Source organism: Candidatus Zixiibacteriota bacterium, assembly GCA_016933955.1.
In the GTDB taxonomy this organism is placed as follows: Bacteria; Zixibacteria; MSB-5A5; order GN15; family PGXB01; genus JAFGTT01.
Window position 1 is genome coordinate 57672 of sequence record JAFGTT010000012.1, and the last position, 98654, is coordinate 156325.

General features: G+C 50.1%; 89 protein-coding genes and 1 riboswitch (1 of these 90 only partly in view). Of the genes, 36 read left to right on the forward strand and 53 right to left on the reverse strand.

Annotated elements, in window-relative coordinates; all coding sequences use genetic code 11:
- From JXQ28_03815 to JXQ28_03850, 8 genes are all read right to left on the reverse strand, one after another.
- Nucleotides 1-301: the 5' portion of a hypothetical protein gene (locus tag JXQ28_03815; GenBank protein MBN2276856.1), read on the reverse strand. Its footprint begins 1115 nt before the window's first position; the window shows 301 of its 1416 coding nt (coding positions 1-301); the start codon lies at nucleotides 299-301; its stop codon lies beyond the left edge, outside the window.
- Between the two features lie 61 nt (nucleotides 302-362).
- Complete coding sequence (locus JXQ28_03820; protein MBN2276857.1) at nucleotides 363-1466, reverse strand: hypothetical protein; 1104 nt, start codon at nucleotides 1464-1466, stop codon at nucleotides 363-365.
- 10 nt (nucleotides 1467-1476) lie between these two features.
- Entirely contained in the window at nucleotides 1477-1899 is a 423-nt protein-coding gene (locus JXQ28_03825; GenBank protein MBN2276858.1) for a hypothetical protein, read from the reverse strand.
- A gap of 77 nt (nucleotides 1900-1976) precedes the next feature.
- Nucleotides 1977-2390 (reverse strand): hypothetical protein, encoded by a 414-nt coding sequence (locus tag JXQ28_03830; protein MBN2276859.1) that lies wholly within the window; start codon nucleotides 2388-2390, stop codon nucleotides 1977-1979.
- Nucleotides 2391-2392: 2 nt separating this feature from the next.
- On the reverse strand, nucleotides 2393-2692 hold the full coding sequence (locus tag JXQ28_03835) for a hypothetical protein (protein ID MBN2276860.1): 300 nt from the start codon (nucleotides 2690-2692) through the stop codon (nucleotides 2393-2395).
- Nucleotides 2685-4499 (reverse strand): hypothetical protein, encoded by a 1815-nt coding sequence (locus tag JXQ28_03840; GenBank protein ID MBN2276861.1) that lies wholly within the window; start codon nucleotides 4497-4499, stop codon nucleotides 2685-2687. The genes JXQ28_03835 and JXQ28_03840 overlap by 8 nt, the downstream gene beginning before the upstream one ends.
- A 472-nt stretch (nucleotides 4500-4971) precedes the next feature.
- The gene (locus JXQ28_03845; GenBank protein MBN2276862.1) at nucleotides 4972-6369 is read right to left on the reverse strand and encodes a terminase family protein; all 1398 of its coding nucleotides are present in this window, start codon (nucleotides 6367-6369) and stop codon (nucleotides 4972-4974) included.
- Nucleotides 6306-7565, reverse strand: coding sequence for a hypothetical protein (locus JXQ28_03850; protein ID MBN2276863.1), 1260 nt, complete (start codon nucleotides 7563-7565; stop codon nucleotides 6306-6308). The genes JXQ28_03845 and JXQ28_03850 overlap by 64 nt, the downstream gene beginning before the upstream one ends.
- Before the next feature lie 295 nt (nucleotides 7566-7860).
- Here JXQ28_03850 and JXQ28_03855 point away from each other — a divergent pair, with 295 nt between their 5' ends.
- From JXQ28_03855 to JXQ28_03865, 3 genes are all read left to right on the forward strand, one after another.
- The gene (locus JXQ28_03855) at nucleotides 7861-8619 is read left to right on the forward strand and encodes a PEP-CTERM sorting domain-containing protein (GenBank protein ID MBN2276864.1); all 759 of its coding nucleotides are present in this window, start codon (nucleotides 7861-7863) and stop codon (nucleotides 8617-8619) included.
- Nucleotides 8620-8784: 165 nt separating this feature from the next.
- Nucleotides 8785-10305: a tetratricopeptide repeat protein gene (locus JXQ28_03860; protein MBN2276865.1), complete on the forward strand. Its 1521-nt coding sequence runs from the start codon at nucleotides 8785-8787 to the stop codon at nucleotides 10303-10305.
- A gap of 31 nt (nucleotides 10306-10336) precedes the next feature.
- Nucleotides 10337-10897, forward strand: coding sequence for a hypothetical protein (locus tag JXQ28_03865; protein MBN2276866.1), 561 nt, complete (start codon nucleotides 10337-10339; stop codon nucleotides 10895-10897).
- A 47-nt stretch (nucleotides 10898-10944) separates the two neighbouring features.
- Here the strand turns inward: JXQ28_03865 and JXQ28_03870 are convergent, their stop codons facing one another.
- The 8 genes from JXQ28_03870 to JXQ28_03905 form a co-directional block, all read right to left on the reverse strand.
- A complete protein-coding gene (locus JXQ28_03870) occupies nucleotides 10945-12153 on the reverse strand; it encodes a PD-(D/E)XK nuclease family protein (GenBank protein MBN2276867.1) in 1209 nt (402 codons plus the stop codon).
- 119 nt (nucleotides 12154-12272) lie between these two features.
- The gene (locus tag JXQ28_03875; protein MBN2276868.1) at nucleotides 12273-12866 is read right to left on the reverse strand and encodes an outer membrane beta-barrel protein; all 594 of its coding nucleotides are present in this window, start codon (nucleotides 12864-12866) and stop codon (nucleotides 12273-12275) included.
- A 219-nt stretch (nucleotides 12867-13085) separates the two neighbouring features.
- Entirely contained in the window at nucleotides 13086-13934 is an 849-nt protein-coding gene (gene pyrF, locus JXQ28_03880) for an orotidine-5'-phosphate decarboxylase (protein ID MBN2276869.1), read from the reverse strand.
- A complete protein-coding gene (locus tag JXQ28_03885) occupies nucleotides 13934-14848 on the reverse strand; it encodes a dihydroorotate dehydrogenase (protein ID MBN2276870.1) in 915 nt (304 codons plus the stop codon). The genes pyrF and JXQ28_03885 overlap by 1 nt, the downstream gene beginning before the upstream one ends.
- Complete coding sequence (locus tag JXQ28_03890) at nucleotides 14845-15636, reverse strand: dihydroorotate dehydrogenase electron transfer subunit (GenBank protein ID MBN2276871.1); 792 nt, start codon at nucleotides 15634-15636, stop codon at nucleotides 14845-14847. The genes JXQ28_03885 and JXQ28_03890 overlap by 4 nt, the downstream gene beginning before the upstream one ends.
- Nucleotides 15633-17732: a tetratricopeptide repeat protein gene (locus JXQ28_03895; GenBank protein MBN2276872.1), complete on the reverse strand. Its 2100-nt coding sequence runs from the start codon at nucleotides 17730-17732 to the stop codon at nucleotides 15633-15635. The genes JXQ28_03890 and JXQ28_03895 overlap by 4 nt, the downstream gene beginning before the upstream one ends.
- Entirely contained in the window at nucleotides 17716-18630 is a 915-nt protein-coding gene (locus JXQ28_03900) for a radical SAM protein (GenBank protein ID MBN2276873.1), read from the reverse strand. Before JXQ28_03900 ends, JXQ28_03895 begins: the two co-directional genes overlap by 17 nt.
- Entirely contained in the window at nucleotides 18627-19358 is a 732-nt protein-coding gene (locus JXQ28_03905) for an NAD-dependent deacylase (protein ID MBN2276874.1), read from the reverse strand. The genes JXQ28_03900 and JXQ28_03905 overlap by 4 nt, the downstream gene beginning before the upstream one ends.
- A gap of 86 nt (nucleotides 19359-19444) precedes the next feature.
- On the opposite strand from JXQ28_03905, the gene JXQ28_03910 reads away from it, so the two are divergent.
- Nucleotides 19445-20950, forward strand: a complete 1506-nt coding sequence (locus tag JXQ28_03910; GenBank protein ID MBN2276875.1) for an SGNH/GDSL hydrolase family protein — start codon at nucleotides 19445-19447, stop codon at nucleotides 20948-20950.
- A 29-nt stretch (nucleotides 20951-20979) separates the two neighbouring features.
- On the opposite strand, the gene JXQ28_03915 is transcribed toward JXQ28_03910, so the two are convergent.
- The 6 genes from JXQ28_03915 to JXQ28_03940 all read right to left on the reverse strand — a co-directional run bounded on the left by JXQ28_03915 (nucleotide 20980) and on the right by JXQ28_03940 (nucleotide 28726).
- Nucleotides 20980-23319, reverse strand: coding sequence for a VCBS repeat-containing protein (locus JXQ28_03915; protein ID MBN2276876.1), 2340 nt, complete (start codon nucleotides 23317-23319; stop codon nucleotides 20980-20982).
- 242 nt (nucleotides 23320-23561) lie between these two features.
- Nucleotides 23562-24311, reverse strand: coding sequence for an SDR family oxidoreductase (locus JXQ28_03920; protein MBN2276877.1), 750 nt, complete (start codon nucleotides 24309-24311; stop codon nucleotides 23562-23564).
- Between the two features lie 175 nt (nucleotides 24312-24486).
- A complete protein-coding gene (locus JXQ28_03925) occupies nucleotides 24487-26676 on the reverse strand; it encodes a DUF1926 domain-containing protein (protein ID MBN2276878.1) in 2190 nt (729 codons plus the stop codon).
- The gene (locus tag JXQ28_03930) at nucleotides 26676-27578 is read right to left on the reverse strand and encodes an MCE family protein (protein ID MBN2276879.1); all 903 of its coding nucleotides are present in this window, start codon (nucleotides 27576-27578) and stop codon (nucleotides 26676-26678) included. Before JXQ28_03930 ends, JXQ28_03925 begins: the two co-directional genes overlap by 1 nt.
- An 88-nt stretch (nucleotides 27579-27666) precedes the next feature.
- Nucleotides 27667-28524, reverse strand: a complete 858-nt coding sequence (gene rsgA, locus JXQ28_03935) for a ribosome small subunit-dependent GTPase A (GenBank protein MBN2276880.1) — start codon at nucleotides 28522-28524, stop codon at nucleotides 27667-27669.
- Between the two features lie 28 nt (nucleotides 28525-28552).
- Entirely contained in the window at nucleotides 28553-28726 is a 174-nt protein-coding gene (locus JXQ28_03940; GenBank protein ID MBN2276881.1) for a hypothetical protein, read from the reverse strand.
- Nucleotides 28727-28986: 260 nt separating this feature from the next.
- Here JXQ28_03940 and secA point away from each other — a divergent pair, with 260 nt between their 5' ends.
- The 7 genes from secA to JXQ28_03975 all read left to right on the forward strand — a co-directional run bounded on the left by secA (nucleotide 28987) and on the right by JXQ28_03975 (nucleotide 38341).
- The gene (gene secA, locus JXQ28_03945; GenBank protein ID MBN2276882.1) at nucleotides 28987-32031 is read left to right on the forward strand and encodes a preprotein translocase subunit SecA; all 3045 of its coding nucleotides are present in this window, start codon (nucleotides 28987-28989) and stop codon (nucleotides 32029-32031) included.
- A gap of 167 nt (nucleotides 32032-32198) precedes the next feature.
- Nucleotides 32199-32612, forward strand: coding sequence for an arsenate reductase ArsC (locus JXQ28_03950; protein ID MBN2276883.1), 414 nt, complete (start codon nucleotides 32199-32201; stop codon nucleotides 32610-32612).
- 10 nt (nucleotides 32613-32622) lie between these two features.
- Complete coding sequence (locus JXQ28_03955; GenBank protein ID MBN2276884.1) at nucleotides 32623-33291, forward strand: HAD-IA family hydrolase; 669 nt, start codon at nucleotides 32623-32625, stop codon at nucleotides 33289-33291.
- Nucleotides 33292-33312: 21 nt separating this feature from the next.
- A complete protein-coding gene (locus JXQ28_03960) occupies nucleotides 33313-34857 on the forward strand; it encodes an insulinase family protein (protein MBN2276885.1) in 1545 nt (514 codons plus the stop codon).
- Entirely contained in the window at nucleotides 34854-36254 is a 1401-nt protein-coding gene (locus JXQ28_03965) for an insulinase family protein (protein MBN2276886.1), read from the forward strand. Before JXQ28_03960 ends, JXQ28_03965 begins: the two co-directional genes overlap by 4 nt.
- A gap of 132 nt (nucleotides 36255-36386) precedes the next feature.
- Nucleotides 36387-37376 carry an omptin family outer membrane protease gene (locus JXQ28_03970; GenBank protein MBN2276887.1) on the forward strand — a complete coding sequence of 330 codons (990 nt, stop codon included), beginning with the start codon at nucleotides 36387-36389 and terminating at the stop codon, nucleotides 37374-37376.
- Between the two features lie 104 nt (nucleotides 37377-37480).
- Nucleotides 37481-38341: a prolyl oligopeptidase family serine peptidase gene (locus JXQ28_03975; GenBank protein ID MBN2276888.1), complete on the forward strand. Its 861-nt coding sequence runs from the start codon at nucleotides 37481-37483 to the stop codon at nucleotides 38339-38341.
- A gap of 249 nt (nucleotides 38342-38590) precedes the next feature.
- Here JXQ28_03975 and JXQ28_03980 read toward each other — a convergent pair whose 3' ends face one another.
- The 4 genes from JXQ28_03980 to JXQ28_03995 all read right to left on the reverse strand — a co-directional run bounded on the left by JXQ28_03980 (nucleotide 38591) and on the right by JXQ28_03995 (nucleotide 44595).
- The gene (locus tag JXQ28_03980) at nucleotides 38591-40144 is read right to left on the reverse strand and encodes an NAD(P)H-hydrate dehydratase (protein ID MBN2276889.1); all 1554 of its coding nucleotides are present in this window, start codon (nucleotides 40142-40144) and stop codon (nucleotides 38591-38593) included.
- On the reverse strand, nucleotides 40141-42465 hold the full coding sequence (lon, locus tag JXQ28_03985; protein ID MBN2276890.1) for an endopeptidase La: 2325 nt from the start codon (nucleotides 42463-42465) through the stop codon (nucleotides 40141-40143). Before lon ends, JXQ28_03980 begins: the two co-directional genes overlap by 4 nt.
- A 122-nt stretch (nucleotides 42466-42587) precedes the next feature.
- Nucleotides 42588-43649 (reverse strand): redox-regulated ATPase YchF, encoded by a 1062-nt coding sequence (gene ychF / locus JXQ28_03990; protein MBN2276891.1) that lies wholly within the window; start codon nucleotides 43647-43649, stop codon nucleotides 42588-42590.
- A 94-nt stretch (nucleotides 43650-43743) separates the two neighbouring features.
- On the reverse strand, nucleotides 43744-44595 hold the full coding sequence (locus JXQ28_03995; protein ID MBN2276892.1) for a deoxyribonuclease IV: 852 nt from the start codon (nucleotides 44593-44595) through the stop codon (nucleotides 43744-43746).
- 281 nt (nucleotides 44596-44876) lie between these two features.
- Here JXQ28_03995 and JXQ28_04000 point away from each other — a divergent pair, with 281 nt between their 5' ends.
- The 5 genes from JXQ28_04000 (at nucleotide 44877) to JXQ28_04020 (ending at nucleotide 48887) form a co-directional block, all read left to right on the forward strand.
- Nucleotides 44877-45092: a hypothetical protein gene (locus JXQ28_04000; GenBank protein ID MBN2276893.1), complete on the forward strand. Its 216-nt coding sequence runs from the start codon at nucleotides 44877-44879 to the stop codon at nucleotides 45090-45092.
- The gene (locus JXQ28_04005) at nucleotides 45092-45451 is read left to right on the forward strand and encodes a prepilin-type N-terminal cleavage/methylation domain-containing protein (protein ID MBN2276894.1); all 360 of its coding nucleotides are present in this window, start codon (nucleotides 45092-45094) and stop codon (nucleotides 45449-45451) included. Before JXQ28_04000 ends, JXQ28_04005 begins: the two co-directional genes overlap by 1 nt.
- 8 nt (nucleotides 45452-45459) lie before the next feature.
- Nucleotides 45460-46278, forward strand: a complete 819-nt coding sequence (locus JXQ28_04010) for a hypothetical protein (GenBank protein ID MBN2276895.1) — start codon at nucleotides 45460-45462, stop codon at nucleotides 46276-46278.
- A 63-nt stretch (nucleotides 46279-46341) separates the two neighbouring features.
- A complete protein-coding gene (locus JXQ28_04015; protein ID MBN2276896.1) occupies nucleotides 46342-47196 on the forward strand; it encodes a hypothetical protein in 855 nt (284 codons plus the stop codon).
- A 62-nt stretch (nucleotides 47197-47258) separates the two neighbouring features.
- Complete coding sequence (locus JXQ28_04020; GenBank protein ID MBN2276897.1) at nucleotides 47259-48887, forward strand: pilus assembly PilX N-terminal domain-containing protein; 1629 nt, start codon at nucleotides 47259-47261, stop codon at nucleotides 48885-48887.
- Between the two features lie 82 nt (nucleotides 48888-48969).
- Here JXQ28_04020 and JXQ28_04025 read toward each other — a convergent pair whose 3' ends face one another.
- The 5 genes from JXQ28_04025 to JXQ28_04045 all read right to left on the reverse strand — a co-directional run bounded on the left by JXQ28_04025 (nucleotide 48970) and on the right by JXQ28_04045 (nucleotide 54554).
- Complete coding sequence (locus JXQ28_04025; GenBank protein MBN2276898.1) at nucleotides 48970-50355, reverse strand: insulinase family protein; 1386 nt, start codon at nucleotides 50353-50355, stop codon at nucleotides 48970-48972.
- Nucleotides 50352-51710 (reverse strand): insulinase family protein, encoded by a 1359-nt coding sequence (locus JXQ28_04030; protein ID MBN2276899.1) that lies wholly within the window; start codon nucleotides 51708-51710, stop codon nucleotides 50352-50354. Before JXQ28_04030 ends, JXQ28_04025 begins: the two co-directional genes overlap by 4 nt.
- Before the next feature lie 149 nt (nucleotides 51711-51859).
- Entirely contained in the window at nucleotides 51860-52696 is an 837-nt protein-coding gene (locus JXQ28_04035; protein ID MBN2276900.1) for a hypothetical protein, read from the reverse strand.
- Nucleotides 52697-52700: 4 nt separating this feature from the next.
- Complete coding sequence (locus tag JXQ28_04040) at nucleotides 52701-53750, reverse strand: hypothetical protein (GenBank protein ID MBN2276901.1); 1050 nt, start codon at nucleotides 53748-53750, stop codon at nucleotides 52701-52703.
- A gap of 3 nt (nucleotides 53751-53753) precedes the next feature.
- A complete protein-coding gene (locus JXQ28_04045) occupies nucleotides 53754-54554 on the reverse strand; it encodes an RNA methyltransferase (GenBank protein ID MBN2276902.1) in 801 nt (266 codons plus the stop codon).
- Nucleotides 54555-54618: 64 nt separating this feature from the next.
- On the opposite strand from JXQ28_04045, the gene JXQ28_04050 reads away from it, so the two are divergent.
- From JXQ28_04050 to JXQ28_04095, 10 genes are all read left to right on the forward strand, one after another.
- Entirely contained in the window at nucleotides 54619-57240 is a 2622-nt protein-coding gene (locus JXQ28_04050) for a BamA/TamA family outer membrane protein (protein ID MBN2276903.1), read from the forward strand.
- A gap of 268 nt (nucleotides 57241-57508) precedes the next feature.
- Nucleotides 57509-60721, forward strand: coding sequence for a M6 family metalloprotease domain-containing protein (locus JXQ28_04055; GenBank protein ID MBN2276904.1), 3213 nt, complete (start codon nucleotides 57509-57511; stop codon nucleotides 60719-60721).
- Nucleotides 60722-61067: 346 nt separating this feature from the next.
- Nucleotides 61068-63836 carry a hypothetical protein gene (locus JXQ28_04060; protein ID MBN2276905.1) on the forward strand — a complete coding sequence of 923 codons (2769 nt, stop codon included), beginning with the start codon at nucleotides 61068-61070 and terminating at the stop codon, nucleotides 63834-63836.
- A gap of 777 nt (nucleotides 63837-64613) precedes the next feature.
- The gene (locus tag JXQ28_04065) at nucleotides 64614-64832 is read left to right on the forward strand and encodes a hypothetical protein (GenBank protein ID MBN2276906.1); all 219 of its coding nucleotides are present in this window, start codon (nucleotides 64614-64616) and stop codon (nucleotides 64830-64832) included.
- Nucleotides 64833-64846: 14 nt separating this feature from the next.
- Nucleotides 64847-65161 (forward strand): hypothetical protein, encoded by a 315-nt coding sequence (locus tag JXQ28_04070; GenBank protein ID MBN2276907.1) that lies wholly within the window; start codon nucleotides 64847-64849, stop codon nucleotides 65159-65161.
- Between the two features lie 4 nt (nucleotides 65162-65165).
- Complete coding sequence (locus JXQ28_04075; protein ID MBN2276908.1) at nucleotides 65166-65615, forward strand: hypothetical protein; 450 nt, start codon at nucleotides 65166-65168, stop codon at nucleotides 65613-65615.
- Nucleotides 65616-65727: 112 nt separating this feature from the next.
- The gene (locus tag JXQ28_04080) at nucleotides 65728-66042 is read left to right on the forward strand and encodes a DUF721 domain-containing protein (GenBank protein MBN2276909.1); all 315 of its coding nucleotides are present in this window, start codon (nucleotides 65728-65730) and stop codon (nucleotides 66040-66042) included.
- Between the two features lie 55 nt (nucleotides 66043-66097).
- Nucleotides 66098-68008 (forward strand): DNA topoisomerase (ATP-hydrolyzing) subunit B, encoded by a 1911-nt coding sequence (gene gyrB / locus JXQ28_04085; protein ID MBN2276910.1) that lies wholly within the window; start codon nucleotides 66098-66100, stop codon nucleotides 68006-68008.
- 263 nt (nucleotides 68009-68271) lie between these two features.
- Nucleotides 68272-68622, forward strand: a complete 351-nt coding sequence (locus tag JXQ28_04090; GenBank protein ID MBN2276911.1) for a VOC family protein — start codon at nucleotides 68272-68274, stop codon at nucleotides 68620-68622.
- Nucleotides 68623-68772: 150 nt separating this feature from the next.
- Complete coding sequence (locus JXQ28_04095; GenBank protein MBN2276912.1) at nucleotides 68773-69444, forward strand: class I SAM-dependent methyltransferase; 672 nt, start codon at nucleotides 68773-68775, stop codon at nucleotides 69442-69444.
- 3 nt (nucleotides 69445-69447) lie between these two features.
- On the opposite strand, the gene JXQ28_04100 is transcribed toward JXQ28_04095, so the two are convergent.
- Together JXQ28_04100 and JXQ28_04105 are read right to left on the reverse strand one after the other, a co-directional pair.
- Nucleotides 69448-70674, reverse strand: a complete 1227-nt coding sequence (locus JXQ28_04100; protein ID MBN2276913.1) for a hypothetical protein — start codon at nucleotides 70672-70674, stop codon at nucleotides 69448-69450.
- Nucleotides 70675-70705: 31 nt separating this feature from the next.
- Nucleotides 70706-73063, reverse strand: coding sequence for a TonB-dependent receptor (locus tag JXQ28_04105; protein ID MBN2276914.1), 2358 nt, complete (start codon nucleotides 73061-73063; stop codon nucleotides 70706-70708).
- A gap of 69 nt (nucleotides 73064-73132) precedes the next feature.
- Nucleotides 73133-73320: riboswitch (cobalamin riboswitch) on the reverse strand.
- Between the two features lie 159 nt (nucleotides 73321-73479).
- Between JXQ28_04105 and JXQ28_04110 the strand changes: the two genes are divergently transcribed.
- From JXQ28_04110 to JXQ28_04125, 4 genes are read left to right on the forward strand one after another with little or no spacing between them, the layout of a single operon-like run.
- A complete protein-coding gene (locus JXQ28_04110) occupies nucleotides 73480-74016 on the forward strand; it encodes an HDIG domain-containing protein (GenBank protein ID MBN2276915.1) in 537 nt (178 codons plus the stop codon).
- Between the two features lie 15 nt (nucleotides 74017-74031).
- Nucleotides 74032-74658, forward strand: coding sequence for a hypothetical protein (locus tag JXQ28_04115; protein ID MBN2276916.1), 627 nt, complete (start codon nucleotides 74032-74034; stop codon nucleotides 74656-74658).
- A 23-nt stretch (nucleotides 74659-74681) separates the two neighbouring features.
- Nucleotides 74682-75614, forward strand: coding sequence for a histone deacetylase (locus tag JXQ28_04120; GenBank protein ID MBN2276917.1), 933 nt, complete (start codon nucleotides 74682-74684; stop codon nucleotides 75612-75614).
- Between the two features lie 22 nt (nucleotides 75615-75636).
- Nucleotides 75637-75972, forward strand: coding sequence for a tRNA-binding protein (locus JXQ28_04125; GenBank protein ID MBN2276918.1), 336 nt, complete (start codon nucleotides 75637-75639; stop codon nucleotides 75970-75972).
- 50 nt (nucleotides 75973-76022) lie between these two features.
- On the opposite strand, the gene JXQ28_04130 is transcribed toward JXQ28_04125, so the two are convergent.
- From JXQ28_04130 to JXQ28_04200, 15 genes are all read right to left on the reverse strand, one after another.
- Nucleotides 76023-76499, reverse strand: coding sequence for a hypothetical protein (locus tag JXQ28_04130; protein ID MBN2276919.1), 477 nt, complete (start codon nucleotides 76497-76499; stop codon nucleotides 76023-76025).
- Nucleotides 76500-76504: 5 nt separating this feature from the next.
- Complete coding sequence (locus tag JXQ28_04135; protein MBN2276920.1) at nucleotides 76505-77026, reverse strand: hypothetical protein; 522 nt, start codon at nucleotides 77024-77026, stop codon at nucleotides 76505-76507.
- An 8-nt stretch (nucleotides 77027-77034) separates the two neighbouring features.
- Nucleotides 77035-77247 carry a hypothetical protein gene (locus JXQ28_04140; GenBank protein ID MBN2276921.1) on the reverse strand — a complete coding sequence of 71 codons (213 nt, stop codon included), beginning with the start codon at nucleotides 77245-77247 and terminating at the stop codon, nucleotides 77035-77037.
- Nucleotides 77248-77332: 85 nt separating this feature from the next.
- Entirely contained in the window at nucleotides 77333-79093 is a 1761-nt protein-coding gene (locus JXQ28_04145; GenBank protein MBN2276922.1) for a penicillin-binding protein activator, read from the reverse strand.
- 5 nt (nucleotides 79094-79098) lie between these two features.
- Nucleotides 79099-79590 (reverse strand): bifunctional nuclease family protein, encoded by a 492-nt coding sequence (locus JXQ28_04150; protein MBN2276923.1) that lies wholly within the window; start codon nucleotides 79588-79590, stop codon nucleotides 79099-79101.
- Entirely contained in the window at nucleotides 79590-80036 is a 447-nt protein-coding gene (locus JXQ28_04155; protein MBN2276924.1) for a 50S ribosomal protein L9, read from the reverse strand. Before JXQ28_04155 ends, JXQ28_04150 begins: the two co-directional genes overlap by 1 nt.
- 29 nt (nucleotides 80037-80065) lie before the next feature.
- The gene (locus tag JXQ28_04160; protein ID MBN2276925.1) at nucleotides 80066-80998 is read right to left on the reverse strand and encodes a DUF2232 domain-containing protein; all 933 of its coding nucleotides are present in this window, start codon (nucleotides 80996-80998) and stop codon (nucleotides 80066-80068) included.
- 18 nt (nucleotides 80999-81016) lie between these two features.
- Nucleotides 81017-81310 carry a 30S ribosomal protein S18 gene (locus tag JXQ28_04165; GenBank protein ID MBN2276926.1) on the reverse strand — a complete coding sequence of 98 codons (294 nt, stop codon included), beginning with the start codon at nucleotides 81308-81310 and terminating at the stop codon, nucleotides 81017-81019.
- Between the two features lie 28 nt (nucleotides 81311-81338).
- Nucleotides 81339-81800 (reverse strand): 30S ribosomal protein S6, encoded by a 462-nt coding sequence (gene rpsF / locus JXQ28_04170; protein MBN2276927.1) that lies wholly within the window; start codon nucleotides 81798-81800, stop codon nucleotides 81339-81341.
- Between the two features lie 46 nt (nucleotides 81801-81846).
- Nucleotides 81847-82434, reverse strand: coding sequence for an aminoacyl-tRNA hydrolase (locus JXQ28_04175; GenBank protein ID MBN2276928.1), 588 nt, complete (start codon nucleotides 82432-82434; stop codon nucleotides 81847-81849).
- Nucleotides 82435-82579: 145 nt separating this feature from the next.
- A complete protein-coding gene (locus tag JXQ28_04180) occupies nucleotides 82580-82990 on the reverse strand; it encodes a hypothetical protein (protein ID MBN2276929.1) in 411 nt (136 codons plus the stop codon).
- Nucleotides 82991-83153: 163 nt separating this feature from the next.
- Nucleotides 83154-85361 carry a copper-translocating P-type ATPase gene (locus JXQ28_04185; GenBank protein MBN2276930.1) on the reverse strand — a complete coding sequence of 736 codons (2208 nt, stop codon included), beginning with the start codon at nucleotides 85359-85361 and terminating at the stop codon, nucleotides 83154-83156.
- Between the two features lie 111 nt (nucleotides 85362-85472).
- Nucleotides 85473-86111, reverse strand: coding sequence for a sigma-70 family RNA polymerase sigma factor (locus JXQ28_04190; protein ID MBN2276931.1), 639 nt, complete (start codon nucleotides 86109-86111; stop codon nucleotides 85473-85475).
- A 419-nt stretch (nucleotides 86112-86530) separates the two neighbouring features.
- The gene (locus tag JXQ28_04195) at nucleotides 86531-87430 is read right to left on the reverse strand and encodes a M23 family metallopeptidase (GenBank protein MBN2276932.1); all 900 of its coding nucleotides are present in this window, start codon (nucleotides 87428-87430) and stop codon (nucleotides 86531-86533) included.
- Nucleotides 87431-87551: 121 nt separating this feature from the next.
- Nucleotides 87552-87692 (reverse strand): hypothetical protein, encoded by a 141-nt coding sequence (locus JXQ28_04200; GenBank protein MBN2276933.1) that lies wholly within the window; start codon nucleotides 87690-87692, stop codon nucleotides 87552-87554.
- Between the two features lie 389 nt (nucleotides 87693-88081).
- On the opposite strand from JXQ28_04200, the gene JXQ28_04205 reads away from it, so the two are divergent.
- Nucleotides 88082-88855, forward strand: a complete 774-nt coding sequence (locus JXQ28_04205; protein MBN2276934.1) for an SDR family NAD(P)-dependent oxidoreductase — start codon at nucleotides 88082-88084, stop codon at nucleotides 88853-88855.
- Nucleotides 88856-88929: 74 nt separating this feature from the next.
- Here the strand turns inward: JXQ28_04205 and JXQ28_04210 are convergent, their stop codons facing one another.
- Nucleotides 88930-90267 carry a fibronectin type III domain-containing protein gene (locus JXQ28_04210; GenBank protein MBN2276935.1) on the reverse strand — a complete coding sequence of 446 codons (1338 nt, stop codon included), beginning with the start codon at nucleotides 90265-90267 and terminating at the stop codon, nucleotides 88930-88932.
- Nucleotides 90268-91057: 790 nt separating this feature from the next.
- Here JXQ28_04210 and JXQ28_04215 point away from each other — a divergent pair.
- Entirely contained in the window at nucleotides 91058-91348 is a 291-nt protein-coding gene (locus JXQ28_04215; GenBank protein MBN2276936.1) for an RNA-binding protein, read from the forward strand.
- Between the two features lie 356 nt (nucleotides 91349-91704).
- Here the strand turns inward: JXQ28_04215 and glnA are convergent, their stop codons facing one another.
- Nucleotides 91705-93123: a type I glutamate--ammonia ligase gene (glnA, locus tag JXQ28_04220; GenBank protein MBN2276937.1), complete on the reverse strand. Its 1419-nt coding sequence runs from the start codon at nucleotides 93121-93123 to the stop codon at nucleotides 91705-91707.
- Between the two features lie 192 nt (nucleotides 93124-93315).
- Here glnA and JXQ28_04225 point away from each other — a divergent pair, with 192 nt between their 5' ends.
- Entirely contained in the window at nucleotides 93316-93954 is a 639-nt protein-coding gene (locus JXQ28_04225; protein ID MBN2276938.1) for an MBL fold metallo-hydrolase, read from the forward strand.
- Nucleotides 93955-93959: 5 nt separating this feature from the next.
- On the opposite strand, the gene JXQ28_04230 is transcribed toward JXQ28_04225, so the two are convergent.
- A complete protein-coding gene (locus JXQ28_04230) occupies nucleotides 93960-94766 on the reverse strand; it encodes a hypothetical protein (protein MBN2276939.1) in 807 nt (268 codons plus the stop codon).
- 195 nt (nucleotides 94767-94961) lie between these two features.
- Here JXQ28_04230 and JXQ28_04235 point away from each other — a divergent pair, with 195 nt between their 5' ends.
- Both JXQ28_04235 and JXQ28_04240 read left to right on the forward strand, forming a co-directional pair.
- Nucleotides 94962-95633: a ribonuclease HII gene (locus JXQ28_04235; GenBank protein MBN2276940.1), complete on the forward strand. Its 672-nt coding sequence runs from the start codon at nucleotides 94962-94964 to the stop codon at nucleotides 95631-95633.
- Between the two features lie 9 nt (nucleotides 95634-95642).
- Nucleotides 95643-96008 carry a YraN family protein gene (locus tag JXQ28_04240; GenBank protein MBN2276941.1) on the forward strand — a complete coding sequence of 122 codons (366 nt, stop codon included), beginning with the start codon at nucleotides 95643-95645 and terminating at the stop codon, nucleotides 96006-96008.
- A 49-nt stretch (nucleotides 96009-96057) separates the two neighbouring features.
- Here JXQ28_04240 and JXQ28_04245 read toward each other — a convergent pair whose 3' ends face one another.
- Entirely contained in the window at nucleotides 96058-96426 is a 369-nt protein-coding gene (locus tag JXQ28_04245; GenBank protein MBN2276942.1) for a hypothetical protein, read from the reverse strand.
- A gap of 74 nt (nucleotides 96427-96500) precedes the next feature.
- On the opposite strand from JXQ28_04245, the gene ispG reads away from it, so the two are divergent.
- Nucleotides 96501-97580 carry a flavodoxin-dependent (E)-4-hydroxy-3-methylbut-2-enyl-diphosphate synthase gene (gene ispG / locus JXQ28_04250; GenBank protein ID MBN2276943.1) on the forward strand — a complete coding sequence of 360 codons (1080 nt, stop codon included), beginning with the start codon at nucleotides 96501-96503 and terminating at the stop codon, nucleotides 97578-97580.
- Nucleotides 97581-97651: 71 nt separating this feature from the next.
- Here the strand turns inward: ispG and JXQ28_04255 are convergent, their stop codons facing one another.
- Nucleotides 97652-97861: a hypothetical protein gene (locus JXQ28_04255; protein ID MBN2276944.1), complete on the reverse strand. Its 210-nt coding sequence runs from the start codon at nucleotides 97859-97861 to the stop codon at nucleotides 97652-97654.
- Between the last annotated feature and the right edge of the window lie 793 nt (nucleotides 97862-98654).

Consider the following 98654-nt stretch of genomic DNA (forward strand, 5'->3'; position numbering starts at 1 on the left):
AAGTGAGTTTTCTTACGACCAGGGTTTTGTTGGTCTCCAGCGTATAAACCAGGTAAATATGCCCGTCGGGATCCATCACGGCGTCGAATGGAGAATCGGCGTTATCGCCGCAAACCGTGGCCGGCTGGCTCCAGGCGGTGTAGGGATAGTCGGCCCAGGATAAATATATTTCGTTCGGGGCGGTATGAAGAAGCACGATCATTCGTCCGGCGTACGGCCCTGAGGCGACTTTGAAAAGCCGTTTATTGGTGCAGAGTCCGCCCCGTTGCGAGGCGGTGCTATCGGTCAGATGAATTTGCATTTAACCTTCCTTTATATCGACCCGGCCGAAACAGCCGGGTCGATAATCATTCGGAGATTGATCAGGCGAAAATAGTGTCGAGAACTGCGGCCGCTTCCCGGATGACCTTGGCATAGGCTACCGATTCGGAGATGACCGCCTCCTCAAAACGTTGCTCGATAATTTTATCGTACTCAACCATGAGCGGCTGGGTGATCACTTCTTCGATGGCGAATCGCGAATCGAGACCGACCACCAGATCGGTCGGCACCTCATCGCATCGCACCAGGGAAGCTCCCAGAGGGCTGAACATCTCCCCCGTCCCCTGGAAACGATAGCCGGCCATCGGGTCTTTGAATTCATCCAGCGTCAGAATGGATTTGAGTTTGTTGATATGACAGATAATCGTGTTCATCTCGAACGGTTCGAATTCGGCCCAGAGGGTGATCAGATCATCGTAGGTCATGGTACCGGAGGAGGCGGCATTGACCGTCACGGCCGGATTGTCGTTGCCGTCGCCGTTAAGGAGGCAATCAACCACCAGCGCGATTTTATCCGTCTGCAGTTTAAACCCGATATACCATAACAACACCCGGAACTGGGCCGTGGTCCGGTAGCGGAGTGACTTATAACTGGCTCTCAGACCGAGACCATATTCGGCGACATTGATGGAATGGTTCTGTTCGGTGACAATGAGCTGGGGAATTTCGCTTCCCTCGCCAATCGGCCGCAGGGAAAATTTGTCGGTGCTCGAGGTATCGACATGAAACGGCGTATAGCGGTTGTTGTTAACTACGGTGCTGTTGGCCAGCAGACGCGAGAGTTCGGGACGCATGGACTGGCCTTTTTTGATCTCCCTGAGAATGAACTCCGGCATCAGGGATGAGGCTTTCTGGTAGAACTGATCCACCAGGGTCGGGTTTTTCCCTCCCAGCCGGATTCCGGCCAGGGCCAGTTGCCGCTCGAAGGCATCCAACGGGGAATTACCGGGCGAGGGGTCATATTCCGGCGTCTCGAGCAGTTCACTTAAGGTCAGGCCGCGGTTCTCGGCTTCAAGATAAGTATCGCGGTCGATTTTGAGTTCCGCGGCCCGGCCGAAATCGACCATCCCGCCCGGTTCCCGATCCGATATTCTGTTGTTCATTTCGGACACGGCATCGGATTGAAGAAATTTATTGAAATCCATCGACTCCTCCTTAATTCAGATAAATGGTGCAATCACTGGTCCCGTTGACTTCAAGAACCCATCCCCGCGCGATATTCCCTCCGGCCGGATCATAGCCGGTCAGAGCCGGGGCTTGCTTGACCGCCCCGCCGGCCGCGCCGACCACCCGGTTCCCGATCTCGGGATAAGTGGCGCCGATCGGCAGGCGGCAGATTCCGCCGATCTGGACCGTGGCCTGACGCTGGCCGTTATCGCTGTCGGTCAGGGTCAGGGCCACCAGCTTGCCCAGCAGGGTGGAATTATTGTCGCACGGACCGACCTGATAATTTCCGGTCAATGTTACCGCCCGACCGATATCGGTATCCTTGAGATCATCGACATCGGCGGTCTGCGAAATGGAAAAGGTGGCCAGAACCGGCGCGATGGTTTCGAGATTTTGTTCTCTGATTGACATAGATATCATTTCCTTTCCTGGTTGTTTATTATCTCAGGCCGGGGCTGTCCCCCACATGGCCGGGATATTATCCTCTGTCAGATTTTATGATCCATCCAGTTTTCGATTGAACCGGCCCGGCGGGCAAAACCGAGGTATTTGAAACTGGATGGGAAATTATCACGAAAACGGGCCGCTGACCGGCTGTAAAGTTTTATCAGTTCCGAAACCGGCACGGTTTCCAGGTTATCGTTCAACCGATGTACCAGCGCGGCATCATCATCATTCGGGCGGCAGGCCATATTGGCCCGCAATATGCCGACCACCCGATTGCGATATTCTTCCTTGATAAGATTTAATTCCGAGGCCAGTCGGGTACATTCATCGCCGACGGCTCCTGTTTTATCAAGAACATTCCGTAAATCATCAAAGTTAATTTCCTCGATTGATTCGTCATCAAGGCAGGTCAGAATTGCATTTAACGTCTGTAAATCAAGAATATTTTTATTCACTCCTATCTCCCCTGTTCGGTTAAGAAAAATTCTATTCGGGTCAGTCGTCTCTCGATATCATTCCTGAACTGGAAAAACTCATCCTTGCCGACCCGTCCTTCGCGGATCACCACTTCCAGCCGGGCCAGACGTTTATCGATTGTCTCCACCAGGGCGGCCTCGGCTTTCTCGGCCAGGCGGACTTCGATAGAACCAATGGTGGTGAAATAGGCGGCTGTCACCCCCAGCAGGGCCATAATAAAGCTGATCAGCGGCCGACTTATAAGACTGCGAAAACTGTCATTGCGATTGAAATCAGACATTTTTGCCCCCTGAAAATTGATAAAAAAGATGACGCCTGTGACCGTTCAAAATAATCGGCCTGATGATATACTTCCCGCCCAGGAATCCATCAAGACTGATTTTAAGAGCATTATCTTGAGTTGTGTAATCGAGGATATTTCCGGTTTCAAAGAAAGCACCTTCGTCGATCTTATCCGGCTGACCCTCATCGGCCGGAAAACGGCGCCCTTCTTCCAGCCGATCAGTATTAAATTTTTTGATGTTGTATGATCTCACACCATTTTCGAATTCCAGATCAAGCCGTATGGTTGTCTCCGAAACCCGGCTTAAGTGGTATCTTCCGGCATAATTCGCCGGTTCATCATTTTTAACCAGTTGACTTAAATCATCGGCGATTCCGTAAGCGAAGTGGCAGTCAATTACCCGGGGATGCATCAGATGCAAACCATCCGGCCGATCCGTTATCGAAGCTGTCTCGATCTCTATCACATCTCCGACCCGGAAATCACGATTGCACCTCAAATGAGTGACGACCTTTGTATTGTCGCGGTTCCGGCCTTCCAGAGAATAATCGAAACCATTGCCCCGGCGTTCCTGACCGGTTATTCTCAATCGGATAAGATGCCGGTGAGTCAGCAGGTATTTTTCGTCCGAATCGAGAGTATGGATTTCAACTCCATAGCGGGTGGCAGTCTCCCAAATGGCCCCGGCCAGATTATCACCTGTGGCCACTCGTGCGGGCACCAGAAGATCGGGTGCCGCGGCAAACAGCCGGTTGAGTTCTTCGCGGCGTTCGGATCCGCCAACCCTGCGGTCCTCACTTGCCCCAGCTTTGAGAAGGTCACAAATTTTAAGTTCGATTCTCCTGACATTCGTTTTCTCGCCCTGCAGAAACCGGATCAATTCCTCGACCGGCCGACGCTCTTTCCCGCGGTGCCCGATCAATCGGGCCTCGACAGCGAAATTATTATCGGGCATGGGTAACGATTCGAGATACTTATTCAGAATATCCGATTCCAACTCGATTTGGTCACCACCCAAAATCCGCATCCGGCCATCGAATCTGCAAAGCGTCACCGGAAGGGACTCATAGGCCGGGAGAATATGATATTTTTTGCTTTTATTTAGCCGCTCCATCGACCAGATGCGTTGCGGCGGTTGGTATAATGGAATTATCCAAGAATTCGGGGATTCATCGCTCGTGACTTTGCGAAAGACCAGTTCATTGGTAATGGTGGTATCTTCCACCGAGCCCCGGTACACCAGCGATGTTTCCAAAACTTTGAGTATCTGACGGTAATTGAAATAGGCCTGACGCCGGTCGCCCCCGGGTACATCGTACTCCTCAAAAGGGCGGTGCCGGCATTTACGGATATCCTCACCGCAGATCGAGCACTCGGGGAAGTTGAAAATAAAACTGATCGAGCCTTCCTTATAAATACCGCCGTCAATATTACGGCACAGGTCATCACTGCGATCGGCATTTTTTAGCCAGTAGAAATAAACCTTGACCCAGCGGACACCATCGCGAATGACCGTCTCGGCGTGAAAGTTCCTGGCAATCGGAAGGCTGTCCTTGCGGTGACCGATCAGCACCGGGCTGTCGATAAGCATCTCCGCCAGTTTCTCGTGCTCCTCGCCCGGAAAACAACCGCCATAGCTGTTGACCTGATCGGAGACAATGTACATGGCCCGGATATGTACATTATCGGGGTGCACGGCGGTCGGCGGCTTGATATTGCGATTGATAATATCCGTCAGTTCCCGATAGCCTGATGGTTCCTTTTCGATCAGCGAGGCGGTAATACTTCCAACCAGATTTTTCATTTTTCCTCCATACTGAAGTCTGGCAGGCCGGCAAATACCACCGAATCGATGCAGAAATTGTCCGCCCGATTTATGCAAGAGAATTCACAGCCTTTTCCGTCCAAATTAAGACAATCTGGTAATTAATTATTGGACAACTACTTACAAGGCCCGGCAAGATTTGGTTCCGATGGCATAAGTCTTGCATTGGGGACCGGATGAATGGAATTGACGAAATGAGGTGATCGCTATGGTCGTTTATAGAGCCAAAAAAAGAACTACTCTGAAGTGGATAATCGCCGCCATTATTTTTATTTCAGCCCTTTCGATAACTTTCAATGACGTCTATGGCGCGGTTTCACCCTTTTAATTCGAAACAGAACAGAATGAAAATGCGCCGGTGTAACCGGTGTTTTGCACTGGCGCAGTGATTAGCAAACACCGCATTATCTTAGCGATATGGCCTGGATTGCAGACCCGGATTCAGGCCATTTTATATTTTCCCCAGACGCGGTTTGATAACGGGTGTTTCCGGCTTGTACAACGGCCAGAGAGCCAGCGCCAGGGCCATGACGCTGTCGCAGGTATTGTTATCGTCCCACCTCGCCGAACGCAGTTCATCTTCCAGCGACCAGATCCGTCCTTCGGCATCCGGGATTTCCCAGCGGGCATACCTGATTTTTTTCATACTGTGAAACAACTCCAGATTGGTCAGCAATTCCGCCTTGGAGCGGGCCGTGAAAATAAAAGTCGTCGGATTATAATCCTGGAGTTGCGACACCACCACATCCCCCAATCCGGTGGCGTCAATCACCAGCCGCCCGGGATAAATCCGCTGGCGGGTCCGGATATGTTCCAGGATAATATTCCAGTCCCATTTTCTGATCCTGACCAGATCGACCACGGTGCATCGTCCCTCAAAAACCTCTATCGTAATCCCGACCGTGGCGGTTTTTTTGCGAGCCAGATCCCAGCCGGATATATAAAAACGGTTTTTATCCGGCTGACCGGGAACTCGTTTCGGTGTATCATCCATCAGAGCGGCATCAATATCTTTGCCGGGAATGATCTCGCCTCCGGAATCGATAAATTGCCCCATGATATTCTGAGAAACCCGCTTATCGCTCAGATAACGAAGTTGCATGGACAGGTATTCATGAGAAATATAGCTGTTTTCCCGGGAATCGCCGTTTTGAATATAGGCATCGTCGGGACGATCCTTCAGTTCCATCATTTTTTTATAGAACCAGTTCCGCCCGTTCGGGGTTGAGATCAGATCAAGGCGCCCCCGGCGGTCGGCCAGACGCATTTTGATGACTTCATTAACCACATATTCGGCCTCATCCTCGAAGGCCACCTCGTCGAAAACAAAAAAATCATAATCGTTGCCCAGCAGATACTCCCCCCGATGCTGGGTCGACCGGGCTTCGATCAGGGCGCCGTTACCGAGGTAAATTCGGGGATATGGTGTCACTGTCATTTTTTTCACCAGTCCCTTTATCCGGCAGGAACCATTCAGAATTCTGAGAACGGTGTTGAATATGATCCGGGCCTGATCGAGCGTTATGCTGGCACAGACAATATTGTACCTGCCGGCCCGGTCGTACTGACGATCCCGGTAACGAAACAGGGCATGGTGAATGATCTTGATCGCTTCGGCAAATGATTTCCCCCAGCGATTACCGGTAACCAGCAGGTTCTCGGCCTTAAGGCTGTTTTTCAGCCAGCGTTCCTGCCCCGGATGGGGCGTGATATCCAGAAATTTAACGGCGAAAAACGCAATATCGCGGATGGCCCGCTTCCAGTCGGAATGTTCGAAAAGCGCGCCTATATCAGTTCTCCGGCCAACCGGGCGGCATCCTCGCGAGTGACCAACCCGGCCTGGTACAATTTCAACAGACTGTCGATTCTTCCGCGGGCGATTTCGGCCCGGTCGGAAGCCAGGTAGGTCAGGGAATTATCGAACTGGTAACGACAGACGGCCTCGATACCTTTCAGGGCCAGTTCGATATTTCCCAGCCATTCCAGAAATCGGGCGGTCTGGCGCTGAATCGAAATCACCTGGCGCATGACCAGGTCGTATTTGAATTGCGCCCAGTTGTGTGTCGTGCCGTAGCTGTAACCCAGCATGAACGGGGCCAGGCCGGTCCCGCCGCAAATCTCCTCGACCATGGCCCGATGGTTCAAAAACCAGGCATGGGTAACACCCTGGACATTTTTGGGGCCGATATATTCGATACTGACATTATCCCATGTCACCGGGTTGTCCTCGGTCCGGCAATCCCGGATCATTCCCACCGTTTCATCGAAATACTCATTGACCCGTTCAACATAGGCCGGGTCTGATTCGCCCGCCAGTTTTTCGGGGGGCGTTATTTTAACGTGTAGCCGGTGATACCCGGCATTATGAGTCGAACGACTCATATCATCGACCAGTTCCTGTTCGATGCGCGCGACAAAGGGGATGGCGCCCATGATCGAGCGCCCCAGACCGCTTTCAATATCGGCATTCAATCCGAAATAATAAAAGTCATTGCCATCAACCGTGACCTCATGGTCATCGGTAATCAGAACCAGACGGCGGCCGCCCCGGTTATCCCGGATCGAACCGACCAAAACCGGATCGACCGGGTCGAATCGCTCGATACCGCTCATATCACTTTTAAGACGGACATAACCGGCGAAGGCCCCATCAGTGAACAACCGGTCGAACAGCATCGGCAAAAATGATTCGGCTCCGGCCATGCGCTGAAACGAAAACGGGTAAATACCCAGCATCATCTCATCCAGATATTCCCGGGCCTTAGCCGAGACCGTTTCAGAAACCCGGCCGACAATATCGAAATGTCCCGGTGCCGCGGCCAGCCGGCTCCAGGTCCAGATACAGGCATTTAGCAGCGGCACATTATCCCGCAAAAACCGGTACAACCCGATCCTAAATCGCCGGGGATAAAAACTACTATCATTCCAGATCATTTCATGGCGGGATGGTTTTATCACCGGAAGTCTCTGTCGTAGTTCAGATTCACCGGTTATGAAATCAATCACCTTCATCCTTGCATTTCTTTTTCTATTCTTAATAGCCATTTAAATATCCTCCTGCGAGGCAATCTCAAATTCCATTAAACATTGAATTGATGTTAATTTGGAAGTTCCGCCGCTTGAGAGGTAAAATTTTTCATAGCATTAATAAAGAATCTTGCCTAAAAATTGCATAAAATTGCACAATCGGACCTGAAACTTGTTTAACACACCACCACTAATCACATAACAAATTGATTTAAAATGACTTATATCAACACAGCAGAATGTCCGGCAGATGGCATTAAGATTGCTATTATTTTAACAAAACTATAACTATATTTACAGAGAGAGACCCGCTATGAAAAAGACATTAATGGCCCTGGTTATTTTGACTTTGGTTTGTTTCAGTTCCAGCTATGCGGCCTTCAGCTGGCAGTTATATGATTTCGGGACCGGACCGTTTGATGCCAATAACAACACCGCCCCGATTGATTATCCCTATGGCGTAGGGGAACTTCCTTCACCCGGTATGCTTGGTGAGGGCGGCGAGAATTTTGATCTGGAAGGTTTTCATTTTGCCACTCAGGGTAGCACTGTTCATCTGGCCCTGACTAATTCTTTCGGCTACTCCGCTTATTCGACCGGATGGAATCGCAGTTATCATCTGGGTGACATTTTCTTTGGATTCGATGGTAACAAATATCAATATGCTATTGATGTCTCTGAAGGCAAATTGTATCAGGTGAATACTTATCGCGGAATTCCCGATAAACCGGGCACTTATTATAATTATACCGACATTCGTAACGCGGTCGGCGGCTGGGAAATCACCAGTGGCAATTTCCTTGGCAATGTGACCAACCAGCGGACTTTATGGGCTGGTTTGGAAACCAACCCGTTGCAGGGCAACGGCGATACCTATGTCTGGGAATTCGCTTTTGACGCCAGTATGCTGGGGGGTTTAGACGGTCATAACTCCATTTCCTTCCACAATACCCTAGAATGCGGCAACGACTTGATGGAAGCCTCCTATAATATGGTTCCTGAACCGACCACCATGATTCTATTCGGTCTGGGTTTACTCGGAGTCGGTGCTATTCGTCGTAAAATCCGTTAATACCAGTTTAATAATAAGTTTAAAGCCGGGACTTGCTCCCGGCTTTTTTTATCTCCGCAGTCTTGACACCTGCTTTTTTTTTCGTATTTTGATGCGCGAATTTCGGCAACAACCGATTATACAACAGGAATATGAATCTTATAACAATCACCAGGGATGGAAATCGTGAATCCTGAATATCACCGGCGATTCAGCATTAAAATAGTTATGGCGCTTTTGGCCATTTGCTGTATGATCGGATGTTCCTCGGAATCCGGTCGAAAAATTGTCTTCAAGGCTGAGCAACTCTATAATCAGGCTGAAAAACTGAAACAAAAGGCATCAATCAAACCTGAATTAAACGACACTGGCACCAGAGATCAGATTAAGCAGGCCTATCTCGCTGTTACCGATTATTGCTGGATCTACATCGACTCACTGTCCGGTGAAAAAGACACGGCAGCACGAGTTGATCTGGAAACAATTGCCTTTCTGGCCGCCAATCGCCTGACCCAGATATATTTCGCAGGGGAAAATTACGATTCGGTGATTGCTGTTTCGAATCAATTACTTAATTTCACCAACCTCAAAGGCCCCCAGCGGCTGACCACTGAACTGAACCTGGCCTTCGCTCTCCAATCGCGGGGTGATCTGGAAAGCGCCGTGGGCATATACCACGCTCAAATGGATGCTTTCTATCCTCCCGTTGATAATAAGAATGATATTATCACTTCGGTTCTCAATCTCCCCCTTGATATCATTAAAATATACCGTATGATCGGTTATGACTCCCTGGCGATAATCGAAACCAAAACCGGAGAGACCTATTATAACAGGTTAATCAGTGACTGGCCCAATTCGGCTCTGGCCACCGCCGCCCGCAGTAATCTGGCCCGCCTCCATTATGATGCCGGGGCATGGGATAAAGCTATCGCCGATCTCAGCCAACTGAAAGATTCAACCGGTCAGATCGATGTCGAAGCGACCATGATGATAGCTGAAATTACCTATAAAGGCAAAAAAAACTATGATGAAGCCCTAAAACTGTATGATCAGCTATCGAAGCGGGTTCAGGACACTACCATTTTGCCCATGATTATGTTGCGTAAAGGAATAGCTTTATTCGACAAGAAAAAATACAACGATTGCCGGGAAATCATGTCGAAGATTAACGATAAATACCCGGGTTATTTCCAGAATAACTCCCTGCCGCAAAAATATATCGCCATGTCGTTCATGAAATTGGGCGACTGGATACGGGCCGAAAATGAGTATAAATGGCTGATCGATAATTATTCCACCTCGGAAGCCGCCTTCGATGCGCATCTGACTATTGCCGACCATTACCAAAAGGCCAATAATAAGGATTTGACTCGAACCTGGTTTAGGAGGGCAGAGGAATTCTATTATGCTATGGCCAGGCAATATCCCGGCTCAGCAATCGAGGCTTCGGCCATATCCTACCTGGCGGAACTGGCCCGAATGCAGGAAAACTGGCCCCAGGCGGCGGGTTATCTTGAAGGTCTCTATAATAAATTCCCCACGACCGATATCGGCCGAAAGGCCCTGGTCAATGCCGCCGCCGTTTATCGAGACAAACTCGACAATCCGGCCAAAGCGGACTCCCTGATCGAAAGACTAAAGTCGGAACTATTCCCTCTGGACGATAGTAAAAATATTGATGTTATAACCGATGATATTAAGTAAAACCTATATACTTGTGTTTCATGGAGGTAAAATGAGTTCAAGGAATCCCCTCATCTTGGCGACCTTAATGCTTCTGGTTCTATGCACCGGTCTCTTCGCGCAGGATGATAAGTATGGCAAAATCGACACGGTTTATGCCGAACCTTATCAGATCGATGCCAAAAACTGGGCTATTAATGTGTCAATGGTTAATGATGAAGAAATAATTGCGATTTCCATTCCGCTGACCTTTTCATCGGGGAAAACTAAAATCGTGGCCGACTCCACCATTTTCAAGGGCGGCGTGGCTCAGGATTTCCGGGTTAAATATGCCCGTGTCGATACCACTACCCAGTGTCTCACCATCGGTTTAATAGCCGATGTGGGCGTATCAGTACCTCCCATTCCACCGGGAAAAGGACGCGTGGCCACAATCTTTATTTCCGCTCTCGATGACAGTGATATCGGCCCCCTGAAGGTCGATTCCACCACCACTCCTCCGGGTAATAATCTCCAGTTGGTAACGCCGCCGACCGAGGGAATCGTCCCGGTGTTTGTGGTCCTTGATGGCTCAAAAGCCACGAAATCGGAAGGAAAAGCCAAAAAAGAATAAAGGCAATCTGATGATAAAAAAACCCGGTTGGCATCAACCGGGTTTTTTTATTCCCCTTTGTATCGGGTATAAAGAGTCTCCCGCCGTCTTTTAATAAGAAATTTCTCCAGTTGTTTTTTCAATTCCGGGGGGAGTTTTTCCGTGATATAAAACTCCTTATAAAGCACATTCTGATCAAGTTTGAAGCATTCCTCAAGATTGAACCGGCGGGCAAGATATGAAATCTCAAGATAATCATCTTCGGAGGCGGTCTTTGACGGAAACATTTCCTCATCCTTGAAACTGACCCTTACCAATCCCTGATCGCCTTCCAGACTGCTGACATCAAAATCCTCACAATATTTGACAATATCAGTCTTGAGAGCTTTCATCTCGGTCTCAATCTGTTTTTTCTTTTCATTGAGGCTTAAATATTCACCGGCCATCCGGGATCCGATACCGGGATCGAATTCAACCTCGATTTCCTCGTCGAGTGCCAGGCGATGACGTTTAGCCGGGCACAACTCGAAATAAATACACCAATCACATATAGCCGACTCCTGCGGCGGGAAATCATCGAACTTCACTGCTCTCTCAATCTCCAGAATTTTCTGGTACGTTCGATAACGAATCTCGTCGAGCTTGTCTTTATCCATAACCGCTTTCATTTCCACGCCCTGACGAAGAAATATCTGCTTCAACTCGAACCGGTCGAAATCGGGCCAGAGATAGCTCACCCCCATTTGATACAATCCCATCTGAGCATCATCCTCAAGAACATGCTGAGTCGGTAAAAAGGCCTTGGTTTTGTAATCGACAATCTCCACTACCCCGTCAGCCCGGCGGCTGATTCGATCCACCTTGGCATTAATCATAAACCGGCTCTCCGGGTCAAGCGGAAATGAAATGCTTTTTTCAAGCGCCAGAACATCGCCGTCATCGAACGGATGATACTTATCATAATAGCGTTTCAGAGCTTCCTCACCCACCCGGATATAATCATCGACACCGAGATTCTCCCTGGTGACTTTGATTCTGTCCCGATCGGGGCCATCCCAATGCTCATGATAAATACCGAGAAGCTCATTGACCGTTAACAGTTTCCCGTTCAATTTCAGGGAATATAATTTCTCGAGGGCATGATGAACCGCATTGCCCAGGAAAGCCTCAACCCCGACCGGCTTTTCCACCGCCGCCTTTTCGATATACTGAAATTTATATTGCCGCGGGCAGGTTTGGAATGTCTCAATCCGGGAATTGCTGTACGAGCGAGCCATAAAAGCCTCCGTCGTTATTTTACTTCATGGGATTATACGATACCCCTTTCTCTCAGGCAATCACATAATAAAAAAAAGCCCCGTTGAAGCGGGGCCTGATATTTATCGGTTCAATTATCTTATGGCAGGCTGAAACTCAATCCGGCCGTGATGCTGTTATACTTGGTCACCTCGTCGGGCGTACTCACCCAGTTCAAACGATATTCGGCATTGAGCGTCAAAGGAAAAGCCGGCAGACCAACATCGAATCCCCCCATAAGATGATAACCCATCCGGGTTTCATTACCGGGGACTTCGATATCATAGGTATCCAGCGCCCAGCCGACCGGTTCCACATAATCGTAGCCGAGCGAATGGGTGGCCACTCCGGCGCCCAGATAAGGGGTAACAACCGGCAGGCTGAAGGGATAAATGGCCGAAGCGGAAAACTGCAGATCGCTCCGGGTCAGTTCAAAGGACTGGCCGAATCCGGAATATGTTTCTTTTTTCCAAGCATACTCCCCGCTGACAATCAGATCGATCATGGGCAGTTTGGTGAATTTCAACTGCAAACCGGCCAGGTTCATGGCATCGGTATCCTCGCCCGGAACGGCAAACCCGGGTTGCTCATAATTGGATACCATCCCGCCTTTAACGCCGATCGAGATTCCTGTCAGGGCGTAGCCGGGAGCCGCCAGAGCCAGAATGATCAGGGTCAAAATTAGTCTCTTCATATTGCCTCCTTGGATTTCTTCTATATATCGACCGGATCGGAGGACAATTTTAATCATTAATCGACGTCATTTAAGCCGCATTATTAATCGGGCCCGGTTATGTGAATATTAGTGCGATTTGTATAAAATTTGAACCGCCGCAGATAATCCCGATCCGAAACCGGCCAAAAAAAAATCGGCCACAAATGGCCGATTTTCAAAATATCAGAAGCTTAATTCCTAATCCCTGGCTGATTTTTCCTCTTCCGCCCTTTCCTTCTGCCCTTTTAGTTCCTTAATGATACCGTTCAGTTTTTCCACTTCGGCCCGCGCCGCTTCGGCGAAATTGGCCTCCGACGAAGCATACAGCACCGATCGGGAAACATTGATCAGAACCGGATTCTTGAAATTGGCCGTCCCGTTGATAACCGCCTTTTCCAGATCACCGCCCTGCGCCCCGATTCCCGGGATCAGAATCGGCATATCACCCGAAGCCTTCCTGATCTCCGCCAGTTGTTCCGGGTGTGTGGCTCCGACCACCAGACCGAGATTCTGCTCCTTGTTCCAGTAGGCCACTTTTTCCGCCACATACATATACACCGGCTTATTGACCACATGCATCAATTGAAAATCGCGGCTCCCGGAATTCGAGGTCAGGCAGAGAATAAAGGCACCCTTTTCCTTGTAGTCCAGGAAAGGCCGGATGGAATCGTAACCCATATAGGGATTGAGCGTCACCCAGTCGGCCCGGAAACGCTCGAACATGGCCGAGGCATAATGCGCCGCGGTATTGCCGATATCGCCCCGCTTCCCGTCGGCAACGACCACGATCTCGTCGGGAATCTTGGTAATAATTTTCTCCAGAAGCGAAATCCCCTCGGAACCCAGTTCCTCATAGAAAGCCAGATTCGGTTTATAGGCGGCCACAATGTCTTTGGTAGCTTCGATTATGGCCACGGCATAATCATACATGCCCTTGATGGTGGCGGCATAATCGGCGGGAATTTTTTTTCGATCCAGATCCAGGCCGACACAAATCATGGAATTATTCTTGGCCTGAATCTCCTTGATTTTATTCGATGCGTTCATCAGTATTTCCTCACCTTGCCGATCAGTTCGGTAACCCTGTTCAGTTTTTTATCCGATAAATATTTTTTCAAACCCCGGACTATCTTAAGAGGGGCATCGGGTTCGACAAACAACCCCGTTCCCACTTGCACGGCAGTCGCCCCGCACAGGAAAAATTCCACGGCATCCTGCCAGTTGACAATCCCGCCGATCCCAATCACCGGTATTTTAACCGTATTATAGACTTGGTGAACCATATTAAGGGCTACCGGTTTGATGGCCGGCCCGGATAGGCCGCCGGTATTATTGGTCAGGCGGGGCCGCCGGCTTTCGATATCAACGGCCATCCCCACCAGGGTGTTGATCAGGGCCAGCGCCCCGGCGCCGCCCGCCTCGCAGGCCCGGGCGATTTCGGTAATATCGGTGACATTGGGCGATAACTTGGCAATCACCGGGCGGGGAAACACCCTTTTTATCTCGCGCACGGCGGCCTCAGCCAGCGAGGCGCTTTTGGCGATTTCCATCCCGGCCTCGACATTGGGACATGAAAAATTAAGCTCCACCATGTCGGCGCGGGGACAATCCGCCAGCCGGGCGCAAATATCGACATACTCCTGGAGTTTTGCCCCGGCCACATTAACCACCACCACCGTCCGGAATTTTTCCAGAAAAGCGAGTTTCTCGGTGATAAAACGATCCACCCCGACATTAGCCAGACCGATAGCGTTGAGCATCCCGGCCGATGTTTCGGTCGTTCGCGGCGGCGGATGGCCCTCACGCGGACTGATCGTAATCGATTTGGTCACAATTCCGCCCAGATGCGACAGATCGTACAGCTCGGCCAGCTCCTCGCCATAACCGCAAGTTCCGGAGGCCGTCAGAATCGGGTTACTCAGGCGGACGCCGGCAATCTCAACCGATAAATCAACGCTCACAGGATCACCTCCCCGATTTCGTAAACCGGCCCCTCGCGGCAAATCCGGGTATATCCCCCGACCCGAAGCGGTTTGATACAACCCAGGCAGATCCCGATCCCGCACGGCATCGGCGCCTCGAGCGAAAGTTGCCCCGGAATTCCCATCTTACCGGCCAGTTCATCCACCGCCCGCAGCATGCCTTCCGGTCCGCAGGCGTACATCCGGAATTTCCCCTGCCGGGAATCAATAACATCAACAAGGGCCCCGGTAATCAGACCTCTGAATCCCAGCGAACCATCTTCGGTGGCCGGGTACACCCTCACTCCCAGTTGCCTGATCTTTTTAAGTTCCACCAGATCATCCCGCGTGGCACCACCGTAGAAATAAAGCAGTCTCTTTTGGTCAAAGCCCTTTTCGGTCAGGATTTTGGCCAGCAGGTAGATCGGCGGCATACCGATTCCACCGGCGACCAGAATAACCGTCTCACGGCGACCCGGCAGACGGAAACCGTTGCCGAGAGGTCCGAGGACATCAAGACGGTCGCCCCGGTGAAGTCCGGCCAGTAATTTGGTTCCCCGGCCGAAGACTTTGAAAATAATTTTGATGGTCTTTTGTTCCGGCGAATAATCATAAATTGAAAACGCCCGGCGGAAAAAAACATTCGTATCGGGTAACCTGATATGTACGAATTGACCCGGTTTGATATTCCGGGCTTTGGAAAACGGGGCAATTTCCATGATGAAATTGCCCCGGCCTAAATCAGTTTTTTTTATGATCTCCGAATACCCAATAACAATTTTACTCATCTTAATCTCGATGGCAGGGGTATATAATATTTATAAACGAACCAGTCGTCAAACCATTCGGGGCGGATCCAGAAAGTGTCGAAATGCGACGACAGCACCGTCTCCGTAGCCTCTTCGTTCAATTCCACTGACTCTGTCGGATTCATCAGTTTAGCCTCGGTCACATCCCCGAAAGGATCGATTTTTATCTGAAAATAAAGATTCCCTTCGAATTCCAGGTAGTAAGCCGCCGTAGGATAGATAAATTCCTTATCGTACCGGGTCGGGGCGCCTTGAACTTCAAATAGCGTATTCCCATCGGGTCCGGTGAAATAACGCTGTTCCGGGGTCAGGTTGGCGGCGATCTCGGTCGAATCTCCATCGCCGTATCCATCACCTTCCGCATAAGCCGTGCTGTCCTCGCCGTAATACTGCTGATCATCCTCGTCTTTCTGGATTCTTGGCTTGATTACCAGTTTTTTCTCGGCGGCCTTGGCGAAATCGGTTTTGGGAAACGAATCGGCGAAATACGCATATTCATAGTACAGCGTCGAATCATCGGGACTGTCATACATCTCCCGCAGCCACAACAGAGCATACTTGGCCTGGATATTAAATTGGGAGCGCGGGAAACTGTCGGCCACCATAGAGAAATAATAGCGGGCGGAATCGATATTTTTATTGTCGAACACGAAATACTCGGCTCGCTGGTAGTATTTTTCGGCATATCCCGAATCGGCGATGGTTCCCGACAGGCCCAGCAGATTGATGGCCTCCGGGACAAAATCGGACCGGGGATAATCTCTCAGGATAATTCTCAGGGTTGAATCGTACACCGTGGTATCATTGTATACATCCCGGGATAACATCGCCATGGCAATCAGGGATTTGGGGGTAAGGTACGCCGTCGGGAATTTCTCGACCAGCAATTGAAACTCCTGGATGGCCGAATCGGGTTTGTCCATCTGGGTTAAATATAATTCGGCCAGAAGATACTGCGTTTCCGCGGCTTTATCGATTTCCTCAGCCGTGGCCGTGCTGTCCACACTCCTCTGGTTGAGATACTCCTCCAGTTTGCCGATATCGGTGGAATGCTCCAGGGCCTCCTGGTAAATGCCGCTGGCATTACCGCTGGTTTTGGCTTTGTCGTAATATTCCTTGGCTTTCATGTAATTTTCATAATCATATTGATACATCAATCCGAGATAATAATTTGCCAGACCGCCCAGCGGGTGACGCGGATATTCGAGAGCTACCTGCTCGTAAATCGACTCGGCCAGCATCAAATCACCCACCCATTCATAACCCTGGGCGATTTTCATTTTGAGTGATGCCAGCGAGTCATAGTACAACTCATTTTCAGATAATTTCTGGAAATATTCCATTCCCGCCTCGATATCGTTCAGAAAATAATGAGTCTCGCCGAGGCGGAAGTTAACCTTATAGTAATCCGGCGTGGCTAAATCGTACTTCAATAATTTTCCGTAATCCTCAAGCGCCTGGCGAAGCTTGAAACGCTGGAAATCACCGTCGGCGATATACATCTGGGCCAATATCTTTTCCTCATCGTTACCCAGTGAATCTATCAGGGCCTGAAAATACGGAACGGCCTTGTCATAATTCTTCTCATCGAAATAGTATTCACCCAGGGCAAGAGCCGCATCTATCTTAATCTCCCGATCCTGGCTCTCGCTGAATAATTCCTCGAAAAGGAACATGGCATCATCCATTTCATTGAGCATCAGTTTTGATTTGGCCAGGTAAAGGTTGGACATCTTATAGAACGGCGACTGGGGGAAATTGGCGATCAATTCGCGAAAACGCTTTTCGGCTTTGGCGTAATCCCCGGTATAAAAGTGAGAAACCCCGTTGACATATAGAGCGTCATCATACCAGCTGGAACCGGGATACTTCTCGAGAACCTTATCGCTTTTCTCAATAGCCTTTTTGTACTGGCTGTTCCCGGCATTGCTGACCGAGCGACGCCCGCTTTGCTTGCGTTTAGACTCCGCCTCGCTGAAGGCCTTGCGGGCATTATAAAAAGTATTGTAATAAACACAACCGGCCGTAAACATCAATACCAGGGCCACCAGCAGTATTCTAATATGACGATTCATAACTCAAATTCTGAATAAAACCGTTCTTCAACCCGGCCTCATAGAAACCTTCGACGGCGCGATCGAATTCCTCGACAGTCACCCGCCGGTTAATCGTTTCATCGTTAACCGCCCGATAAGCCGGAAAATACTGACTCATTAACGAAATATATACATTTCCGGAGATTTCTTCAGCCAGAAATTTAAAAATTCCTTTGGAACCGGAAATATTGTTGGGCAGGACCAGGTGTCTGATAATTATCCCCGATCTGGCCATTTTGCGGCCATCCATCTTCAAATTGCCCACCTGGCGATACATTTCCCTGACCGCCGCCCGGTTGACTTCCACATACCGCTCGCATCCGGAATAATGCCTGGCCAGGGCGTCGTCGTCATATCGCATATCCACCAGATAGACATCTATTATACCCTCCAGATGCTTAAGAATTTCAAGTTTCTGATAGCCGGAACAATTATAAACCAGTGGGATTTTCAGGCCCTCTTTCATGGCCTCTCCGACACCCAAAAGGATCATCGGCAACATGTGGTCGGGAGTCACAAAATTGATATTTTCTGCGCCGCGGGCCTGAAGTTTCAACATCATCTCCACGAACTCGCCAATCGAAACCACCCGGCCATTGCCGAATTGAGATATGGGATAATTCTGGCAATAACGGCAACAAAGCGAGCAATTGGATAGAAATATGGTTCCCGAGCCGCCTCCGCCGGAAAGCGGTGGTTCCTCGCCGAAATGAAGATTATGACTGGCGATTTTAAATTCCGCAGTGCTTCTGCATTTGCCCAGTTCGCCCTGTGGCCGATTGACACCACAATCCATCGGGCATAGACGGCACTCGGTCAGCGATTGGAACAGAGTGCGGCCGATTTTGATAATTTCTTCTGCGGATTTCTTCTTCATTTGTCCAGTTTCTCGACAATCTTCGGCAGAATTTCACCGGATTTTCCATGAAAGGCCCAGTCCGCCAGATCGCTTAACGGGGTCGGCTCCAGATTAACCTCCACCAGCCGCGCTCCCTGGCTCCGGGCCGTCATCGGCATCGAGGCCGCCGGATGAACCAGGGCCGAGGTGCCGATCGAGAAAAACAACTCGGCCCGTGACGCCGCTTCAATAGCCCCATTCAACGCCTCCGGGGGGAGCAGTTCCCCGAACCAGACCACATCGGGACGGATTCGGCCGCCGCACTCACATCGGGGCAATTCCTTCACGGAAAGATCAATATCGCCCTTGAACGGTTGTCCGCATTCAAAACATTTATTCCGGGTAATATTGCCATGCAGTTCCAGAACATTTTTCGAACCGGCTCGCCGATGCAAACCATCGACATTCTGGGTAATCAGGGTGAAATCCTCAAACCTTTTTTCCATCTCGGCCAGAGCATAATGACCCGGATTGGGATCGACTTCCTTAATCAGGTTTCGACGAAAGAGATACCATTCCCAGACCAGCCGAGGATTGTCCATAAATGCCTCGGGGGTAGCCAGTTCTTCCGGACGGAATTTGGCCCACAAACCTTCCTTGCCCCGAAAAGTCGGGACCCCCGATTCGGCCGAGATACCGGCCCCCGTTAAAACCGCCACCCGTTTGGCCTTTTTCAAGATTTGTATTAATTCCCGAGGTATTTCCATATCCGTTAGAAGATACGAAATTTCGCCCCGAGGGCAATCTCTTATTTATCTTTTGTTTCAAACGGTATCATAGATAAATTACGGTTGTGAAACGCAAAATCATATTCAGCCTGCTGGTCTTTATGGCGGCGGTGACTATCCTGGAAATGGCCGCCCGACTTTTCGAATCGAACTATATTAAACCGAAGCAAAATGTATCTCTGCAGGGCTGGCAGGCCGGCTTTTTCAGGACTTTTCTGGATTGGCATGAAAATGATCCCGATCTGCTATGGCGATTTAAAGCCGGACTCGATAATCCCCTCATCCAAACCAATTCCGATCATTTGATCGGACCCGAAATAGCCCCTCAAAAAGCCCCCGGGACTATCCGACTGCTCCTTCTGGGTGACTCCTCCCCGGTCGGTCTGGGACTTGGTACCCGGCGGCAGGCTTTCGGCGAAATATTGCAGTACCTCCTTCAATTGGAATTTCATGGCAATAAACAAATAGAGTTGATTAATGCCGCTGTTTCCGGCTATACCAGCGAACAGCTCGCCCGCTTCCTGGAATTGAGAGGGTGGAATTATGATCCCGACCTGGTTATTTTGTATTGCGGTAATAACGATGCTTCGATCTCCGGGCCATCCGATGATTTTCAGTTGCTTGAAAGCCAGAAGTTGATATCCCTGAGAAAAGCATTGGCCCATCTGGCCGTATATCGTATCCTGCGCGGCTTTCTGGTACCCGGGAAACCTCCATGCTCTGTCGGACTGACCGTGCGAGTCGATCCCGAACGATTCAAAATCAACCTGGATAATATCGCTTCACAATGCCGCGATCATGGTATTCCTCTGATTATTCTCAAACCGCCGGTACCGCTCCTGTGGCCGGCCGGACTGCAGTTCAAAGCATTGGCTCATGAAACCGGGGAATGCGGTGAACTTATTTTCCCAGGCACCCTGATCGATATTCTCGGCCGCAAAATCAAATACTGTCTCAACCGGGATAAAATCAGCCGGTTGTACGGTGCCGGAGATGTTTTCACTCGAAATGTATTTGCATCGGCTTTTATCGACACCCTGACCGCCGGACAGGCTGTCCGTTTTTATTCCAATCAGACCAGGCTTTTTCCCGATGATCCGATCGCCATTAACAATCTGGGTGTTTCCCTTTGGGAGAGCGGTCAAAGCAATATCGCTGTCTGCTGCCTGAAAAACGCCCGGCATCTTTATATTAAAGAGAAAAAAGATACCATCAATTATAACACCCTCGCGGCCGGTTCGCCTTTCCTTTATAATATCGGTATCTGCTTGCTGGAGGATTCGGTCTTCCTAAATCCCGAAAAAGACTCTCTTTCAGGAGCCTTTATCTATCTCGATTCGGCCCTTCAGGCTGATTATCTCTCTCTCAGGATTAAGCGATCGTACTTGACCATGATTGACAGCGCAGGGAATTCACCCGGTGTCACGGTTATTGATCTGCCCATCATTTTCCGTGACCGCGGCAACGAGTTCCTCTTTTTCGATCACTGTCACCCGAACCCCGAGGGGCACCGCCTGATCGCCGAAACCCTGTTCCGGATTATTCGCGACCAAAGCCTGCTGGTAAAATAATCATAATGCGTCCCGAATAACCGGTTCAATTACGGGCAAATCGGCTTCGGGCCATCCCGATACATGTAATTGATGAGATAGGTGACATCAAGAATATTAACAGCTCCCGAATAATTGCAGTCACCGCTCCAATAGGGATCGGGCACCTCCCCATTCCGGTACAGATAACTGATCAGGAAAGTGGCATCGAGCATATTCACCGCTCCACTGCCGTTGGCGTCGCCGCAGAGATGATTCAAATACATCATAAATCCGGCCCCGAAATCGGCATTGGCCAGATCGAGATCGCCATCGTTATCAAAATCGGCCGTGCATAATTTCTCTATCGCGCCGCAATCTCCATAATCGGAGTATGCCTCAAAAGTCCCGTCACCGTCATTCAGAAGGACCGAAATATGATTCCAGTCACCGGGACAGGTCGAGCCGGAAGCCAGATCGATATCGCCGTCGGCATCGAAATCGCCGCCGACAAGTGTCTTTGAACCACAGCTTACAGCATAATTCACCGGGGTCGAAAAATCTCCCATGCCGTCATTGATAAAAATCACCACACTGTTTCCGGTGCCGGCCGCAATATCATTGTAGCCGTCGCCATTGAGATCGAATGAAACTATACTCCCTGGAAGCGTTCCCGGATTCAGAATTATGGAGGAGGTGAAATATCCATCACCGTCATTGGTATAAATCGCGATGTAACTATCGTAATTGAGCACCACCGCCAGGTCAAGATCATGATCATTATCAAGATCACTGACGGCGATACTTAATGGATATTTATCGACTTCGTATACGGCCGCCGCGCTAAATGTGCCGTCGCCATTGTTTAGGATTACCGCAAAATCTTCAGCTTCATCATAAAAACTCCCGGTCACCAGATCCGGCCGGCCGTCACCATTGAAATCTCCCGTGTGAACCGAATGGGGATTCTCACAGACGATATAGTACACCGGTAACGCGAAAGTGGCATCGCCGTTGTTCATAAATACGGCCACATTCCCTGCCGTCACATTGGCAATCACCAGATCAAGATCACCGTCATTATCGAAATCCCCGGCCGTAATCGTCTCCGGACCGCCGGAGGCGGTCAGGGTCACTCCGGGAGTGAAACCGCCATTACCGTCATTTATCATCAGGGAGACATTGCTCGATTGATAAAACCCCGTCCCGGCGATATCAATATCACCATCATTATCAAAATCTCCGGTATAAATGTCGGCCGGAGTCCACCCTGCATACAGGGTATCGCGGACAAAGGAGCCGGTTCCGCCGCCCGGGGAAATACAAAATGACCAGAGATAATCCTGCGGCAGGGCTCCCCCCTGATCGGAATGAATATCATCGGTCAACAAAGCCGTCAGCTTTTCACCCGGAATAAAGTCCCCGCTTCTTTCGAATTCCACTCTGTTCCCGGCCGCATAATAGTTAATCGTCCCGGATAATCTCCCGGTCAGGGAAGAATGCAGGACAACCGACGATGATGTAAATGTGGCCGGATCCATGGCCAGATCGAAATCGGCGCCGAATCCGTAAAACGAGGTGTCGACACCGACATCGTTGCACGACGGCCGGAAGGTTTCCACTTCGGGTATGCTGTCACCCGGTTCATTCCATCCCTCCACCTGCGCCATCATCCACCACCATGCCTTGCCCTTCAGGTAGCAGTTGAAGCAGTGCGAATGGGCGCAGGAACCGCAGGTGGGGCAGGTATGCACGGCGCACCAGTCGGAACACCAGTAACAGGCATCGGTTTCATCGGGATAATAATTGCCGTCGGGATCATAGCTTTCGATATCGGCGAAATCGAACAGGACTTTGTCATGACTCGTGCAATAATCCCGAATCTGATTGTTGTTGGTATACAGAATCCCATCCGGGCCGGAACCATCGAGATGCCCGGTCATATAGATAAACACCGCCCCCGGGTACGCGGCTTCCAGTTCTTCCATCTTGGCCAGGTAAGCGGCGATTCCCTCTTCGTTATTATCGGAACAACCGCCGCACCATGAAAACATGACCATATTGCACTCCGGGTGGTTGTCGAGATAGTACCGTGCATGCGGCGCCCACGAGGTATCGCCCGTGTGGCCGAGATCGTCCCCGCGCTCGTAAAAATACGGGCTTTCATACAGGCTGTTTTCGTCATAGACCATATCGATTCCGGTCACGATCTGGGAACCGTGGGAGGTATGGGCATAGTAAATATGATAACCGGCGGTGATTTCCTGTATGACGGAATCCGGGATATTGTCGAACTCCCCCACCGCATTATGATCAGCCACGATAGCGGCGCCAAAACTGCCGCTGAAAGCAACGATAAATATTATTGCCACGATAAACAGGATGGATTTTTTATTGAAGAATATTGACATGGGTCCCTCCATGATAATTTTTGGCATGTACGGCGTTGAAATAAAAACAATCAAAACAAATATACGAAAAATGGTCGATCAGGCAAGTTAATTCATTGTCCAATCGGAAATTAGCCAGTCGGTGAAGGATGCCTCTTATATTGCACATTTCTCGAAGTTAATAAAATTCAGGTCTCGACAGATTCTAATAAAAACGGCGGTAACTCCGCCGTTTTTTATTAACGCACTTATAAATTTATCCGCTATGGCATTTGCGTTCCGCCGCTGACCGGGATATATGCCCCGGAGATAAAACCGGCCTCGTCCGAGACTATCATCAGAACCGCCCCGGCGATATCCTCGGGATGGCCTACCCGTCGAAGCGGCGTGGTCTCGGCGCTCCGTTTGATCTGTTCGGGCGGAAGCCACGAGGTGGCGTCGGTCATGGTCAACCCCGGGGCGATCGTATTGACCCGAATCCCCTTCGGGCCCAGTTCCAGAGCCAGGGATTTCATCAACCCGTCAATCCCGGATTTGGCCGTCGTATGCGCGCTGAAACCGTAACCCGGATGACGCGAAAGGCCGCTGCTGATACCGACAATGATTCCTTTTTTTCGCTGAATCATGGAGGGGATTACGCCCTTGAGGGGGTGGAAAAATCCGTCCAGTTCGCCCAGCACCTTATTCTTAAACTCATCGTAAGTCAGTTCGATAAACGGTTTGAACGGAACCTTGGCGCCCGCATTGAGAACCAGAATATCGATCGGCCCCAGCTCCCGGGTTATTTCGGCCAGCATTTGATCGACTTCATCTTTCTTCCGCACATCGGCCTGGAAGGCAATAGCTTTGCCGCCATGTTTCACAATGTCGGCGACAACATTCTCGGCGGCTTCCTTGCTGTTGACATAATTCACTGCCACTGCCGCGCCGTGCTTGGCCAGCATTTTTGCTGTGGCCGCCCCGATTCCACGGCTGGAACCGGTGACCAGGGCGATTTTTCCCCCAAGATTCATAATTAACACCCTTCCGCAAATATAATATTTAATCTTATTATAATACGCACCATACAATTAATCATGTAACTCCGATTGACGAATGTCAAGGGAGGAACCGAAAAAGTCATCACAAAAAAACCGGCCTGGTTTTAAAAGGCCGGTTTTTTCAATTCGGATTTTAGTCCGTAATATTTCAGGTTTTCATCGCCGTCCGGGCCCGCTCCCCGGTCATCCGCGATGGAATCCCGTCCGGTTTCCCGGAATAAAGCATGAAAGTGACTTCCCAGGGTTGTCCTTTCTTCAGATTGATTTCAAACAGGTTGACCAGCGAAGTCCCCTGGTAAACTTTCTCGAAACCGCCCTCGGAAAGCGAGATGGTGAAAATCGGAGCCTGCCAGATTTCAGCTTCCCGGTCAACCATCAGTGCCACCGCGCCTTTAAGCCAGTCATCGCTGATAATCACCGACCGGCCGCCGGCCTTGCGATTAACCGCATCAAGATTGCTGTCACGCATCCGTTCTCCGTCAAAGAGGATATACCGGTCGGGAGCGTGCCCGGCCAGGAAATTGAAATTGTTCTCGACACCGAAGCGAATGTTTTTAATATCCTCATTGGTTGCCGTCAGGCTGTAATTGACGGAAATTACTTCCGAATCGACCCCGAAATAGTAACTCTTGACTATCCTGAGGGCCTTGATTCCGTCCTGGCGCCAGAGATGTCCTTCACGTTTCATCCGAACCACCCCGGCCTTGCCGCCCCGCTCGTAAGTCCAGGGCTCCAGAATAAAATCGCCGTCGTTGCCGAAATTGCCCGAGGCAAACCGGTGCAGATCGACCTCGGCCGGGAAGAAATGATCGACGAAACAGCGTTTCAAATACCAGTCCTCGGCCAGCAGTTTCTCCAGGCCGGATTCTTTGGTCAGAACCAGATCGTGAATCGACTCGGTGGTATCGCTCTCATGTTTCTTTCCGTCGTCGAGCCGCGCTTTGGTCAGTTTCCAGTGATAACCTTCTTTGCGGCGTTTCAAAGTATCGGTGATATTAAACGAGGCTTCGCGGTTGTCCAGTTCCAGCATCATTCCGCCGGTCGATGGTTTTATGATCGATGTGAATTTATTGGTCATCACCACGATCTCATCATAGCCGTCGCAGTCATAATCGAGAAGGTTTGTCTGAACGTCACGGAAGACCGGCGCCAGCAGTTTTTCGGCCTCGATCAGATGATGATAGATCGCCTGGCGAAGATGCCCCAGGTAAAGCCCTCCGAAAACACCATGCCAGTAGGCGCAGTTGCACTGGGCGGCATAGAGATGCGGTTTGATCTTGTCGATCATCATGTAATCAGTCGGGTTTTTCTCGGCATAATCGGCCAGCATCGAGGATACCAGCAGCATTCGTTTATGCATCAGGTTATTTTCGTCGTACTTGGCCAGAAATCCGCGCCAGTGTCCGCCTCGGACATAACGTCCATATTTCTCCAGCTTGCCCTCTTTTTTGAGCCACTCCTCGAATTCTTCGTATTCGGCAAAAGCCTTCGGCGGCAGAGACCAGTGAAGCATTTCGGCGTAAGAGGCGGTCGGCAGATAGGCCCGGCCGACCGGTTTGGTCCGTGAGGCTTCTTCCAGCGTGATAACTTCCAGCCAGTCGGAATTATTCGCCAGCGCCTCGAAAAAATGCTCCAGCCATTTGTCTTCGTAGCAGTGCTGATAGGTTTTCGGCCAGACTCCGAATTTCTCGCCGTCATCGGCATAAACCGCCAGCCCGCCCGGATTCGTCTCGGCCTGCCGTTTCAATTCATCCATCACCTTGTCCACCGTGGCGAAAGGAATCAGATAGCGCAGTTTTTTCTGAATCGGCAGCAATTTGATTGTGGCGCCCTCTTCCTCGGTGATAAAAACTCCCCGGAGTTGATCGGGTTCGAAGCCGGCATAAAGAAAATGAGTATCATCGACCGGCAAATATTCTACGCCCGCCATTTTCAAGACCTTCGGCAGATGTGGTTCCCAAACCCGTTCGGTCAACCATAATCCGGAAACATCAGCTCCGAATTTCCCGGCCAGATACCGGCTCAGCATTTCAATCTGTCCGAGTTTGTCGTTGTCCGGAATCGATGGCAGAATTGGTTCATAAAATCCGCCCGTCATGAGTTCGATCCGATTATCATAAATCATGCTCTGCACCAGATCAAAATAGGCGGGATAGCGGTCCTCCTGCCAATCCCAGAGGATTCCCGATTGATGAAGCGACAGGCGCAAACCGGTGAATTGCTCGAATAATTTAAGAAAGGGCATATAGGCCCGGTTATGGGCCTCATCGAACACCGAATCGAAATTGCCGACCGGCTGATGATTATGAATGCCTATGGCCAGCTTGAATTTATCCATTAGAATAACTCCACTTTCAATTGAATATACTTTTTCGGATTGGCTTTTATGTCCAGTATTAAATCATCAAGATTATCAGCCGTTTTACGCAAATCATCGTACAAACGGCGGTCATCGATAAGCATCTGCAGAGTCCCGTCGCCGTGGTTAAGATTATCGGCGAAATCCCGGGCCGCCTGGGAAACATAGGTAAGGTCGGCCGTGATTGTTTCCAGGTGCCGTGATACCGAATCCATCCTGACCAGGGTCGAATCCACCCGACCGGTGTTGCGGTTGACCACCATTTTCAAATTGCGCGAGGCCTCCAGAAAGTTTTGCGCCATATCATCCATTTTATTACGATTGCGATCCATGTAATCGGCAAGAGATTTCGATAAATCCTCGAAATTCCCGATCGTCCGGGATAATTTATCCAGGTTCTCTTCGGATGCCACCGATCTTTTCAGCGCAAAAACCAGATTCCGAAGCTCGGTTATCATCTCCCCCATCATCCCCATCACCTCGGGAATCCCGGTATCGTAACTGCCCGTGACCGGACGGGAATGATCATACGGTATGTCCGATTTACCGGGATAGACAGCCAGAAACCGCTCCCCCATAAGACCGATATTCTTGACGGTGATGATCGCGTCTTCCTTGAGAATGACATCATTATTGATAACCAGGTCGACCTCCACCCCCTCCGGCGTCAGCCTGAGATCGACCACCTTACCCATCCTGATGCCGGAAACCATAACCGGGTCACCATCGGAAAGCGATCCCACCTCATCGAAAAGTACCGTTACATGATAATTTTTCTGCCCGAACCGGTACCCCTGGATCCAGATAATTGTCCCGACAAAGATAACAATCGCAATAATGATAAGAATGCCGACTCTGAATTCTATATTTTTAGATGCCATTATTCTCCCTCATTATACTATAAATCGGTAACACCTTTACACAATTTAACTTAAAATGAACCGGGGATTAAATACAAGTTTGAAATTCTTAGAGCGAATCATAGATAGTCTGATAACTGCGGTAACGGAAAGCCGGTATCAAACCCTCGTCGACAGCCTTTTTGACCGCACAGCCCGGCTCATGGGTATGACTGCAACCGACAAACCGGCATTGTCCGGCCAGTTCAATAAATTCGGGATAATATTGATCGAGCTGTTCTCTGGCCACTTCCCATAATCCAAGAACTTTTAATCCCGGACTGTCAACAACAAAACCTCCCCGGGGAAGTTCGAAAAGCTCGACTAAGGATGTGGTATGAACTCCCCGGTTGGAATAATCGGAAACCTCGCAGACCCGGAGATTAAGCCCCGGCATCAGGTGGTTGAGAATGGTCGATTTTCCCACACCGGAATGACCGGCAAAAATAGTCTTTTTATCTTTCAGGATGTTTTCAAGACTGTCCATTCCCTTCCCGGTTAAGGCGGAAATTAAAAAGATGGGAATCCCGAGTCGGAAATAGGCTATGCGCATTTCCTCCGGAAAAGGATCGCCCCCCAGGTCAATTTTATTGATTATAATAACCGGCTCCAGATTACCTATCCGGGCCGCAATTAGAAAACGATCAATCAGGCCGGGTTTCAAGTCCGGTTTCCTGATCGCCGCAACGATGGCCAGCTGATCAATGTTGGCGGCAATGATCTGCTTCTTGGACTCGGAACCCTTAGACGGGCGGAAAAACATCGACCGCCGCCGGCCGATTTCCTCGATCATCCCGGTCCCATCGGGGCTGAGGCTAATGACAACATTATCCCCTACCGCAACCGGGGTGGCCGCCTCGGTCTGGTGTTTTATTTTGCCTCGAATTTCGCAGGGAATATCCTGCCCCTGGGTTCTTACGATGAACAACTTGCCATGTCCGCGGACTACTATGCCCTTAACGGTCCTGCAAGGAATGATCCTCCTCCTCCATGAGTAAATCCCGCCAATCCATGTTTTTCCTGGACTTGGTGCCCTTAATCAGTTTGGATTTCTTCTCGCGTTTCTTATCCTTCATTTCGGCGGAATCCTGATCCTTACGCGATTTTTTAGGGTGCTTATTACTCCTCATGCCCTTCTACGACATACTCCTGTTATTTGTGGTTAAACAACACGACATTAGAAATATCGGAATAATATTATATAATTTTTAGGTTAAATTAATTATTCTGTAGACATCCGAGTCAAAATCCTTATCCACCGACTTAAAAAATACGTTTTTTTCGTAAAAATTGCAACAAATTTCGAAAAAACGGTAAAAGATAAATGCGGTTGATGATTCGGCCTTAAAACCATATATTAACCAATTATAAAACCTGACAGGAATATTAGATGGCGAATATAATAACCAAAATTTTCGGCACCAAACACGAACGGGATATCAAAAAAATCCGTCCTTTGGTGGGTCAAATCAACGAATACTGCGAGCAGTATAAAACCCTGTCCGAAGATGAACTCCGGGGCAAAACCGAGGAATTCAAAAAAAGACTGGCCGAGGGCGAAACGACTGACGATCTCCTTCCGGAGGCTTTCGCCGTTGTCAAAGAAACCTGCCGCCGGTTGTGCGGTCGGACCTGGGATGTGGTCGGACAAGCGATGGACTGGAATATGGTCCCCTATGATGTTCAGCTGATCGGCGGTATTGTCCTGCACCAGGGAAAGATAGCCGAGATGGCCACCGGCGAGGGTAAAACCCTGGTAGCCACCCTGCCCATTTATTTGAATGCCTTAAGCGGCGAGGGTGTCCATGTCGTGACGGTCAATGATTATCTGGCCAAACGCGACAGCGAGTGGATGGGCCGCATTTTTGAATACCTCGGTCTGACGGTCGGTTGTATTCAAAATGAAATGGACAGCTCCCAGCGCCGGAGCGAATATCTCAAGGATATCACCTACGGCACCAATAACGAGTTCGGTTTTGATTACCTTCGCGATAATATGGCCCAGACCATCGATGACCGGGTTCATCGCGGTTATCATTACGCCATTGTCGACGAGGTCGACTCGGTCCTGGTCGATGAGGCCCGGACCCCGTTGATTATTTCCGGACCGGTCGAAAGCGCCATCCACAAGCGCTACTCCGAAATGCAGCCGATTGTCAATACCCTGGTCCGTAAACAGACCAACCTGATCAATGAGAAAATCGCCCGCGCTGAAAAATTACTGCAATCGGATGATGGAGCGGCCCAGTACGAGGCCGGAGAACTGCTTTTGGCCGCCCGGAAGGGTGCCCCCAAGAACAAAAAATACCTGAAACTGATCAAAGAACCGGGCCTCCTTAACCTGATCAATCGGGTCGAATCCGATTATATGCGCGATAAAAAACTACACCTCGTCGATGAAATGCTGTACTACGCCATTGATGAGAAGGAACATTCCATCAATCTCACCGATCACGGCCGAACCCAGTTTTCAAAAGAGGAACAGGAACTGTTCATCATCCCCGATATCACCGAGGCCCTTTCGGAAATCGAGGGTGATGAATCCCTGTCCCCCGATGAGAAAACCCGCCGGATCGATGAGATGTATCGCCTGCATTCGGAGCGTTCGGAAAAAGTCCACTCCATCAGCCAGCTTCTCAGGGCCTATACGCTTTTCGAAAAAGATGTCGAATATGTCGTTCAGGACGGCAAAGTTCTTATTGTCGATGAATTTACCGGACGGATTATGCCGGGACGACGGTACTCCGATGGTATGCATCAGGCTATCGAGGCCAAGGAAAATGTTCAGATCGAAAGTGAATCTCAGACCCTGGCCACCATTACCCTGCAGAATTATTTCAGAATGTACGACAAATTGGCCGGTATGACCGGTACCGCCGAAACCGAGGCCCAGGAATTCTGGGATATCTACAAGCTCGATGTTATCAGTATCCCGACCAACGAGCCGGTCCGCCGGATTGACTACAACGACGAAATTTACCGCACTCGCCGCGAAAAATATAATGCCATTATCGATGAAATCATCGACTGCTATAATAATAACCGCCCGGTTCTGGTCGGCACTATTTCGGTCGAAGTTTCCGAAACCCTTTCCCGAATGCTCAAACGTAAAGGGGTTCCTCATAATGTCCTTAATGCCAAACATCACCGGATGGAGGCCGAAATCGTGGCCGGGGCGGGTCAGCCTCGTTCAGTGACCATTGCCACCAATATGGCCGGCCGTGGTACCGATATCAAACTCGGCAATAAAGTAGTCAAACATCCCAACTGCGCCCTCAAAGACCCTGATATCAATCAGGAAATATGTCCTCTGATCAAAGAGCTTAAATGTCACGATGGCGTCCCCTGCGGACTGCATATAATCGGAACCGAGCGCCATGAATCACGCCGTATCGACCGCCAGTTACGGGGACGCTCCGGCCGCCAGGGTGATCCCGGTTCCTCACGGTTCTATCTCTCGCTCGAAGATGATTTAATGCGGCTGTTCGGGTCGGACCGCCTTGGCCGAATCATGGATCGTCTCGGGGTCGAGGAGGGCGAAGTCATCACTCACCCGATGGTCAACAAGGCTATCGAACGGGCCCAGAAACGGGTCGAACTGCAAAACTTCTCCATCCGGAAACATACCCTCGAGTATGATGATGTCATGAATGCCCAGCGCGAGGTCATTTACGACCGGCGCCTGGCCGCCCTGGAACGGGAATCAATCAAGGACGAAGTTGTTGAATTAATCGAGTCGGTTCTCCAGACCCTCATCGATCGACACTGCCCCGAAAAAGAATACGCCGAAAACTGGGATTTGAATACGCTCAAGGAAGACCTGCGCAATATTTATCTCCTTAATCTCGAATTCCGCGCCGAGGATATTCCCGGCCTGACCCACGAGCGGCTATTCGAGCAGGTCCACAAAGCGGTTCTGACATTCTATGAACGCAAAGAACGGCTGTACGGCGAGGAAATCATGCGAAAGCTGGAACGGTACGCCGTCCTGATGACCATCGACCGCCACTGGCGCGATCATATGTATGAAATGGATCAGCTTAAGACCGGAATCGGCCTGCGAGGCTATGGACAACGCGATCCATTGATCGAATACAAGCGGGAAGCCTATCGTATCTTTGCCGAGTTGATTGACCAGATCGATAAGGATATTGTCGGAATGGTATATAAACTCCAGGTCAATATTCCGGAGAAATCGCGTGAGGAACGCCGCCGCGAGGTCCAGCAGAAACAGCTTACCGCTCAACACGAAGACACCGTCGGGATGGGTTTTGGTTCGGCAACCCAGACCGAGGAAGCCAACCCGATGGCTGAGGCTTCCCGGCGGGGCAAAGCCCAGCCGCTCAAGCGTGAGGGCAAAAAGGTTAAGCCCAATGACCCCTGCCCCTGCGGCTCCGGGAAAAAATATAAAAAATGCCACGGGCGGGTCGACTAATCCGGATCGGGGGATCAAATTTATCAGTATTCGTCTGCTCGCCTTTTCCGGTCGGGTCTAATGTTTCCGATGACCGCAGTATTAATTGACAAAATTTCCTTCGGAGATCAAAAATGTGTATCTTGGGAAATTAGCCGACGTATATAAGATTTGTTTGCGGGATATTTATGATAAACCTGTTGTTCGTATGTTCGGGAAATTCCTGCCGGAGTCAGATGGGTGAGGGGCTGGCCCGTCAAATAGCTGACGGGAGATTTCAGGTCAAGTCGGCCGGTGTGACACCGATTGGTGTCCACCCGGCGGCAATTGCATCCATGCGCGAAATCGGTATCGATATCTCCGATCAGACATCGGATTTGCTGACCGGTGAACTTCTGGAATGGACCGATTTTGTCATCACTCTGTGCAATCAGGCTCGCGACCACTGTCCCGCCATTCCGCCCGGCGTCAGGCATATCCACTGGGATATCCCCAATCCCGACCAGCTTTATTTATCCCCGGAAGATCGGAATCGGCAATTTGCGGCTGTCCGTGACCTGATTAAAGAAAGAATCGAAACCTTGTTTAAAGAAATTAAATAGCCTTGTTACTATGATTCATACTGTTTTTTTTGATGTCGGCGGCACCCTGGTAACCGGGGAATCGACTCTGAAGGTTATCGCTGATCGGCTTGATCCGAAACAATCCGAACCTATTTTCAGGTATATGGTCGATCGTTTTATGGAAATATACCTCGATGAAAATCCCCCCCGCTTTTATTCCATCAAGGAGCTTTTAACCCTGTCGACCCGGTTGGCGGCGGAAGAATTCGGGACACCGGATCTGAGTCATCAAACCGTGGAAATCTACCGCTGGCACCATATGAATAATGATCACCTTTATGATGATACCGTGGCCACCCTGGAAAATTTGAAAGATAAGGGTCTCCGCCTTATTTTAATAAGCGATGCCGATGCCGATGTTCTCGAGGAGCAACTGCGGATGTTTGATATCCTGAAATATTTCGATGGGACAATAATTTCCAGTCATACCAAAGCTTACAAACCATCCGACCCGGTTGTCCGGAAAGCATTGGAATATTGCAACGAACCGCTCTCCGGGATACTTTTTGTCGGCGATACCATTGTCGATCTTAAAACCGCCGAAAAAATGAAGGTCAGGTCGGCCCTGATAAACCGTAATGGCCGCTTCAAATATAAAGCCGACCATCAAATCACGCACCTAAACCAGATTTTTGATATTATTGATAACACCATATAATTATTTGGATGAGGTTGAATCATGAAAATGTCCGGTATTTCCGCACTGGCCGGGATCCTTCTTTTACTTCTGGGTGGCGGAGGACTCGCCGCTCAGGATGAGATGCAGTTCCCGGTAAAGCAATTCACTCTGGATAACGGCCTGACTTTCCTGGTGGTCGAACGGCATAATGCCCCGGTTTTCTCGGGATACATTGTTGTGGGTGCCGGCTCGGCCTATGAAAAGATCGGCGATATCGGAACCGCCCATCTGCTGGAACATATGATGTTCAAGGGTTCGCAGTCAATCGGTACAACCGATTACCTCGCTGAAAAAGAATTAATGGATAAAGAGGATTCGGTCTGGGCCAAAATCGATATGGCCCGCCAACAAACCCGATATATTGCCCTTAATGAACCTGAAAAACTCGAAGAGCACCGGCAGTATATCAGTGATCTTGAGAATATCCTCGATTCCCTGACCGCCGCCAGTTCCGAATATGTTATCCAGAATGAATTCGATGAAATCTACACCCGCAACGGGGCGGCCGAATTCAATGCTACCACCGGTTACGATTTTACCCATTACTTCGTCTCCCTGCCGGCCAACCGGATGGAGCTGTGGTTTGCCATGGAATCGGATCGCCTTAAACACCCCGCCTTGCGGGAATTCTTCCCGGAACGGGACGTGGTCAGTGAGGAACGGCGGCTTTCCGTGGAAAACTCGCCCGAGGCTAAGTTGTTCGAGCAATTGATCGGAACCGCCTTTATTGCCCATCCTTACCAGATCTTCTGGGAATGGCAATCCGAGGAAAATAATCTCACTCGTTCCGATCTCCGGAATTTCTTCGATACCTATTATATCCCCTCGCGCCTGACGGTGGCGGTGGTTGGTGATGTCCGTCTCGAGGAGGTGCAGAATCTGGCCGAGCGATATTTCGGCGATATTCCGCCCGCTCCCGATCCAGAACCGATTTATACGGTTGAACCGGAACAGCCCGGTGAGCGGCGAGTTGATGTGTCTTTCGAATCCAACCCGGTCATTTCGATTGCCTACCACAAGACGGCTTTTGACTCCGATGATGAACCGGCCTTCCGGGTTATCGACCGGCTTCTCGGAAGCGGACGAACCTCGCGCCTGTTCAAATCACTGGTGATCGACCGTCAACTCTGTCTTGCCGTTTCGACCTACACTTTCCCCGGGGGCATGATGGGCGATTTGCATAACGCCGTCTTCTGTATCGATGCTTATCCCAAAGAAGGAATCGAAAACGTGGAAGTCGAAAAAGCCATATATGAAGAACTCGAGAAACTGGCTTCCGTGCCGGTCGGGGAACGGGAATTGCAGAAGGTTAAAAACAACATCGATGCCGCCTTTATCTGGGCCTCATACAGCAACATCGGCCTGGCGGCCTATCTGGCCACCGCCCAAGGATTGGCCAAAGACTGGAAATATATTATGAAAATGCGGGATCGTCTCAAAGCCGTCACCGCCGAGGATATCATGAATACCACCCGTAAATATTTCACCCTCGAAAACCGAACGGTGGCGACCCTGATTCCCGTTGGGAAAGGAGAGGTCCAATGAAAAAGGCTTTCCTTACTATTATCATCTGGCTGATCGGGATTTTATCGGTGATGGCCGTCAATCCCCGCGATATGAAATTCGGGCCGCTTCAATTCAAACCGTCCGAACCGGTGCGGTTTGTCGCGGATAATGGCATGGTGGTTTATTTTCTTGAGGATCACCAGCTCCCGGTGGTTTCCGCCGCTTTCTATTTCAAGGGCGGCGATATCTATGATTCGCCCGAGAAGTCGGGCCTGGCCGAGTTGACCGCCAACCTTATGCGGACCGGTGGAGCCGGGGACCGAACACCTGACCAGGTTGACCAGGACCTTGATTTTGTCGCGGCCAATATCTCTTTCAATTCCGGTAATGAGGTTCTGATAGTCAATATGAACTGCCTGCGCAAAGATATCCATCCGGTCTTCGGCATCCTGGCCGATATCCTGATTCGCCCTATGTTTGATTCCGCCAAGTTCTCGCTGGAAGTTTCGAACAAAAAGGATGAAATCCTCCGCCAGAATGATGATCCCGGTCAAATTACCCGTCGGGTGTACTATGAAACCGTATACAAGGGTCACCCCTACGGCCGGGGACCGACTCTGGCTTCGATGGGACTTATTACTCGCGATGATGTTATCCCCCAGCATCGGATGTACTACACCCCTGATAATAGTATCGTGGCGATTACCGGCGATATGACCCTTGATGAGGTCAAAGCGCTAATCGGAAAATATCTGAAGGAATGGGCAAAAGGAACCGGACGCCCGGCGCCTCCGGAAATGGCCGTCATGAAATATACTCCCGGCGTCTATTACGCCGAGAGGGATATGAATCAGGCTCATATCCGAATCGGGCATCTCGGCCTGGATGATAAAAATCCGGATCGATATGCTATGGATATAATGAATTTCGCTCTTGGCGGCGGCGGTTTCAGTTCCCGCATGACCGGCCTGATCAGGACCACTGCCGGACTGGCCTATTCGGTGGGAACATACTCCTATAATCGGCCCTATGGCGGAACCTTCTTTGCCTATTGCCAGACCCGGGCCGACGCCACCGGGCAGGCCTTGAAAATGATGTTGGATATTATCCGCCAAGTTAAAAACGAAGGTATTACCGCCGACGAGATGAACCTCGCCCGGGAATCAATTATCAATAGCTTTGTCTTCGGATACGATACCCCGGCCAAGATTGTCAGCGATAAAGCCTACAAAGAACTCATGGGATTCCCATCGGACCAGATGGAAAAAGACCTCGCGGCTTACCATGCGGTAACACTTGAAGATTGTAACCGCGTTGCCAGGGAATATTTAAAACCCGATAGTATGGTAATCATCATTACCGGCAATAAAGAAATGTTCGATCAACCGCTGGAAGCCTTTGGACCGGTTACTGATGTTTCGCTGGAAATAAAATAAACTCTGTTGTAATTCCATGCGGCCGGAAGGCGGGATGACAAATCCCCCTCCGGCCGCTTTTTATTTGGCTTGACATCGGTCAACACAATTGTTACTCTTGGAAAATTATACCCGAAAATCAAGGCGGACATCATGACCAAAACGACCCGATTAATCATCCTCTTCCTGCTTGTTTCCGTTTCCGTCTCCAATGCCGGAATAACTCTGAAAACCGACCTCGGACCGATAATCAAACGCGGTTTCGGACATGCCGAATACGTGATGGACGCCTATGCCTGGAGCCAGGATGAACAATTATACCGGGTCAAAAGTAAACTCACCTTTCCCCTTGATTTTTTCATGGCCGGGGTGGAAATAGGCATCGTGCCGCAATTGAAATCCAATGACAAGCTATCATTCAGCGTCGGCCTTTATACCAATATCAATAATCCGGGCGGCTTAATGAAAGATTATGATTGGTCTGCCCCGGCCGGGTATCGGCTGACCATGTGGAGTTATACCGAATCCGATGCCGATCAAAAGGCTCTCCAATTAGATATTAACGGACGCTACCGCGTTTTCTCATGGAATAAAGTCCATACTTATCTCTACACCGGATTTCGCTACCAGAAACTGGAACAGGATATTAATGGTTATACCGGATGGCAGCTTAATTCCGATCCGCCTCCCGATACCGTCTTTTTTTCTGAAACCCACTATGCCCTTTATTACCGGGTGACATTTACATCGCCTATGATCGGTCTGATTTACAGCATTAAATTCACGCCGGGGACATCGCTGGATTTGATGGCGGCCTATTCCCGCTTTTATGCCTCCGATTATGATGATCACGTTTTACGCCGCAAGGTGGCCACGGCCAATGGCTGGGGTAACGGTATCTATTCATCGATCCTGTTTAAAACCGGCATTTTCCCCGGACTGATGAAGGTTCGGCCGTTTCTTGAAATTTCCGGAGATGTGACCTATCTCAAGGCATCCATGCCCCAGACCCAGGAATGGTATGGCGATGATCCGATCTCCGATATAGATGATACAGGAATTATTATCCATGGCATCCCCCATGACATTTCCAGTTTTCAATTCTGGCTCGGCCTTAAACTTGGAATGGAATTCGGGATATAAGCCCGTCGATTTATATTTCAGATAACGTATATTTTGCGGCCGCCTCTTGCCAAGGGGACAGGCCGTATTTATTTTCCTGATCGTATTAACCGGGATGGTATTTTATGGATATTGACGGCATTATCAGAAGGCGTGAAAAAGTCGAATTAAACCGAGCCGGTCAGGCTGCTGTTCGCCGGCTTTATGATTTTGATCTGCTTGACCGGACAATTGTCGAGAGTATCACCTATCTCTCCGACGGTCTTCATGTTAACGGTTATATTGCCCGACCGATAGCCGATGGGAAATACCCGGTACTGGTCTGGAACCGGGGCGGCTCCGAAGACAAAGGAGCGCTCGATGACCTTACCGCCCACCTGATTCTGGCTTCCACTGCCCGCTGGGGCTATATCGTTCTGGCAACCCAGTACCGCGGGAATATGGGATCGGAGGGCGACGACGAGTGGGGCGGCGACGATCTTCACGATATCCATAATATTATCAAAGCCGCAGAAAATATCCCCGAATGCGATACCGATCGGATGGCTATCGAGGGTGCCAGCCGGGGAGGCATGAACACCTACCGGATGCTTCTCGAGGATGACCGCTTCAAATGCGCCATTGTCCATGCCGGGATTACCGATGTCCCGGCCCTGATGACAGCCAGACCGGATTTTGCCCGGTATATCGACCGTCATTATGTCGGTCTTTCCGAAGAAAAAAAACAGGAAGAACTGGAAAAGCTGTCGGCCGTCCATTTCGCCGGTAATTTGCCCCGGCATATCCCCCTGTTAATCATGCACGGCACCGCCGACACGGTTGTCCCCGTTGAGCAATCCCGGGCGTTGGCGGCCCAATTGAAAAAATATAACCTTCCTCATAAATTTGTTATCCTCGAGGGCGGCACCCATGTGGCCCTCAAAGATGGCAGTTACCGTGAAATCGATACCCACCGCAGGGAGTGGCTGGCCAGATATCTGGCCTGAATAATTCAACCTCCAATTATGACCGTCAATTTAAATATATGTCAGAGGAAATTACTACCCTTATTGTCTTACTGCACCGCGCCCTCGAATCACTGCTGATGCCACCCCGGGAAAATATTATCGGACCCTGACCGGTTTTATTATTTTCGTTGCGGTCTGGCCATTCATTTCGGTCTTTAATGACATAATAAAACCGGGGCCGCCATTCAACCGGTCCCGGCTTATTAATATAACCTTGACCTTGATAATCTACTCGCAGAAAGATTGAACCAGCCGAAAAGCATCGGGCATGTAATCGATCAAATCCCCGGCAATCAGAGATCTCCGGCCGAATTCCTCCGCCGCCAGATCACCCGCCAGACCATGAATATAAACTCCCGCAATAGCCGCATCGAAAGGATCCATCCCCTGTGCCAGGAAGGAACCGATTATCCCGGTCAGGACATCGCCCGATCCTCCGGTAGCCATCCCGTCATTACCGGTCGGGTTCAAAAACAGGCGGCCGTCCGGGTGCACAATAATTGTCGGTGAACCTTTAAGTACGATCACGGCCTCATACCGCCGGGCATACTCCCGCACCTGCTCATAAAGATCGTACAGGTTATCGGCCGGGTCACTGTCGATCAACCGCCGGAATTCCCCCGGATGCGGCGTCAGCACCAGCGGTCCATGCGCCTCAGTCAGCGGAGTGCGATCCTTCTCGAAAGCATTAAGACCATCGGCATCAATGATCGCCGGTTTGTCCAGATGGCCCACCAGTCGTTGTACCAGTTCCCTGGTTTCAAAATGCCGTCCGATTCCCGGACCGATCACCACCGCATCGGATTCCGCTATTTTCTTTCTGATCTCACCCAAGCCGCGTTTGGCCAGACAACCCCGGCGGCCCACATCGGGCAACGGCAGGGTCATCGGTTCGGTCAGTTTGACTTCCAGAATCGGGTTTATGGCAGCCGGACAGCCGACCGTCACCAGTCCTACCCCGGCCCGGGCTGAGGCTTTGGCCGAAAGTACCGCCGCACCGGTCAGCCCGGTCGAACCGGCCAGGATGAAGAGCTTCCCGAAATCCCCCTTGTGCCCGTCCGGTTTTCTTCGAGGCAGAAGAGAATAGACTATTTCGAAAGTAATCAGGTTTTCCCGGATATGAAATAATTCAATTACATCATCGGGGATCCCGATCGGGACCACCTCGACATATCCCGATAATTCCCGTCCGGGAGAATAGTACAATCCAACCTTGGGCAGGGCCAGGGTGAAGGTGTACCGCGCCTGGACTGCCGCTCCCTCGTGATGTCCGGTATCGACATTTAATCCCGATGGGCAATCGACCGCAATCACCGGGATTTTCTGAACGTTGATATATTCGATAAAATCGGCCGGCAGTCCCCGCGGCGCCCCGGAAAACCCGGTCCCGAAAACGGCATCCACAATAAAATCGACGGCCAGGGTTTCAGGCAGTTGCCCGGTCGATTCTATTCCGCGCATTTTGATATTGAGTTCCCGCGCTCGATCATAATTCAACTGCGCCTCCGCTGAAAATTGCTCGGGCGGGGCCGGATAAAATATTTCTACCGCGGCGCCGTACTGATGCAGGTACCGACCCACCACGAAACCATCACCGCCGTTGTTACCCTTACCGCAGAAAACCGCGATTCTCTTGCCTTTGGGCTGATCGAGAATCATATCCCGAATCCGCTCGGCAATCCCGCGCCCGGCATTCTCCATCAATTCCGGCCCCGGAATCCCGCGCTTCTCGATCGCTTCCCGATCGACCGCCCGCATCATGTCCGCCGTCACCAGTTTCATCGTTTGCTCTTCCTGCCTGATTTACTTCTCCCCGTTTTCTTACCTCCTCGAACCGGCCCGCTTTCAAGAGCCAGCCGGATAACCTCACCGGCATTCTCGACAAACTTGAATTTCACCCCTTTTCTGATTTCGGGGGGGATTTCGGTCATATCCTTTTTATTCTCTTTCGGCAGGATAACCGTTTTGATTCCGGCCCGGTATGCCGCCAGAAGCTTTTCCTTAAGGCCCCCGATCGGCATTACACGGCCGCGGAGAGTAATCTCGCCGGTCATCGCCAGACGCGGTTTAACCGGCCGTCCCGACATGAGTGAGGCCAGCGCCGTGGCCATCGTAATTCCGGCCGAGGGGCCATCTTTCGGAGTCGCGCCTGAGGGAACATGAATATGAATTTCGTGATCCCCGCAGATATCGGGATCGATTCCAAAAGTATTGCAATTGGTGCGGACATAGGACAGGGCCGCCATAGCCGATTCCTTCATCACATCACCCAGCTGCCCGGTCAGGGTCAATTCCTTTTTGCCTTTCATCATGGTGGCTTCGATAAAGAGTATTTCTCCTCCGACCGAGGTCCAGGCCAGCCCGGGAACCACTCCCACCTGACCGGTACGCGAAATCACTTCTCGGGAATATCTCTGCGGCCCGAGATACTGCCGAATATCAGCTTCATCGACCGTGTACCGCTGTTTCGATCCTCCCGCGATTTTTCTGGCCACCTTACGGCAAACCGTAGCGATTTCCCGTTCCAGATTGCGCAATCCGGACTCCCGCGTATAACCGTTGATAAGCTCCAGAATTCCTTTGTCGGTTATGGTCAGGCGGTTTTTTACGATTCCATGATTCTCAAACTGCTTGGGAATAAGATGCCGCTTGGCGATTTCCAGTTTCTCCATATCAGTGTAACCAGGTATCCGGATCACTTCCATCCGGTCGCGAAGTACCGGCGGAATCGGATCCAGTAGATTGGCCGTGGTGACAAACATGACCCGTGACAGGTCGAACGAAACCTCCAGGTAGTGATCCGAGAAGGTATCGTTTTGTTCCGGGTCGAGAACCTCAAGCAGAGCGCTCGAGGGATCACCGCGGAAATCAGCCCCGATTTTATCCACCTCATCGAGCATGATAATCGGATTATTCGACTCCGCCCGCTTGATACTCTGAATTATCCGTCCCGGTAATGCACCGATATAGGTCCGGCGATGTCCCCTGATTTCCGCCTCATCGCGCATGCCGCCGAGCGAAATCCGTTCGAACTTGCGACCCATCGCCCGGGCAATCGAGCGGCCCAGCGATGTTTTCCCGACCCCCGGCGGACCGACAAAACACAGGATCGGTCCCTTGACATCGCTCTTTAATTTTCGCACCGCCAGGTATTCCAGAATCCGGTCTTTGACTTTATCGAGATCGTAATGATCCTCATCCAGCACTTTTTTGGCCTTCCTGATATTCAGGGAATCCCGGGTTGAAATCGACCAGGGTAATGAAATCAACCAGTCAAGATAAGTTCGCGAGACAGTGTACTCGGCCGAGGCGGGATTCATACGCGATAACCGCTCCAGCTCCTTGGTGGCCGCCGCCTCCGCGGCCACCGGCATTTTTGCTTCGGCTATCTTTTCCTCGAATTCATCTATCTCCGCCCGATCATCTTTTTCCCCCAGTTCCTTCCTGATCGCTTTGAGTTGCTCCCTAAGCAGGAACTCGCGCTGCATCTTGCCCATCTCCGATTGAGCTTCATTCTGGATCTTCCGCGATATCTCGAGAACTTCAATTTCCTTGTTGATTATAACCAGCAGTTTTTCCAGACGCCGATTAACATTGTTTTCCTCGACAATCGACTGCTTCTCGTTGATGGCGATATTTAGATTGGAGGTAATCAGGTCGGCCAGCCGCGAGGGTGTTTCCTGGTTTATGGCCGATATATAAAGCTCCTCGGACAGGTTGGGCGAGAGATCGACAACCTTCTTGAGCTGCTCGAGTAGATTACGCTGAAGAGCCTCGAGCTTCAATCCGCCGGTGACAGTATCCGAAATCGTTTCCACCTCGGCTGTCAGGTACGGTTCCGTGCTGAGAAATTTAACTATCCTGATTCGGCTCAAACCCTGAACCAGAAAACGGATCGTCCCGTCCGGAAAACGCAGCATCTTGAGAATATTCCCCGAGGTCCCGATACGATGTAACTGGTCCGGCCCGGGATCATCGGTACTCTGGTCGGTCTGTAAAAATATCCCGACCGCGTTACCCCGCATCAGCGCTTCATCGATCAGCCGTGCCTGTTTCTGTTCGTTGGCAATCAGGGGAATAACCAGATGCGGGAAAACTACCATCCCGCGGATGGGGAGGATCGGCAGAACCCTGGTTCCTGATTTATTCCCGGCATCTATTTTATCTTTTTTATCGGCCACAACAAAACCCCTTGTCTCAAAGTCTCATCCTGTATCAAAGCTTGCTATATGTTAAACCGGAACAGGATGACATCACCATCCTGGACCACATAATCCTTTCCCTCGACATTCAATCGCGCCGCCGCTTTCAGGGCCGCAAGGGTTCTATATTGTATATAATCGTCGTAAGAGGCTACCTCGGCCCGTATGAAACCCCGTTCGAAATCGGTATGGACCGCCCCGGCCGCCTGCGGTGCTGTGTATCCCCGCCTGATCGTCCAGGCCCGGCATTCGGGCGGGCCGATCGTGAAAAACGATATCAGCCCCAGCAGGCTGTACGATCGTTGTATGAATTTATCGACCGCCGGTTTCTCGATCCCGAGATCTTTTAAAAAAGCCGCCCGATCTTCTTCGGCCAGCGCCGCCAGTTCCATTTCGATTTTACCGCAGATGACTGAAATATCTCGAACCGAATCTTTCCTGTATTTTTCATACCCCCTGAAAAGAGCGGCATGATCGGCCAGCTTTTCCTCGGATATATTGAAAGTCAATAATTGCGGTTTAAGAGTCATGAAGGAATAACCCCGGATTATCTTTTTGTCTTCGTCGCTCAAACCGATTTCAGATAGAAGGGTCTCTCGATCAAGCGCCTCCCGGCATTTTTTCAAAATCTCCAGTTCCCGGGCCCGCTCGGTCTTGCCGGTCAGTTTGATGGCTCTTTCCAGCTTATCGACATTATTTTCAATCATCATCAGGTCGCCCAGAATCATTTCATCCAGCAGGGCTTTATAATCCTGCTCTGCGGTGGCACCGGGATTGAAATCGTCCACCACTACCACATAGGCATCCATTAACCGCAGATCATGCATTATTTCCGACTCGCTTTTGCCTTTCCTACCCTCCCCCGTAAACCCGGCGGCATCGAGAAATTCGATCTCGGCATGGGTCAGTTTCTTTGGGGGGGGATCGAAAATCCCGAAAAGATTTTCCAGTCTCGGATCGGGAACCTTAATTATGGCCCGATGCACCGCCCGCGAATAATCCCCGACCGCTTCATTTTGCCCCGAAACGGCGTTAAACAGAGTCGTTTTCCCGGATTGAGGCAACCCGATAATTCCCAGTTTCATAATATTATTATATCCCAAATAATCCGTAATTGCAAGTTTTAACCACCGTGGATAAATTCATGAGTACATCCCGGCGGCGATTATCGTGCCGATTTTATTTATTATCGACCAGTGAGCGCAGGATACTCAGATTTTCAATATCCTCATGTAAATCTTCGCTCTTGTATGTCTCGAGTATTTTAGGGATTTTTTTCAGCCGCCGATCATTCATTATATTCCGAAAAGGCTCGAGGCCCAGCTCGCCCCGACCGATGTGCTCGTGACGGTCTTTTTTGGCCCCGAACGGTTTTTTCGAATCGTTCAGATGGATGACCTTCAGGTTTTTCAAACCCAGGACCCCGTCGAACTCCCTCATGGTCGCCCGGTAGTCAGACACTTCCTGGATTTTATACCCGGCCGAAAAAATATGGCAGGTATCCAGGCAAACCGACATCCGCGATTTGTCCTCAACCAGATCGATAATCCGGGCCAGTTGCTCGAATTTATACCCCAGATTGGTTCCCTGACCGGCAGTTGTTTCCAGACAGATTGAGGTCTTGATATCGGGCCGGTCTCCCAGAATACGATTACAGGCCGCGGCGATCCGTTTCAATCCGTTATCCTCTCCCGAACCGACATGAGATCCCGGATGCATCACTAACTGCGGAATTTTAAGCGTCCCGCATCGTTCCATTTCAATTTTGAAGGAATTGACGGATTTCTCGTAAAGCTCATCATCAGGTGAAGCCAGGTTGATTAAATAACTGACATGGGCGCATGAAACCGTCACCCCGGTATTCTTTTGTTCGACCAGGAAGCGCTCTATTTCCTCATCGGTTAACGGCTTGGCTTTCCACTGGTTGGATTGTTTGGTGAATATCTGGACCGTCTCGCAACCGGCTTTCTGGCCGTCCAGAACCGCATTATAAATCCCCCCCGCAATCGACATATGGGCACCCAGCATCATCTGACAAGTCCTCGCTTCCTCTTTACCGATAAATACATAAACAATATCCTTACTGCAGAAAACAACCGGCACGATCGGCGGTTCCCACTCGGTGGCATCATCTCATGATCTTACCGATGATCATATATAGTCATAAAGGCCGCCTGCTTCAACATTTAAAATTGTCGAAGGGCCGACGGAAAGACTTCGAACAGGTATTATTCACGGATAACGCCGCGCTATGAACCCACTCCATTCAATATGGGAGATATCCCATATTTTTTTTATCTGAAGCGATCCGATTGATTAATATTAAAATCAATCGAAAATTAATTTTATCCCGCCCCAACGATCAATTAAAATCGCGCCTTTCCGACAACACCTTGTCTGCCAGCACCTTAAAATCTCAAAATGCTACTGGCCCGGCGGCCGGGAATATTCGCCGGCCATTATTGTCTCAAATTGGCAGGCTGTTTTCAAGGGTTTTCCGTGAAGAATTAGAAAAGGAAGTGATTTAATGAAAAAGATTGTCGCAAATAACGGTTTTACCATCATGGAGGTGCTGGTGTCAATCATTATTCTGACCCTGTCACTTCTTCTTCTTCTCAATATGGCAATGGTCGCCCTGGAGGGCAATGACTGGTCCAACCGGGCCACCGAATCGACTCAGCTTCTGCAACAGAAACTCGAGGAACTTCGGACCGGAACCAATATTACCAGCGGTATCGACACCATTAACAGTATCCAGCGAACCTGGAACGTTTCCACCGTTGCCGATCATCTTCGGAAAATAGACATAACCGCATCATGGCGGAATCGAAGCGGCGATTTGCTTCAGAATTCCCTGGCGGCATACGTACGAACCGACAGCATATAGGTGGTTATATGAACCGTGCCTTATTAAAACTCAAGTGTCACGGGGGCATAAGTCTGATGGAGACGCTGATTGCGCTCTTTCTAACCGGGCTGGTGATCACGACTGTCTTTAAAGTCTATGTCAACCAGCATAAAAACTGGGCTATCCAGGAAAACGTAACCGACGTACAGCAAAACCTGCGGGCGGCCATTGATGAACTCAGCCGCCAGATTCGAATGGCAGGTCACCGCCTTCCCCTTGGCCTGGATGGGATTGCCGCTTACAATGCCGATCCCGATACCATTATCGTCACCTACGTGGGAAGTAACAGCTCCCAGGCCGTTCTTGACTCGGATATGGGGGGCTCCGGCTCCGATCTGGATTGCAATGGATCGGATTTGAGTGGTTTCGAAGATGGGCAATTGGCCTATATCTTCCAGCCCGACTCCGGTGGCGGCGAATTCTTTGCTGTGCAGAGCATCGATATCGGCAATTCCCGCATAAGCCCGACAACCAATTTAACACGGGCCTATCCCAAAGATGCCGTTGTCCTGGCCGACCTGCAGAGAATCAAATACTATGTCGACAACAGCGACACTCTGCATCCCAACCTGATGATCATTCTGCCGGGCCAAACACCGGCGGTCTATGCCGAAAATATCGAGGATTTGCAGTTCCGGTATCGGATGAAGAACGGTTCGATCATCGATCAACCGGTCATTATCGATGATATCCGGGCGGTATCGGTCGGTATCCTGGCGCGTTCCAATAACCCGGATCCCGACATAACCGGTGATCCCTATCAACGTCGTTTTACGTCGACAACCATAAATTTAAGGAATTTTTAATTGAATACGGATCGAACCATACCAATAATGCCGTGTTTCTTTCCGTCCGAAAAGGGGTAGGAGATGAATTCGAGAGGACTTAACTATGGCCGGGGTGCCGGATTGAACATCCCCGAAAAAAGACTGTCTGGTGAAAAAGGTATCTCATTGATGGAAACTCTGATTGCTCTCTTTCTGGCCGGACTGGTCATTACGACCGTCTTTAAGGTCTATATCAGCCAGCACAAAAACTGGGTCATCCAGGAACAGGTTACCGATATGCAGCAGAACGCTCGCGCCGCAATCGATGAATTGGGCCGCCAGATCAGAATGGCCGGACACGGTTTGCCTCTGGGTATGCCCGGGCTGGAAGCCTACAATGCCAATCCGGATACGATCGTCATCAATTATGCCGTTGGCGGCTGCGATGCCGTAATCGAACATGCCATGCCCAATCCTTCCGCGGAATTGCGTTGCGATGGGCATGATGTCTCATGTTTTCAGGAAGGTCAGTGGGTCTTTATATTCCAGCCGGATTCCGGCGGGGGTGAGTTTTTCGAAATCACCAATGTCCAGACCAGCTCTTCTCATATCCAGCATAATACCATGACGCTCTCGCGATCATATCCTGCGCAATCCATCCTGATCGCCATGGAACAGGTTAAGTATTATATCGATAATACTGATACTGCCCACCCTAATCTGATGCTTAAACTGCCGGGCCAGGCGGCACAGGTGTATGCCGAAAATATCGAGGATTTGCAGTTCCGGTATCGGATGAAAAACGGCTCCATTATTTCTTCCCCGGTCATTATCCCTGATATCCGGGAGGTGGCCATCGATCTGGTGGCCCGGACTGATAATCCCGATTCGGATTTCGCCGGCGATCCCTACCGGCGAAGAACCTATTCTTCCAACGTTAATTTGAGGAATTTTTAAATGATGTATTGCTCGATCATGATTTTGGCTCTCGACACACGGCATCCGACAGGAGGTGCAAGATGACGCTTTTTAGAAAAATGGGTGAGAATCGAGGAATGGCGGCTTTCATAGCGCTCGTTATAATGGTCATGTTGACGCTGATCGGCGCGGCCGCTATCAAGCTGGCCAACGATGAAATCAGCATTGCCGGAAACGAAATGAAGGAAATGGGCGCGTTTTATTCCGCCGAAGCCGGTCTTGACAAAGTGGCCGCCTCAATCCAATCGCAGTACGAATCCACCGGCGCTCCCCCGACCACCCTGCCGTCGGGTAGTGAAAGCCTCGGTAATTTCAGTTTCGCCTATAATACGGTGGACAACGGCGCCGCCGTACAACGAACCCTGACCCAGGGAACCCTGGCCGGATTGAACGCTTTGGTCAAAACCTATACCATCACTTCGACCGGTATTTCATCTCTGGATCAAAGTCAGGTTACCCTGACCCAGGAGTTCGAATGCGCACTGGTTCCACTTTTCCAGTTTGCCGTTTTTTACGGTAACGATCTGGAAATCGCCCCGGGACCGGACATGAGCCTTATCGGGCGTGTGCACTCCAACGGTAACCTCTGGCTTCAGGCCGGATCAAACCTGTATATGGACAGCTACGTCACCTGCTCCGGAAACCTGTTGCATGGCCGGAAAGGCGCTGGAGGTGTCGATAACGGTAGTGTTTATATCAAGGATACCGATGGCAATTATCAAAACATGAAAAACTCCGACGGTACTTTTCTGGAAGCGACCGACTCTGAATGGTACGATTCGGCTTCGGTTCGCTGGGATGGACGCGTTCAGGACGCGGCCTTCGGTCAGGGCCAGTTGAACCTGCCTTTGACCAATGCCGGCGACCCGCATAAGCTTATCGAGCGGGCTTCGGGTAACCCCGATTCCTATGAGAACTATGCCGACATTAAAATCATCGACGGCGCCGTGTTGGCCAAAGTCGGAACCGTCTGGCAGGATATCACTTCCGTGCTTCCGTCCGGAACCATCACCAGCAAAACTTTCTATGACGGTCGTGAAGGCAAAACCGTACATTCCACGGATGTCAATATGTCGCTTCTGGCCACTTCCTCATATTATCCGACCAATGGCGTTATCTATGCTTCCGATCAGCGCTCGGGAACATTTAACGCCATCCGGCTCACCAACGGGTCCGATGTCGGGACCGGGATGGCCATCGTCAGCGAAAACCCCATGTATGTCGCAGGCAATTTCAATACTGTCGACAAGCAGCCGGTTTCGCTGGCCGCCGATGCGGTAACCTTTTTATCCAATAGCTGGAATGATTCCAAATCAACTTATAGTAAAAGTTCTCGGGTCGCCTCACAGACTTCGGTTAATGCTTCAATCATGACCGGTAACACCAATTCCACCTCCACCAACTATAATGGCGGTCTGGAAAACCTGCCGCGATTCCTGGAAACTTGGTCCGGAGTCAAATTTTCGTGGCGCGGCTCGCTGGTTAATCTCTGGAATTCCGAACAGGCCACCGGGAACTGGGGTGGAACATACTACGACCCGCCTATTCGTGACTGGGCCTATGATACTGATCTGGATGATCCATCCAAACTGCCGCCCGAAACCCCCAAGGCTCGTATTTTCCAGAGAACCCGATGGCAGCAGTCTGAGGTTGGCTATGCCAGTGAATAAGCTGACCCAATAATGCATAATCCGCTGATTTTACCGGACATAAAAAACCCCGACACCGGTCGGGGTTTTATTTTTGGTCTTCTTAATTATCGTCGGCCGTCAGCAGTTCCACCGGACCCAGATCCATCAAACCACTCTTCACCGACACTTCCGGTCCGATAATAATAATTGTCCACTTATTAAAATCCAGGTCCTTCCGGGCGGCCTGCTTCAGGGCCGCAGGATCCACCGAATCAATCGTTTTCAGCATGGTTTCATTATAGTCAAACTTAAGTCCCAGGCCATACAGCCAGGTTAACTGCTTCAGGGTCGTTGACGGCGATTCGAAGTACATCGGTACCACCCCGCGGAAAAAATTCGCGGCCCCTTTCAGTTCCTGCGCCGGGATCCTGATATTCTTTATCTCTTCTATTATCCTCAGTGCCCCATGAACCGCATCGGGAGCCATATCATTGGCGGCGGCACCATGTATTTCCCAGACCCCGCCGCCTTTCAGCCAGTGAATCCGGGAACTTATGCCTGTGGCCAGATCCTGCTCCTTGACAAGACTTCGAAACAATCGCGAGATTTCGCCCGAACTGCCCAGAATATAATCAAGCAGGATAACCGCCGGGCTTTCGGAATCGTCGAGATGTCCTATTGGCCGCCCGATAACGAATTCCGTGCTGGGAGCTTCCGGGCTATCGATAATAAAGATGCGAAGAGTATCCTGATCAATGGGTATACTTACCGGAGAGGCATTTTTAACTTTTCCGGACCATTCCGAAAAAAGCGATTTTATTATTTTCTTAACCTCTTTACCATCAAAATCGCCGCCAACCGCCAGAATGGCGTTGTTCGGACGGAAATACCGCTCACGGAATTTCTTCACCAGATCGATATTGATACGTCGCAATCCGGAACGGGAGCCGCGAGGATTAAGGCCGTACCCTTCATCACCATATATCATCTCGAACAGAGTGTTGGTTAATCTATCCTCTGGTACGGAGTTGGACTGCATCAGCCGCGAAACCGCATTCCGTCGAAGACGGCTCAAATCAGCCTCCTCCGGTTCCGAACGAATAACCATCTCGGATAATGCGGCCAGGCCGAATTTTATATCCCGGGAAAGAAAATTCCCGGATATAACCGCACCGTCCCGATCAGCCGATGATTCCAGTATTCCTCCAACCGAATCCACCGCCTCGATCAGCAGGTCCCCGGGGTATTCGGACGTACCCTCCCTGAGTATCTGCACCGCCAGGTTGGCCAGACCGGAATATCTCGATGAATCGGCCTCGGAACCGATCCCGAATTGCAATCTGAAATCCACCAGAGGAAATCGATGATCTTCAACCATGACTACTTTTAAACCATTGGCCAGCGTAAATTCGGAATATTCCGGAATCAATCCGGCAAAACATGTCCCGACAGACAGAAGTCCGGTTGACAAAATTATGACAACCGATATGAAAACCTTATTCTTCATTGTTCTGTATGTTGCTCCCTTGCCCCCACCGGTGATTCAGCCGAGTAAAGCATGACACCCGTCCGATTCTCCCGTCCCAAATACCTGATGGCCGTCTCAAGGATATTCTCTTTGTTGACCGCCCGCACCTGCTTGACATATTTAACCGAGTAATCATGATCCCGGGCAATAATTTCATGAAAACCAATTATTCCGGCCGTCCGGTCTATATCTCTGATGGCCCGGTAATAATCCACCTCAATCCGGTTTTTCGCTCTCTCCAGTTCAGCATCGCTGACCAATTCGGTTTTCAATCGTTCGATTTCCCCGCAGATCTGTTTTTCCGCCTCATCCATCGGAGTATCATAATTGAGTATGGCATAAACATAGAACATTCCCGGATCCTCGGTTCGAAATACGCCTCCGCCGATATACATGGCCGACTTTTCCTCGACAATCATCTTCCGTTTCAACCGGGAGAATTCCCCGCCCGCCAGAATATAATTGATAAGGCCAAGTTTGGGAAAATCCTCATGAGTCGCTTCAGGTGCATGAAAACCCAGCAATATCGCCGGTATGCCCACAAATCCTTGAATTCGGGAGAATCGTTCGCCGATTTGATCCGGTTCGATTATTCTCCGGCGTTCCGGAACACCGTACGACACAATGGGTCCGAATAACTCCCTGACCCTGGTTGTCAGAGCCGCCAAATCGAAATCGCCGAAAACCACCAGGGTGGCGTTGGCCGGTTGAAAAAAACTCCGATAATAATTCTTGACATCCTCGATAGTAATACTGTTCACATCTCCGGGCCAGCCGAAAAAAGGATTGCGATAGGTGTGAGATTTATAGGCCAGGTTCATGAATTCTTCGTTGATATGGCCGTAAATGGAACTCTCTATATTGACCAGACGATCCCGTCTGAGAGCATCTTTGGCCAGCAGAAGATTCTCAATCGTAATGACAACATTCTGCATCCGGTCCGATTCCAGATAAAGCACCGTATCAAGAAGATTCGAGGGTATTTTGGTGACGAACCAGGTCAGGTCAAAATCCACTTCACTGCCGCTGAATCCGCCGCCCGATTGGATAATCCGGGTAAAATTGTCATGGTCATTTCTGGGGGTGCCATAGGCAATTATTTGGCGGCAAAGCTGGCTGATTCCGGTCCGACCGGGCATCTCATCCTTGATACCGACATGATAAATAAGAGCCACCGAGACCAGAGGCGTCGCCCGATCCTCGCAGGTAATTAATGTCAGGCCGTTGGGAAGAATCGTCTTGCCGACTTCCTGGCCGGCCGGAGAAACAACCGGCAAACCAGCAATTATAAGCAGGCCGCAAATTGTCAGCAGGTATTTTACAGTGCCGTTCATCAGCCCCAAATTAAAAAAAATATGCCATATTGGCAATAATTTTCCATGGCGTCGATATATGAAACGTGCTCTACCAATAAAGGTTTCATTCTTACCGGCAGTTAATCACATATTGGTATTCCGGGCAGGGAATCCCGGAAGTGGTTGCTTTATTTTATCAGGGATTCCTGTGAGCCGTTGACCAAACCGGCATAAAACGATGTGGCGTCGTTTCGGTTGCCTTTGCGATGACGGCCCTGTAGACCAAGGAAGTACTGGGTCAAATTGACTCTGGCCCCGATTTCAAAATTTTCATCATTATCCAGACTGGCATAAATTTCCGTTCCCTTGATGGGATAGATATTTATTCCGTAGTTATACGATGCCCCGGAAAGACTCTGGCCGGTTGAAAGACTTACCTCGATCGAAAGGGCGATCAGATTCCGGTCCATGATGTATGTCAGCGAATAAACCTGCTCGATATCGCTTTTTTCCCCCGCAACGCGACTTCTGTTTAAATTCGTAAATGTCGCCGCTATCGAGTATTTTGGATTCTCGCGAAGAATAAAACCGAGATTCCAGAGATGCTTTTTATGATACCCCTCCGGCCCCTCCGGGATATACAAATAGGAACCGCCAATATAGAAACCGTGACTCAGCTTCTGTCCCAACCCGAAGATATATTCGCGGTAATCATCTCCCAGAAAATGGCGCAGACGCCGATAGCCAATACCGATCCCCTCACCGGTGAGATTCAATCCCCAGTTATCGGCGAACTCCCCGTCGTAATACTCCCCTATGACCTGTGTGCAAATGGCGGTATATAATCCCAGTCCGGCCGGATTTATCCAGGTCGCTTCCGGACCGTTGACCATTGAAATGAACCGATGGTAATAGACTCCTTCGGGAAGAATCAGACGGTCAGCCGCAGTCGCCGGTGAAACAAATATACCGCCCCCCAGGATGGCGGCCATTAAGACTGCTATAATGCCTTTGAATCGTATCATCAGTTTAACGGACTCCTTCGATACTTATATCGGCATTACCGCCCAGATCAATCGTTATCTGCCCCTCACCATCACCGGATACCATTTCCATCCGATTACGGGTTACCTGAAGCGGCTTAACCGGAATATCCACGACATGAATCTCCCCGTCGGGATTGACCTCAAGCGAAAAATTCGCCGATAGGTCTTTTGGCACGGCCAGCTCGACATCTTCATAATTATTGGTTATCGCCAGATAGGCGTCGCTCAGTTTTTCGATCTCCATCCTGATCGGGCAATGATTTCCGATTATCCGGGTATTCTCACCCACCAGTTGTATGCCACTCAGACGTATTTTACCGAAACTACTCCTGACCACAAAAGACCCGGTGGCGCCATCGATCAAGATGTTCCCGTTTTCGTTTTTTATTCGGGCCGGCTCGAAACTGGTTACCATATTCTTGATCCGAATATCCGCATTGGTGGTATTGATTACTACCTCGCCCTTAATATCTTTCAGGCTTATATCCCGGCTGGTGGTGGTCAGTTCGATCCGGTCCTGTATATTCTGGGCATCAATCTGCCCGAACGACCCCTCATTCTTGACCGATGAAAAGGGACCATCGACAATCAAATCAAAATAATCGGCATCGACTTCAATCCGCGACCCGGCCGGAATATCAAGATTCCCCTCAATTATCCCGGCCTCGTCACTGCTGGACCAGGGAGCCGGATTGGGCGAACGCAACAACAGGTTCAACCCATCTATGGATTTCTGTAACTCCACCTGAATAAGATCGGCATAATCGATTGCTTTGGAATGCGATGATGTCTTGATGATTTTCTTATAACTGAACCTGGCCTCATTGTTATCCCCGACATTGATATATAACTTCCCGGACAGGTACGAGGCCGCCGTAATCGTTATCAGGCCGCCGGACTCGGCTTTTTCCGATACGACTTCCTCCCTGGTTCCGAAGCGGCCGTCACCAAGTTCATAAATTTCGGTTCCTGTGGTGATCAACACAAAAGTAATCCAGGCAATCGGTATAAACAGCAATGTCCTTTTATTCATATCTCAGTCCTTCCCCGAAAACAAATCATACAGCTCTTTCATTAAAATCGAGCCCGCCACCGCGGCATTGAGGGATTCCACCCGGTCGCTGTGGCCTATTCTTATCCGGGCATCCGCCCCGGCGATATATACTTCGGAAATCCCCTCCGCCTCGGAACCAATGGCCAGAATAAAGCCGTCTTCAAGGCGGAGATCCCCGGAAATTACCCCAAGGTCATCTCCATGCAAATCGCCGACCAAAAGCGGTAATTTTCGATCCCGATGCCATTTATCAAAAAATGATGATGTCATTCCATATACCGGTACGGCGAATATCGCTCCCGATGATGATCGGACCACCTTGGGATTGTACGGATCCACGGTGCTCCCTGTCAGCAGAATCATATCGATACCGAAAGCCGCCGCCGAGCGAATCAACGTCCCGGCATTACCGGGATCGGAGATATTATCGATCAATAGGAAATTCCTGTAATTGCTGTCATTCAGGTCACCCGGATTAGCCTCGGTAATATTGAACAACCCGATCAAACCCTGGGAATGTTCCGTATCCGATAACTGATCCAGATCTCTGGCGGTAATCATTTCCACCGCAACTCCCCGCCCCTGAAAATCATTGACAAGTTTCAATCCTCTCTCACCGATCAGGGTTTCCGAGTAAAAAACCCTCTCCGGCATCCGCTCATGGCGCAGGGCTTCCTCTAAAAGGCGGACCCCCTCGGCTATAAATTGCCGATATTCCGAGCGTCCCTTTTTTCTCAGCAATGACCTGAGTCGTTTTTTTTCGGTTTGAGTCAGCTTCGACAATATTGCTTGCTTTTAGTTATCACGCACCTTTATTAATTCCATTAAACATATGAAACTGAGTAAAATGCAAGCTAAATCTATCGGGCTGATTATGCTCGTCTGCCTGATTCTGGCCGGGACCGCCGTCGGCGACACCACCACCATTCGGATCGGCTGGTGCGAAACAGGCTATCAGCCGGCCGAAGCGGGATATAAAATCGGGCTGGCTTTATCCGGGGGCGGAGCCCGGGGGTTGGCTCAAATCGGCGTTTTAAAGGCCTTCGAGGAAGCCGATATCCGGATCGGCGCTATTGCCGGAACTTCCATCGGCGGTATTATCGGGGGACTCTATGCCTCCGGTTACAGCGCCGATGACCTCGACAGTATTATCGGTGATATCGACTTCAATAAACTGTTTACCAATAAACCGGCCCGGATGTCCATGTTCCCCACCCAGCGGGAGGAGATGGAACGATATTTGATATCCATTCGGTTCGATGGTTTTCATCCCTATATTCCCAGCGGCCTGACCGCCGGACAGAGACTGAGCGACCTCCTCAGCCGCCTGACCATGAAAGCCAATTACATTTCCGGAGGCGATTTCAATCGTTTGCATATCCCCTATAGAGCCGTCACTACCGATATTGTCTCCGGTCGCGAAAAAATCCTCGCCAGAGGAAATCTGGCCGATGCCATGAGAGCCACGATGGCTTTCCCGCTGGCCTTTACCGGCGTGGAAACCGGGGATATGATCCTGATGGATGGAGGCATGGTCGATCCTATCCCGGTCAATGTCGTCCGCCGCCTTGCCCCTGATCTCGATTTAATCGTCGCCGTCAATACCACCAGCGATCTCCTGCCGAAAGATAAAATCAACGATCCGGTCGATATCGCCAACCAGGTCACTTCCATCATGACCATCGACAAACTCGAGACGGCTCTCCGCGAGGCGGATTTGGTCATATCCCCCGATCTGTCTCAATATCCCGGCACTGATTTCGATAAAGCCGACAGCCTGATTGAACTGGGCTACAAGGCCGGAAAGGCCATTATCCCGGAACTGGAGTGGGTTCTGGATAACAGCCATGAAACGCGTTTGCTCCATCTGGTCGACATCTGTTTTGAAACACCGGGCCTTGAATATGAAAAGCATGCTTTTCCTCTGAAAACAGGAACGATTATTTCCGCCGATTCGATAAATATCCTGATCAATTGTTTTTTCAGCGACCATCAACTGCTTTGCCTTGAAACAAATATCATCGACCTTCCCTCGAAACCCGGTCAATCAGATAACGTTGCTGTCCTGGTAAAAATGACACCCCGACCCGACATGTCGCGGCTTTCGGTCATAATCAATGGTAACCATATTTTCAGCGATTCTCTGCTGGCCGGATTGCTGAGTACCGAAGACAATTTTCTTTCGGCCGAGGATATCGAATCCTTTTCCGACAGCCTGGTGGCGCTTTATAAATACAGGGGGTTCGACCTGGCTCATGTCCGAAGGCTGACTTTTGATCCCGAAAACAATACCCTGAACATTGATATCGATGAAGCCATAATCGAGGCAATCAAAGTAACCGGCAACAAACGGACCAAACAATGGCTGATTAAAGCCAATTTCCCCTTAAATATCAACCGCCCCTTCAATTCCCGTGAAGCCCGCAAAGGCATTAACAATATCTTTGCCACCGACCTGTTCGAACGGGTAACCATGAATATTGTCCCCGGAGACAGCGGCGCCATTGTCCGCATTGCGGTCGAGGAGCGTAAATTCACCCAGCTTCGTCTGGGCTGGCACTGGGATGATGAATACTACAGCGAGCAGTTTCTGGAAATCCTCGATGATAATCTGTTCGGTACCGGCCAGGAATTTCTTGTCCACGCCCGCTATGCCGACCGCCGCCAGAGATATGAATTATCCCTCAAGGCCGATCGTTTTTTCTCCACCTACCTGACCTATCGAACCAGGGCCTTCTATAACATCCTCGATCGCAAAATTTATAATCCCGATGGTGAAACCGATTCATCTTTCCGGGAAAACAGCTATGGGTTCGAATTCCTCCTCGGTCACCAGCTGGCCCGTCTGGGTACCTTAACCAGTGGGGTCAGATGGGAAAATGTGGAAAATAAATATTCACCGGGAGGAAGAATCGAAAAGATCAAACTTCGCTCCCTGGAACTTAATTCCCGTGTCGAGACCATAAATCGCTATCCCTTCCCGACCGGCGGGAAAAAACACCTCTTCAATTTAAGATATGCCGCCGATATTCTGGGAGGACAAATAGAGTATACCCGGATTTTCAGTTCCATTGAATCCTATTTTTCCATTACTGACCGGATTAATTTCCATCCCCGGCTGGCTATCGGGCATATCGATGCCGAACACGGCCTTCCCGATTCCGAAAAATTTTACCTCGGCGGTCATTATTCTTTTTATGGCTTTCAAACCGATGAACTGGTCGACGGCAAAATGATCCAGGGCAATTTCGAGCTTCGATTTAAATTACCGTATCGCTTCTACCTCTCCTCGCGATATGATCTCGGTCAGGTTTACAGCACGGTCGATCAGATCAAATTGAAGAATATTCGTCATGGTTTCGGATTTTCGCTGGCCTATGATTCGCCTATCGGTCCGATCGATTTCGGCTACGGCAAATCCGGTAATCATCCGGATCAATTTTATATCGATATCGGACTCGCATTCTGAATTTCCCCTTGAAACATCCGCAATTGATCTCTAACCGCAAGTGAGACAATTCCCCGCTTGACAAAAGGGCTTCTGTGCGTATTTTATAAAATAGAAAAATAAAGATCCCTCAGATACCCGCCATACGCCATATTTTAGTGAAGGGTGACAGGAGAATACCGAAAAAATATAATAACGGACCGGACTGGTCTGCCTGCGGCAGTGAACAAATTGAATTCGGTCTTGTTAAAGGAATAGGAATTTTAATCTAAACTCGGGGAATATAATTATGAATCTCTTTATCGGATCCAGGCTGGCTATTGGAATTGCTGTTTTATGTCTTCTTCTGGGAATCGCCGCCTATGCCTCACCGCCGTCTCCCGAACTGGTCGAACGACTTCGCAGTGAAGGACGACTCACCGATTTCATGAAATCCCTCGTCGATGCCCACGCCAAAGGGATAAACAACCCTGAACGAACCACCGCTATTAAAAGACTCTCGACTTCATCGGGTGAAGTCGATACTCTTCGGGCTATTGTCATCCTGGTCGATTTCGACGATCAGCCATATACGGCCGGGGTCGTGGCCGGATCACCGGAAGATTTCGATTCGGTGCTTTTCTCTGAAAATGGTATCAATCCAACCGGTTCCTTGACCGAATTCTACCTGAAGAATTCCTATGGTACATTCTATGTTATCGGAGATGCTTACGGGTGGTATCGGATGCCCCATGATTACACTTACTACGTCAACGGGCTGGCCGGTATGGGATCCTTTCCACAGAATTCCCAGGGCCTGACCCGATATGCCGTCCTGGCGGCTGATGCCGATGTTGATTTTTCGCTGTATGATACCTATGGCCCGTCCGGCGTTCCCGATGGTTACGTGGACGGCCTTTTTATTATCCATTCCGGACCCGGACGCGAAGAAACCGGGAGTGATGATGATATCCATTCCCACCAGTGGAGTCTGTACAGCAATCGTGTCTATCTCGACGGGGTCTGGATTCAGACTTATTCCTGCGAACCCGAAGAGCGAATCAATACCCAGTCGGTTACCGATTTCGGCGTTTTCGCCCATGAATTCGGCCATGTCCTGGGTCTCCCCGATCTGTATGATACCGACTATGATCCGTCCACCTCGGCCGGATTGGGAAACTGGTCACTGATGGCCGCCGGCAGCTGGAATAACGGCGGCAAAAGCCCGGCCCATTTCGACGCCTGGTGCAAATCCTATGTCGGTTTTGTCGAACCCATCAATGTAACCGCCAACATGATCGATGTTCCCATTCCCCAATCGGAATCCGAATCTGTGGTCTATCGGCTGGCGGCCGGGGGAGCGGTCGGTAACGAATATTTTCTGGTTGAAAATCGACAGCGGGTCGGTTCCGATCTATTCCTTCCCGGCGCCGGGTTGGCGATCTATCATGTCGATGATTCCCGCTGGGGTAATGATGATGTCGACCATTACCAGGTCGCTCTCGAACAGGCCGATGGCCAATTTCAACTGGAATGGGCTGACAATGACGGTGACGCCGCCGATCTTTACCCGGGACCGCTCAATGTCCGCTCTTTCGACGACCGCACCACCCCCAACAGCCGTTACTACAGCGGTGCAATAACCCAGGTTTCGGTCTGGAACGTCTCCAATTCCGATTCACTGATGACCGCCAACCTCGATATCGAATGGTCACGACCCTATTTCACCGTCGATTCGATCTTCTTCGATGATTACAATGCCGACGGTATTCTTGATCCCCTGGAGGATGTCGAAGTTTATCTCTATCTTTCCAACGAATGGAAAAGCGCCACCAATGCCGCCATCACTATCACTTCAAACGATCCGGGTGTCACCTACCCGACCCAGTCAATCGTGCTCCCGTATATCGGCGGTGATGGCGGTTCGGCCGACAACAGCGGCGACCCGATGGTTTTCTCGGTTCCGGATATTGCCTATCCGATTTATGATTCGTTCTATGTAACCATCGAAACCACCGAGGGGTATCAGACCCAATTCGCTTTCGAGAAAGTCATCGGCAAAACCGATATTCTCCTGGTCGATGATGATCGCAGCGGCTCCTATGAAAACCTGTACTATGATGATTTGAAAGCCAAAATGGCCCCGACCGATATCTGGCACAAACAGACTCAGGGTTCGCCTTCAAGCCTGATCCTGAATGAATATGGAACCGTCATCTGGTTCACCGGAGACACTTCCTCCAACCTGCTCCAGGTTGCCGATTATACCGCACTTAAGGATTATCTCGATAACGGCGGGAACCTGTTTTTAACCGGCCAGGGTCTGGCCAACGAGATTTACAACGAGGATTCCTCGTTTATGGTCGATTATCTTCACGCCCGCCCGGATATCATGTATTTCAACCTGAAGCATGACGGCGTGGCCGGTTCTCCGATCGGTGATGGTCTCAGCCTTCGCTATATCAGCGGCGCCAATCAGGAATTCACCCTTTCCCAGATGATTGAAGTTATCAGCCCGGCCATAGCCGCTTTTAATTTCAAGAGCGGCGGCCCCTCGGCCCTCAGCTACGAGGGCGATTTCCGGGTCGTTTATTTCAACTGGGGCTATGAAGCCATTTCCAGTGATTTCAGCAGCTATGACAAGCGCGATACCGTAATTGCCAATATCCTGTATTTCCTCAGCGACTGGACCCCGCCTCCATGTTTCGATTCCGACAATGATGGTTATGGCGACCCCGGTTATCCCGATAATCGCTGCCCCACCGACAATTGCCCCACGGTTTCCAATCCCGACCAGCTTGATTCCGACGGCGATGGTCTCGGCGATGCCTGCGATAACTGCCCCTATGCCTATAATACCGATCAGGCCGATTCCGATGGCGATGAGGTCGGTGATGCCTGCGATAATTGCAGCGGTATTGCCAACACCGGCCAGGAGGATGCCGATTCCGACGATGTCGGCGATGTTTGCGATAACTGCGTGAATACCGCCAATCCCGACCAGCTTAATTCCGATGAAGATGCCTTCGGCAATGCCTGTGATAATTGCCCGACGGTAACCAATGCCGGCCAGGAAGATACCGATTCCGACAATGTCGGCGACGCCTGTGATAATTGCACCTATCTGGCCAATACCAGCCAGGCCAATTCCGATGCGGATTCATTGGGCGATGCCTGCGATAACTGCCCTGCCGTCGATAATCTCGATCAGGCCGATGGTGATTCCGATACCGTTGGTGACGCCTGTGACAACTGCCTTGAAGTCCCCAATCCCGGTCAGGAAGATGCCAATGGCAACGGGGTCGGCGATGCCTGCGATTATACCTGCGGTGATGCCGACGGGAGCGGGGCCGTAAATATTCTCGATGTCACTTTCCTGATTAACTATCTTTATAAAGGCGGACCGGCCCCGGATCCCGAGGAGGCGGCCGATGTTAATCATAGTTTATCCATCAATATTCTTGACGCTACTTATTTGATTAACTACCTGTATAAGAGTGGTCCGGCTCCAAATTGTCCATAAGAAGCCAATTGAAATTTAAAAAAAGGACAGCTGACATGGCTGGCCTTTTTTATACTCGTCAATACCTGAATAAGGATCATATAATCCGATTTACCGGATCGAATGATCCCTCCGGGGATATTCCAATTGCTTGCCCGCCAATAAAATGAACATCCTTTGAAGACACCCGGGAGACAAAATGCGCTTTGACAGTTTCATTTAATTTAGTATAATTCATAAGCGATATGACTTTTGAATGCCGGGCGATAAAGGCCGACATCGAGCCGATTTGCAGAATATTTACTTACCCTCGGCTCGAGCCTACCGCATGAGAATGGAAACTATTACTACTTGCCGAGGTGGATAAATGAAATCATTGCAAAGACTTAGCTTCCCGATCCGGTGCCTCGCCCTCTGGGCGGGTTTTCTTTTTATCTCGACTGCCGCATTGGCCGCCGATGAATCATTTGCGATCAGCCGGACCATTGGCTTCTCAAGCGATCAGCTCCAAGTCGATAAAATCATGGATTACGACATAATCCGCATGGTCGATCATAATTATCTCAACCTGCCCGGCGCCCCCATGTTGCCTTCGCGTCAACTGAAAATAGCCATACCCGATGGGATGAAAGTCACCTCGATCGAAATCGAGGAAATAAATTTTGAAGATATCGCCGGTCAATACAACATTTTTCCGGCTCAGCTCCCTCTTGAAATCGGGAACTCGGTTGATGATGCCGAATTTATCGCCCCCGATCCGGATATTTACCGCTCCGCATCATCATATCCCAATCAAATAATCATCCTCGACGGCCAATCCGATTTGGCCGGGCAATCATTTGCCCTGGTGACGGTCTGCCCGGTTCAATACCTGCCCGCTGAAAAAAAATTAACCCTGGCCACAAATATTAAATTCATCCTGCACGGTACCGACGGTTACCGTTGCGGTGATTATCTCCCGGAAAATGCTTCCGATCAAATTCGAACCATTTACGAGGACCGCCTGGCCCTAACCGTTATAAATCCTGAGGATATTTTCCTGAGTTCATCGACGGGACTTAACAAATCATCGACCGCTCTGCCTTCGGCAACACCCTTCGATCACGTCATTATCACCTCGACCGCCAACGCCTCATCATATCAACCCCTGGCCGATTGGCATACCCGAAAAGGCGTCCGAGATACCGTCATCACCACCGATTTCATCTACGCCAATTACAGCGGTACTGACAATAAAGCCAAAATCCGTAATTTTATCATCGATGCGCATCAGAACTGGGCCACGATGTATTTCCTGATCGGTGGAGAAAATACCACCATCCCCTTTGCTTACCGAACTTATGAAAGCGAAAGCGTTCCCAGCGACAACTACTACGCCGATTACGATGATGACTGGGAACCCGAGGTTTATGTCGGGCGTTCCACTGCCGAGGGATCGACCGAGGTGACCCGCTTCGTCAACAAAGTTATCGAATATGAAACTAATCCCCCCGAATTGAATTACGCTCTCGATATCACCCTGCTCGGTATGGACCTGACCATCGCTTCCGATCCGCCCTACTACACCCTGACCCGGGGACAGTATCTCAAAGACAGTATTGATATCAACTATATCCCTTCCCGTTTCGCGGTGACGAAAATTTATGATACCGATGCCGGCAACCATCGCGATGCTTTTCTGGCGGCTATCAATGACGGCCAGAATCTTCTCAATCACAATGATCATGCCAATTATTCTGTTATGGGCACAGGGGATCGGAACCACGGCTGGTATATCAGTTATTATGATATTCCGTACCTGACCAATTATCATAAGTACTGCAATATTTGGTCGGTCGGCTGCCATGCCAACCGGATGGATATCGAGGACGCCATCTCGGAACATTTTATCCTCGATAACGATACCACCGGTGCGATTTCCTTCACCGGAAACACGAGAAGCGGCTGGTTCTATGTCGGCGATCCCTTGAGTCTCTCCTCACAACTCGACCTGTACTGCTGGAAAGGCCTTTTCAATCAGAATCTCACCCGTCTCGGGGATATTCTGGCTTACAGTAAAAGCGCTACCAATATCGATCAGGTCTGGCCGTACAGCGACTGGACTTTCAACCTTCTCGGCGAGCCGGAGATGACTCTCTGGACCGGATTGGTCGAAACCTTTACCGTCACTCATGCCGACGAAATCGAAGCCCTGCCGCAATCATTCCCTGTCCATGTGGAGAAATACGGCGGGCCGGTGGCCGGCGCCCTGGTCTGCCTGTCCAAAGGCTCGGAAATATTTGCCCGGACCTACACCGATGCCTCCGGTGATGCCTTGATCGATATCTCCCCGGCCAGTGATGGATTTATCAATGTTACCGTTACTAAGCAGAATTTTAAACCCTATCTCGGGGAAACCGAGGTGATCGGCAATCTCCCCCCGATCTGCGAAACACCGTCCGACACCGTGATCTTCCAGTGCACAACTTCCGAGGTGGTTTTGCCGGTGGCCTGCTATGATCCCGATGGCAATCTGGCCTCCGGCCCGGAACTGGTTCGCGGGGCCGGGCAGGTAATCGAGGGCAACTGGTACTACACTCCTTCCGGGCCCGATACTCTGGAGATCACTATCCGGTGTACCGATTCTTCGGGCTTCTCCTGCGAATCCGATTTTATCGTCATCTTCGATATCAACCATCCCCCGACCTGCGCCGTTCCGCCCGATTCTTCCATCACGCAGATAATGCCGCCGACGGAAATCAGCCTGCCGGTCACGGCCGATGATTCCGATGGGAATCTCAATGGATGTGCTGTTATTGACGGCCCCGGGACCGTATCCGACGGGTTCTGGAAATACACCCCGGTCGAAGATGAAATAATCGATGTCACCATCCGCGTAACCGACGAATGCGGAGAGTCTTTCGATGATTCTTTCCATATTGCCTACACCGCTTTTACTTGCGGTGACGCCGACGGCAATAATAGTATTAACATTCTCGATGTCACTTTCCTTATTACGTACATGTACCGCAATGGTCCGGCCCCGGTACCTCCCCAAGCGGGGGATGCCAACGGCAATAGCGCGGTTAATATACTTGATGCAACATATTTGATCAGTTACCTGTACAAGAGCGGGCCGGCCCCGGTCTGCCCGTAGAATTGACGCTGTTAATATAAAGGCCGCCGATGATGCTTTCTCGGCGGCTTTTTACTTGTACCAAATACGACCGGTGGCTCTGTAAATCACTCTCAATAAAAACACTTGACCAGGGGAGCCGGGAATGTTATATTGATATTGAAGACACCCCCTCTCAGAACATATCCATAATCCTTCATCAGCCTTCCGGATTTACGGAGGTTGACATCAATATCTTATTTAAATATAACCCCACGACGTCAGAGTCGTTTAACCAGATTAAGTGAGGGAGGTGCCTATGGATTAAAAAGAACATGGGACGGCTGTCGGCGCGGTTGAGCTTCTTGGACCACGCTGGAACCGTCCGCCTGTCGCCCCGGGTGATGCGGGTATCAAATATGGACATTATACCGACATCTATTCAAACAGGTGAGGAACCATATCCTGCTCGTTTCACCTTCGCTTTCCCATATCCGGTAGCCGGCAGAACATGTTCAAAACGCAACCGGCCTTATGCCGAACCATCAGTAAAAATCCGCAATACAAACTTAAACCCCGGTCTTAAGGTTAGACCGGGGTTTTACTTATCCCATTTTGTATAGGCCGGTCGCCATATAATTTTTATGATGACCGCGCCCATACCACTCATCAGGCTGTTCATATCCTGCACAATTTGTAAATTACCGCATTGTCCCGTAACAACTTAACGTCACACCGCAGAAATCGCTCCGGGGCGGCATCGGGCTTGCAAAATCATCTTTCAGGAAATTAAAAGGTCGCACTGAAAGGGCTATTACGATGCAAGTCAGATTCACGCTTACCATGGATGATGTCGAGGTCAATGGCCGCAATATCGACTCCATCATCCTTGACTGGATATCGGACGTGGACTATAACGAAGTCCTCGCCATATCTCACAACTGGATTTCATCGCAAAATTTCCTGACCCACCGGATGACCGGTCTCAACCGCGTCGGCGAATCATCCCTCACTATCGAACCGCTTGAGGATCACTAAGTCGCGAGGTAAACATGAGTATCCCCGAACTGATGCAAACGACCCTGACCCAGATCACCCAGCCGGGCGGCCTGTTCGACTCCGCTAAAAATTATGTCGAACACGAATTCGGCACCGCCGGTCTCATTGCCGCCGCCATTCTCCTGGTAAGCATCGCCGGACTGCTACTGAGCAAAGCTGTCAAAGTCTCCTTCGATATCGTCCGTTATGTCGCCGTTCCGTCGGTTGCCATCACCTTTGTTGCCACTTACTTTCTCCCCTTTTCCTTTGTTTATATCCTCCCGGTAACGGTCGCCTTCTTTTCAATCTTTCTCATCGTCAGGGGTTAGCAACATGAGCAAAAAAATCGATTCTGATAAAAGAAACAAAAATACCGATCCATTCGAATCACAAGGCCTTAAACGCGAACCGGTCTCGGAACAGAGCGATGAGGTCGTCAATCCCTTCGGTGAAAACGAATGTCTCGATAAAGATAAAATGTTTATTGAGTGCCCCGGCGCCACGGTTTACGATCCGGAAACAAGAGAAATTATCGCCGGTGTGCAGTTCCTCGATGAAAATGATCCATCGGCAGGATACCGGATTATCAATCATCCCGTCTATGCCCCGGAGCATCGCTCCAAAAGACTGATAAAAAAAGACCACTTTAACTCCATCAGGCGCTGCCAGGCTTGCCAGGATCTGACCGTCCGCCTGGTCCGCCGTGAGGGCCCCGATTTCTTTATTCCCAACCCCAAATTCCCGCATAAAAAACAGCTTAAATCAGTCGAAAAAAACTGGTAGAAGTTCAACGCCAACAACACCCCAATTATTGTCGTAACTCATTATATTTTAGCAAGATAGCTAAACACTTTTCCCTTGCTAATGGTTTGTAATTGTGCTATTTTAAAGGGTTATGAAAACATTCAATACCGGGGGTAATAAAAAGGATGCCGTCCTTCTCGGAACGTTCCTGGACGGTCTTATGGTCCGCCTCGGGTTGGCTCATAATTTGGGCGGCTGGAGGATTGTCAGCCGCTGGGCCGGTATTGTCGGAGATAAAATGGCCTCGGTTTCCCGGGCCGTAAGATTCTCCGATGATACTCTGCTTGTATCCGTGCCCGATGCCGTCTGGCGCCACCAGATGTCTATGGAGGTGGATGCCATTCTGGAGAAAATTCATGCCGTCCCGGGCGGCCGGGCTGTGAAACGGATACTTTTTATATCATGACGCGAAAGGATTGCGAACTGAAATGAAGGACGATACGGTTACCGTAGAAAAAGAAATGAAAAAAGAATCCAATTACGATGCCAAGACTATCCAGGTTTTGAAAGGCCTCGAGGCGGTCCGTCGCCGCCCGGCCATGTATATCGGCGATGTCGGCAAGCGAGGTCTGCACCACCTGGTGTACGAAGTCGTGGATAATTCCATTGATGAGGCGATGGCCGGATACTGCACTGTCATCGGCGTCGATATCAATGAAGACGAATCCATAACCGTTACCGATGACGGCCGCGGAATCCCCACCGATATTCACCCGACCCAGAAAAAATCAGCCCTCGAAGTGGTTATGACCATGCTCCATGCCGGCGGAAAATTCGATCATTCCTCCTACAAAGTCTCCGGCGGTTTGCATGGTGTCGGGGTTTCGGTGGTTAATGCCCTTTCCGAATGGTGCAAGGTCGAAGTCTGCCGCGATGGCGAGGTGTTCTTTCAGGAGTATGAGCGCGGTGTCGCCAAAGAACCCGTAAAGGTTATCGGCAAACGCAAACAGACCGGAACAAAAACCACCTTTATTCCCGATAAAGATATCTTCTCCGAAATCAAATTTAAATTCGATATCCTGGCTTCGAGAATGCGCGAACTGGCTTTCTTAAACCGGGGACTGAAAATTATTCTCGACGATAAACAGTCCGGTAAAAAAGTCGAATTTCTTTATAAAGGCGGGATATCGTCATTTGTCGAATATCTCAATGAAAGTAAAAACGTCCTGTATAAAAAACCGATTTATATCCAGAAAGAGCGCGACGGGGTCGAGGTCGAAATTGCCATCCAGTACAACGACAGCTATATCGAAAATTTGTTTTCGTACGTCAACAACATCAATACCATCGAAGGCGGCACTCATCTGACCGGTTTTCGCACTGCCCTGACCCGGAGTATCAATAATTATATCACCCGGAATAACCTGCTCAAAAACGGCAAAAACGGGCTGAATGCGATTGGCGATGATTCGCGCGAGGGACTGACAGCTATTATCTCGGTCAAGGTTCCCAATCCCCAGTTCGAAGGACAGACCAAAACCAAATTGGGTAACTCCGATGTTCGCGGAATTGTCGAAACGGTCATTAACGAGTACTTGTCCGAATATTTCGACGAAAATCCCCCGGTGGCGAAAAAAATCGCCGAGAAAGTCATCTCGGCCGCCCGTTCCCGTGAGGCCGCCCGGAAAGCCAGGGAACTGACCCGGCGAAAAACAACCCTGGACCATGCCGCTCTGCCCGGAAAATTGGCCGACTGTTCTCTCACCGACCCGGAATCTTGCGAGCTGTATATCGTTGAGGGTGATTCGGCCGGAGGTTCCGCCAAACAGGGACGGGATCGCCGCTTCCAGGCTATCCTCCCCCTTAAAGGCAAAATCCTCAATGTCGAAAAAGCCCGGATCGACCGGATTTTAAGCAACGATGAAATCCGGGCCATGATTACCGCCCTGGGAACCGGGATCGGTTCCGAGGAGTTTAATCCCGAGGCCCTCCGCTACGGCAAAGTGATAATTATGACCGATGCCGATATCGATGGTGCCCATATCCGAACCCTGATTCTGACCTTCTTCTTCCGCTATATGAAAGAACTTATCAAGCAGGGGCATATCTATATCGCCCAACCCCCGCTTTATCGAATCTACAAGGGAAAAAAGGAGCAGTACGCTTTCAGCGATGAGGAGCGGGACCGTGTGATTACCCAGTTCGGACGTGAAGGCGTTTCTGTCCAGCGCTACAAAGGTCTCGGCGAGATGAATGCCGAACAACTCTGGCGAACCACCATGGACCCCGAAACCCGGACCCTGCTTCTGGTTAATATGGAGGATGCCAAGGAGGCCGACCGGCTGTTTTCCACCCTGATGGGCGATGCCGTCGAGCCGCGAAGGATTTTTATCCAGGAGAATGCACAATACGTCCGCAACCTGGATATCTGAGAGAATTTCATTTTTCGCAGGGCAGACTACCAGGTGGCCTGCCCTTTTTTTATTTCTGATTAACCACCTGGGTCGATTTAATATCACATTTTGGCCCTCTGGAAGACCATGTGATTGATTTCCCCAATTTGAATCTTTAATTTTTGATGATAGCGATTTTGTTAAAAAATGGTAATTAGGAGCAATATTATCTTCAATCAAATAATCCACGGCCGCGTATTTAATATGTCTGCCAAAATCAATCCGAAGAGAAAGGACTGGTCATGAACGGTTTCTGCCATATCGAAATCCCGTGTATCGACATGAAAAAAATTGCCGAATTTTACGAGAAGGTATTCGGGTGGGAAATAACCATGATGCCCGAAATGGAATATGCCCTTTTCAAAACCCCTGCCGGCCCCGGAGGCGGTTTTTCCAAACAGGCCAAAATCGCAAAGGAAAACGGTATCGCTCTCTATATCGAGGTGGATGATATCGATAAGGTTTTCCAAAAAATCGAGTCATACGGCGGTAAAAAAGTCCAGCCTAAAACTCAAATTTCCCCGGAATTCGGCTATGCCGCCACCTTTGCTGATATCGAAGGCAATGCTCTTGGCCTCTGGTCAAAAAAATAATTTCCCCCATAGCTCTCTGCGTCCTGCCCCGACCGCCCCCCCTTGCCGGTCGGGGTTTTTCTTATTATTCTTCTGAATTAATATTGGCAATTCGCAAAATTGGATGATAATTTGTGAAAAACCTTAATTTGGAGATCATAATATTCGATTATGGGTGGGTATTATTCCGAAAAGCTGTCGGCCGAAAAACTGCGGCGTTGCTATCAGGTCGCTTCGCCGCGAATAAGCCAGTACCTTAATGCCGAAGTCGATCATGTTCTTCAGTTTTGCCGACCGAACGACCTTATTCTGGAATTGGGATGCGGCTACGGCCGGGTGGTAAAACATTTGTGCCCCCGCGCCGGCCATGTGGTCGGTATCGACACCTCCCTTGCCAGCCTGCTTGATATGGATAATGAATTGGGCGTATGCACCAATTACTCCCGAATCCGGATGGATGCCGGTCGGCTGGGATTTCGCGATAATATTTTCGACCTGGTTCTCTGTATCCAGAATGGCCTTTCGGCTTTTGCAGCCGATCCTTTAATTTTAATCAGCGAGGCTGTCCGGGTTACCCGGCCGGGCGGCCATACCCTTTTTTCCACCTATTCCGAAAAATTCTGGACCGAACGTCTGAAGTGGTTTTATCGGCAATCGGCCGAGGGCTTGCTTGGTGAAATCGATCCTGATCAGACCGGCGATGGAGTCATTGTCTGCAAAGACGGTTTTCGAGCCACCACCATCAAACCCGGTCAATTCCGGGAATATATGAAAACTCTCAATCGATCGGCCGCTATTGTCGAGGTCGATAATTCCTCGGTATTTTTCGAAATACGAAAATAGCCCTTACAATCTTAACCATCCCGGGCCGATTTTCGGACGCGGACCATCACGATACAGGTAATTGACAAGGTACGTCGCATCGAGAATATTATAGTTGCCGTTACCGTCGGCATTGGCCCGCCATTCCGGCCAACGCGGCGCCGGTCCGCCTTTATACAGCCAGTTTATCATGGATGTAACATCCAGGATATTGACCATAAAATCACCGGTAACATCGCCGGGAGCATAATTGAAGGCCGCATGAAGCGGTCCGTCGCCCACCGCGTAACTCTTTTTAACCGCTCCGGCGGTATCGATGACTTTGACATAATTGGTAAAACTGCCGCTGAAGATGGTTGAATCCTGGTAGGCAAGGGCCATCATGCAGTTCAGGTCGACTTCGATCGGATTGGCCGCGTTATGATATATTTCCAGGGTTTCGGTATTGTAGGTCAATATATACCCGTTTTCCTCCCACCCGGCCGCCGCGATACAAGCGGTATTATTGGGCCCGATACTGATCTGTCCCGGCGTCCCACCTACGGACACGCTGTCGATAACCGCTTCCGTCCCGATATCGATAATATACACTTTACCAAAAACCGTATAATAATCGCCGGTGCAAACCACATGAATCCGGCCGAATCGATCCAGCGCCAGGTATTGCGGATTAAGCCCGACATCGATATAGCCACTCACTGAATCGCCGGCGATGTCATAAACAGCTACCCGTCCCGGATCGTATTCCCAGGTCCCCCAATCGAACCCCGTGCAGGCCACATAGGCCTTATTGCCGACAATCAGAATACCTTCGGGGCTTTTTCCCACCTCGACCTCATCGACAATACTGCCGCTGATATAATCGACCTTGGCCACGCTGTTGCTTTTCATAAGTGTCACATAGAGGTACCTATCATCGTAAAATTCCATCCAGTACGGGTTGGATTCCGTCCCGGTGTTGATAAAACCAACCGTCGTTTCGTTCCGCAGGTTTATCACCTGGATTTCGTTGGTCCCCGAAGCCACGGCATAGGCCAGGGTATCCCGGATCACCAATTGATTGGGATAACTGAAAATATCGGTCCCGATTGTCAGAATATTATTACTGACCGTCCCGGTGGTTAGATTGATCTTCGAGAGCGTTTCCCCGTTGGTATTGAGCACATAAGCGGTCGGATTCTCCGCCTGCACCGCCTCTGTAACCGCCGATATTATAATCAGCGTCAACAGAAACTGCTTCATCCTTTTCATATATACCTGCCTTATCATATCAAACATTTGATTATTGATTGGTATCTTTGCCGCCATAGATAATTTTCAATCCCAAATTCCATTCCCTCCCCGGCATCGGATAATTCGCCATCAGGACATAATCTTCATCGCGAACATTGAAAAGATTGAAATCTCCGGCCAAATGCCATCTTTTTCCAAGACCGATTTTTACCCCGGCCTGAATATCATCGACCCGGTAACTGGTATAATACTTGGTGTTGGATCGAAGCGTATACGCCGAATCGACCATCCGAATCGAATATGCCATATAAAACATTTTCATATTCACCCGGGCTGTGAATGATGTAACATAATGCGGATAAAAAACCAACCGCTTGTTGTAAACGGTATGATCTCCCGTCGATTTATTCAGAGCGGTAGTAATGGTGTTTTGATATTGAAACGAGAAAACCCGATCCAGAAGTTCGATCTCGATGAAATCCTCATGGCCGGTAATCTGCGCTTTTTCCACATTTTCCGGCCGCCAGACGCCACTGCGCGGCACCCACATCACTAGATCATGAAGAAATGAATGAAAATAATTAATCCCTCCGGATAGTCTGATCGGCCCCCATCCCCCGGTCACCTCGAATCCGGCCTCGGAATGCTCGGACCTCTCCGGCTTCAAACCCGGATTCCCGCTTGAACGGGCGTCACCCTTCCAAAACAAAGCGTTCATGGATGGTAATCTTAACGACTTGCCATAATTGGCCCGGATGATATATGAGAATCTATTCCCCTTGGAAAGCGCTATCCCGACTTTCGGCGACCAGCTTGAAATACTGCTGCTTTTCACCGTATCCTGCCACGAGGTCGAATCTTTTTCGGTTCGGGTATAATCGAAACGAAGAGCCGCATCGAGCACCATATCATCGGCCGGAAACCACCGCGAGACATCGAAACGCTGTTCATCGGTAATGAAAATGCCGGCATTGTCCCGCTCCGGTTGCCCCATTGTAAGCTTCGGCATCAGGTAATCTTCATGCCGGAGAACATCTTTCCTGCCCTCCAGCCCGAAACGCAGCCGGTTGGCGCCCATAATCAAATGTTGCTGGGTATAGCGGGCGCTGTAAATATCATTGACATATTCGGTATGAAAACCGGTCCGGGATTGTAAATCTTTGAATAACTGCTCATATCGGGAATACCCGGCTTCAAGTTTGTAGATACGATCCGACGAGCCCCGATACTCCAGGGATAGGTTGAACAATCTGCGGCCGTCGGTTGAAGTCGCTTCGAGATTTTGATCTCGGGCATTTCCCGGAAGACCGCTCTGCGAATGATAATACTGCCCGGAATAGGCCATATTCCAGCGCCCGCTGAATCGATAGATCCCCGAAGCAAAATAATTGTAAGAATCCACACCGTTATTGACCCGGGTCCCGGTTATAATCGTGTCGCCCGGTTCAACCCTGTAAGCATAATCGAAATCCCCAACCGCCTGACGAGTTTGATAAGCCAGTTTGCATGAAAAATTCTCTATCGGAATAAAATCTGCCAGGCTGAGTTTGTTGATTTCCGTTTTCCAGCTTCCCCAGGTTTTCTCCGCGTCAGCCTCGAATTCACCCGATAAAAATTTTCGATGGGTAATAATATTGATGACCCCTCCGAGAGCATCAGGGCCGAATTCGGCTGAGGCGCCGCCCCGATAAATTTCGATCTGCTCGATCATCTCGATCGGTATCGAGTTTAAATCCGCCACCCCGCTGCTCGAGGGATTAATTTTCTGTCCATCTATCAGTACCAGTACATACTTGGGATCGCTCCCCCTGATTCTTATCCGGGACTGCCCGCCTCCGGTACCGGCCCTCTGGATATAAACCCCGCGAACATTCTCCAGTAGCTGGGGTAAATCCCGGGCCCCGGTTTGCTCGATCTCCCGACGGTTAATAATCTCAACCCGATCACTGCTGACATGTAGTCTCGTTTCCGTAACCATTATCTTGTCCAGATAATACAATTTCGGTTCGATCCGGATACTCACCCGCTTTGTCATACCGGCTTTGATTTGAATTTCATCCATGCGGAAATCGGCATATCCCGGCGCATACACCGCCAGATGGTACTTCCCCGGCGGCAGATTATCGAAACCGAAATAGCCGAACTGGTCGGTGACCGCATTATAACCGGTTCCGGTAAGTTCCACCGCGGCTCCCTGGACAGGAGCCCCTTCGTCACTGCTGTGAACCGAACCGGTCAGATTGAAATTGGACTGCCCCCATGCCGAACCGGCCAGCACCGCTCCAAGCAAAACCGCCATCGAAATTATGTGTAAAAAACAAAAATCGGTAAGACCTCTGAAACAACCGGGAAATCCCGTCGCGCTCCCGGCGGCTCGGCCGTTTCCGGCCAAAAACAATCGCCGCATGGCTTTTCTCTTTAGTGCCGGCGGCGCGGTTACGGATCGAAACCGATCAGCCCGCGCTGATGGCAACGTTTTATGGATTCGCGATACGGCAGGCCTCCTGACTTCGGTATCCAACCCCCCGGGACACCTTCCCGGCCCGCAGGCCAGTGGTCTTTCGTCCCGGGAGTAACCGTTACAGTAGCGGGGCTGCGGCGGATTTTCACCGCCTTTCCTATTCTCCGTCCCCTGTAGACGGCACCGTATCTATGTAGTGTTATTATAAATCGCATCCGACCCGGCTGTCAACAAGAAATTTAAAAAATCGTAGCCGGCCAATTCGACACTTTCGGGGTAGTTGGAATAGGGCGTTGACAAGTCTTCGCTTTCGCCTTTAATTATCCGCATAAACACGACTGCTATTACCGGGAGATATGAACATGTCCGATGTAGTAAAAAAACTATGGCCGGAGCTGGACTGGATTAAGGATGAAACTTTGCGTCAGCAGACTCATGACACCTGGGTCGAAGCCCTCCGGCTGAGCAAACTGACCGCCCGGGATCTCCAGGAAATCCCGTTCACCCTCAAGGCCAAAGACTGTACCGTTACCTTCATGGCCCACAAGCGGGCGGTAGTGCATCTTTCGCGCGAATGCGCCCGGATCATGAGCGAGTTCTTCGGGGATAACCTGCCGATCGATTTGGACACCGTCATTTCCGGAGCAATCCTGGCCGATGTCGGTAAGCTTCTCGAGTACGATAAGATAGACGGCAAAGCGGTCGTCAGCGAATACGGCCGGTATGTCCGGCATCCTTTTTCCGGGGTCGGCCTGGCTATGAAATGCGGCGTCCCGGATAAAGTCCTGCATATCATCGCCGCCCACGCCGGTGAAGGTGACATGGTGAAACGTTCGGTGGAAGCCTATATTGTGCATCACACCGACTTCATGAGTTTTGAGCCTTTCATGCAAAAATGAATCGGGTAATTCGTCATGGGTAAACACAAATCAAAAAAGAAAAAAACAGCGCCGGATGATCAGCCGCAGATGGATCAGACCGAAAATACCGAAAACCCGCCGACCATCCCCGGCCGCGAAAAATACCTCTGGATATTCCTGGCCGCTTTCCTCTTTATTGTCAGCGTCGTTATGGTTATCTATGACTTCAGCTTGAAAAGCACCGTCAGCGATTACGATGAGAATCTCACCAACTGCTCGATTATGCTCGATGAAGCCCAGGAGAAACTGGACAAATCCGAGCGTGATCTGGAACGTACCAAACGGGAACTTCAGGCCAGCCGTTTCGGGGGGGCCGGCGAGAACATGGTTCCGCCCAATTACCTCGAGGAATACAAGAGGAAAGGCCTTGATGATCCCATCGGTCGTATTAAACGGGATCTGACCGAACACCAGGATATTATTCCCTACCAGGGTACCACGGGCCATGCCTTTCGTTTTCATGACATCCGGGAAATCTATGTAATCAGCCCGCGGCTGGTCTTCGCCAATATTACCGATAACAAGGTAAATGGCTGGATGTTACTGGAATATCGGGTCGGTGACAACGGCATGATCACCTGGAAAGTGGTCAAATCCTACTGCCCCTTCTACGATAAATAATTTCGGGAAAGCGGAGCGGCATCATGCTCGGGATAATAAAACATGACCTCTTTCTCCGGCACCTCGAAGGGTATGATCATGTCGAATCCCCGAACCGCCTGAAGTATATCCTCGACCACCTCGGTAAAAGCCCTTTGGCTGGAAAATGCCGTTTTATCGAGGCTGAACCGGCCCGGATCGAGTGGCTGGAAATGGTCCATGACCGGCAGTACATCGATGACATTCTTTCCCTGAAAATTGACCAGGCCGTCATTCTCGACTGGGGCGATACCGTCGCCACTCCGGCCACCCCGCAGGCGGCTCTTTATGCCGCCGGGGCCGGTATCCATGCGGCCGTATTGATCCTCGACGGAAAACTCGACCGGGCCTTCTGCGCCGTCCGTCCGCCCGGTCATCATGCCGAGCGCAAGCGGGCGATGGGTTTCTGCATCTTCAACAATATCGCCGTGACCGCCGCCTACCTGACCGAAATCGCCGGTTTGGATCGGGTGGCTGTGATCGATTGGGATATCCACCACGGTAACGGCACCGAGCGGATGTTCGAGGAAGATGACCGGGTCCTCTACATCAGTCTCCACCAATTTCCCCATTATCCCGGAACCGGCTCCTCGGGCATGACCGGGATCGGAAAAGGCGATGGTTTCACGATCAATCTCCCGATCGGCGAGGGGGCTGATGATGATGATTACCGGGCCGTTTTCCATGACCATGTCATCCCGGCCGTCGATAATTTCCAACCGGAATTTATCTTGATTTCAGCCGGGTTCGATGCCCATCGGGATGATCCCCTTTCCGGAACCAGAGTCACCACCCCGATGTTCGGCGAGATGACTGCGATGCTTCGCGAGACCGCCGAACGCCACTGCCGGGGACGGATGATTTCCCTGCTTGAAGGCGGTTATAATCTGACCGCCCTGGCCGAATCGGTCGAAAAACATCTCGAAGCCATGATCTGAAAAAAAACAGAGAGTGATTTCCATGCCGCCAATCAGCTGGAATGATTTTGAAAAAGTCGAAATAATGGTCGGGACGATTGTTAAAGCCGAGGATTTTCCCGAGGCCCGCAAACCGGCCTATAAACTCTGGATCGATCTGGGCGACATCGGTATCAAAAAATCATCCGCGCAGATTACTGAATTATATGCAAAGGATCAACTTGTCGGCCGCCAGGTGATCTGTGTGGTCAATTTCCCACGGCGTCAAATCGGACCGTTTATCTCCGAGGTGCTGACTACCGGGTTCGAATCGGATGACGGCCATGTTGTTCTTGCCATCCCCGAACGCCCGGTCCCCAATGGCCGCCGGCTGTTTTAATCAATCTGGAAAAGGAGTCTTGTGAAAGAAATGGAATCCCGCATCAGGGATTATTTCTTTTCTCCCTTCTTTTCTTTCTTATCTTCGGGGAAAAGCGGGCCGGTGAGCTCTTCGGGAAGCTGGGTCCTGGGTGGGAAAATTCGCAGATAACGCTGATACCATTTCCATTTCTTTCGCTCGGCTTTCATAAATCTCTTGATGGCCTTCTCGCGATCGAACAGAACGGCATCATATTTTTCAATTTTCTGAAGCAGGTTTTCGACATTCTCGCGCCGTTCCATGGCCATCCGGAAATTGTCGTAATCACGAATATTGAACAACGATTGCACGATCGGTTCGAAAAAAACCATTGTCTGGGCGCCAATATAATTGAGCGGCTTTACCGATTCCAGAAAAACAATGGCCGGGGTTGACATCCGCCAGTTAACCACTTTCTTGGCCACTTTCTCCAGAACGGCGTCCTCTTCCTCGGGAATAGCCGTGCGATCGGGATCATTGGAGTCAACCGGTCCTTTGAAAATCGACATTAGCTTTAGCCTCCATCTTCCCGGCTTCGGGTCATCATCTCCCGCGCAAAGGCAATCACCTCATCACGGTTGCCCTCGAACTTGATATATATCCCGCGGAAATTTTCCAACCGCGACCGGCGCGTAAACGGGGACAGCAAAATACCATTCTTGTCGGGATAACTGGTGCGATACTGCGACCATTTCTTGACCATCGTCTGCATCTTGGTCTTAACGATTATCTCCTCCTCGGTCAAACGGTAGTGTGAGGGAAAATAAAACGAAGACAACGAACCGAATAAAAACAGTGATGCCAGGATCGAAAACCAGACCGAATTATCGGTGGCCAGATACACCACCACCACCACCACCGCCAGAAAAAACGAAACCAGGATAGTCGTTCGCATATTCCGTCTGGCCGGGTGACAGACCCATTCCAGAACCTTGCCGTCGGGTTTCTGCACTGCCGTATCCGGTCCGGCCGTCCCGGACGGGATATTCAATTCCAGCGAAAGTTGTTCCCGCTCTTTTTCTTCATCCGGTGTCATATTACCTTTTATTTCATGGAATCGGGCGTACGGTAACGTTCCTTTTTCACTTTGGCCATCATCTCCACCAGTTCTTTGGGTTCGATAACTTTTTTCTCGATCAGTAACCGCACCAGCGCTTCCTGGGCCAGGTTGTTCGAAAGGGCCAATTCCTCGAAGGTGATATTGCGCTCTTTGCCGTCAACGATCATCTTGAGCGCGAATTTTTCTTGGTCAGCCATTATCTATCTCCAATTCAAATTGAATTTTCCATCCAATTCCAAACCGATCGGCTCGGTCTGGATTTCGCAGGGCAAAAATTTTTTGTCATTCCGTTTTCGGGATATCGATTTCAACTCTTCGCGGAGCCCGGTTTTCGATGGTATAGACTGGAAGATCGACATTTTCGCGATTCGGCCCGAATGTCACCGGTCCGGCGACACCTTCGAAATTCTCGATCCCAGAAAGGAATCCGGCTATCTCGGAGCGGGAATAATAGCCCGCCCGAAGCGCCTCGCAAATCAGCGCCATCGCATCATACCCCAGCGCCTCAAGACGTCCCGGCTGATGACCGAAACGGCGGTCGAAATCAATGGTAAACTGCTCGGCCCTGGGACCGCTGTTGTCATTGATTATTCCCGATGTAAAATAGCACTGCTTGGTGACGGCTTCACCAAGATCATAAACCGTGCTTGAACCCCACCCGTCACCGCCGAGATAAACCGTCTGGAGATTATAAAAATTGATCTGCGGCAGAAGCATCCTCAACTGACTTCCGTTGGCCGGTATATAGAGGCAGTCCAGCCGTACCGGAACCTCCTCGGCCTCGATCGTATCGCCGGTCTCATTGATAAAGATTATGGAATCCAGAAGATCATCCAGAATAAGCGATTTAAGATCACGAATATAGGGCCCGAAATCGGTATCGCGGGATCGGAAATACTCCACCCCGATTACCTTCCCGCCATTGGCTTCGAAACGTTTTAGAAAAGCCCGGGCCATCCGCAGGTTCTCCGGTGTCGTGGCAGTTATAATAGCGGCGGTATCGGCTCCAAACCGGTGGACCGCCAGATCAGCCATCATTATCCCCTGCAAATCAAGATTCGGCTGTAGCTGGAAACTGGTCTCCGAAAGCTCCGTCAAACCGCCCTGCGTGGCCGCCGGGATAATCAGCGGCATATCGCCGCAGGCCAGAACCGCCGAGGCTATCGCGGTCGCTTCCGAAGTCAGCGGACCGATTGCGGCCGCAGTTCCCATTGAAGCCAGTTTTTTGACAATCCGCGCCGCCTCGACATTATCCCCCCGGGTATCATACATGGCCGGACGAATTCTGATCCCGGTTTCAGCAGAAAATTGCTCGGCTTTCAACTTTATGCCGTCGAGAATCTGTTCTCCGAATTTCTGAAAATCGCCCGATAACGGCAAAACCACCCCGATCTCGGTGTCCGTTTTCATTAACCGCTCCGCTTCGGCCAGAAGTTGCACCGCCTCGGGAGTCGAACATGGGCTTAACAAAGAACGCACCGATTGAAAGTTCCCCCGTTTCATCAAACCGCGGGCGGCCGCAATCAGAAGCGGGCATTGCCGATCAGGGGATAGATTAAGATTACGGATTACGGCCGGATCAACGGCGCCGGTTGAACCCAAAGCTGCTTCTATCGATTCGATCAACAGCCCGTCCAGCCCGGCATCTTTCGACAGACGGTAGGCCTCAAGATAACCGCTGATTGCTACTTGGGGATGGCCCATCCGGTAGTGGGCGTTCCCGATAAACAGCTCGGCATAAGGAGTATAGACGGAATTGGGATAATCCTTGATTAACCGCTTGAAATCGTAGATCGCGTGATCGTAAGATTCCAGGTAATACCCGGCTTTACCCCGGAAAAAAAGAAAGGCCGCCATATCGCGATGGTCGGGGTAAGATCGAACCAGATCGCTGAATATTGCATAGGCTTCCGCATAATTGCCCTCATTCAGCAGCCCATACGCCCTGCCAAACTGTATCTGGGTATCATCGGCCAACGCCGTAACGTTCAAGACCGATCCCAGAAGAAAAGCTATACCGATAAATAATCTGACAAAATTCATTTGCACTACAATGAATACTTACCGAAATCTTCCGGGTTGATTTTTCTCAAACGGTCGGCCAGGGATTCGCTGTCCTTCTTCAGTTCCGAGGGCTGGTCGGGAGACCCCAGGTTAAACAACCCTTCCTCGGCAAAGATCGGGGCTTTGACCTTCAGCGCCAGGGCGATGGAATCGGACGGACGGGCATCGATCTGATGCACCGTCCCGTCGCTTTTCAGCGACACCACGGCATAAAAGGTCTGTTCACGCAGTTCGGTGATTTCCACCTTCTCCACACTGGCCGAGAGAGCCGTGATGGCCGCCTTGAGCAGGTCATGAGTCATCGGCCGCTTGGCATCGATACCCGACAACTCCATGGCAATCGCCCAGGCTTCGGCATGCCCGATCCAGATCGGAAGCACCTTGCTGGAGTTTTTCGGAGACAGGATAACAACCGGCGAATTGGTCATCATATCCAGTGCCAGACCGTCAACTTCAACCTCAAGCATTGCCATCATCAAGCCTTCCGAATAACCCACAATTTGACATTGGCGACAATATCTTTCTCGACTTTGATCGGCACGGTATAAACACCCAGCGATTTGATCGGTTCCTCGAGTAACACATGCCGCTTTTCGATACTGATCCCTTCATGTTGAAGCAGATCGACGATATTCTGCGAAGTTACCGAGCCGAAAATCTTATCCTCTTCACCTACCAGCACCTCGCTGGTCAGTGACAATTTTTCCAGATTGACCTTCATTTTCTCGGCTTCGCGCATTTTCTTGCGCAAACGAATCTGATTCTGTTTCTCGACCTCGTCAATGGCTTTAAGATTGCCTTTGGTGGCCGGGATCGCCAGGTTCCGCGGAATCAGGTAATTACGCCCGTAACCGGACTTCACCTTAATCATCTGTCCAACCTTCCCCAGATCGGGAATATCCTGTCGAAGGATCACCTTCATAACTCTATCCTTTCCATCCTCAATAATTTCTAACCGATAATCCTGGCCCTCACCCGGCGGAAATCGAAATGGCTGTCCAGCAGACCGATCAGGGCCGCCAGAAGCAAACCGGGTAATTGCAGGAAAGCAAATCCAATATAAAACAAAATTCTCAAAAAGAGCGATAATCTTATTCTTTTCAAATAATAATCAATCACTGAAAACCCGAACACGGCATAAAAAAATCCCAGAAAAACCAGCCCGTTATCGGAAACCATCCGGGCCGTCTCCGGCCCGACCAGCCGAAATACCAGAAATAATCCTATTCCATACATATAGAAATACGGCATTTTCCAGTAAATGAAATTACCCATAGTGGGGAAAAATTCGCCCAGACCATGCATCACCACCACCAGCAGTAACCAGCCCAGAAAAAGCTGGGCAATCGCCGATAAGGCCATCAGCGAGGGCATCAGCCGCCCCACGAGTTGAACGATTTTCACCACATTATCCGTCAGGTTGGTTTCGGCCACCTGGCTGAGCCCCAGGTCCCCGACAAACATCACCGTCAATTCTCGTAATTCATTTATGGCCATATCAATCATACTCCGTTGCATGAAATACATCGCCACCGCCAGTATCGCGGCCCCGCCGATAGCATAGGCAAAAGCTCTGGCCGTCGAACGACCTGATGCTATCAGTCCGCCCAGGAGCACCCCGGGAATCACAACCACCGCCCAGGCAATCATCATAAACGATGAAAACCCCAGGACCTGATAACCGACCGCCAGCGATCCCAGCGCACCGATTACAAGAAAAACGTAATATCGTCGAAATGCAAACAGAATCATGGTAAACAGGACTCCGATCTGTGCCACATAGCCAACCAGGACAATCTCAGATACCGCCAGAAACAGGAGGGTTATCAGAAGCCCGCCATACTTGATAAAGGGCTCAATTTGTTTCCAGCCAGTCGGCATCATTCCGCGGATCGTCCGGCTTTACCGGTAAAACTCATTGGTATAAGGCAAAATCGCCAGGTGCCGGGCGCGCTTGATGGCAATCGTCAGAAGTCTCTGATGACGCGCGCAATTTCCCGAAATCCGGCGCGGCACGATTTTGCCCCGTTCATTGATGAACCGCTTCAGCAGACGCTCATCATGATGATTGATATATTCCAGCTTGTCCTCGCAGAAGCGGCAGATCCGCTTCCTTCTCCTATCAAAATCCACCATTTTATTTTCCTCGTATTTTTGTTTTTTCATCCGAATAATCTCCGGCTCATTAAACAGCATAAGCCATAATCAATATCCGAAACACTTCTTATAGTTCCTCATTGTCGCTATCATCATCCGATGAGTCGTCATCGCCCGAATCATCATCGGACGAATCTTCATCCGAAACCTTTTCCGATTCATCATCGGTACTCTCGCTGTCCCGGTCGATTTCAACGGCCGGACGATGGCTATCTCTCCGGATCGTGCCGGCCTCGGACAGCTCTCCTTCGAAGGCCACGGTCAAATGGCGGATATACGATTCCTCGATACGATAGAATCGCTCCAGTTCGGTAAGAAGGTTATTATTGCCCTCGAAGACGCACCGGGTATAATAGCCCTGGGTGAATTTCTTAATCGGGTAGGCCAGCCGCCGGATTCCCCAGCGATCCTCCTCAAGAACCTTGCCTTCGTATTTCTGGATTAATTCGGTAACTGATTTGATCTGTCGATCGAAAGCGGCATCATCCGCCTGCGGGCTTAAAACAAAAGTCGTCTCATAGATTCTCATTAAAATCCTCCCTATGGACGTTTAAGGTTAACAAACGGCCCCGGTCTCAGTCGTCCTGATCCGGAGCAGGGGTCTGGTTATATATACTCATCGCCTCTTCCAGGTTATGAGTTAATAAATATAATACACAATCGGCTCCTATTTCAAGCATTTTCTTTCTTTTTTCCGCTTCCTCCGCTGTAAACTTCCCCAGCACAAAATCGAGCTGATCGATATTTTCGCCGATCGGCCCGATTCCCAACCGCAATCGCGGTATATCCTCGGTCTCCAGATGATATATAATCGATTGCAATCCGTTATGCCCCCCGTCGGAACCGGAGGATCGAAGGCGGATTCGCCCCAGCGGCAGATTAAAATCATCGGTTACTATCAGCGCCCGACCGGGAATAATCCCGAAATCCTCAAGCGCCTTTAAAACCGCCTGACCGGAATTATTCATAAACGTCACCGGCCAGATTATAGTCTTTTCCTTACCGCTAACTTCTTTAACAACAAATAGATAATTATTTCTGCGGATTCTTCTTGTTATTTGCCATTTCTCGCAAATCAGATCCAGAAGATCGAAACCGAGATTATGACGGCTGTGGGCATATTTGGGCCCCGGATTCCCCAGCCCGATTATTATATCAATCACAACTTATGACACTCCAATATAATAACAGAATAAACGAGTACCAAAATAGGTCCCGAAACAGAATTATCAAAACGGATTTTGCGATAAAAGGAATTTAACATCTCGCCGGATATGGAAGGCTAACAGCTATCATCTCCGACATCTATCAAATTGGCCCGGAGTCGTGAAAATTGAAATGTTGGTGTCGTTTCTTTGTCGGCCAGGGATCAGGGCCGCAAACCGGGGCCGGGCCGCCCCTGTACATGAAATTAATCAGATAGGTAACATCGATAATATTAATTGCCCCGTTGCCATCGGGATCACCCTCCGCCATACAGATCGGAGCCGGACCGCCTTTATACAAATAGTATATCAGATGAGTAACATCCAGAATACCCACGGCACCATTATTACCGGCATCACCCGGTTGATTGCAACATGGCTCATCCAGAGCGCCCGAAAGTCCCGGATTATTGCCGCTATTGTTAATGCTCGCTTCTCTTCCGTACACACCAACCGCGGAGAAAATCAGGATTATCATCAATCCCGTTGCCAAAATCTTGAACAAATAATCCATAATCGATTTCCCTCGGATAACAAGCCTCTCTCATAGGCCAACTGTAAATCGTGACCGATTAACCACCTTAAATGTGAGGCGATTTATCGATGATGCCATCGAAAAATGATTGAAAATAAAATGATGCCGGATGCTTATGTTAGACGCGTAATAATCGAGATAGTTACTTCGTTTTTAACAATCGCAGGGAATTGGTGACCACGAAAAGCGATGAGAAGGCCATGGCCCCGGCCGCCACCACCGGTGATAGTCCCCATCCGAGAATCGAATAGAACAATCCGGCCGCCAGCGGAATAGCCAGAACATTATAGAAAAAGGCCCAGAACAGGTTTTGCTTGATAGTCCTGAGAGTCATCCGGGATATCTCGAGCGCTTCCACCAGCGAGAATAAATCATCGCGCACCAGAATAATATCGGCCGCCTCCAGCGCCACATCCGTTCCGGACCCGAGTGCCACCCCGATATTGGCGGCGGCCAGCGCCGGAGCATCATTGATACCATCTCCGACCATTATCACCATTTTATCGGCCCGGCGGAAGGTTTCCACGAATAGAGCTTTCTGATCCGGCTTAACCCCTGCCTCGAATTTTTCGATTCCCAGGTTTCCGGCTACCCCCTGGGCCGTCCGGTAATTATCCCCGGTCAGCATAACTACTTCGCGTCCGCTTTTTTTCAGGTGATCAACCACCTCGACCGCCTCTTCCTTAACCCGGTCACCGAGCGATAGAAAACCCAGCGGTAATCCATCTACCGCAATATAGACCACCGTCCGACCCAGCGACATCTGCTCCTCGGCCGCCCCGACAAACATCTCGATATTAACATTCTCTTTTTCCATGGTGGCGGTATTGCCGGCCACAACCGTTTTGCCATCCACTTCGGCCCGGATTCCAAACCCGGGGAATTCATTCACATTGCGGGGCGGCATTAATTCCAGTTCTTTCCGCTTCGCCCTTTCCACGATAGCTTGCGCCAAAGGATGATTCGAACCCGCTTCGGCCGATGCCGCCAGCAAAAGCAATTCATTGTCCTTGGTTTCATCCATGGCCGTGATCTGCATTACCTCGAAAACCCCCTCGGTCAAAGTCCCCGTTTTATCAAAAATTATATGATTGGCCAGAACACTGTTTTCCAGAATATCTCCACCCCGGATATATATCCCCCGGCGGGCCGCCCGCCCGGTTCCGGCCAGAATCGCGGTCGGGGTGGCCAATCCCAGAGCGCAGGGACAGGCAATAATCAATACCGCTATCGGGGCCTTAATCAGCATCGGGCTGTTCGGATCGATAAAATACCACGCTACCAGCGTTATCAGGGCGATCACCAGGACCACCGGGACAAAAACACCCGCAACCCGGTCGGCCAGTCGCTGGACCGGGGCCTTGCGTCCCTGGGCCTCGGAGATCAGGCGGATTATTCCGGCCAGAAAAGTATCTTCACCGGTTCCCGTCACCCGGAATTTGAAACCAATGTTGCCGTTGACGGAACCGCCGATTACGCGGTCGCCGATTTTTTTATCCACCGGGACTGCCTCCCCGGTCAACATCGATTCATTGATCGACGGCATCCCCTCCATAATCTCCCCGTCGGCCGGTATCTTCTCCCCCGGCCTGACAACAATAATCATATTGCCGGTGATATCAGCCGTTCTGATACTGGTTTCGATCCCGTCGATAACCGCCGTCGCCTTATCCGGCCGGAGACGGAGAAGCGACCCGATTGCATCGCAAGCCTTCCCGCGGGCCCGGCTCTCCAGATAGCGCCCGAACAGGATCAGGGTAATTATCATAGCGGCCGACTCGAAATAATAATGAACGACATGGGGACGCTGGAATATCAGGCTGTCAATAACGGTATAAGTGCTGTACAAAAAGGCCGCCAGCGAACCCAGCGCAATCAGGGAATTCATGTTGGCGTGATAATGACGGGTCTGATTCCAGGCATCGGCGAAAATACCCCGTCCCGCCTTAAACAGCACCGGTAGAGTCAGAATCAAAAGCACGATTCCGGAATATTTATGTGAAATAAGCGGTGACGACAAAATCATCCCGCTCATGCTGATCAGGATGACCGGGATGGTAAAAACAATCGCCAGCACCAGACTACGGCGATTGGCGGCGCTTTCATCATCAAGAGAGAGTTTCTCGGCGGTTGCTTTTTCGGAAGTATAGCCCAGCTCGGAAATCCGTTTATATATCGACTCCTCTTCCACCAGTTCCGGTTGAAAATCAATCGAGGCGGTTCCGATAGCAAAATTGACCGAGGCCCGCTCGATTCCATTGAGATCCGCCAGGCCCTTCTCTATCCCGGCGGCACATCCGGCACAATGCATCCCCCCGATTTTTAATTCAAGTTCTCTGGTTTTTCCCATATAGATAAAATTAGCAAAAGGTTTTCAAATAGACAAGGATTGATTACCGTTTGGAAGTATAAAAAATAAACGCAACAGGCGGACCGCAGAGACAGGCGAAATCCGGATATTTTATTTAAAACCCATACTGATCAGAAGCTGCGGGCATTTCTTCATCAATTCTTTTTTAATCTTGGCCCGCGCCCGATGCAAATACCAGCGAACCGTCGCTTCCGGCATATTCATTATGGTGGCGACATCATCGATATTACAGCCATCGACATCTCGAAGAACAAACGCTGATTTCTGCTTCTCGTTCAGAGAACCCGCCGCTTCATCGATATATTCGCGGAGACGGCTTTTCTGGTACCGCAGTTCCGGAGTGTCATTCTTTTCGTCGGCCTTTTCCTTGACGTTCTCGATCGATTCATGTTGATGGCGATGGTGCTTGCGCATATAATCGATCGAAGCATTGACCGTTATCCGATACAGCCAGGTGTAAAACCGTTTATTCTCATCGTAGCGCCAGATATTCTGGTTGACCTTGACAAATACATTCTGCATGATATCGGCGGCCTCATCGTAATCACCGACCATCTTGTAGGCCAGCGAAGCCACCTGGTTTTTATATAAACGAACCAGCCGGGAAAAGGCCCTCCTCTCGCCGTTTCGAATACGCCTGACAATCTCACGGGTTTCCCGCTCCACCCGGTCATCGACTTCATTACCGGGCTTTATATTTATTTTCGACCTGGTCATAACCGTGTTCATTTTACTCTCCCGAAGAACTCCAACTAAATGGATTATTTAAATCTATTTTCATCTCAAACCAAACTCCTGCGATCTTGTTCCGACAAATCGCAAACTTTTACGAAAAAAATCCGTATCGCCTGTTCGTTATTTGGGACTTTTTAGGCTGAAACGCTTCAAACGATATTTTTTTTGAATCGAAATCATTTTCCTCACCTCACCCATCCGGTTAAATTTCGCCCTGCATTTATTTTATACATCCAAATCCCGTCAATGTTTCCGATTCCTCCAACAGCCGCCGGGATATCAGGGATAATATCAATGCATCTCTCACCCTGAAAATGCTTCCAGCGACGGAAAACGCCCTCTTAACTTCGCCCCGAAAAATTTTAATTAACGTGATAAAAAATGTGAAAAGGCGGCCCGATGCCGCCCGTTAACTAACTGTTCAGGATATATTCCAGAGGGTTAACCTTCTGGCCATTCTTGATAATTTCGTAATGGAGATGCGGCCCGGTCGAATAACCGGACGACCCCATCAGGCCAATCAGATCCCCCCGCCGGACTTTCTGTCCCCGATTGACTTTAATCTGGCTTAAATGCCCATAACGGGTTTTATAACCATAACCGTGATTAATCTTTATCAGCTTGCCCAGATCACCGACATTGCCGACAAATTCCACGACCCCGTCGGCCGTCGCAAAAATCGGTGTCCCCATCTTATTCGCGATATCCACGCCGCCATGGAATTGTTTGTAACCCGTAAAAGGATCAATCCTCATCCCGAAACCGCTGGTCCGATAACCGCGGGTCGGCAGAATCGATGGAGTATGATCGAGAATCGATCTTTTCTCGGCCAAAACATCATAGGCCTCGTTATATTTTTCTTTCTCGAACCGGGCCAGCCTGAGCAATGCGTCGACCCGCCCCTCGGTAGAATAGGCCTGTTTAACCGGCTCGGACAGGCTCTCGAAAATCTTCCTTTCCGGACCGCCGACACCCAGCATCCGCTCATCGGAACTTATCTCGGGAAGATTGAAAATATTGCGAATAACAATTTCTTTTTCGACCAGGTCGTGGTATATCTCAGTGATTTCATTCAACTTGCCGCTGAGATCGGTATATTTGCCGGTCAGGATTGCGTTTTCCACCCGAAGCCGTTTGGCCTCGCCGGCCGCCACCTGTGATTTCACATAGGAAGTGGTCAAAAAGATATTGGCCACGAATACACCCGCTATGATTACACAGCAGAATAATATAAATCCGTAGGATATACTGAATTGCCGCATTTCCATGCGGCTTCCGGGAATCAATAAAAATCTTAGCTTTCTTCTCAACATGGCTGACTCAAATAAAATGTTTCCGGGTCAAATCAGTCCAGAAATTTGAGAGAAAATATGCCAAAGCCCCTTCAAAGTCAACAAAAAATAGATTCAAAACAAAATACCTTACACCCAAAATCTATTTGATTAACTGATATTCTTTCCTCAGTATTTTGTCGACAACCCTGATAAATTTCTCGCTGTTCAGGTTCTGCAGACTATACAGATGCCAGTAAATCTTGCGCGGCATCACATATATGTCTTTCTTCTTCTTGGCCATGTTGAAACCTCCCATCCCCGGATCGCGGTGACAGTGGCCAACCGGCCATACTTTATCTATCGACCCTGACCCAGGCTATCTTAATCCCTTTTTTTACTGGCCAATCCTTCTGCATATTCCATGCCTTTAATAACCCCTGCCCCAAATTCCCACTTTTTTGGCTTATGTCATTATCCATTAACAACTTAAATGCACGGTTAAATGTCGAAAATTATACATATCTCCACATTTTTCAAAAAAAATATAGGAAAAAACCAATATCTCTTCCCAGCCGCCAATACCGGGATAAAATCGATCGCCTATGATATTTCGACCCGCCTTGACATATCGATTCATAACCAATAAATTGGCCCGAAAATAAATACCATCACCTTAACCGGGATATTGTCATGATTTCGATTAAAAACAAAATCGTTCTGATAACCGGAGCCTCGGCCGGTATCGGTCGCGCCTGCGCCGAAACCTTCGCCCGCGAAGGAGCCCGCCTGATTCTCGCCGCCCGCCGGATCAAAAAACTGGAAACCCTGGCGTTATCTCTTAAAAAGAAATATCAGACCGCCTACCATCTGCTTGAGCTTGATGTCCGCCATCAGCCCGATGTGACTCAGGCTATCGACAACCTTCCGGCCGCCTGGGAAAAAATCGATATCCTGATAAATAATGCCGGCCTGAGTCGCGGGCTGGGAAAAATCCATGAAGCCGAGTTGATTGACTGGGAGGAAATGATCGACACCAACATTAAAGGCTTCCTCTATGTCAGCCGGGCGGTTATCCCCGGCATGGTCCAACGGAAAAAAGGCCAGGTGATAAATATCGGCTCGATTGCCGGGCATGAGGTTTACCCCGGCGGCAATGTTTACTGCGCCACCAAACACGCTGTCGATGCCCTGACCAGAGGGATGCAAATGGATTTAATCGACAGCCAGGTCCGGATCAGTTCCGTCGATCCGGGGATGGTCGAAACCGAATTCAGCCTGGTTCGTTTCCGGGGGGATAAAGAACGGGCCAAAAAAGTCTATACCGGGCTGAAACACCTGACCGGCGCCGATGTAGCCGAGGCGGTTTTATTCTGTGCCACCCGCCCGCCGCATGTCAATATCAACCAGTTGCGAATCCTGCCGACCGACCAGGCCTCCGCCCTGATAACCAACCGGAAGGCGTAAAAAAGAAAGGACGGGGGTCCCGGACTCCCGCCCTGCTCCTGAGTTATTTTTGTGCGCGGCAAACGTCCTATTCTTTACCAGCAGATCGGCGGCGGACCACTCTTGTACAAATAATAAATGAAATAGGTGACATCAAGAATGTTTAAGCCGTTATCATTATTGATATCACCGCAGATATAATCGGCATCGGCAGTGAAACTCCAGACCGGGCTCCAGTCGCTCCATCCGCAGACATTGCTGACGGCGCAGACACGCCAGTAATACGTTGTCCCGGCTGTCAAACCGTGCACTGTTCGATCATCCCAGGAAAGCTGACCATTAATAACAGGAACGGTAAAATCTGGCGCTTCGCTTACCTGTAACCAGTACGAGTAAGCCCCCCCGACACCCTGCCAGTCAAGCGTAATCGGCTGGTTGAGCGATGGTGATCCGTCGGCCGGTCCCACCAGCTCCGGAATCTCAGCAACCGGGCAGTGAGTCGTGAATGATCGCGTTTCAGACCAGCCCGAAACGCCGTAATGAGCATATGTCTTAACCTTCCAGTAGTATGTTGTCCCCAGATCGGCTTCGGTCCAGATATATGATAGGCCGTAAACGACATAATTTTCCATAACCAACGGCGGATTGAAACCGGGGTCATCGTCAATTGAAATGGTGAAGTAATCGAAATCGACGGCACAATTCCATTCGAAATAAACCGGAATCGGTTCATCGACAGCGGCTTCGAGCGGCGCCGTCAAAGCTGGTGTGGCATCGACTGTTGTAAATGTCCAGGTGTCGGTCCAGGGCAACCTTTCCATGTTTATCTGGGATTGTATCTTATAGTAATAGGTTTTATTGTAAGTCGGCCATTTTTCGGTTTCGAAGTAATCATTCCAGAGGAAGAATGTATCTTCAATCACCCATTCATTAAAGTAATAAGGATATGTGAAGGTTGGTTCATCATCGATCGATATGAAAAAATATTCGGCCTCGACAGGTGTTGTCCATTCGATCATTACCGGAACATCGACCCCGGTCTGCCCATTATTGGGGACCTGTAAAATCGGTCGCCTGTCGAAAATTGTAAATGACCAGGTTTCGCTCCAATCTGTAGTGGGCCCGGATAATAAAAAAGCCCTCACCCGCCAGTATAGAGTAAGATTATCCCAGTTACTGCATTGAAAATTCCATAGAGTATCGTTAAAACCATAGCTTAGTAAGAAAGGAGAACTGAAATCAGGAACGGTATCAATTTCAAGGGAATAATGATATGCATCCGGATTGGAAGACCAGATAAAATCAAAGGGGCATTCGAGATCGGTAGTTCCGTTAGCCGGACTGATAAGCTCCGGCCCTGCCACCTGGGCCAATATGGCCGGACTTAAACCCAGGCATATTAAAATTGCGAGAGAAAAAACAAAGGGTTTCATATCGGTCCCTCCTGCTATATTTAATGAAATTAAGAGATAATCGATTTTTCAGAAAAGTGCCGCCGGAAAAAATGAAAATATGACCCGGCAAAAAAACGCTTTATAAATTCAATATAACAAAGATGACAGAGTGGTCAAGACAAAATTGGCCGGGTCTCAGTGGGTTGTACAGCCTGCCCATCGAATGATTATAGCCTGCTTACTGCAATTGGCCGGGCACCTTACACCATGATGCGGGAAGCTCCCTTGCCTTATTGAATAATACCTACATTTCATACCTACCAGCGCATGACAAGAGACCCACCCAAAGATCGGACCACCCGGCCGGCCGACCAGTCTTCCACCCTTATCACTAACCGGAAGAGGCAGGGATATAAGCGGCTTTGTGGAGTATCGAAATAATTATGCACAGCAAGCTATAAGGCACCAATTCGTAACCTCTCTTCTATATATAATACCAAAGATGTAAATAATAAACCATAATAGCATGCAGAACAGAGCCTTACGTCGTATTATGCATGCCTTTTATGCTCCAAAGTGAGAGGCAAAAAAATAAAAAGATGTCCTTTGCATAAATAATCATAGCTTTTTATTAAAGCCCGACGTATCTTATAATGTTACAATTAATTTGAGCTGGACCTTTATCGTAGTCTTGTCCTAATACACAACTCTCCGCTAAAGCTTAATCTCGAATTGACCGCGCAATCATGCGCAATATTATTTTTATCTTGAAGAAACTGGCCCTTTCGATGCGCAGTTCACTTCGGGATAAGCAACTACGGAGTGTAGAATGAATATCTACATAGGAAACCTGTCATTCAATACGACAGAAGATCAATTACGCCAGGCCTTCGAGGGTTTTGGTGAAGTTTCAAGTGTTAAAATTGTTGCGGACAAGTACAGCGGAGAGCCTAAAGGTTTTGCGTTTGTAGAAATGTCAACACAGGACGAGGCTGTTGCCGCTGTCAGCGGCCTCAATGGCCATGAACTGAATGGCCGGGTGCTGAATGTCGACGAAGCGAAACCGCGCCCCCAAAGCGGTAACCGCACCGGCGGCAACGGCTATCGCAAATTGTACTAACAGCAATAAAATGAAACCTGCGCCGACTCTGGCGTGGTATTGATTCTAAGGAGACTGGCCGACGGCTGGTCTCCTTTCTTATTTTCTGTTGAGTATTCAACGTCTTTAAATATTGGTACAGATAATTAATCCTCCGGCATTCAAACTACATTATCACTATGCTCACCCGTTGGGCTGGCTATATTGCTCTTTAAATTAAGGACTTAGTCCCATATTTTTTATTTTCGGACGGGATTTGCTGTTGATTTGCAGAAATTCCCCGCACAATCCACAAAAAAAACGGCTCCGTCTCAGGAGCCGTTTTTTTCTATGTGAATGTATGTAAAGAGCTGACGCTTTCTGACTTCCACTCCGACTTATTTATCGTAGTACATCATAAATTCCCACGGGTGCGGCCGGGTCCGAATCGCTTCGACATCTTTCCGTTTCAGCCCGATCCAAGCCTCGATCAAATCTTTAGTAAACACCCCGCCCTCCAGCAAAAAGGCATAATCCTCTTCCAGCGCATTGAGCGCCTTGGTCAGCGAGGTCGGCAGAAGCGGGATCCGGTCGCGCTCCGCCTCGGCCAAATCGGTCAAATTCCTGTCCACAGCCTGACCCGGATCAATCTTGTTCTTGATCCCGTCCAGTCCCGCCATCAGCATCGCGGCATAAGCCAGATACGGGTTGCAGGTGGCGTCCGGAGGCCGGAATTCCATCCGATGAGTCGATGGTTTCCGCTGGTATCCCGGAATCCGGATACAGGCTGTCCGGTTGCCGACCGAGTATGTCCCCCAGACCGGCGCCTCGAATCCCGGCACCAGCCGTTTGTAGGAATTGGTCGAGGGATCGGTGAAAGCGAAGATCGCCGCGGCATGTTTCAACAGCCCGCCGATATAGTGCAACCCCGTCTTGGAAAACCGGGCCGGCCCTTTTGAATCATAGAAAATCGAACCGTCCTGGTCGGCAATATACTGATGCACATGCATCCCCGATCCCGGCTCGTTATAAAGCGGCTTGGGCATAAATGTCGCCGATTTGCCCATCCGGAAAACATGGTTCTTGACGAAATACTTGATCATCATGGTCTGGTCGCCAATCCGGGTCATCTCGTCCAGAGCGATTTCGATTTCATGCTGACCGGCCCCGCCGACTTCATGATGATGATATTTCAGACCGATCCCGACTCCCTTCAGAAGAGTCGTGATCTGGGAGCGCAAATTGAAGGTCCGATCCAGGGGCGGTGCCGCATGATATCCCCCCTTGTACTGTACCTTATAACCCAGATTTTTCTCGCCCTCGCGCCCGGTGTTCCACTCGGCCTCTTCGGAATCGATATAGTAGTACCCCTCGTCCGGCCCCTGGTTGAATTTGACATAATCGAACAGGTAAAACTCGAATTCGGGACCGAGAATCGCCCTGGTCCCCGGAAGAACCGTCTTGAGATATTTATCGGCGAACTGCAGTACCCGCCGGGGATTACGCGAGTAGGGCACAATCTCGCCATCGACCGCCATAATATCGCATATAAATGAAAGAGTCGGGATATCGAAAAAAGGATCAATAAAATTTGCCTGCGGATCCGGCAGGGCGATCATATCGCCGTTTTCGATTTTGGCGAACCCGGGAAGCGAGGAGCCATCCACCCCTACCCCGTCCCTGAATAAGTCTTCATTGAGACTTTCGATGGGGATGGTAATATGATGCCAGGCCCCGATCAGGTCACTGAATTTCAAATCGATATACTCGACTTTCCGCTCCTTCGCCATTTTTTGCAGGCTCGCCAGATCCGCCATTCATCTCTCCCGTGACTAGTGAATATTTTCACATAATGTAATAAATATCCCGAAAAAGGCAACCGCTTTTCATAGACTATTTACTGGTTTTTTATACATTTTCAGCCAATATTAGGCTTATAAATTTCTGGGGAATATTTTAAACCCCGACTGAATTTTTACGTCTAAATGTTAAACAGGGATTAACCTGCCATGAAAATCACACTGATTTACGATAATGAAACCAGCCGCGATGACCTCATCGCCGACTGGGGATTCGCCTGTCTGGTCGAATTCGACAATCATCGTATTCTTTTCGATACCGGGGCCGACGGCCGGATTCTCCTCAAAAATATGGCCGCTCTGAAAATCGAACCGGAATCGATTGAAATCGTATTTATTTCGCATCTCCACTGGGATCATACCGGCGGATTGCAGTCTTTTATCCGCTTGAATCCCGACGTAAGACTATATATCCCGGCCAATTATGATCCTCCGGCGGATGCCCGGAAGGTGGTCGGAATTAAAGACCCGGTTCAGATCGAAAAGAATCTTTTCTCGACCGGCCTGCTGGAAGAAATCGAGCAGTCACTGATAATAAAAACCGCTCATGGTATAGTGACCGTGGTCGGTTGTTCTCATTCAGGAGTAGAAAATATTTTAAAATCGGCCGGGAAACACGGTAAAAACTTCGCCCTGATCGGTGGCCTGCACGGATTTGAAAATTACGAGGCCCTTCGGGATTTGGTTCACGTCTGCCCGACTCACTGCACCCAGCATAAAACCGAGATAAAAGAAGCCTATCCAAAAAAATATATCGATGGCGGCGCCGGGAAAATCATCGAGCTATAATAATATCACCGGTAGAAATCATAGGCCGCGCGGGCTTCCGCCCACCATTCCGGTTCTGGCTCCGATTCCACTTCGAACCCCGTCAGCCAGCTCCCGATATAATCCATCCCGCCCTGATCATTCTCCCGAAAATAGAAGAAATGGCTGTTCAGGCAACCCGACGGGCAATCGCCCCAGGCGTCCCGGGCCAGAAAGGTCACTTTCCCCTCGACCAGCCACGGATACATATTGCTCCAGTCACCGCCATAGCCGTTGGGCTCGCATAGTATAACCCCCGCAAGCGGGCGATAATATTCGGCCAGGTATTTCGGGTGAAGCTGGCCCTTGAAATGCAACGAAACACAATTGCAGTCCGTGAAAAGTACCGAGGTGTCGATCGAGGTCACTCCGAACAGGGTATTGAGTGAATCCCATTCGGTGTATGTTCCGGCCCGAAATTCCGCCGCCGCCTCCTCGGATAACTGAATCAGCAGTTTCCCCACCTTATAGGGGAATTGAAAGGTAATATTGGCTTCTGGAATCGAACCGCCGTAGGTTTCGCGAACCTCTTTCAGCCGGTCGCGAAAGCGGGCAAATAGAGCCCCGCTGGCCAGAAGTTCATCGCCGTACCAAAGGGCCATCAATCCCGGTTCGCTGTTGTCGAAATCAGCATTGGCCACCATTTCCGGGGTGATGGCCGGAAGACCGGCCCACGGATCCGGATTGTTTCCGGGCAGGCCGACTTTAATCGGATTGTCCGAATCACCGCACCCGCTTGGCACCAGCAAAACGACCGGCAGTAAAAAAACCGCCAGAATTTTGATTAATCGCATAACTCCCTCCTCCTAATCTTCCTCATTACAGACTTATAAATAAAATACGCCTTCAATATTTTTTTGTCAAACCGGCCCGGGTATTTTTTAACAATTGCATTTAAATTATAAAATATTTATAAATCGGTCATCGGCCGCCGATACAAACAAAAGGCCCCCGATTTGACTTAAACCACGCGCCGAGGGGAAGTTGTCATGACACAAAGATCGACTATTTTAAAACTCGACCGCCTCACCCGGCTTCTGCCGGATATGTCGCGGCTTGAGGCCAGCCTCCATGAAAAGGGGTACCGATATATCGCAGGGGTCGATGAGGCCGGGCGCGGACCTCTGGCCGGACCGGTGGTCGCCGCCGCCGTGATTCTCCCGGTCGGACTGGAAATCGAGGGTGTCGATGATTCCAAAAAACTGAGTGCCCGGCGCCGTGATGAACTTTTCGATGAAATTGCCGCCTCCGGGGCCTTCTGCGCCGTCGGAATTATCGACAACGAAACGATCGATAAAATTAATATTCTTCGGGCCGCCTTGCTGGCCATGCGTAAAGCCGTCAGCTCCCTGGAACAAAAACCGGAACTGGTCGTGGTCGATGGCACCAGTGCCATCCCTAATCTCGATATTCCCCAGCTGGCTGTCGCCGGCGGCGACGCTCTCTGTAAATCGGTCTCGGCCGCTTCGATTATCGCCAAAGTCACAAGGGACCGGATTATGGATAAATACGACGAGCGCTATCCCGAATTCTCGTTCGCCTGCCACCGCGGTTACCCCACTAAAAAGCATCTCGATGAATTGCGGCAGTACGGCCCGACCGAAATTCACCGGAAAAGTTTCAAACCGGTCATGGAAATCCTGGAACAGACCGTAGGTTGATATCTGAAATTGAATTCCGATCCGAAACATAATCAGCGTCAAAAAGGCCGCCGCTATGAGTGGCAGGCCGAACAGTTTCTTATTTTCCGTGGTTTCCGGATTCTCGAGCGTAACTGGCAGGCAGGTCATAAAGAAATCGACCTTATCGCCGTTCATGACAGATTAATCGTCTTTGTCGAGGTTAAAGCCGGTCTGACCGATAGATATGGCCACCCGGCCGAATGGGTGGATCGTAAAAAACAGGAGAACCTGATTTCCGCCGCCCGCCAGTATATTCTCGAAAAAAATTTACAGGATTTTGACTTTCGGTTTGACCTGATTACTTTTTTCGAAGGCCGGCTGGAACATTTCCCCGATGCCTTCCAGACCTCTTAGCTGAATTTAGAATATTCGATTCTCCGGATAAAATTCTCGGCTCCCTGTATCATTCCATCATATGGTCTTTATTTTGCCGAAGTTCGTTCATTTCCTGGCCTACCCGCACCGATGTCAGGCTGTCCACCAGTTCCCAGACCCTCAGCCACTCGGCCTGCTTGCCCTCCATCCGTGTCCTGAAAATCGCCATACTGTCGGACGTTAGGTTATATGCCTCCAGAATCGAATCCCGCGCGGCCAGAAAATCCTGGTTGCTGCCCCGATTATATTCGGCCGCAATCCCGATCTCGGTTATAACCTCGGCATACTTGAACAACTCCTGTTCACGCCAGGCCGCCCTCTTATCTTTAATCCAGTGATATCCGACAACCAGAAGCGCGATAATCGCGATTACGAGTATTATGCGGAAGTAATTCATTTTCCCAACTTTCAGTTGATATAATCGGTAAACTGTATAAATTACCGGTCATAACTATCGGGGTCAAGGAATATATGGAACCTTCATTCACTCCCGCCCGGAGGAAAAGCCGGGCCGTCAAGGTCGGCAATGTTATCATCGGTGGCGGTTTTCCGGTCAGCGTGCAGTCGATGACCAATACCGATACCCGCGATGTCGCCGCCACCGTGGCCCAGATCAAACAGCTTGAGCAGGCCGGATGCGAGATAATCCGGGTGGCGGTGCTCGATGATGATGCGGCCGCGAAACTCCACGAAATCAAAGCCCGGATCAATATCCCTCTGGTGGCCGATATTCATTTCAAATACAAATTGGCTCTCAAGGCTATTGCCGGCGGAGTCGATAAAATCAGGATCAATCCCGGTAATATCGGCGAGGATTGGAAAGTCCGCGAGGTGGTCAAAGCCGCTAAAGACGCCGGTATCCCTATCCGGGTCGGGGTTAACTCCGGTTCTCTTCCCAAAGACCTGACCGAGCGGTACGGCCATGACGACCCCGAGGCTTTCGTTACCGCGGCCCTCCGCCAGATCGAAATCCTGGCCGAAAGGGATTTCCAAGATATTGTCGTCGCCTTAAAATCTTCCTCGGTTATCACCACCTACCGCGCCCACCTGATGCTGGCCGAGAAGATCGACTACCCGTTCCATCTTGGTATTACCGAATCGGGCACCCTTCAGACCGGCACCATCAAATCCGCCATCGGTATCGGGGCTTTACTTTTGGCCGGGATAGGCGACACCCTGCGGGTATCTCTCACCGCCGACCCGGTCGAGGAAATCCGTGTCGGCAAAGCCATCCTCAAATCACTGGAATTAAAAAAAGACGGTGTCGATGTTATTTCCTGCCCCACCTGCGGCCGATGCCAGATCGACCTGATTGCCCTGGCGCAGTCTATCGAACAAAAGACCCGGCATTATAAAACGCCTTTGAAAGTGGCCGTGATGGGTTGTGTGGTCAATGGTCCCGGCGAGGCGGCCGTAGCGGATATCGGAATCGCGGGGGGTGATGGTTTGGGACTACTTTTCAAGGGCGGTCGAATCATCCGCAAGGTCCCCGAACACCAGCTCGAACAGGTTCTTCTCGAGGAAATCGAAAAAATGACCGGCGGGCAATAAGAGAGCCCCGCCATGATGGGGTTTGACGGGGCTTTAGCAACAGGGGCAAACAGAGATTTTTTTATAATTCGTCAGGTGGCTTCCATCGCCAGGGACATCTCTCTCACATTTTCGAGACCATGCATCTTCCCGGCCAGGCTCTCCCGTGTGGTGAGCCAGTCATGGGAAATTTCGAGCAGGCTGTCATAGCTGGTTTCATCAATCCAGTCGATAATCACCCGGTCGATCTTCTGACCCTCAACCACCGCATCTTCCATTGTTAATGTAAATCTGACTTCCACCTGTTCTCCTTATGGAAACATTTTCCGATTGAACATGTTGGGCTTTTATGCAAGTCCGGTGCCGGGCGCGCCCGCGTCTCGCCCCAAACACCTAATCTGTTGTTCGGTTGCATCTTATACAGCCAAATCAGGCACCATGCGACTTGATTGACAGGCCAAATCTATGGGACAATCCCCATACCGACCCGCCCCTTTCCGATTGTCATGGAACAACGCGAAATACCGCATCGGCCGGGGCATTAAATAACATCCCACGGTTCCGGTGCCGCCCCCCTTGGGGATTGTTGAAAAAGTTACTATTTTTCAATTCGCCCATACGGTTTTTGTGTCTGTTTTAATAAACATAGAGAATTCCGGGTGTGGGCCTTTTCTTCGACACTGACGGGTGGCCCATGTCTTCAGACGTGGGAATTATCGAATGAGTTAAGTAGGTCAGGGGTGCGCTTCTTACTATATTGTGCGCGGTAGACGCCCTCTGTATAGTATCATAAGATCCTTTACAGTTTGTGTCATGACTTGGTTTACAGTTATGGTGTATTTGGTTTTCGATAAAAGAGATTAAATATACCTCAGAAATCTTTTTTACCTTACCCACTTTCTTCCTGTCATTCCAGCCCTTTGCCTGTCATCCCCGCAAGAGGTCTGTCATTCCCCCAAAAATCCCGTCATTCCCGACACCCTTTTTTGTCATTCCCGACACTCTTTTTTGTCATTCCCGACCTGATCGGGAATCCATCCTAATTATCCCCTCTTGAGAGGGGTGGATCCGCCGGAGGCATTTATGCCGCAGGCG

Bases quoted from the DNA above. Each gene is read 5' to 3' on its own strand.
- JXQ28_04145 (MBN2276922.1), bottom strand. From the start codon at position 79,093: ATGAATTTTGTCAGATTATTTATCGGTATAGCTTTTCTTCTGGGATCG.
- JXQ28_03835 (MBN2276860.1), bottom strand. From the start codon at position 2,692: ATGTCTGATTTCAATCGCAATGACAGTTTTCGCAGTCTTATAAGTCGG.
- JXQ28_03850 (MBN2276863.1), bottom strand. From the start codon at position 7,565: ATGGCTATTAAGAATAGAAAAAGAAATGCAAGGATGAAGGTGATTGAT.
- JXQ28_03980 (MBN2276889.1), bottom strand. From the start codon at position 40,144: ATGAAACTGGTGACGGCGGACATGATGCGGGCGGTCGATCGGGAAGCG.
- JXQ28_04115 (MBN2276916.1), top strand. From the start codon at position 74,032: ATGGGTAAACACAAATCAAAAAAGAAAAAAACAGCGCCGGATGATCAG.
- JXQ28_04140 (MBN2276921.1), bottom strand. From the start codon at position 77,247: ATGGCTGACCAAGAAAAATTCGCGCTCAAGATGATCGTTGACGGCAAA.
- JXQ28_03915 (MBN2276876.1), bottom strand. From the start codon at position 23,319: ATGTCAATATTCTTCAATAAAAAATCCATCCTGTTTATCGTGGCAATA.
- JXQ28_04230 (MBN2276939.1), bottom strand. From the start codon at position 94,766: ATGCGATTAATCAAAATTCTGGCGGTTTTTTTACTGCCGGTCGTTTTG.
- JXQ28_04030 (MBN2276899.1), bottom strand. From the start codon at position 51,710: ATGAACGGCACTGTAAAATACCTGCTGACAATTTGCGGCCTGCTTATA.
- JXQ28_03965 (MBN2276886.1), top strand. From the start codon at position 34,854: ATGAAAAAGGCTTTCCTTACTATTATCATCTGGCTGATCGGGATTTTA.
- JXQ28_04105 (MBN2276914.1), bottom strand. From the start codon at position 73,063: ATGCGGCGATTGTTTTTGGCCGGAAACGGCCGAGCCGCCGGGAGCGCG.
- JXQ28_04165 (MBN2276926.1), bottom strand. From the start codon at position 81,310: ATGCTGTTTAATGAGCCGGAGATTATTCGGATGAAAAAACAAAAATAC.
- JXQ28_03895 (MBN2276872.1), bottom strand. From the start codon at position 17,732: ATGAATCGTCATATTAGAATACTGCTGGTGGCCCTGGTATTGATGTTT.
- JXQ28_03995 (MBN2276892.1), bottom strand. From the start codon at position 44,595: ATGATGCTGGGTGCCCATATGTCGATTGCGGGGGGGATTTATAATGCG.
- JXQ28_03920 (MBN2276877.1), bottom strand. From the start codon at position 24,311: ATGAATCTTGGGGGAAAAATCGCCCTGGTCACCGGTTCCAGCCGTGGA.
- JXQ28_04025 (MBN2276898.1), bottom strand. From the start codon at position 50,355: ATGAAGAATAAGGTTTTCATATCGGTTGTCATAATTTTGTCAACCGGA.
- JXQ28_03900 (MBN2276873.1), bottom strand. From the start codon at position 18,630: ATGAAGAAGAAATCCGCAGAAGAAATTATCAAAATCGGCCGCACTCTG.
- JXQ28_03940 (MBN2276881.1), bottom strand. From the start codon at position 28,726: ATGAGGAGTAATAAGCACCCTAAAAAATCGCGTAAGGATCAGGATTCC.
- JXQ28_03970 (MBN2276887.1), top strand. From the start codon at position 36,387: ATGACCAAAACGACCCGATTAATCATCCTCTTCCTGCTTGTTTCCGTT.
- JXQ28_04055 (MBN2276904.1), top strand. From the start codon at position 57,509: ATGAATCTCTTTATCGGATCCAGGCTGGCTATTGGAATTGCTGTTTTA.
- JXQ28_04210 (MBN2276935.1), bottom strand. From the start codon at position 90,267: ATGAAACCCTTTGTTTTTTCTCTCGCAATTTTAATATGCCTGGGTTTA.
- JXQ28_04180 (MBN2276929.1), bottom strand. From the start codon at position 82,990: ATGGATTATTTGTTCAAGATTTTGGCAACGGGATTGATGATAATCCTG.
- glnA (MBN2276937.1), bottom strand. From the start codon at position 93,123: ATGGCGGATCTGGCGAGCCTGCAAAAAATGGCGAAGGAGCGGAAAGTC.
- JXQ28_03870 (MBN2276867.1), bottom strand. From the start codon at position 12,153: ATGGCTCGCTCGTACAGCAATTCCCGGATTGAGACATTCCAAACCTGC.
- JXQ28_04200 (MBN2276933.1), bottom strand. From the start codon at position 87,692: ATGGCCAAGAAGAAGAAAGACATATATGTGATGCCGCGCAAGATTTAC.
- JXQ28_04095 (MBN2276912.1), top strand. From the start codon at position 68,773: ATGGGTGGGTATTATTCCGAAAAGCTGTCGGCCGAAAAACTGCGGCGT.
- JXQ28_04110 (MBN2276915.1), top strand. From the start codon at position 73,480: ATGTCCGATGTAGTAAAAAAACTATGGCCGGAGCTGGACTGGATTAAG.
- JXQ28_03825 (MBN2276858.1), bottom strand. From the start codon at position 1,899: ATGTCAATCAGAGAACAAAATCTCGAAACCATCGCGCCGGTTCTGGCC.
- JXQ28_03930 (MBN2276879.1), bottom strand. From the start codon at position 27,578: ATGGCATCTAAAAATATAGAATTCAGAGTCGGCATTCTTATCATTATT.
- JXQ28_04060 (MBN2276905.1), top strand. From the start codon at position 61,068: ATGAAATCATTGCAAAGACTTAGCTTCCCGATCCGGTGCCTCGCCCTC.
- JXQ28_04155 (MBN2276924.1), bottom strand. From the start codon at position 80,036: ATGAAGGTGATCCTTCGACAGGATATTCCCGATCTGGGGAAGGTTGGA.
- JXQ28_03890 (MBN2276871.1), bottom strand. From the start codon at position 15,636: ATGAGTAAAATTGTTATTGGGTATTCGGAGATCATAAAAAAAACTGAT.
- JXQ28_04070 (MBN2276907.1), top strand. From the start codon at position 64,847: ATGAGTATCCCCGAACTGATGCAAACGACCCTGACCCAGATCACCCAG.
- JXQ28_04075 (MBN2276908.1), top strand. From the start codon at position 65,166: ATGAGCAAAAAAATCGATTCTGATAAAAGAAACAAAAATACCGATCCA.
- JXQ28_04005 (MBN2276894.1), top strand. From the start codon at position 45,092: ATGAAAAAGATTGTCGCAAATAACGGTTTTACCATCATGGAGGTGCTG.
- ispG (MBN2276943.1), top strand. From the start codon at position 96,501: ATGGAACCTTCATTCACTCCCGCCCGGAGGAAAAGCCGGGCCGTCAAG.
- JXQ28_04135 (MBN2276920.1), bottom strand. From the start codon at position 77,026: ATGACACCGGATGAAGAAAAAGAGCGGGAACAACTTTCGCTGGAATTG.
- JXQ28_04050 (MBN2276903.1), top strand. From the start codon at position 54,619: ATGCAAGCTAAATCTATCGGGCTGATTATGCTCGTCTGCCTGATTCTG.
- JXQ28_04205 (MBN2276934.1), top strand. From the start codon at position 88,082: ATGATTTCGATTAAAAACAAAATCGTTCTGATAACCGGAGCCTCGGCC.
- JXQ28_04015 (MBN2276896.1), top strand. From the start codon at position 46,342: ATGAATTCGAGAGGACTTAACTATGGCCGGGGTGCCGGATTGAACATC.
- rpsF (MBN2276927.1), bottom strand. From the start codon at position 81,800: ATGAGAATCTATGAGACGACTTTTGTTTTAAGCCCGCAGGCGGATGAT.
- JXQ28_04020 (MBN2276897.1), top strand. From the start codon at position 47,259: ATGACGCTTTTTAGAAAAATGGGTGAGAATCGAGGAATGGCGGCTTTC.
- JXQ28_03960 (MBN2276885.1), top strand. From the start codon at position 33,313: ATGAAAATGTCCGGTATTTCCGCACTGGCCGGGATCCTTCTTTTACTT.
- JXQ28_04040 (MBN2276901.1), bottom strand. From the start codon at position 53,750: ATGAATAAAAGGACATTGCTGTTTATACCGATTGCCTGGATTACTTTT.
- JXQ28_03840 (MBN2276861.1), bottom strand. From the start codon at position 4,499: ATGAAAAATCTGGTTGGAAGTATTACCGCCTCGCTGATCGAAAAGGAA.
- JXQ28_04225 (MBN2276938.1), top strand. From the start codon at position 93,316: ATGAAAATCACACTGATTTACGATAATGAAACCAGCCGCGATGACCTC.
- JXQ28_04080 (MBN2276909.1), top strand. From the start codon at position 65,728: ATGAAAACATTCAATACCGGGGGTAATAAAAAGGATGCCGTCCTTCTC.
- JXQ28_03925 (MBN2276878.1), bottom strand. From the start codon at position 26,676: ATGGATAAATTCAAGCTGGCCATAGGCATTCATAATCATCAGCCGGTC.
- lon (MBN2276890.1), bottom strand. From the start codon at position 42,465: ATGGTAGTTTTCCCGCATCTGGTTATTCCCCTGATTGCCAACGAACAG.
- JXQ28_03865 (MBN2276866.1), top strand. From the start codon at position 10,337: ATGAGTTCAAGGAATCCCCTCATCTTGGCGACCTTAATGCTTCTGGTT.
- JXQ28_04090 (MBN2276911.1), top strand. From the start codon at position 68,272: ATGAACGGTTTCTGCCATATCGAAATCCCGTGTATCGACATGAAAAAA.
- JXQ28_03820 (MBN2276857.1), bottom strand. From the start codon at position 1,466: ATGGATTTCAATAAATTTCTTCAATCCGATGCCGTGTCCGAAATGAAC.
- JXQ28_04195 (MBN2276932.1), bottom strand. From the start codon at position 87,430: ATGTTGAGAAGAAAGCTAAGATTTTTATTGATTCCCGGAAGCCGCATG.
- JXQ28_04160 (MBN2276925.1), bottom strand. From the start codon at position 80,998: ATGATGCCGACTGGCTGGAAACAAATTGAGCCCTTTATCAAGTATGGC.
- JXQ28_04010 (MBN2276895.1), top strand. From the start codon at position 45,460: ATGAACCGTGCCTTATTAAAACTCAAGTGTCACGGGGGCATAAGTCTG.
- pyrF (MBN2276869.1), bottom strand. From the start codon at position 13,934: ATGAACGCATCGAATAAAATCAAGGAGATTCAGGCCAAGAATAATTCC.
- JXQ28_04125 (MBN2276918.1), top strand. From the start codon at position 75,637: ATGCCGCCAATCAGCTGGAATGATTTTGAAAAAGTCGAAATAATGGTC.
- JXQ28_03905 (MBN2276874.1), bottom strand. From the start codon at position 19,358: ATGGAAATACCTCGGGAATTAATACAAATCTTGAAAAAGGCCAAACGG.
- JXQ28_04215 (MBN2276936.1), top strand. From the start codon at position 91,058: ATGAATATCTACATAGGAAACCTGTCATTCAATACGACAGAAGATCAA.
- JXQ28_04235 (MBN2276940.1), top strand. From the start codon at position 94,962: ATGACACAAAGATCGACTATTTTAAAACTCGACCGCCTCACCCGGCTT.
- JXQ28_03975 (MBN2276888.1), top strand. From the start codon at position 37,481: ATGGATATTGACGGCATTATCAGAAGGCGTGAAAAAGTCGAATTAAAC.
- JXQ28_03875 (MBN2276868.1), bottom strand. From the start codon at position 12,866: ATGAAGAGACTAATTTTGACCCTGATCATTCTGGCTCTGGCGGCTCCC.
- JXQ28_04035 (MBN2276900.1), bottom strand. From the start codon at position 52,696: ATGATACGATTCAAAGGCATTATAGCAGTCTTAATGGCCGCCATCCTG.
- JXQ28_03855 (MBN2276864.1), top strand. From the start codon at position 7,861: ATGAAAAAGACATTAATGGCCCTGGTTATTTTGACTTTGGTTTGTTTC.
- JXQ28_04190 (MBN2276931.1), bottom strand. From the start codon at position 86,111: ATGAACACGGTTATGACCAGGTCGAAAATAAATATAAAGCCCGGTAAT.
- JXQ28_03955 (MBN2276884.1), top strand. From the start codon at position 32,623: ATGATTCATACTGTTTTTTTTGATGTCGGCGGCACCCTGGTAACCGGG.
- JXQ28_04185 (MBN2276930.1), bottom strand. From the start codon at position 85,361: ATGGGAAAAACCAGAGAACTTGAATTAAAAATCGGGGGGATGCATTGT.
- secA (MBN2276882.1), top strand. From the start codon at position 28,987: ATGGCGAATATAATAACCAAAATTTTCGGCACCAAACACGAACGGGAT.
- JXQ28_04100 (MBN2276913.1), bottom strand. From the start codon at position 70,674: ATGAAAAGGATGAAGCAGTTTCTGTTGACGCTGATTATAATATCGGCG.
- JXQ28_04130 (MBN2276919.1), bottom strand. From the start codon at position 76,499: ATGTCGATTTTCAAAGGACCGGTTGACTCCAATGATCCCGATCGCACG.
- ychF (MBN2276891.1), bottom strand. From the start codon at position 43,649: ATGAAACTGGGAATTATCGGGTTGCCTCAATCCGGGAAAACGACTCTG.
- JXQ28_04150 (MBN2276923.1), bottom strand. From the start codon at position 79,590: ATGATGGCAATGCTTGAGGTTGAAGTTGACGGTCTGGCACTGGATATG.
- JXQ28_03950 (MBN2276883.1), top strand. From the start codon at position 32,199: ATGATAAACCTGTTGTTCGTATGTTCGGGAAATTCCTGCCGGAGTCAG.
- JXQ28_04245 (MBN2276942.1), bottom strand. From the start codon at position 96,426: ATGAATTACTTCCGCATAATACTCGTAATCGCGATTATCGCGCTTCTG.
- JXQ28_04065 (MBN2276906.1), top strand. From the start codon at position 64,614: ATGCAAGTCAGATTCACGCTTACCATGGATGATGTCGAGGTCAATGGC.
- JXQ28_04120 (MBN2276917.1), top strand. From the start codon at position 74,682: ATGCTCGGGATAATAAAACATGACCTCTTTCTCCGGCACCTCGAAGGG.
- gyrB (MBN2276910.1), top strand. From the start codon at position 66,098: ATGAAAAAAGAATCCAATTACGATGCCAAGACTATCCAGGTTTTGAAA.